The sequence below is a fragment of the Comamonas sp. JUb58 genome (assembly GCF_004364775.1).
Lineage (GTDB): Bacteria > Pseudomonadota > Gammaproteobacteria > Burkholderiales > Burkholderiaceae_C > Comamonas.
Map to the genome: position 1 here is coordinate 1 of NZ_SOAL01000003.1, position 111,447 is coordinate 111,447.

The 111,447-nt window shown below is 63.4% G+C and carries 111 protein-coding genes and 1 tRNA gene (1 of these 112 only partly in view); 65 read left to right on the forward strand and 47 right to left on the reverse strand.

Annotated elements, in window-relative coordinates; translation table 11 throughout:
- Positions 1–536 (reverse strand): helix-turn-helix domain-containing protein (locus tag EDF71_RS03535; RefSeq protein ID WP_133855266.1); only part of this gene is annotated, 536 nt, incomplete at its 3' end.
- Between the two features lie 583 nt (positions 537–1,119).
- Here EDF71_RS03535 and EDF71_RS03540 point away from each other — a divergent pair.
- The 3 genes from EDF71_RS03540 (at position 1,120) to EDF71_RS03550 (ending at position 4,092) form a co-directional block, all read left to right on the forward strand.
- Positions 1,120–2,031: a hypothetical protein gene (locus EDF71_RS03540; protein WP_243854178.1), complete on the forward strand. Its 912-nt coding sequence runs from the start codon at positions 1,120–1,122 to the stop codon at positions 2,029–2,031.
- Positions 2,032–2,178: 147 nt separating this feature from the next.
- The gene (nadC, locus tag EDF71_RS03545) at positions 2,179–3,048 is read left to right on the forward strand and encodes a carboxylating nicotinate-nucleotide diphosphorylase (protein WP_133855267.1); all 870 of its coding nucleotides are present in this window, start codon (positions 2,179–2,181) and stop codon (positions 3,046–3,048) included.
- Positions 3,049–3,159: 111 nt separating this feature from the next.
- Positions 3,160–4,092 (forward strand): tripartite tricarboxylate transporter substrate binding protein, encoded by a 933-nt coding sequence (locus tag EDF71_RS03550; protein ID WP_243854179.1) that lies wholly within the window; start codon positions 3,160–3,162, stop codon positions 4,090–4,092.
- Positions 4,093–4,113: 21 nt separating this feature from the next.
- On the opposite strand, the gene EDF71_RS03555 is transcribed toward EDF71_RS03550, so the two are convergent.
- Complete coding sequence (locus EDF71_RS03555; RefSeq protein ID WP_208300991.1) at positions 4,114–4,647, reverse strand: YqaA family protein; 534 nt, start codon at positions 4,645–4,647, stop codon at positions 4,114–4,116.
- Between the two features lie 307 nt (positions 4,648–4,954).
- Here EDF71_RS03555 and dusB point away from each other — a divergent pair, with 307 nt between their 5' ends.
- From dusB to EDF71_RS03580, 5 genes are all read left to right on the forward strand, one after another.
- Positions 4,955–6,028, forward strand: coding sequence for a tRNA dihydrouridine synthase DusB (gene dusB / locus EDF71_RS03560; protein ID WP_133855269.1), 1,074 nt, complete (start codon positions 4,955–4,957; stop codon positions 6,026–6,028).
- Positions 6,025–6,258, forward strand: coding sequence for a Fis family transcriptional regulator (locus tag EDF71_RS03565; protein WP_021027292.1), 234 nt, complete (start codon positions 6,025–6,027; stop codon positions 6,256–6,258). Before dusB ends, EDF71_RS03565 begins: the two co-directional genes overlap by 4 nt.
- Before the next feature lie 78 nt (positions 6,259–6,336).
- Entirely contained in the window at positions 6,337–7,935 is a 1,599-nt protein-coding gene (gene purH, locus EDF71_RS03570) for a bifunctional phosphoribosylaminoimidazolecarboxamide formyltransferase/IMP cyclohydrolase (RefSeq protein WP_133855270.1), read from the forward strand.
- A 105-nt stretch (positions 7,936–8,040) separates the two neighbouring features.
- The gene (locus EDF71_RS03575) at positions 8,041–8,529 is read left to right on the forward strand and encodes a c-type cytochrome (RefSeq protein WP_133855271.1); all 489 of its coding nucleotides are present in this window, start codon (positions 8,041–8,043) and stop codon (positions 8,527–8,529) included.
- 147 nt (positions 8,530–8,676) lie between these two features.
- Positions 8,677–9,387 (forward strand): Bax inhibitor-1 family protein, encoded by a 711-nt coding sequence (locus tag EDF71_RS03580; protein WP_133855272.1) that lies wholly within the window; start codon positions 8,677–8,679, stop codon positions 9,385–9,387.
- Between the two features lie 86 nt (positions 9,388–9,473).
- Here EDF71_RS03580 and hemL read toward each other — a convergent pair whose 3' ends face one another.
- Positions 9,474–10,772: a glutamate-1-semialdehyde 2,1-aminomutase gene (gene hemL, locus EDF71_RS03585; protein ID WP_133855273.1), complete on the reverse strand. Its 1,299-nt coding sequence runs from the start codon at positions 10,770–10,772 to the stop codon at positions 9,474–9,476.
- A gap of 382 nt (positions 10,773–11,154) precedes the next feature.
- Entirely contained in the window at positions 11,155–12,036 is an 882-nt protein-coding gene (locus EDF71_RS03590; protein WP_243854159.1) for a bifunctional hydroxymethylpyrimidine kinase/phosphomethylpyrimidine kinase, read from the reverse strand.
- Positions 12,037–12,380: 344 nt separating this feature from the next.
- Between EDF71_RS03590 and EDF71_RS03595 the strand changes: the two genes are divergently transcribed.
- From EDF71_RS03595 to EDF71_RS03630, 8 genes are all read left to right on the forward strand, one after another.
- Positions 12,381–12,767 (forward strand): response regulator, encoded by a 387-nt coding sequence (locus EDF71_RS03595; RefSeq protein WP_021027286.1) that lies wholly within the window; start codon positions 12,381–12,383, stop codon positions 12,765–12,767.
- 9 nt (positions 12,768–12,776) lie between these two features.
- Positions 12,777–13,142, forward strand: coding sequence for a response regulator (locus EDF71_RS03600; RefSeq protein ID WP_133855275.1), 366 nt, complete (start codon positions 12,777–12,779; stop codon positions 13,140–13,142).
- A 3-nt stretch (positions 13,143–13,145) separates the two neighbouring features.
- Entirely contained in the window at positions 13,146–13,673 is a 528-nt protein-coding gene (locus EDF71_RS03605) for a chemotaxis protein CheW (protein ID WP_133855276.1), read from the forward strand.
- 38 nt (positions 13,674–13,711) lie between these two features.
- Complete coding sequence (locus EDF71_RS03610) at positions 13,712–15,979, forward strand: methyl-accepting chemotaxis protein (RefSeq protein ID WP_243854160.1); 2,268 nt, start codon at positions 13,712–13,714, stop codon at positions 15,977–15,979.
- Positions 15,980–16,111: 132 nt separating this feature from the next.
- Positions 16,112–22,426: an Hpt domain-containing protein gene (locus tag EDF71_RS03615; RefSeq protein ID WP_243854161.1), complete on the forward strand. Its 6,315-nt coding sequence runs from the start codon at positions 16,112–16,114 to the stop codon at positions 22,424–22,426.
- A gap of 123 nt (positions 22,427–22,549) precedes the next feature.
- Positions 22,550–23,158: a YqgE/AlgH family protein gene (locus EDF71_RS03620; RefSeq protein WP_133855278.1), complete on the forward strand. Its 609-nt coding sequence runs from the start codon at positions 22,550–22,552 to the stop codon at positions 23,156–23,158.
- A complete protein-coding gene (gene ruvX, locus EDF71_RS03625) occupies positions 23,155–23,604 on the forward strand; it encodes a Holliday junction resolvase RuvX (RefSeq protein ID WP_133855279.1) in 450 nt (149 codons plus the stop codon). The genes EDF71_RS03620 and ruvX overlap by 4 nt, the downstream gene beginning before the upstream one ends.
- A gap of 32 nt (positions 23,605–23,636) precedes the next feature.
- The gene (locus tag EDF71_RS03630) at positions 23,637–24,392 is read left to right on the forward strand and encodes a lysophospholipid acyltransferase family protein (protein WP_133855280.1); all 756 of its coding nucleotides are present in this window, start codon (positions 23,637–23,639) and stop codon (positions 24,390–24,392) included.
- 28 nt (positions 24,393–24,420) lie between these two features.
- On the opposite strand, the gene EDF71_RS03635 is transcribed toward EDF71_RS03630, so the two are convergent.
- Positions 24,421–25,464: an ABC transporter ATP-binding protein gene (locus EDF71_RS03635; RefSeq protein WP_133855281.1), complete on the reverse strand. Its 1,044-nt coding sequence runs from the start codon at positions 25,462–25,464 to the stop codon at positions 24,421–24,423.
- Positions 25,465–25,552: 88 nt separating this feature from the next.
- Between EDF71_RS03635 and EDF71_RS03640 the strand changes: the two genes are divergently transcribed.
- The 8 genes from EDF71_RS03640 to EDF71_RS03675 all read left to right on the forward strand — a co-directional run bounded on the left by EDF71_RS03640 (position 25,553) and on the right by EDF71_RS03675 (position 32,718).
- Positions 25,553–27,187: an iron ABC transporter permease gene (locus EDF71_RS03640; RefSeq protein ID WP_133855282.1), complete on the forward strand. Its 1,635-nt coding sequence runs from the start codon at positions 25,553–25,555 to the stop codon at positions 27,185–27,187.
- 357 nt (positions 27,188–27,544) lie between these two features.
- A complete protein-coding gene (locus EDF71_RS03645; RefSeq protein WP_243854162.1) occupies positions 27,545–28,930 on the forward strand; it encodes an ATP-binding cassette domain-containing protein in 1,386 nt (461 codons plus the stop codon).
- A 51-nt stretch (positions 28,931–28,981) separates the two neighbouring features.
- A complete protein-coding gene (locus EDF71_RS03650; RefSeq protein WP_133855284.1) occupies positions 28,982–29,386 on the forward strand; it encodes a hypothetical protein in 405 nt (134 codons plus the stop codon).
- A 13-nt stretch (positions 29,387–29,399) separates the two neighbouring features.
- The gene (gene arsC / locus EDF71_RS03655; protein ID WP_133855285.1) at positions 29,400–29,756 is read left to right on the forward strand and encodes an arsenate reductase (glutaredoxin); all 357 of its coding nucleotides are present in this window, start codon (positions 29,400–29,402) and stop codon (positions 29,754–29,756) included.
- Between the two features lie 59 nt (positions 29,757–29,815).
- A complete protein-coding gene (locus EDF71_RS03660) occupies positions 29,816–31,219 on the forward strand; it encodes a phospholipase D-like domain-containing protein (RefSeq protein WP_133855286.1) in 1,404 nt (467 codons plus the stop codon).
- A 124-nt stretch (positions 31,220–31,343) separates the two neighbouring features.
- Positions 31,344–31,715 (forward strand): hypothetical protein, encoded by a 372-nt coding sequence (locus EDF71_RS03665; RefSeq protein ID WP_243854163.1) that lies wholly within the window; start codon positions 31,344–31,346, stop codon positions 31,713–31,715.
- A complete protein-coding gene (locus EDF71_RS03670) occupies positions 31,715–31,924 on the forward strand; it encodes a helix-turn-helix transcriptional regulator (protein ID WP_133855288.1) in 210 nt (69 codons plus the stop codon). Before EDF71_RS03665 ends, EDF71_RS03670 begins: the two co-directional genes overlap by 1 nt.
- A 257-nt stretch (positions 31,925–32,181) precedes the next feature.
- Positions 32,182–32,718 (forward strand): DNA starvation/stationary phase protection protein, encoded by a 537-nt coding sequence (locus EDF71_RS03675; RefSeq protein WP_133855289.1) that lies wholly within the window; start codon positions 32,182–32,184, stop codon positions 32,716–32,718.
- 139 nt (positions 32,719–32,857) lie between these two features.
- Here the strand turns inward: EDF71_RS03675 and EDF71_RS24915 are convergent, their stop codons facing one another.
- Together EDF71_RS24915 and EDF71_RS03685 are read right to left on the reverse strand one after the other, a co-directional pair.
- Positions 32,858–33,004, reverse strand: coding sequence for an IPTL-CTERM sorting domain-containing protein (locus EDF71_RS24915; protein ID WP_166656444.1), 147 nt, complete (start codon positions 33,002–33,004; stop codon positions 32,858–32,860).
- Positions 33,005–33,128: 124 nt separating this feature from the next.
- Complete coding sequence (locus tag EDF71_RS03685; protein WP_133855291.1) at positions 33,129–33,485, reverse strand: hypothetical protein; 357 nt, start codon at positions 33,483–33,485, stop codon at positions 33,129–33,131.
- 214 nt (positions 33,486–33,699) lie between these two features.
- On the opposite strand from EDF71_RS03685, the gene EDF71_RS03690 reads away from it, so the two are divergent.
- Complete coding sequence (locus EDF71_RS03690) at positions 33,700–34,047, forward strand: PRC-barrel domain-containing protein (RefSeq protein WP_133855292.1); 348 nt, start codon at positions 33,700–33,702, stop codon at positions 34,045–34,047.
- A 118-nt stretch (positions 34,048–34,165) separates the two neighbouring features.
- On the opposite strand, the gene EDF71_RS03695 is transcribed toward EDF71_RS03690, so the two are convergent.
- Positions 34,166–35,260 (reverse strand): IPTL-CTERM sorting domain-containing protein, encoded by a 1,095-nt coding sequence (locus tag EDF71_RS03695; RefSeq protein ID WP_133855293.1) that lies wholly within the window; start codon positions 35,258–35,260, stop codon positions 34,166–34,168.
- Positions 35,261–36,022: 762 nt separating this feature from the next.
- Here EDF71_RS03695 and EDF71_RS03700 point away from each other — a divergent pair.
- Positions 36,023–36,382: a hypothetical protein gene (locus EDF71_RS03700; protein WP_133855294.1), complete on the forward strand. Its 360-nt coding sequence runs from the start codon at positions 36,023–36,025 to the stop codon at positions 36,380–36,382.
- A 158-nt stretch (positions 36,383–36,540) separates the two neighbouring features.
- Here EDF71_RS03700 and EDF71_RS03705 read toward each other — a convergent pair whose 3' ends face one another.
- From EDF71_RS03705 to EDF71_RS03715, 3 genes are all read right to left on the reverse strand, one after another.
- Positions 36,541–37,905: a chloride channel protein gene (locus tag EDF71_RS03705; RefSeq protein ID WP_133855295.1), complete on the reverse strand. Its 1,365-nt coding sequence runs from the start codon at positions 37,903–37,905 to the stop codon at positions 36,541–36,543.
- Between the two features lie 189 nt (positions 37,906–38,094).
- Positions 38,095–38,454 carry a c-type cytochrome gene (locus tag EDF71_RS03710; RefSeq protein WP_133855296.1) on the reverse strand — a complete coding sequence of 120 codons (360 nt, stop codon included), beginning with the start codon at positions 38,452–38,454 and terminating at the stop codon, positions 38,095–38,097.
- A gap of 59 nt (positions 38,455–38,513) precedes the next feature.
- Positions 38,514–39,317 carry a helix-turn-helix transcriptional regulator gene (locus EDF71_RS03715; RefSeq protein WP_133855297.1) on the reverse strand — a complete coding sequence of 268 codons (804 nt, stop codon included), beginning with the start codon at positions 39,315–39,317 and terminating at the stop codon, positions 38,514–38,516.
- A 105-nt stretch (positions 39,318–39,422) separates the two neighbouring features.
- Between EDF71_RS03715 and EDF71_RS03720 the strand changes: the two genes are divergently transcribed.
- The 3 genes from EDF71_RS03720 to EDF71_RS03730 all read left to right on the forward strand — a co-directional run bounded on the left by EDF71_RS03720 (position 39,423) and on the right by EDF71_RS03730 (position 41,189).
- Positions 39,423–40,229, forward strand: coding sequence for a sulfite exporter TauE/SafE family protein (locus EDF71_RS03720; RefSeq protein ID WP_208300992.1), 807 nt, complete (start codon positions 39,423–39,425; stop codon positions 40,227–40,229).
- A gap of 222 nt (positions 40,230–40,451) precedes the next feature.
- Positions 40,452–40,637: a hypothetical protein gene (locus EDF71_RS03725; RefSeq protein ID WP_133855299.1), complete on the forward strand. Its 186-nt coding sequence runs from the start codon at positions 40,452–40,454 to the stop codon at positions 40,635–40,637.
- A 114-nt stretch (positions 40,638–40,751) separates the two neighbouring features.
- Positions 40,752–41,189 (forward strand): VOC family protein, encoded by a 438-nt coding sequence (locus EDF71_RS03730; RefSeq protein WP_133855300.1) that lies wholly within the window; start codon positions 40,752–40,754, stop codon positions 41,187–41,189.
- Positions 41,190–41,445: 256 nt separating this feature from the next.
- On the opposite strand, the gene EDF71_RS03735 is transcribed toward EDF71_RS03730, so the two are convergent.
- Positions 41,446–41,778 carry a hypothetical protein gene (locus EDF71_RS03735; RefSeq protein ID WP_133855301.1) on the reverse strand — a complete coding sequence of 111 codons (333 nt, stop codon included), beginning with the start codon at positions 41,776–41,778 and terminating at the stop codon, positions 41,446–41,448.
- A 189-nt stretch (positions 41,779–41,967) separates the two neighbouring features.
- Here EDF71_RS03735 and EDF71_RS03740 point away from each other — a divergent pair, with 189 nt between their 5' ends.
- On the forward strand, positions 41,968–42,474 hold the full coding sequence (locus EDF71_RS03740) for a PEP-CTERM sorting domain-containing protein (protein WP_133855302.1): 507 nt from the start codon (positions 41,968–41,970) through the stop codon (positions 42,472–42,474).
- Between the two features lie 121 nt (positions 42,475–42,595).
- Here EDF71_RS03740 and EDF71_RS03745 read toward each other — a convergent pair.
- A tRNA-Arg gene (locus EDF71_RS03745) sits at positions 42,596–42,670 on the reverse strand.
- Between the two features lie 170 nt (positions 42,671–42,840).
- Here EDF71_RS03745 and EDF71_RS03750 point away from each other — a divergent pair.
- Positions 42,841–43,575 carry an MOSC domain-containing protein gene (locus EDF71_RS03750; protein ID WP_133855303.1) on the forward strand — a complete coding sequence of 245 codons (735 nt, stop codon included), beginning with the start codon at positions 42,841–42,843 and terminating at the stop codon, positions 43,573–43,575.
- 117 nt (positions 43,576–43,692) lie between these two features.
- Here the strand turns inward: EDF71_RS03750 and EDF71_RS03755 are convergent, their stop codons facing one another.
- From EDF71_RS03755 to EDF71_RS03765, 3 genes are read right to left on the reverse strand one after another with little or no spacing between them, the layout of a single operon-like run.
- Complete coding sequence (locus EDF71_RS03755; protein WP_133855304.1) at positions 43,693–48,099, reverse strand: translocation/assembly module TamB domain-containing protein; 4,407 nt, start codon at positions 48,097–48,099, stop codon at positions 43,693–43,695.
- 3 nt (positions 48,100–48,102) lie between these two features.
- Entirely contained in the window at positions 48,103–49,989 is a 1,887-nt protein-coding gene (locus tag EDF71_RS03760) for an autotransporter assembly complex family protein (protein WP_133855305.1), read from the reverse strand.
- A gap of 2 nt (positions 49,990–49,991) precedes the next feature.
- On the reverse strand, positions 49,992–51,179 hold the full coding sequence (locus EDF71_RS03765; protein ID WP_133855306.1) for a VWA domain-containing protein: 1,188 nt from the start codon (positions 51,177–51,179) through the stop codon (positions 49,992–49,994).
- 72 nt (positions 51,180–51,251) lie between these two features.
- Between EDF71_RS03765 and EDF71_RS24920 the strand changes: the two genes are divergently transcribed.
- Entirely contained in the window at positions 51,252–51,818 is a 567-nt protein-coding gene (locus EDF71_RS24920; protein WP_166656445.1) for a hypothetical protein, read from the forward strand.
- A gap of 19 nt (positions 51,819–51,837) precedes the next feature.
- On the opposite strand, the gene EDF71_RS03780 is transcribed toward EDF71_RS24920, so the two are convergent.
- The 3 genes from EDF71_RS03780 to EDF71_RS03790 are packed head-to-tail and all read right to left on the reverse strand — an operon-like array spanning position 51,838 to position 53,538.
- Positions 51,838–52,431 carry a GNAT family protein gene (locus tag EDF71_RS03780; protein WP_133855309.1) on the reverse strand — a complete coding sequence of 198 codons (594 nt, stop codon included), beginning with the start codon at positions 52,429–52,431 and terminating at the stop codon, positions 51,838–51,840.
- A gap of 14 nt (positions 52,432–52,445) precedes the next feature.
- On the reverse strand, positions 52,446–52,676 hold the full coding sequence (locus EDF71_RS03785; RefSeq protein ID WP_133855310.1) for a hypothetical protein: 231 nt from the start codon (positions 52,674–52,676) through the stop codon (positions 52,446–52,448).
- 7 nt (positions 52,677–52,683) lie between these two features.
- Positions 52,684–53,538, reverse strand: a complete 855-nt coding sequence (locus EDF71_RS03790; protein ID WP_133855311.1) for a MoxR family ATPase — start codon at positions 53,536–53,538, stop codon at positions 52,684–52,686.
- A gap of 103 nt (positions 53,539–53,641) precedes the next feature.
- Between EDF71_RS03790 and EDF71_RS03795 the strand changes: the two genes are divergently transcribed.
- Positions 53,642–54,322, forward strand: coding sequence for a c-type cytochrome (locus EDF71_RS03795; RefSeq protein WP_133855312.1), 681 nt, complete (start codon positions 53,642–53,644; stop codon positions 54,320–54,322).
- A gap of 21 nt (positions 54,323–54,343) precedes the next feature.
- Here EDF71_RS03795 and EDF71_RS03800 read toward each other — a convergent pair whose 3' ends face one another.
- Both EDF71_RS03800 and kefC read right to left on the reverse strand, forming a co-directional pair.
- On the reverse strand, positions 54,344–54,778 hold the full coding sequence (locus EDF71_RS03800; RefSeq protein WP_021025342.1) for a DUF1841 family protein: 435 nt from the start codon (positions 54,776–54,778) through the stop codon (positions 54,344–54,346).
- Positions 54,779–54,856: 78 nt separating this feature from the next.
- Positions 54,857–56,731 carry a glutathione-regulated potassium-efflux system protein KefC gene (gene kefC / locus EDF71_RS03805; RefSeq protein ID WP_133855313.1) on the reverse strand — a complete coding sequence of 625 codons (1,875 nt, stop codon included), beginning with the start codon at positions 56,729–56,731 and terminating at the stop codon, positions 54,857–54,859.
- A 246-nt stretch (positions 56,732–56,977) separates the two neighbouring features.
- Here kefC and EDF71_RS03810 point away from each other — a divergent pair, with 246 nt between their 5' ends.
- Positions 56,978–57,616 carry a LysE family transporter gene (locus EDF71_RS03810; protein ID WP_133855314.1) on the forward strand — a complete coding sequence of 213 codons (639 nt, stop codon included), beginning with the start codon at positions 56,978–56,980 and terminating at the stop codon, positions 57,614–57,616.
- A 310-nt stretch (positions 57,617–57,926) separates the two neighbouring features.
- Here EDF71_RS03810 and trmL read toward each other — a convergent pair whose 3' ends face one another.
- Both trmL and EDF71_RS03820 read right to left on the reverse strand, forming a co-directional pair.
- Positions 57,927–58,412, reverse strand: coding sequence for a tRNA (uridine(34)/cytosine(34)/5-carboxymethylaminomethyluridine(34)-2'-O)-methyltransferase TrmL (trmL, locus tag EDF71_RS03815; RefSeq protein ID WP_133855315.1), 486 nt, complete (start codon positions 58,410–58,412; stop codon positions 57,927–57,929).
- Positions 58,413–58,476: 64 nt separating this feature from the next.
- A complete protein-coding gene (locus tag EDF71_RS03820) occupies positions 58,477–59,244 on the reverse strand; it encodes a ComF family protein (RefSeq protein ID WP_133855316.1) in 768 nt (255 codons plus the stop codon).
- Between the two features lie 49 nt (positions 59,245–59,293).
- Between EDF71_RS03820 and EDF71_RS03825 the strand changes: the two genes are divergently transcribed.
- From EDF71_RS03825 to EDF71_RS03850, 7 genes are all read left to right on the forward strand, one after another.
- Positions 59,294–60,202 (forward strand): biotin synthase, encoded by a 909-nt coding sequence (locus EDF71_RS03825; protein ID WP_133855317.1) that lies wholly within the window; start codon positions 59,294–59,296, stop codon positions 60,200–60,202.
- Positions 60,203–60,497: 295 nt separating this feature from the next.
- Positions 60,498–62,120 carry a cytochrome c oxidase subunit II gene (coxB, locus tag EDF71_RS03830; RefSeq protein WP_133855318.1) on the forward strand — a complete coding sequence of 541 codons (1,623 nt, stop codon included), beginning with the start codon at positions 60,498–60,500 and terminating at the stop codon, positions 62,118–62,120.
- A 39-nt stretch (positions 62,121–62,159) separates the two neighbouring features.
- Positions 62,160–63,806 carry a cytochrome c oxidase subunit I gene (gene ctaD / locus EDF71_RS03835; protein ID WP_133855319.1) on the forward strand — a complete coding sequence of 549 codons (1,647 nt, stop codon included), beginning with the start codon at positions 62,160–62,162 and terminating at the stop codon, positions 63,804–63,806.
- The gene (locus EDF71_RS25355) at positions 63,803–63,910 is read left to right on the forward strand and encodes a cytochrome oxidase small assembly protein (protein ID WP_230775372.1); all 108 of its coding nucleotides are present in this window, start codon (positions 63,803–63,805) and stop codon (positions 63,908–63,910) included. Before ctaD ends, EDF71_RS25355 begins: the two co-directional genes overlap by 4 nt.
- Before the next feature lie 18 nt (positions 63,911–63,928).
- Complete coding sequence (locus tag EDF71_RS03840; protein ID WP_133855320.1) at positions 63,929–64,555, forward strand: cytochrome c oxidase assembly protein; 627 nt, start codon at positions 63,929–63,931, stop codon at positions 64,553–64,555.
- Positions 64,555–64,767: a DUF2970 domain-containing protein gene (locus EDF71_RS03845; RefSeq protein WP_021026277.1), complete on the forward strand. Its 213-nt coding sequence runs from the start codon at positions 64,555–64,557 to the stop codon at positions 64,765–64,767. Before EDF71_RS03840 ends, EDF71_RS03845 begins: the two co-directional genes overlap by 1 nt.
- Before the next feature lie 56 nt (positions 64,768–64,823).
- Positions 64,824–65,705, forward strand: coding sequence for a cytochrome c oxidase subunit 3 (locus EDF71_RS03850; RefSeq protein ID WP_133855321.1), 882 nt, complete (start codon positions 64,824–64,826; stop codon positions 65,703–65,705).
- A gap of 25 nt (positions 65,706–65,730) precedes the next feature.
- Here EDF71_RS03850 and EDF71_RS03855 read toward each other — a convergent pair whose 3' ends face one another.
- Positions 65,731–65,949 (reverse strand): DUF2909 domain-containing protein, encoded by a 219-nt coding sequence (locus EDF71_RS03855; protein ID WP_133855322.1) that lies wholly within the window; start codon positions 65,947–65,949, stop codon positions 65,731–65,733.
- 203 nt (positions 65,950–66,152) lie between these two features.
- Here EDF71_RS03855 and EDF71_RS03860 point away from each other — a divergent pair, with 203 nt between their 5' ends.
- From EDF71_RS03860 to EDF71_RS03880, 5 genes are read left to right on the forward strand one after another with little or no spacing between them, the layout of a single operon-like run.
- Complete coding sequence (locus EDF71_RS03860) at positions 66,153–66,977, forward strand: SURF1 family protein (RefSeq protein ID WP_243854164.1); 825 nt, start codon at positions 66,153–66,155, stop codon at positions 66,975–66,977.
- Complete coding sequence (locus EDF71_RS03865; RefSeq protein WP_133855323.1) at positions 66,910–67,650, forward strand: hypothetical protein; 741 nt, start codon at positions 66,910–66,912, stop codon at positions 67,648–67,650. The genes EDF71_RS03860 and EDF71_RS03865 overlap by 68 nt, the downstream gene beginning before the upstream one ends.
- A gap of 12 nt (positions 67,651–67,662) precedes the next feature.
- The gene (locus EDF71_RS03870) at positions 67,663–68,793 is read left to right on the forward strand and encodes a COX15/CtaA family protein (protein ID WP_133855324.1); all 1,131 of its coding nucleotides are present in this window, start codon (positions 67,663–67,665) and stop codon (positions 68,791–68,793) included.
- 33 nt (positions 68,794–68,826) lie between these two features.
- Positions 68,827–69,726, forward strand: a complete 900-nt coding sequence (gene cyoE, locus EDF71_RS03875; protein ID WP_133855325.1) for a heme o synthase — start codon at positions 68,827–68,829, stop codon at positions 69,724–69,726.
- A gap of 7 nt (positions 69,727–69,733) precedes the next feature.
- The gene (locus EDF71_RS03880) at positions 69,734–70,342 is read left to right on the forward strand and encodes an SCO family protein (protein ID WP_133855326.1); all 609 of its coding nucleotides are present in this window, start codon (positions 69,734–69,736) and stop codon (positions 70,340–70,342) included.
- Between the two features lie 33 nt (positions 70,343–70,375).
- On the opposite strand, the gene EDF71_RS03885 is transcribed toward EDF71_RS03880, so the two are convergent.
- Entirely contained in the window at positions 70,376–71,206 is an 831-nt protein-coding gene (locus EDF71_RS03885) for an urease accessory protein UreD (protein WP_133855327.1), read from the reverse strand.
- A gap of 259 nt (positions 71,207–71,465) precedes the next feature.
- Here EDF71_RS03885 and EDF71_RS03890 point away from each other — a divergent pair, with 259 nt between their 5' ends.
- From EDF71_RS03890 to ureG, 8 genes are read left to right on the forward strand one after another with little or no spacing between them, the layout of a single operon-like run.
- Complete coding sequence (locus EDF71_RS03890) at positions 71,466–71,768, forward strand: urease subunit gamma (protein ID WP_133855328.1); 303 nt, start codon at positions 71,466–71,468, stop codon at positions 71,766–71,768.
- A gap of 31 nt (positions 71,769–71,799) precedes the next feature.
- On the forward strand, positions 71,800–72,408 hold the full coding sequence (locus EDF71_RS03895; RefSeq protein ID WP_133855329.1) for a HupE/UreJ family protein: 609 nt from the start codon (positions 71,800–71,802) through the stop codon (positions 72,406–72,408).
- A 14-nt stretch (positions 72,409–72,422) separates the two neighbouring features.
- Positions 72,423–72,731, forward strand: coding sequence for an urease subunit beta (locus EDF71_RS03900; protein WP_133855330.1), 309 nt, complete (start codon positions 72,423–72,425; stop codon positions 72,729–72,731).
- Between the two features lie 34 nt (positions 72,732–72,765).
- Positions 72,766–74,484, forward strand: a complete 1,719-nt coding sequence (gene ureC, locus EDF71_RS03905; protein WP_133855331.1) for an urease subunit alpha — start codon at positions 72,766–72,768, stop codon at positions 74,482–74,484.
- A gap of 14 nt (positions 74,485–74,498) precedes the next feature.
- Positions 74,499–74,981 (forward strand): GNAT family N-acetyltransferase, encoded by a 483-nt coding sequence (locus EDF71_RS03910; RefSeq protein ID WP_133855332.1) that lies wholly within the window; start codon positions 74,499–74,501, stop codon positions 74,979–74,981.
- Positions 74,978–75,553, forward strand: a complete 576-nt coding sequence (gene ureE / locus EDF71_RS03915; RefSeq protein ID WP_243854165.1) for an urease accessory protein UreE — start codon at positions 74,978–74,980, stop codon at positions 75,551–75,553. Before EDF71_RS03910 ends, ureE begins: the two co-directional genes overlap by 4 nt.
- Positions 75,550–76,257 carry an urease accessory UreF family protein gene (locus tag EDF71_RS03920; protein WP_133855333.1) on the forward strand — a complete coding sequence of 236 codons (708 nt, stop codon included), beginning with the start codon at positions 75,550–75,552 and terminating at the stop codon, positions 76,255–76,257. The genes ureE and EDF71_RS03920 overlap by 4 nt, the downstream gene beginning before the upstream one ends.
- Positions 76,254–76,913: an urease accessory protein UreG gene (gene ureG / locus EDF71_RS03925; protein WP_133855334.1), complete on the forward strand. Its 660-nt coding sequence runs from the start codon at positions 76,254–76,256 to the stop codon at positions 76,911–76,913. The genes EDF71_RS03920 and ureG overlap by 4 nt, the downstream gene beginning before the upstream one ends.
- Before the next feature lie 24 nt (positions 76,914–76,937).
- Here the strand turns inward: ureG and EDF71_RS03930 are convergent, their stop codons facing one another.
- The 7 genes from EDF71_RS03930 to rpoH form a co-directional block, all read right to left on the reverse strand.
- Positions 76,938–77,441 carry a gamma-glutamylcyclotransferase family protein gene (locus EDF71_RS03930; RefSeq protein ID WP_133855335.1) on the reverse strand — a complete coding sequence of 168 codons (504 nt, stop codon included), beginning with the start codon at positions 77,439–77,441 and terminating at the stop codon, positions 76,938–76,940.
- Positions 77,442–77,464: 23 nt separating this feature from the next.
- On the reverse strand, positions 77,465–78,388 hold the full coding sequence (locus tag EDF71_RS03935; RefSeq protein WP_133855336.1) for a hypothetical protein: 924 nt from the start codon (positions 78,386–78,388) through the stop codon (positions 77,465–77,467).
- Complete coding sequence (locus EDF71_RS03940) at positions 78,385–80,328, reverse strand: iron-containing redox enzyme family protein (RefSeq protein ID WP_133855337.1); 1,944 nt, start codon at positions 80,326–80,328, stop codon at positions 78,385–78,387. Before EDF71_RS03940 ends, EDF71_RS03935 begins: the two co-directional genes overlap by 4 nt.
- 6 nt (positions 80,329–80,334) lie before the next feature.
- Positions 80,335–81,291 carry a fatty acid desaturase gene (locus tag EDF71_RS03945; protein WP_243854166.1) on the reverse strand — a complete coding sequence of 319 codons (957 nt, stop codon included), beginning with the start codon at positions 81,289–81,291 and terminating at the stop codon, positions 80,335–80,337.
- Between the two features lie 10 nt (positions 81,292–81,301).
- A complete protein-coding gene (locus EDF71_RS03950) occupies positions 81,302–82,057 on the reverse strand; it encodes a sterol desaturase family protein (RefSeq protein ID WP_133855338.1) in 756 nt (251 codons plus the stop codon).
- Positions 82,054–83,025, reverse strand: a complete 972-nt coding sequence (locus EDF71_RS03955; RefSeq protein WP_133855339.1) for a tripartite tricarboxylate transporter substrate binding protein — start codon at positions 83,023–83,025, stop codon at positions 82,054–82,056. Before EDF71_RS03955 ends, EDF71_RS03950 begins: the two co-directional genes overlap by 4 nt.
- A gap of 173 nt (positions 83,026–83,198) precedes the next feature.
- A complete protein-coding gene (rpoH, locus tag EDF71_RS03960; protein ID WP_021026256.1) occupies positions 83,199–84,146 on the reverse strand; it encodes an RNA polymerase sigma factor RpoH in 948 nt (315 codons plus the stop codon).
- Positions 84,147–84,512: 366 nt separating this feature from the next.
- Here rpoH and cutA point away from each other — a divergent pair, with 366 nt between their 5' ends.
- Positions 84,513–84,875, forward strand: coding sequence for a divalent-cation tolerance protein CutA (gene cutA / locus EDF71_RS03965; RefSeq protein ID WP_243854167.1), 363 nt, complete (start codon positions 84,513–84,515; stop codon positions 84,873–84,875).
- A 6-nt stretch (positions 84,876–84,881) separates the two neighbouring features.
- Here cutA and EDF71_RS03970 read toward each other — a convergent pair whose 3' ends face one another.
- From EDF71_RS03970 to ftsY, 3 genes are all read right to left on the reverse strand, one after another.
- Entirely contained in the window at positions 84,882–85,661 is a 780-nt protein-coding gene (locus tag EDF71_RS03970; protein ID WP_133855340.1) for a DeoR/GlpR family DNA-binding transcription regulator, read from the reverse strand.
- A gap of 153 nt (positions 85,662–85,814) precedes the next feature.
- Entirely contained in the window at positions 85,815–88,985 is a 3,171-nt protein-coding gene (locus tag EDF71_RS03975; protein WP_133855341.1) for a metallophosphoesterase, read from the reverse strand.
- 153 nt (positions 88,986–89,138) lie between these two features.
- Positions 89,139–90,353 (reverse strand): signal recognition particle-docking protein FtsY, encoded by a 1,215-nt coding sequence (gene ftsY, locus EDF71_RS03980; protein WP_133855342.1) that lies wholly within the window; start codon positions 90,351–90,353, stop codon positions 89,139–89,141.
- A gap of 28 nt (positions 90,354–90,381) precedes the next feature.
- On the opposite strand from ftsY, the gene EDF71_RS03985 reads away from it, so the two are divergent.
- The 4 genes from EDF71_RS03985 (at position 90,382) to coaD (ending at position 94,589) form a co-directional block, all read left to right on the forward strand.
- The gene (locus EDF71_RS03985) at positions 90,382–91,827 is read left to right on the forward strand and encodes a pitrilysin family protein (RefSeq protein WP_133855343.1); all 1,446 of its coding nucleotides are present in this window, start codon (positions 90,382–90,384) and stop codon (positions 91,825–91,827) included.
- 102 nt (positions 91,828–91,929) lie between these two features.
- A complete protein-coding gene (locus tag EDF71_RS03990) occupies positions 91,930–93,273 on the forward strand; it encodes a pitrilysin family protein (RefSeq protein ID WP_133855344.1) in 1,344 nt (447 codons plus the stop codon).
- Positions 93,273–93,986 carry a 16S rRNA (guanine(966)-N(2))-methyltransferase RsmD gene (gene rsmD / locus EDF71_RS03995; RefSeq protein WP_133855345.1) on the forward strand — a complete coding sequence of 238 codons (714 nt, stop codon included), beginning with the start codon at positions 93,273–93,275 and terminating at the stop codon, positions 93,984–93,986. Before EDF71_RS03990 ends, rsmD begins: the two co-directional genes overlap by 1 nt.
- Before the next feature lie 105 nt (positions 93,987–94,091).
- Positions 94,092–94,589: a pantetheine-phosphate adenylyltransferase gene (gene coaD / locus EDF71_RS04000; protein ID WP_133855346.1), complete on the forward strand. Its 498-nt coding sequence runs from the start codon at positions 94,092–94,094 to the stop codon at positions 94,587–94,589.
- Positions 94,590–94,612: 23 nt separating this feature from the next.
- Here the strand turns inward: coaD and EDF71_RS04005 are convergent, their stop codons facing one another.
- The 5 genes from EDF71_RS04005 to EDF71_RS04025 form a co-directional block, all read right to left on the reverse strand.
- The gene (locus tag EDF71_RS04005) at positions 94,613–95,737 is read right to left on the reverse strand and encodes a putative zinc-binding peptidase (protein ID WP_133855347.1); all 1,125 of its coding nucleotides are present in this window, start codon (positions 95,735–95,737) and stop codon (positions 94,613–94,615) included.
- Positions 95,738–95,864: 127 nt separating this feature from the next.
- Positions 95,865–96,185: a BON domain-containing protein gene (locus tag EDF71_RS04010; protein WP_116924709.1), complete on the reverse strand. Its 321-nt coding sequence runs from the start codon at positions 96,183–96,185 to the stop codon at positions 95,865–95,867.
- 93 nt (positions 96,186–96,278) lie between these two features.
- The gene (locus tag EDF71_RS04015) at positions 96,279–96,665 is read right to left on the reverse strand and encodes a hypothetical protein (RefSeq protein ID WP_133855348.1); all 387 of its coding nucleotides are present in this window, start codon (positions 96,663–96,665) and stop codon (positions 96,279–96,281) included.
- Between the two features lie 111 nt (positions 96,666–96,776).
- Positions 96,777–96,938, reverse strand: coding sequence for a DUF1328 domain-containing protein (locus EDF71_RS04020; protein WP_021026244.1), 162 nt, complete (start codon positions 96,936–96,938; stop codon positions 96,777–96,779).
- Between the two features lie 263 nt (positions 96,939–97,201).
- Positions 97,202–98,539, reverse strand: a complete 1,338-nt coding sequence (locus tag EDF71_RS04025; protein ID WP_133855349.1) for a CHASE3 domain-containing protein — start codon at positions 98,537–98,539, stop codon at positions 97,202–97,204.
- A 109-nt stretch (positions 98,540–98,648) separates the two neighbouring features.
- Between EDF71_RS04025 and EDF71_RS04030 the strand changes: the two genes are divergently transcribed.
- The gene (locus EDF71_RS04030) at positions 98,649–99,281 is read left to right on the forward strand and encodes a response regulator transcription factor (RefSeq protein ID WP_021026242.1); all 633 of its coding nucleotides are present in this window, start codon (positions 98,649–98,651) and stop codon (positions 99,279–99,281) included.
- A 77-nt stretch (positions 99,282–99,358) separates the two neighbouring features.
- Here the strand turns inward: EDF71_RS04030 and EDF71_RS04035 are convergent, their stop codons facing one another.
- The 4 genes from EDF71_RS04035 to gpmA form a co-directional block, all read right to left on the reverse strand.
- Positions 99,359–99,745: a response regulator gene (locus EDF71_RS04035; protein ID WP_133855499.1), complete on the reverse strand. Its 387-nt coding sequence runs from the start codon at positions 99,743–99,745 to the stop codon at positions 99,359–99,361.
- Positions 99,746–99,908: 163 nt separating this feature from the next.
- The gene (gene moeB, locus EDF71_RS04040; RefSeq protein WP_133855350.1) at positions 99,909–100,664 is read right to left on the reverse strand and encodes a molybdopterin-synthase adenylyltransferase MoeB; all 756 of its coding nucleotides are present in this window, start codon (positions 100,662–100,664) and stop codon (positions 99,909–99,911) included.
- Between the two features lie 90 nt (positions 100,665–100,754).
- Positions 100,755–102,269: a S41 family peptidase gene (locus tag EDF71_RS04045; protein ID WP_133855351.1), complete on the reverse strand. Its 1,515-nt coding sequence runs from the start codon at positions 102,267–102,269 to the stop codon at positions 100,755–100,757.
- 332 nt (positions 102,270–102,601) lie between these two features.
- The gene (gpmA, locus tag EDF71_RS04050) at positions 102,602–103,342 is read right to left on the reverse strand and encodes a 2,3-diphosphoglycerate-dependent phosphoglycerate mutase (RefSeq protein ID WP_133855352.1); all 741 of its coding nucleotides are present in this window, start codon (positions 103,340–103,342) and stop codon (positions 102,602–102,604) included.
- Positions 103,343–103,586: 244 nt separating this feature from the next.
- On the opposite strand from gpmA, the gene EDF71_RS04055 reads away from it, so the two are divergent.
- From EDF71_RS04055 to EDF71_RS04070, 4 genes are all read left to right on the forward strand, one after another.
- Positions 103,587–103,994: a rhodanese-like domain-containing protein gene (locus EDF71_RS04055; RefSeq protein ID WP_133855353.1), complete on the forward strand. Its 408-nt coding sequence runs from the start codon at positions 103,587–103,589 to the stop codon at positions 103,992–103,994.
- An 88-nt stretch (positions 103,995–104,082) separates the two neighbouring features.
- On the forward strand, positions 104,083–104,340 hold the full coding sequence (gene grxC, locus EDF71_RS04060; RefSeq protein ID WP_133855354.1) for a glutaredoxin 3: 258 nt from the start codon (positions 104,083–104,085) through the stop codon (positions 104,338–104,340).
- Positions 104,341–104,494: 154 nt separating this feature from the next.
- The gene (gene secB, locus EDF71_RS04065) at positions 104,495–104,956 is read left to right on the forward strand and encodes a protein-export chaperone SecB (protein WP_116924716.1); all 462 of its coding nucleotides are present in this window, start codon (positions 104,495–104,497) and stop codon (positions 104,954–104,956) included.
- Positions 104,957–105,078: 122 nt separating this feature from the next.
- Positions 105,079–106,080, forward strand: a complete 1,002-nt coding sequence (locus EDF71_RS04070) for an NAD(P)H-dependent glycerol-3-phosphate dehydrogenase (RefSeq protein WP_133855500.1) — start codon at positions 105,079–105,081, stop codon at positions 106,078–106,080.
- On the opposite strand, the gene EDF71_RS04075 is transcribed toward EDF71_RS04070, so the two are convergent.
- The 3 genes from EDF71_RS04075 to EDF71_RS04085 all read right to left on the reverse strand — a co-directional run bounded on the left by EDF71_RS04075 (position 106,081) and on the right by EDF71_RS04085 (position 110,093).
- Positions 106,081–107,118 (reverse strand): NAD(P)-dependent oxidoreductase, encoded by a 1,038-nt coding sequence (locus EDF71_RS04075; protein WP_347876658.1) that lies wholly within the window; start codon positions 107,116–107,118, stop codon positions 106,081–106,083.
- Between the two features lie 57 nt (positions 107,119–107,175).
- Positions 107,176–108,339 (reverse strand): DUF11 domain-containing protein, encoded by a 1,164-nt coding sequence (locus tag EDF71_RS04080; protein ID WP_133855356.1) that lies wholly within the window; start codon positions 108,337–108,339, stop codon positions 107,176–107,178.
- A 467-nt stretch (positions 108,340–108,806) separates the two neighbouring features.
- On the reverse strand, positions 108,807–110,093 hold the full coding sequence (locus EDF71_RS04085) for a hydroxymethylglutaryl-CoA reductase, degradative (RefSeq protein ID WP_133855357.1): 1,287 nt from the start codon (positions 110,091–110,093) through the stop codon (positions 108,807–108,809).
- Between the two features lie 144 nt (positions 110,094–110,237).
- Here EDF71_RS04085 and EDF71_RS04090 point away from each other — a divergent pair, with 144 nt between their 5' ends.
- A protein-coding gene (locus EDF71_RS04090) for a PLP-dependent aminotransferase family protein (protein ID WP_133855358.1) crosses the window boundary here: on the forward strand, positions 110,238–111,447 show its 5' portion. The gene runs 200 nt beyond the window's last position; 1,210 of the gene's 1,410 nt are visible here — the first part of the coding sequence; the start codon lies at positions 110,238–110,240; the stop codon falls past the right edge of the window.

The following is a 111,447-nucleotide window of genomic DNA, read 5'->3' on the forward strand; positions in this document are numbered from 1 at the left end:
ACGAATAGCGTGCGGTAGATGGCTTCATGAGACACCTGCAACTCCTTTTGCCCCGGATAGGTTCGCTTGAGCCATCCCGCTATTTGTTCGGGTGACCACAGACCTTGCAATTTAACTGCCACGATCTGAGCCAGTGCAGGGTTACGTGCCAATTTGCATGCCTTGGGGCGAAGAGCACGCTCCCAGGCTACAGCATCGGCCTTAGCCGCTCGATAGCAAGTCCTGCCGTCATTGCGTAGCAGCTCGCGACTGATGGTGGAGGCAGCTCGCCGCAAGCGCCTGGCGATGCAGCGAATCGATTCGCCAGCAGCCAATGCTCGGGAGATCTCTTCTCTCTCAGACATCGTTAACGCTAAACGAGATCGATGCCTGGACGGCGGGCGAATGCCGCCCGTTGCACTTAGGATGGTGTGGATCGATGTGTGCGGCCGGTCAAAGAGCTTGCCGATCTCGTGCAAGGTATCGCCTGCTTTCCAGCGATCCCACATCAGCGCTTTCTGAGCTTCGGTGTAGTAAATCCGCGGTCTTTGCTTCATACAAACACTCCTTCAGCCTTAGGCAGATATTGTGTTGCATTGACCAGTTGAATTCACAGCCGTATGCAGTCATGCTGAGACTGCCCTACGATGTCTTGGAGACAGAACTTTGATAGGATGAAGCTCTACTCCCGCCCCAAGAATTGGCTTTATAGGACCATCATATGATTTTGGGGGCATAGTAGGGGGCACTGCAGTAGAAGATCAGTAACCTACATCAGTTAAATCAACATCCTACGATGCCATTTCTTGTTTAACGTCTGACCGTTTCGGCGACGACACTGCCTGCGCGCATTCGCTGCGTGCTGGCGAACCCCAGGAGCCCGCTGCTTTGTCAGCGGGTTTTTTCATGGGCATTGCGCTCATGCGCATGTGGCAGCGGGATGGCAGAGCAGCGTGGCAAGCCGTTATAAGATAGCCGCTGCTTGCCAGACAGCGGCCCCGTTGGCGGTCGCTGTAAGCGCAGTCCTGTCCATTGATCCTTGAAAGCCCCCATTTGGTGACCCCACCTGCCGCCATCACAAAAACCACAGCTGCGGATGCGCCCTTTGCGCCGAGCGCCGCTGAGCGCGAGCAGCATTCGGTGCAGGCCGATCTGGTGGCGGTGCTGGTGGCGGTGACGGCTGGGCAGCCGCGCATCCTGACCACGCAAGCGGGCGAGACCCTGCCAGCGGGGCCTTTTACTGCTAACCACCGCTCGCTGCAGGCTAGCTTGCGGGCTTGGGTGGGGACGCAGACCCACCACCCGCTGGGCTTTGTCGAGCAGCTCTACACCTTTGCCGATGGCGACCGCTCGCAGGAGCTGGGCATGCGCGCCATCTCCATCAGCTACCTGGCCTTGACGCGCGAGCTGGACGATGCTGGCCAGGCCCAGCCGGGCTGGCAGGACTGGTACCGCTATTTCCCCTGGGAGGACTGGCGCAGTGGCGCGCCAGCGATCCTGGAACAGCGCATTGCGCCTGCCTTGCAGGCCTGGGCTGCGCAGGCCACGGGCAAGGCGGCGGCCGGCGCGCGCTGGGAACGGGCCTGTGTGACTTTCGGCCTGGAGGGCAGCGATTGGAACGAAGAGCTGGTGCTGCAGCGCTATGAGCTGCTGTTTGAAGCGGGCCTGGTCGCAGAAGCCTGGCGCGATGGCATGCGCGCACCCCAAGGCCAGACCTTGCTGGGTACGGCGATGCGCAATGACCACCGCCGCATTCTGGCCACCGGCATGGCGCGGCTGCGGGCCAAGATCAAGTACCGCCCTGTTGTGTTTGAGCTGATGGCCGACAGTTTCTCGCTGCTGCAACTGCAGCAGACCGTGGAAGCGCTGGCCGGGCGCAGCCTGCACAAGCAGAACTTTCGCCGCCTGATCGAGCAACAGGCGCTGGTGGAAGAGACCGGCGAGATCAGCAGCCAGGGCGCAGGCCGCCCCGCCAAGTTGTTTCGCTTTCGCCGCAATGTGCTGGTGGAACGCGCCATTGCGGGCAACAAGCTGCCCTTGGCGCGCGGCTGATCGTCCTGATCCGTTTTTGAAGTGGCAACGGAGGCGACATGCCTTCAGCGCCAGGCCTTGACAATATTTATACTCATATTTAGCATAAATACGTGTGCGACTGCTACAAGGCTGGCGCGCCTCTTTTTTACCCTTTAAATACTCAAAATGAGCATTACTCAAACTGCTGCGCTGCCGGTTCCTCCTCTGCCCGATGTGATGCTGGAGCCGCTGGTGCGCATGGCCCTGCTGGAAGACCTGGGCCGCGCCGGTGACCTGACGACCGACACCATCGTGCCGGCTGACGCCAGGGACAGCCTGCGCCTGGTGGCGCGGCAAGCGGGCGTGCTGGCGGGGCTGGATCTGGCGCGGCTGGCCTTTCATCTGCTGGACAGCGGCCTGGTGTTTGAGCCGCTCTGCGGCGATGGCACGGTGCTGGCGCCGGGCATGGAGATCGCCCGCATCCACGGCAAGAGCCGGGCGATCTTGACGGCGGAGCGCACGGCGCTGAACTACCTCTGCCACCTGAGCGGCGTGGCCAGCGCCACCTACTCGATCGCCCAGGCCATCCAGCCCTATGGCACGCGGGTGACCTGCACACGCAAGACCATGCCGGGCCTGCGCGCGCTGCAAAAGTATGCCGTGCGTGTGGGCGGCGGCAGCAACCACCGCTTTGGGTTGGACGATGCCGTGCTGATCAAGGACAACCATATTGCACTGGCCGGCGATGTGGCCACCGCCGTGGGCCGTGCCCGGGCTGGCGTGGGCCATATGGTCAAGATCGAGCTCGAGGTGGACACGCTCGCGCAGCTTGATGCGGCATTGCAGCTGGGGGTGGATGTGGTGCTGCTGGACAACATGGACCTGGAGACCCTGCGCACGGCAGTGGCCATGTGCCGGGGCAAGGCGGTGACCGAGGCATCGGGCCGCATCACGCCCGAGACCGCGCCGCAAGTGGCCGCCACCGGGGTGGACCAGATTGCAGTGGGCTGGCTCACGCACAGCGCCAAGGTGCTGGACATTGGCCTGGATGCCTGAGCCGGCCCCTTACCCACTGAGCAATCTGCATAACTTGGAAGGAGGCCTGTGATGCCCCATGTTCTCCCACGTTTTTCCTGGTGGTGGTTGGCGGCCGCCACGGCGGCCTGCATGGCTGCCGGCCTGTGGCTGGGTAGCAGCAGCATGGCGGCAGCCCGCTTTGACAAGCCCATCACCATCGTGGTGACCTTTCCGCCCGGCGGTGGTACCGATTTGCTGGCGCGCAAACTGGGCGCCGCCTTGCAGCAGCGCACGGGCCAGACCGTGGTGGTGGAAAACCGCCCCGGTGCCAGCGGCAATATTGGCGCGCGCCATGTGGCAGAGGCCGCCGGCGACGGCAGCAGCTGGTTGATGGTGAACAGCTCCTTCGCGATCAACCCCGCCGTCTATCGCCAGCTGGATTTTGATCCACGCCAGGACTTTAAGGCCGTGTTCAATGTGGGCACCATCGCCTCGGTGCTGGTGGTGCCGCAGGCCAGCGAGTTGCATAGCCTGGCCGATGTGCGCGCCTCTGCGCAGCGGCTGCAGCAACCCTTTGCCTCTTGCGGCAATGGCACGCCCCAGCATATGGCCGGCGAGATGCTGGCCCAGGCCGCGCAGCTGCATTTGCAGCATGTGCCCTACAAGGGCTGCGGGCCAGCCATCACCGCCGTGGCCGCCGGCCAGGTTGCCATGGGCATGGTCACCGCCAGTAGCGCGGCGCCGCTGATCGAGGCCGGCCGCGTGCGCGCCATTGCCATCACCGCGCCCCAGCGCCTGGCGCAGTGGCCGCAGGTTGCCACCGTGGCCGAGCAGGGTGCAGCCGGTTTCAGCGTGGAGCAGTGGCATGGGCTGCTGGCACCTGCCGCCACCAGCGATGCGGTGGTGCAGCGCATGCATGGCGTGTTCGCGCAGATCCTGGCCGAGCCCGCGATGCAGCAGTGGTTGCACGACCAGGGCTACACGCCGGTGCAGCAAAGTGCGGCCGAGTTTGGGCGGGTGATCAACAGCGACATCGACCGCTATGCCGCCGTGGCGCAGCAGCTGGGCTTGCGGGTGGATTAGGCCGTGTTGAGAACCGCGTCTTTAAGACGGCCAGAAATGCAAAATCGTGGCCGTCATCACCAGGTAGCGCAAAAACTTGCCCACGGCCATATAAAACACGCAAGGCCAGAACGGCAGGCGCAGCCAGCCTGCCACGGCGCAGAGCGGATCGCCAACGATGGGCAGCCAGCTGAGCAGGCAGGCCTTGGCGCCAAACTTGCGCAGCCAGATGCGGGCCATGCGCTGGTGGCGGCTTTGCTTGTTGGGTGGTGCAGGGGGCTGGCTGGGGTCGGCGGGGTCCAGGCCCACATGGCGCAGGCTGCGAGCCTTGTACCAGGCGGTGCGGGCCAGCGCGCCGGTCCACCAGCTGATGGCGCCGCCCAGGGTATTGCCGGCGGTAGCCACCAAGATGGCCTGCCAGAACAGATCGGGGTTGAGGTGTAGCAAGCCGGCCACAGCGGGCTCGGAGCCCAGCGGCAGCAAGGTGGCCGAGATCAGGGCCACGATAAAGACCGTACTGAGCCCGAACTGCGGCAGGGCCAGCCATGTCAGCAACTGTTGAATCCAAGCTTCCATGGCTGCCAGTGTAGCGGCTGGGGCCTGCCCGCCAGCGGCGCTGCGGGCCGCTGCCGTGTCAGCCAAGAGGCCGAAAAATGCCATGCTGACAGGCCCTTGCGGTGGCCTGGCCTGAGCGCCCACTGCGGCCGCCCAGCGCGTTGTTGGGGCCTGACCAGCGGGCGCACCATCGCCCATTTTTTGGGCATTCCCAGATGTCAAGCGGGTAGATTGGATGTTTGCTACTTTTTTAAGCAGTACAATCTGCCCCTTCCCCTCACCACAACAACCAGCACTTCGGTGGCGAAGTGCTCGCTTTTTGCATTCCATGTCCGTCCACATCGGTCCCTATACTCTGGCCAACAACGTGTTTGTGGCGCCCATGGCGGGCGTGACGGACAGGCCTTTTCGCCAGCTGTGCAAGGCGCTGGGGGCGGGGTATGCGGTCAGCGAGATGGTGACCAGCCGCAAGGACCTGTGGGACAGCCTCAAGACCAGCCGCCGCGCCAACCATGCGGGCGAGCCCGGCCCGATCTCCGTGCAGATCGCCGGCACCGAAGCGCCGATGATGGCTGAGGCAGCGGTCTACAACATTGAGCGCGGCGCGCAGATCATCGACATCAACATGGGTTGCCCGGCCAAGAAGGTCTGCAACAAATGGGCCGGCTCGGCGCTGATGCAGAACGAGCCGCTGGCCGTCGAGATTGCCGCTGCCGTGGTGGAGGCAGCCGCCCCCCATGGCGTGCCGGTGACCCTCAAGATGCGCACCGGCTGGAGCGATGACCACAAGAATGCCGTGCAGCTGGCGCGCCAGTTCGAGCAGGCGGGCATCCAGATGCTCACCGTGCATGGCCGCACGCGCGAGCAGGGCTACCGGGGCCTGGCCGAGTACGACACGATCCGTGCCGTCAAGCAGGCGGTGTCGGTGCCGGTGGTCGCCAATGGCGACATCACCAGCCCGGCCAAGGCACGCGATGTGCTGGCCTTTACCGGTGCGGACGCGGTGATGGTGGGACGGGCGGCCCAGGGCCGCCCCTGGATTTTTCGCGAGATCGTGCATTTTCTGCAGACCGGCGAGCTGCTGGCGCCACCCTTGGTGGCCGAGTTGCGCCGCCATTTGCTGGAGCACCTGCAAGACCACTATGCGCTGTACGGCGAGAGCACGGGTGTGCGCTCGGCGCGCAAGCACATTGCCTGGTATGTGCGCGATCTGCCGGGGGGCGATGCGTTCAGGCGCGAGATGAATGTGATTGAAAACAGTGCGGCGCAATGGCAGGCCGTAGCCGATTACCTGTTGGCCCTCGGGCAACAGATGGACCGGCTGCCTGGCATGGCACCAGCACCAGAGGCCAGCGGGAGTGCGATGGCCCAAGCAACAACAATGAGTGATGACTTTGTATGAGTAAGACGACGATTGAGCAGTCCGTGCGGGACAGCCTGCAGACCTATTTTCAGGATCTGGAAGGCGAGGTGCCGGACCGCGTGTACGAGATGGTGGTGCGCATGGTGGAGCGCCCCATGCTGGAGGTGGTGATGAACCACGCCGACAACAACCAGTCACGGGCCGCCGAGTGGCTGGGCCTGAACCGCAACACACTGCGCAAGAAGCTGGTCGAGCACAAGATGCTCTGACCCGCGCCCTGATTTCAGTGCTGCTTGCGCCCGCTGCGCATGCGGCACAAGCCTGTTTCCATTCTTGAAGTGATTGACATGAAAGCCCTGATTTCCGTTTCCGACAAAACCGGTATTGTCGAGTTCGCCCAAGCCCTGCATGCGCTGGGCGTGCAGTTGCTGTCCACCGGCGGCACCGCCAAGCTGCTGGCCGATAAGGGCCTGCCCGTGACCGAGGTGGCCGAGGTCACCCGCTTCCCCGAGATGCTCGACGGCCGCGTCAAAACCCTGCACCCCATGGTGCATGGCGGCCTGCTGGCCCGTCGCGATCTGCCCGAGCACATGGCTGCACTGAAGGAACACGGCATTGAGACCATCGACCTGCTGGTGGTGAACCTCTACCCCTTTGAAGCGACCGTGGCCAAGGCCGGTTGCACCCTGGCCGATGCCATCGAGAACATCGACATTGGCGGCCCGGCGATGGTGCGCTCCGCTGCCAAGAACTGGAAGGATGTGGGCGTGATCACCGCCGCCGACCAGTACGACGCCGTGCTCGCCGAGCTGAAGGCCGGCGGCAAGCTGTCCCACAAGCTGCGCTTTGCCCTGTCGGTGGCCGCATTCAACCGCATCAGCCAGTACGACGGCGCGATCAGCAACTACCTGTCTTCGGTCACGTTCGAAGACGAAAAACTGTCCGAAGAATACGTGCCCGAGCGCGCTGCCTTCCCCGGCCAGAGCAACAGCCAGTTCATCAAGATCCAGGACCTGCGCTATGGCGAAAACAGCCACCAGCAAGCCGCCTGGTACCGCGATCTGTACCCCGCACCCGGCTCTCTGGCCACGGGCGTGCAGCTGCAAGGTAAGGAATTGAGCTACAACAATATCGCCGATGCCGATGCCGCCTGGGAATGCGTCAAGAGCTTCGAGGTGCCGGCCTGCGTGATCGTCAAGCATGCCAACCCTTGCGGCGTGGCCGTGGGTGCCGATGCGTTTGAAGCCTACTCCAAGGCCTTCCAGACCGATCCGACCAGCGCTTTTGGCGGCATCATCGCCTTCAACCGCGCGGTGGACAAGGCAGCGGCCGAGGCTGTGTCCAAGCAGTTCGTCGAAGTGCTGATGGCCCCTGAGTTCAGCGCTGAAGCGCTGGAGATCTTCAAGTCCAAGGTCAATGTGCGCCTGATGAAGATTGCACTGCCCGCTGGCGGCAACAGCGACTGGGAGCAGGGCCGCAACGCCATTGAATCCAAGCGCGTGGGCTCGGGCATCCTGCTGCAATCGGCCGACAACCATGAGCTGCAGCTGGCAGATCTGAAGATCGTGACCGTCAAGCAGCCCACCCAGGAAGAACTGCAAGACCTGCTGTTTGCCTGGAAGGTGGCCAAGTTCGTCAAGTCCAATGCCATCGTGTTCTGCAAGAACGGCATGACCATGGGCGTGGGCGCTGGCCAGATGTCGCGTCTGGATTCGGCCCGTATCGCGTCGATCAAGGCAGAGGCGGCCAAGCTGTCGCTGCAGAACACCGTTGTGGCGTCGGATGCCTTCTTCCCCTTCCGTGACGGCCTGGATGTGGTGGTCGATGCCGGTGCCACCTGCGTGGCCCAGCCCGGTGGCTCGATGCGCGACCAGGAAGTGATCGATGCCGCCAACGAGCGCGGCGTGGCCATGGTGTTCACCGGCGTGCGCCACTTCCGCCATTGATGGCAGAGGCGGCGCCTGCCAGGGCGCTGCCGCTTTTCACCCAGGGCCGCGAACCTGCGCGTTCGCCGGCCCGTTTTCAGCGTTGGCCCCCGGGCCGATTCCAGCATGAGCGATTCGCAGCACCCAGACCCGCAACCCAGCACCGATCCCGACAATGACACCCCGCGCCGCTCGCGCTGGCTCGGTGTGTTGATCGTGGCCTTTGCCCTGGTGGTGGGCCTGGGCATGTTCAATATCGGGCGGCTCATCATCCGGCCCAAGCCCGAGGTGACGGCGGCCGACCGCCTGATCGAAGCCAGCCCGCAGCTGCAAAAGGGCCGTGACCTGGTCACCCGCAGCAGCGACTGCATGCGCTGCCACACCATGGAGCTCGACGTAGTCGGCCCAGGCTTTCGCAACATCGCCAAGCGCTATGCCGGCCGTGACGATGCCGTGCCCTATCTGGCCGGCAAGATCCGCGAAGGCAGCGTGGGCGAATGGGGCCGCATCGTGATGCCGCGCCACCCACAGATCACGCAGGAGCAGGCCGAGCTGATGGCCGGCTGGCTGATGGCGCTCAGCCCCGCCAAGACCCCGGCCGCCAGCCCGCCCTGATGGCCTGCTGTACCGATGCTCTGGAGCCCGCATCTACTGCGGGCTTTTTTGTGTCCGGCGGCAATGCCCGTAGACAGGGTCTGGAAAGGCCATGCTTTGTAAAGCAAATCTGCGATACTGCTCCGACATAGACCTGAAGGAGGATGCATGAACTTTCCCGAATACGCCGGCCACGGCGGTGGCCTGACCGAGGCCAACAGCCGTGGTCAATTCATCAAGGCGGCCTACAGCCATCTGGCCGTAGCCATCTTGGCTTTTGCCGTGCTGTCGTTTGGCCTCTATGCCAGCGGCGCATCGTTTGCGATGCTCAAGATGCTGGGCGTCAGCAAGTGGGGCTGGCTCGCGGTGATGGGCGCCTTCATGGTGGTGGGCTGGCTCGCTACCAACGCGGCTGACAATTCGGAAAGCACCGGCGTGCAGTACCTGGCGCTGGGCGGTTTTGTGTTCGCCGAATCACTGATCTTCGCCCCGATGCTGGCCATGGCCAGCATCATTGCCCCAGGCTCCATCCAGGCGGCATCGGTTGCCACCCTGGCATTGGTGGCCGGCCTGACGTTCACGGCCTTCACCAGCAAGAAGGACTTCTCCTTCCTGGGCGGCTTCTTGAAGATCGGTGGCCTCGTGGCCATCGGTATCATCCTGGCCGGCGTCGTGTTCGGCTTCAAGCTGGGCATCTGGTTCTCCGGCGCGATGGTGCTGTTTGCCGGCGCTTGCGTGTTGTATGACACCTCGCAGATCATGCGCCACTACCCCGCAGACCGCCCCGCTGGCGCGGCCCTGCACCTGTTCGCATCGGTGGCGCTGCTGTTCTGGTATGTGCTGCGTCTGATCATGCAACTGGGTGGCAGCGACGACTGATCGCCTGCGACAGACCACAAAAAAACCTCGGCATGCCGAGGTTTTTTTATGCCCGCCAGAAGGGCAGGCAGAGGCGGGAGAGTGGCTTACAAGGTCTTGAAGACTTCGCGGGCCGCTTCGATGGTGGACTGGATGTCGGCATCGCTGTGCGCGCTGCTGACAAAGCCGGCCTCGTACAGTGCAGGCGCAAAGTAGTGGCCGCGCGCGAGCATGCCGTGGAAGAACTTGTTGAACAGCGGCTTGTCGCTCTGCATCACCGCCTCGTAGTGGCTGGGCAGCTCGGGCAGCAGGAAGAAGCCGAACAGGCCGCCCTGGTGGTCCACGCTGAATGGCACGCCAGCGGCATCGGCCTCGGCCTTGAGGCCGGCCATCAGCTGGCCGGTCTTGGCATGCAGCGCATCATGGAAGCCGGGCTGGCTGATCAGGGCCAGGGTCTGCAGACCGCAGGCCGTCGCAATCGGGTTGCCCGACAGGGTGCCGGCCTGGTAGACCGGGCCCAGTGGCGAAAGCTTTTCCATGATCTCGCGGCGCGCGCCAAAGGCGGCCATCGGCATGCCGCCGCCGATCACCTTGCCCAGCACGGTGATGTCGGGCTTGAAGCCGGGGATCTGCTGCGCATACAGGCTTTGCGCGCTGCCCAGGGCGACGCGGAAACCGGTCATCACCTCGTCGTAGATCAGCAGGGCGCCATGTTCCTTGGTCAGTTCGCTGATGCGGCGGGTAAAGGCGGTGCTGGCGCGCACAAAGTTCATGTTGCCGGCAATCGGCTCCATGATCACGCAGGCGATCTGGCCGTCGTACTTGGAAAAGGCCTCTTCAAGCTGGCCGATGTCGTTGTATTCCAGAACGATGGTGTCCTGCACCACATGGTCGGGCACACCGGCCGAGGACGAGGCGCCAAAGGTCGCCAGGCCCGAGCCGGCCTTGACCAGCAGTGCATCGGCATGGCCGTGGTAGCAGCCGTTGAACTTGATGATCTTGTTGCGGCCGGTAAAACCGCGCGCCAGGCGAATGGCGCTCATGCCCGCTTCGGTGCCGGAGCTGACCAGGCGCACCATGTCCATCGAGGGCATGAGCTTCAGGATGGCTTCGGACAGCGCGATCTCGCGCTCGGTCGGGGCACCGAAGGAGAAACCTTCGAGCAGCGCAGCCTGCACGGCGCTCAGCACCTGTGGGTGACCATGGCCTAGAATCATCGGGCCCCAGGAGCCGATGTAGTCCACATACTGTTTGTCATTGGCATCAAACAGGTGCGCGCCCTGGGCGCGGGCGATGAAGGCCGGCGTGCCGCCTACCGCATTGAAGGCCCGCACGGGCGAGTTCACGCCACCGGGGATCACCTGGCGGGCGCGTTCAAACAACTGGGCGTTTTTATCAATCGTCATAAGGGCTCACATCTACACTGGCCTTGGATTGTCGGCCAAGCGGCGGCTTGGGGCTGTCAATCCGGTATTCACTGCACTGGAATGTGCAGGCTTTGAAGCGGTTCTAAGCGGATCTTAGAACCTGTTCAAAGTCTCTACGCAGCCGCGTTGGAGTGCAATCGGGATGAGTTCGAAGGGCTGGTCCGCAGCTTGCACCGGGGTGCAAGCAAGGGCCAGCGCGCAGAAATCGCCCGATTTCACTCCAACCCGTAGGGACAGTGGCTTTGCGAGCGGTCTGCGTCGTTGCAGCGCTTGCCAATAGCTGGCTATTGGCTGCGCACTGCGCCTCGCATCCCATCTCGCAAAGACACTGTCGCGGCGCGAGGAGACTTTGAACAGGTTCTTAGAGCGGGCGGGTGTGGAGCGCGTCGCTCTCATCCTCATCGTCGCTGCCGTCTTCATCGGCGTCTTCGTCATCGGCATGCACCCAGAAAAGCCGGTCGGGGATGGTCTTGCCCATGCCGGGGCGCAGGCCGCCTTCCAGGCATTTGTCCAGGTAGGTCATCGCTTCGGCGGTCGCGTCGCTCAGGGGCACCTCGGTGGCCAGCAAGGCGGTGAGCGCAGCGCTCAAGGTGTCGCCCGCGCCGATGTACTCGGTCTCGAACAGCTCGAACTCGCCGCTGCCATAGATGGTGTCGGCCGAGGCCAGCACGTTTTCCACATGCTGGTCGTGGGTGGGGATGCCGGTCACCAGCACAAAGGGCACGCCATGATCGGCCGCAGCCTTGGCCAGGTCGCGCGGGCTGGGGCGGTGTTCGGAGGTGCGGTCAGGCAGCAGCCAGCGCCACAGCAGGCCATAGGCGCCGACCAGCACGGTCACCTGGGGCAGCAGCAGCTCCTGGTAGGCATCCAGGTAGTCGTCGATCAGTTCGCTGTCCCACCAGGCCATGCCGGCCACATAGGCCACCACCGGTACTTCCGGGTAGTCGTTGGTTACTTCTGCACACACTCGTACATTTTCGATCGAGCCGAGAAAGCCCAATTTGATCGCGCGGATAGGAATATCCTGCAATACGGTCTGCGCCTGTTGTTGAACTGCATCATCTGACAGCGCATAAAAGTCGATGGTGTCGAGCGTGTCGCGGATCAGGGCGCCGGTGACCACGGTGCAAGGGTGGCCGCCCATGGAGGCCACCGCCAGCGCATCGGCATTGGTGCCGCCTGCGCCACTGGGGTCATTGGCGTTGATGCACAGGATACTGGCGGTATCGATGGTGGCGGCCAACGTGCTCTCACTCGGGCTGGATTCTGGCTGGTTTGTCAAGGAGGATGTCATAGGTCAACGAGATAGGGCACATTGATGCGGGAATCACCGTTAAATCTGTGTTGAAAAGCTACAATCGTTGCATTCTATGTAAAGCCTCTGTAAGCTTTTCAAAATTAGGAGCAGGGACGACGGATGCAGTGTACGCGCTGTGGTGCAAAATGCACCTCCAGCACATGCGGATTCGTCGAAAGAAAAATTGCCATAAGGCGCATGTGTTCAATGCAAACGGGTGGGAGGGGCTATGTCAGCCTTGGCTGCCGCGTGCATTCACATTTCATGACATGCAATGAGGAGGGTGGCCGGTGACAGTTTCCGCAGACAACTTCAAGGTATTGGTGGTTGACGATAGCAATACCATTCGCAGAAGTGCTGAGATTTTTCTGAAGCAGGGCGGCTACGAAGTGCTGCTTGCCGAAGACGGCTTCGACGCCCTCTCCAAAATCAACGATTTCAAGCCGGACATGGTGTTTTGCGACATCCTGATGCCAAAACTGGACGGCTACCAAACCTGCGCCATCGTCAAGCGCAATGATGCTTTTGCATCCACACCCGTGGTCATGTTGTCGTCCAAGGACGGCGTTTTTGACAAGGCCCGGGGACGAATGGTGGGGTGTGAAGACTACCTCACCAAGCCATTTACCAAAGATCAATTACTGGAAACCGTCGGACGTTTTGTCGCCGAGCGTTAAGGAGGGGTCGTGCCCATTCAAAAAGTTCTCATCGTTGATGACTCAAAAACTGAATTGATGTTTTTGAGTGATCTGCTTGTTCGCCAAGGTATGGTGGTGCGCACTGCGCAAAATGCGGATGAAGCGCTGTCGCGTCTGTCCGAAGACCGCCCTGACCTGATTCTGATGGACGTGGTGATGCCCGGACAAAACGGCTTTCAGCTGACCCGTCTGATCACCCGCAGCCCGGAATATGCGGATATCCCGATCATCATGTGCACCAGCAAGAACCAGGAAACCGACCGGGTCTGGGGCATGCGCCAAGGTGCCAAGGGTTATGTGACCAAACCGGTGGATCCGGCCGAACTCAAGGCCAAGATCGAGGCACTGGGATAAGGCATGGCACAGCGCGAAGACTTGCGAGAGCTGCAAACCCGTCTGGCCGACCGTCTGAGCCAGGCACGCAACCAGACAGCGGTTGGTGCCTCGTGGTTGGCGGTCAAGATCAGTGGCAAGAACTTTCTGCTGCCTTTGAGCCAGTCCGGCGAAGTGCTGGGCTGGAGCGGGGTGGAGCCTGTACCCTACACCAAACCCTGGATGCTTGGCGTGACCAGCATCCGGGGTATTTTGTTGACGGTGGTGGACTTGGCCCGCATGTTGGGCCTGCCCGTCTCGCGCAGTGAGCAGGTGTTTGCCGGGGCCTCGGTCGTCGCGCTCAATCCCATGATGGGCGTCAATGCCGCAGTGTTTGTCGAGCAGCTCGAAGGCTTGCGCGGCAGCAATGATTTCTCGCAATCCAAGGACAAGCCGGCCGATGCGCCGGAATTTTTTGGTGCGCTCTACACATCCGCCAGTGGCGAGCAGTGGCAGGAACTCAACCTGCAACTGCTGGCCAATGCGCCCGATTTTCTCGATATCACGGTTTAGTGCGGGGCTTCCGCGGCTTCATCCCTTTCGGTATTTGTATGTTCAACAAACTATTCAAACGCAAAGAAGACGTGGCAGACCCAGGTGTCAGCATCTTCCCAGATGGTGACCAGGTGATGCTCTCCGAAGGCTCGACCGGCGACGGCGTGTCTTCCTCCAAGAGCGCGGCAAGCGCCTCCGGCGTGGCTGCGTCGGACGATTACATGGCCCAGTTGGTCGAAGGCGATACCGCCAGCGAAGACCTGGTGACCCTGCCCGTACTGGGCGCCGCCACTGCTGCCAAGCACCAGAAGACATTGCTGTCCATCGTGGTCGTGGGTCTGGTGGTGTTCTTTGGCCTGGCGGTGTGGGCGATTCTGCAGTCGCGCACCACGGGCGGCCAGCTGGCCGCGACTGGTCAGGCACTGACCCAGTCCCAACGTCTGGCCAAATCGGTGGGCCAGGCCGTCAACGGTAATGAACAGGCCTTTGCTGAAGTGGCAGAAGCCTCGTCGATCCTGAAGAAGAACATCGACGGTCTGAACGCGGGCTCGGACGACCCCGCCATCAGGTCGCTGGGCAGCTCCTACGCCGAAGTGCTGGCACCGCTGGTGGAAGCCTCGGACCGCACTGCAAGCAAGAGCGATGCCGTGGTGAAGCAAAAAGCCTCGCTGGTCGCGATGAACAAGGACTTGCAGGCTATTCACCGCAACACCCAGACCCTGCTCGAGCTGAGCGAGGCGGTGGTGAGCCTGAAGCTGCAACAAGCCGCACCGACTGCCGAAATTGCCGCCGCCAGCCAGCTGGCCATGCTGACCCAGCGTATCGGTAAGTCTGCCAACGACTTCCAAAGCGCCTCGGGTGCGAACGCCGAAGCGGTGTTCCTGCTGGGCAAGGACTTGAACACCTTCAAGGAAATCGTCGCCGGTCTGCTCAACGGCAGCGCCGAGCTGCGCCTGAGCCCCGCCCGTGACGGCGCCGTGCGTGACAAGCTGCTGGAGCTGTCCGCCCAGTACGACATCACCTTGAAGGACGGCTCCTCGGTGCTGAGCAACCTGAAGGGCATCTCGGAAGCCCGTGAGGCTGAAGTCTCGATCCAGTCCGCCAGCGATCCGCTGCGCAAAGGCCTGGAAGTGCTGCAGGCTGACCTGAACAGCTGGTCGGACCGCGTCTGGCTGTACCTGGTGGGCATTGTGCTGGCCGCCTTGCTGGTGGGCCTGGGTGTCTGGGGTCTGGTGCGTCTGCAGCTGGCAGACAGCTTGAACCGCCGCCGCTCTGCTGAATCGCTGCAACAAGAGGCAAGCCGCCAGGAGCAGGAGGCCAAGCGCCTCAACGATGCCAACCAGGCCGCTATTTTGCGTTTGATGAACGAACTGCAGTCCGTCGCTGAAGGTGACCTGACGCAGGAAGCGACCGTGACCGAAGACATCACCGGCGCCATTGCCGACTCGGTGAACTACACGGTGGAAGAGCTGCGCATGCTGGTGGGCAGCGTGCAGAACACGGCGACCCGCGTGGCGCAGACCACGTCGACGGTGGACTCCACCTCGACCGAACTGCTGGCCGCCTCGACCGAGCAACTGCGCGAGATTCGCGAAACCGGCAAGTCCATTCTGGACATGGCGACCCGTATTAACCTCGTGTCCTCGCAGGCGCAGGAATCGGCTTCGGTGGCGCGTAAATCGCTGATGGCTGCCGAGACCGGTCTGCACGCGGTGGAAAACGCGATCGGTGGTATGAACTCCATCCGTGACCAGATCCAGGACACCTCCAAGCGTATCAAGCGCCTGGGTGAGTCCTCGCAGGAGATTGGTGAAATTACCGACCTGATCTCGGACATTACCGAACAGACCAACGTGCTGGCATTGAACGCGGCCATTCAGGCTGCATCGGCTGGTGAAGCCGGTCGCGGCTTCTCGGTGGTGGCGGAAGAAGTGCAGCGCCTGGCGGAACGTTCCGCCGACGCAACACGCCAGATCTCGGTGCTGGTGAAAGCGATTCAGACCGACACCCAGGATGCGGTGGCCGCTATGGAACGTTCGACCCAGGGTGTGGTGGAAGGGGCCCGTCTGTCAGACAGCGCCGGTACTGCACTGAACGAAATTGACCGCGTTTCGCGTGAGCTGGCGGATCTGATTCAACAGATTTCCCGTTCTGCTTCCGACGAAGCGGTTCAGGCCAACGATGTGGCGGAGAATATCCAGCATATTTTTGCGGTGACGGAGCAGACCAGTGATGGTACCCGTACCACGGCGCAGCAGGTGCGTGAGCTGTCGCAAATGGCCGAGGAGCTGCGCCAGTCGGTGTCTCGGTTCAAGATTGCCTGACCCATGCCTGCTGTTTAATTTTGACCCGCAATCGGGGACTGTTGCATGTCTATAGCTATCGAAAATAAAGCGGAAAACGCGCAGCCAACAGAAGAGAGGGATCTCGGGCCATTGGCGTGGATCAATGACGAGGTGCGCCGGTCACTGGAATCCACGGTCAAGGCATTGCTTCGGTACAGCCGGGATGTGGAAGCGGCCAAGGCATCGGATCTGGAGGCGATCGATACCACCGGTATCCGGGTGGCCAAGCAGTACCTGCACCAGGTCAAGGGTGCCTTGCAGATGGTGGGTGTGGATCAGGCCGCTGAGCTGGTTGGTTTGATGGAAGAGGCTGCGCAGCGCTTTGCGGCCAAGCCCCATCTGTGCACTGAGAAATCGGTCGCACTGATGGAGAAGACCTCGTTTGCGCTGCTGGAGTACCTGAGCCATGTGCTCAAGGGCCGCAACGTCTCCTTTGTGGCGCTGTTTCCACAGTACAAGGAAATGCAGGCTTTCACCGGGGTGGAGCGCGTCCACCCTGCCGACCTGTGGCATGGCGACCAGGCGCAGCAGGAGCCGCTGACCCCGGCCGTCGCTGCACTGCCGCTGGACCGCAGCGCCCGTGAGCGCCTGGACTCGGACATGCTGCAGATCATCAAATCTGCCGACAGCCGTGCCGCGCAGGATTTGACCGCAGTCTGCCTGGGCCTCGCCCAGGGCCAGACGCAAAAACCTCTGAAACTGTTCTGGAAGGTGGCCGCAGGCTTCTTTGACGCGCTGGCGTACAAGTTGCTCGACCCCGACCTCTATGTGAAGCGCTCGGCGTCGCGGGTCATCATGCAGTTCGCAGCGCATGCCAAGGGTGGCAGCGATGTGGACCAGGGCCTGCAGCATGAGCTGAATTTCTTCTGTGCCGTTGCCCAGGGCCCGGATGAGGCCAAGGCGGCGGTGCTGCAAGCGGTGCGCGTCAGCCTGCAGACGGAGGCGCTGCAAGGCGTCAACTACGGCCAGGAACGCTTTGGCCAGTATGACCCGGCCGTGCTCGCACAAGCGCGCAAGCGCCTGGAGTCAGCTGCCGAGCTGTGGTCCTCGCTGGCCGATGGCGACCGCTACAAGATCAAGCCGGTGGCCGACCAGTTCCACCTGATCCGCGAATCCCTGCACAAGCTGCACATTGGTGCCGATGAGCTGGGCGCGGCGCTGGGCCGTGTGACCGAGCGCCTGGTGACCACCGGCAACCCGCCCTCGACCCCGATGGCCATGGAAGTGGCCACCGCCGTGCTGTACCTGCAGGCCAATCTGGAATCGCTGGACGTCAAGCCCGCGCTGATGCGCGAGCGTGCCGACCGCCTGGCGCAGCGCCTGGACCATGTGCTGGCCGACCAGCCGCCCGAGCCGCTGGAGACCTGGGTGGAAGAGCTGTACCGCCGCGTCAGCGACCACCAGACCATGGGCAGTGTGGTGGATGAACTCCACTCCACGCTGGCCGAGGCAGAAAAGCACCTGGACCAGTATTTCCGCAACCCGGAAGATGTGTCGATGCTGGGCTCGGTCACCGGTTCGCTGTCGCAGATGCGCGGCGTGCTGTCGGTGCTGGGCCTGGACCAGGCTGTGGCTGCCACGCAGCACCTGCGCACCGTGGTGGACCAACTGGCTGCCGGCCAGGTGAGCGACGAAGACAAGCCTGTCGTTTTTGAAAAGCTGGGCAACAGCCTGGGCGCCCTGGGCTTCCTGCTCGACATGCTGGGCTACCAGCGCACCCTGGCGCGCAAGCTCTTTGTGTTTGATGCGACCAGCGGCGAGCTGCGCATTGTGATGGGCACGCAAAAGGCGGGCGATGTGGCACCTGCGCCGGTCGCAGCAGCGCCGGTGGCGGCGCCTGCCGAGCCCGAAGAGCCGGAAGACGATTCCGTCTACTTTGCGCCGACCATCCCGGCACCGCTGTTCGATGCCAGCCCTGCCCCGGCGCCCAAGGCGCCTGCGGTGCTCGCACCCGATCTGCAGTTCTTTGCGCCCGCTCCAGCGCCGGTTCAGGCTTCTGCCCCAGCGCCCGCAGCCGTGGCGGCAGCCCCGGCACAGCCCGAGGCCTCCGAGGAATCGCTGGACCAGGAACTGCTGGAAATCTTTTTGGAAGAAGCCCAGTCGGTCGTGCAGACCGGCGGCCAGGCGCTGCAATCGCTGCGCCGCAATGCGGACGACGCCGAGGCGCTGACGACCTTGCGCCGCGCCTTCCACACGCTCAAGGGCAGCTCCCGCATGGTTGGGCTGGTGCAATACGGCGACGCGGCCTGGTCGATGGAGCAGGTGCTCAACAGCTGGTTGGCCGAACACAAGCCGGCCAATGCACCGCTGCTGGCACTGAGCGCGGAAGCGCTGACCGGCTTTGGCCGCTGGGCTGAGGACATTGGCGCGCAGCGCCAGTCCACCTGGAACCCGGAGATCTTCCGTATCTCGGCCGATGCCATGCGCATCGATGGTGTGCATTTGCCGCTGGTGGTGCCTGCCGAGCCCGGCCAAGCGCCCGTGGCCGAGGAATGGCCACAGGACACGCAGCAGATGGCGCTGGACGCCGAAGCCCCCGACGCGGTGGAAGCCGCCGAGGCGCTGGCGGAGCTGGAACTGCCGGTGGAAGAAGAAGCCCCCGCGCCCGTGGCCCCCGCCGAGGAAGCGCCCGCGCTGGTCTGGCCGCTCGACGGTATCGATCTGGAGCTGGACCCGCCTGCTGCGCTGGAGCCCGAGCCTGCGCTCACCACGCCTTCGGGCCTGGTGCCGCTGTCCATGGCGCCCGAAAGCGCCGAGGAAGTGGACTTCTCCGAGTTTGCTCAGGCCATGGCCAGTGCCGAGGCCAAGAGCGCCGAAGCACAGACCCCCGAGGCCCTGCAGCCGCATGACAGCGCACTGGAATTTGTGTCGATGGATGCCGGCCTGGAGTTTGTCGGCGAGGAAGAGGCTGCCAAGCTGGAGCCCGTTCCAACCCGCTTGCCGCTGGAGCTGCCATCGCTGGACCTGACGGACGCGCCTGCCGCAGCCGTGCCACCCGCCACCACCGCTTTCGACACGATCGAGTTTGCAGACACCATGCTGCCCGAGCTCGAAGCGCTGCCGCAAGAGCCGGTGGCCGAGCCCCAAAGCTTGCTGCTGGTGCCCGATGACCTGGTGCTGCCCGAGGCGACGACCGAGGCCGTCGAGATCCTGGAGATTGCAGACCTTGCAGTGCCTGAAATTCCACAGGACCAAGTCTCGGCAGAAAGCCTGAACGAGCTGCTGGCCCCTGCCGTAGAGCAGGCGCCTGAGCCTGCCGTGGAAGCTGCTGCCGCCGTGGAACTGGAAGCGCCGGCCGAGGTAGCTGCCGCGCAAGAAGTGCCGGTACCGCCAGAAGCCCCGGTGGAAGAACTGGCCGAGGATATCGCAGCCGTGGCCCCGGCACCCGCTGTGGCCGAAGCAGAGGCAGCGGCAGAAGAGCCTGCCGATGTAGCCAATGTGCTGGGCGTGAGCACGGCGCTGTTCAATGTCTACCTGACCGAAGCTGAGAACTGGTCGCACAACCTGGAGAAGGTGTTGTATGCCTGGGCCCAGGCGCCCAACCGCAACTTCCCCGAAGATGCGATTGCCTACGCCCATTCGCTGGCCGGCAGCTCGTCCACCGTGGGTTTCAACTCGCTGTCCGAGCTGGCGCGCTCGCTGGAGCATGCGCTCTCGCACATCCACAACTTCTCCAACCCGGAAGTCGCCTGGCTCAATACCTGCCAGGCCGCGGGCTCGGAGATCCGCAAGCTGCTGCACCAACTGGCGGCCGGCTTTGTCAAGCCTGCCAGCGAGATCGTCGTGCAGGACCTGGTCGACATTGCCAACCAGGAAATCAACTCGCAGCTGCACCCGCCCTATGGCTATGCCGAGTTCGATGCCGAGCCTTCGGGCCTGGCCGCGCTGCATGAAGAAGAGCATCCGCAGGCATCTGCCGCCATCGAGCCCGTTCGCACCTTTGCGCCTGCGGCCGTGGTGTCGGCGGCAGCCCTGCCTGATGTGCTGGAGCTGCGCAACGACGATGCGATCGAAGTGGTCGACGTCATTGACCCCGACCTGTTCCTGATCTTCGAAGAAGAAGCGCAGGAGCTGCTGCCCAAGCTGGGTGGGGCTTTGCGCGAGTGGTCGGCCGACCCGCAGTACCTGCCGCCGCGCGGCGAAGTGCTGCGCCATCTGCACACCCTCAAGGGCAGTGCACGGCTGGCGGGCGCAATGCGCCTGGGCGAAATGTCGCACCGCATGGAATCCGAGGTCGAGGACATCGGCACGGAAAACCTGACCGGCCAGGACATCGACATCCTGCTGGCGCGCTACGACGGCCTGCAGCACGAGTTTGTCGGTCTGCAAGAGCGCGGCAACCAGGTGCTGGCACAAGGTGCCTTGCCCCAGCAAGTGCCTGCCGCCACCGAAATGGGCGAAGTGGTGGCCGAAGTGGCCGCCAGCACGCCAGCCGCGCAGGAAAGCGCCGGTGCCGACCAGGCTGCGCAAGCGGCTGATGCGGCCGACGCAGGCGCCGGCGTACAGCACAAGCCGCTGATGCTGCGCATGGCGCCGGTGCGTGCCGCTGCCGGCCAGTCGGTGCGTGTGCGCTCGCAGCTGCTCGACCGCCTGGTCAACGAGGCGGGCGAGGTGCTGATTGCCCGCTCGCGTCTGGACATGCGCCTGAGCAACATCCGCTCGTCCATCAAGGACATGTCGAGCAACCTGGAGCGCTTGCGCACCTTGCTGCGCGATGTGGAAATGCAGGCCGAGTCGCAGATGCAGTCGCGCATGGCGCTGGCCAAGGATTCGGAATCGGGATTTGATCCGCTGGAGTTCGACCGCTTCACCCGCGTGCAGGAACTCACCCGCATGATGGCCGAATCGGTCAACGACGTGGGTACGGTGCAGCGCAATCTGCAGCGTACCGCCGAAGGTGCGGAAGATGACTTGATTGCCCAGGGCCGCCAGGCCCGTGAGTTGCAGCGCGACCTGCTGCGCACGCGCATGGTGGAGTTCGACTCCATCTCCGAGCGTCTCTATGCCATCGTGCGCCAGATCTCCAAGGAGCTGGGCAAGCAGGTCAAGCTGGACATCACCGGCGCCTCGATCGAGATCGACCGTGGCGTGCTGGACCGGGTGACCCCGGCGTTCGAACACTTGCTGCGCAACAGTGTGGCCCACGGTATCGAAACGCCCGACGAGCGCAAGGCCCAGGGCAAGCAGCCGGTAGGCATCATCGCCATCGATGTGCGCCAGGAAGGCAACGATATCGCCGTGTCCATCCACGACGATGGCGCGGGCCTGCAACTCGACGCGATTCGCCGCAAGGCGATGCAGTCGGGCCTGATCACGGCCGACGAGTCGCTGGATGTGGACAAGGCTGCACAGCTGATTTTTGCGCCCGGCTTCTCCACCGCTTCCGAAGTGTCTGAGCTGTCGGGCCGGGGTATCGGCATGGACGTGGTGCGGACCGAGATCCAGTCGCTGGGTGGCCACATCGTGACCACGTCGGAGACCGGCAAGGGCACGCGCTTCCAGATGGTGATGCCGCTGACCACCGCCGTCACCCAGGTGGTGATGATGCGTGCTGGTGATATCAAGTTTGGCGTGCCGGCCAACCTGGTGGAGTATGTGCGACGCGTGCCCAAGGCACTGATCGAGCAGGCCCACACCAACAACATCTACACCGACAACGAGCAAGAGCTGCCGTTCTACTTTGCCGGCGCGCTGCTGCAGGGCAACCTGCGCAGCAATGAGGAGCCGGAGAAGACCAGTGCGGTCGTGATTCTGCGCTCTGCCACCAAGCGCGTGGCGGTCCACGTCGATGAAGTGCTGGGCAACCAGGAAGTGGTGGTCAAGAACCTGGGCCCGCAGCTGGCGCGTTTGCCAGGCCTGGCAGGCATGTCGGTACTGGCATCCGGTGCGATTGTGCTGATCTACAACCCAGTGGCTTTGTACACCGTGTATGGCGATCAGATCGCCGAGCGCATTGCCCAGGCGGCCGTGCGCCCCGAGGTGGCCAAGGCGCCGGTGCGCGAACTGGCCGAGCAAGTGGTGCAGACGCCATTGGTGTTGGTGGTCGACGACTCCATCACCGTGCGCCGCGTGACCCAGCGTTTGCTGCAGCGCGAAGGCTACCGTGTGGCACTGGCCGCCGATGGCCTGCAGGCGCTGGACCGTTTGCGCGAAGAGCGCCCGGTCATGGTGCTCTCGGACATCGAGATGCCACGCATGGACGGCTTCGAGCTGGTGCGCGAGATCCGTGCCGATGCGGCGATGAAGGACCTGCCGGTGGTGATGATCACCTCGCGCATTGCCGACAAGCACCGCGAGCACGCGGCCAGCCTGGGTGTGGACCACTACCTGGGCAAGCCCTATGCCGACGAAGTGCTGCTCTCGCTGGTACGCCAGTGCGTGCTGGACGACGAGATCAAGGCGGCCGACGCCGGCCCGCTGCACTGATCGGGTGGATGACTCCCGCCAAAAGGGCTGCCTGCGGGCAGCCCTTTTTTTATGCACACCGCCAGGGCCTTACAGAGGGCCGTGCAGACAAAAGGGCGGCGGGCTGCCCGTACAATGGTTCCCATGAGCGCTGAGACTGACACTTCCGGGACCATGAACCTCACCCACCACTTTCTGATTGCGATGCCTGGCATGCAAGACGAAATGTTTGGCCGCAGCGTGGTCTATGTGTGTGAGCACAGCGAAAAAGGCGCGCTGGGCATCATCATCAACAAGCCCTCGGACATCACGATGGGCAAGCTGTTTGACAAGGTCGATCTGCCGCTGCGCCGCGAAGACCTGGAGCTCGAACCCGTGTTCCAGGGCGGCCCAGTGCACACCGAGCGCGGCTTTGTGTTGCACGACCGGATCGTGATTGAGTCGGGGGCTGCTGATGAATCGGCGTACTCAGCCACCTTAACCATTCCCGGCGGGCTGGAGATGACCACCTCGCGCGATGTGCTCGAAGCGCTGTCCACCGGCGCCGGCCCGCACCGGGTGCTGGTGTCGCTGGGCTATTCGACCTGGGGCGAAGGCCAACTGGAATCCGAGATCACCGAAAACGCCTGGCTGACGGTGCATGCCGATGCCGGCGTGATTTTTGACACGCCCGTGGCCGACCGCTACAACACCGCGCTGGCCCTGCTGGGCGTACAACCCTGGGCGCTGTCGGCCGCCGCAGGCCGCGCATGACGGACGCGGCCACCAAGCCCTTGCTGGCAGAAGCGGCGCGCATGCAAAGCTTTATCGCCTTTGACTTTGGCATGAAGCGCACCGGTGCTGCCTTTGGCACCCGCATGCTGGGCACGGCCCGGCCGCTGCCGACGATCAACGCCGAAGGCAAGGCCCGCTTTACCCCGATGGAGAGCCTGATCGGCCAGTGGCAGCCTGATGCTCTGGTGGTTGGCATTCCCTACCACCCCGATGGTGCCGCCCACGAGAACACCACACTGGCGCTGCGTTTTGCGCGCCAGCTGCGCGGCCGCTTTGGCCTGCTGGTGTTTGAGGTGGACGAGCGCTACAGCACCACCGAAGCGCTGGCTAACGGCGCGCGCGATGCCGATGCGGCCTCGGCCTGCATCATTCTTGAACAGTTCATGCGCAGTCTGGATGTGCCCGACCTGGGCGCCACGACCTGAAAGCAGCCAAGACAGCTTCCGACACCCCACCCATGCAAGCACTGACCCGTTCTTTTATTGGCCTGGTACGCCTTGCGCGGCTGGGCCTGCATATCGTTGTCGGTGTCATCACCATCTGGCGCACCTTTGGCCGTTTGAGCCATGCGGAGCGCAACCGGGCGGTGGAGCGCTGGGCCGGCCAGCTGCTGCAAGTCAGCGGCATCGAGCTGCGCGTGCTGGGCACCGTGCCCCAGCAGGGCCCCTTGCTGATCGTTGCCAACCACCTCTCTTGGCTCGATATCCCGGCCATTCACGCGGCCAAGCACTGCCGCTTTGTCTCCAAGTCCGACGTCAAGGCCTGGCCGGTGATTGGCGGCCTGGCCAGCGCAGCAGGCACCTTGTTTATCGAGCGCAACTCGCGCCGCGATGCGATGCGCACCGTCAGCCGCATGGAAGAGGCGATGCGCAACGGCGATATGGTGGCTGTGTTTCCCGAAGGCACCACCGGTGATGGCCAGCAGCTGCTGCCCTTCCATGCCAACCTGCTGCAATCAGCGATTGCGGCCGAAGCGCCGGTGCTGCCCTTGGGCCTGTGCTTTTACGACAAGCAAAGCGGCCGCATGAGCAGTGCCCCCAGCTATGTGGGCGATGAGAGCCTGCTAGGCTCCATCTGGCGCACTGTGACGGCCCCGCCCTTGGTGGCCCAGCTGAACTATGGCGAGCCGCAGAGCAGCGCAGGCCGCAACCGGCGCGACTGGTCGGCAGAGTTGCAGGCAGCGGTGGGCCAGTTGCGCCAAGTGCAGCGCTGATCAGGATTCAGCGCCTCGGGCTTGGGCCTCAGTGCTCGGGCGCGAAGCAGACCAGGTGCTCGGGCTTGGCACGCAGGCCAATGCTGTCGCCCAGCGCATGCTGCAGCTGGCTGGAGACCTGGGCATAGACCAGCTGCTGGCTGGGCAGCTGCATCGTGTACAGGTACTGTGATCCCCGGAAGGACTTGCGCAGCAAGGTCGCGCGGTAGGGCGAGTCCGCATCAAACACCACCTCGCTGGCGCGCAGCAGCACATCGCAGGCCTCTGGGACCTCAGGTGTCGCAATGGCACCGAGGGGCGTATCAAGCTGCCAGCCTTGCGCAGACGAGATCGGGCTGGCCGGCAGCAGGCTGCCATGGCCGATAAAGTTGGCCACAAAGCGGCTCGCCGGCTTTTGGAACAGGGTGGTGGCATCAGCCCATTGGTGCAGATGGCCGCTTTCCATCACGCCGATCTGGTCGCCAATGGCAAAGGCTTCCAGCTGGTCATGGGTGACGAAGAGGGCGGTTGCCTGCGCAGCTTTGAGGATGTCGCGCAGTTCATGGGCCAGGCGCTCGCGCAGGTCCACATCCAGGTTGGAGAAGGGCTCGTCAAGCAGCATCAGCTGCGGCTCGGGTGCCAGCGCCCGGGCCAGCGCCACGCGCTGCTGCTGGCCGCCAGAGAGCTCATGCGGGTAGCGTGACGCGCTGTTCTCCAGCCCCACCAGGCGCAGTACCTCTTGCACGCGCGCTTGCTGCTCGGCCTTGGGCCGTTGGTGGATACCAAAGGCCACGTTCTTGCCGACCGTCAGATGCGGGAAGAGGGCGTAGTCTTGGAACACCATGCCGATGCGGCGCTTTTCTGGTGGCAGATTGGCGCTGCTGCTGCTGACCATCTGGCCTTGCAGGCGGATCTCGCCGCTGCTGATGGGTTCGAGCCCGGCGACCGCACGCAGCAAGGTCGTCTTGCCGCAGCCCGAGGGGCCAATCAGCACGCCTATATCGCCCGCCTGCAGCTGCAAAGACACCTGCGCCACGGCAGGCTGGGGGCGCCCGGCGTAGCGCACATTCAGTTGGGAGACCTCTAGAAACATGGCTGCATTGTAGAGGGCTCTCCCGTGGAAAGGGCTTAGCAAACGGGCAGGTAGAATCGCCAGCTTTTGGCCTGTCAGTGATTCGCATTTGCAAAATCTCGCCCGCTTCCGTCGTCAGCTGCTGTTGGTAGCCATTGCTTTGGTGTTGGTGTTGCCGGTGCTCACGGTTTTCAGCGCCTGGCTGCCCGGGGCGGGCAATGACGCCGATGCCTTTGCCGTGGTGCGCGAGATGTTTGCCACGGTGCTGCCCGGCTATATCCAAACCACGGTGGCGCTGGGCGTGATGGTGGCGCTGGGCTCGGCGGTGCTGGGCAGCTTGTGCGCGGCGGTGGTGACCTTGTTCGACTTTCGCGGCCGCAAGACCTTGGAGTGGTTGCTGCTGCTGCCGCTGGCCATGCCGGCCTATGTGACGGCCTATGCCTATACCGATTTTCTGCAGTTCAGCGGGCCGCTGCAGGTATGGATGCGCGCCAGCTTTGGGCTGCAAGGGCGCTTGCTGCCCGAGGTGCGTTCGCTCGGCGGCGCCGTGCTGGTGTTTGTGGTGTCGCTCTACCCGTATGTTTACCTGCTGGCCCGGACCGCTTTGAGCGAGCGCGCCGCGCACCTGATGGAAGCCGCGCGTCTGCTGGGTGCGTCGATGCCGCGCCGCATCTGGACGGTGGCCTTGCCGATGGCCCGGCCGGCGGTGGTGGCTGGTGTGGCGCTGGTGATGATGGAGACCCTGGCCGATTTCGGCGTGGTGAGCTACTTTGGCATCCAGACCTTCACCACCGGCATCTACAAGGCCTGGCTGTCCATGGAAAACCGCAGTGCTGCGGCCCAGCTGGCGACGATGCTGCTGGTCTTGGTGCTGATTGTGCTGCAGCTGGAGCTGCGCGCGCAGCGGCGCATGCGCTTTGTCACCAGCGGGGTGGGGCGCGCCTCATCGGCCGAGGCCCAGCCTTACCGCCTGCAAGGCGCGCGCTGCCTGGCGGCCTGGCTGGTCTGTGCCCTGCCGGTGCTGCTGGGTTTTGTGCTGCCGGTCATGTTCATGCTGCGGCCCCTGGCGGCCGATTGGTCGGTGATTCCGCTGGACCGCTTTGTGCAGTGGGCTGGCAACAGCATCCGCTTTGGTGCCATCACCGCCGTGCTGGCCGTGGCCATTGCGATGCTGGCCGCCTATGCGGCACGCCGCAGCCAGGACTGGGTCACGCGCAGCACCGTGGGTCTTATCAGCCTGGGCTATGCGGTGCCCGGCGCGGTGATTGTGGTGGGCTTGTTGCTGCCGGTGGGCTGGGTGCAGCAGGCGTTTCCGCAATGGGGCTTTCCGGCGCTGATCACCGCCACCTCGACCGGCATCATCTGGGCCTACCTCGTGCGCTTTACCGCCATTGCGTTGCAGTCCCTGCAAAGCGGCTACACCCGCATTCCCAAGAGCCTGGATGAATCGGCGCGCATGCTGGGCGTTGGCAGCGCCGGCCTGCTGGCCCGCGTGCATGGCCCGCTGCTGCGCCGCTCAGCCTTGACCGCCGCCTTGCTGGTCTTTGTCGATGTGATGAAGGAGCTGCCCGCCACGATGGTGCTGCGTCCTTTCAACAGCGACACCCTGGCCGTCGTGGCCTACCAGCTGGCGCGCGATGAGCGCCTGGGTGAGGCGGCCTTGCCGTCCCTCGCGCTGGTGCTGGTGGGACTGGTGCCGGTCATCTTGCTGATCCGCACCATGCGCAGCTCGGCAGCGCGCTGATACCTCTCTTGTTCTTTGACTTGCTGGTGGGTCGAGTCAGCAGGCTGGCCTAGCTGCGCGCATCATGGGCGCATTCGGCGTGCTGCATTTCGGCAGCGCCACTCTCACAATAATTTGGATTTCTGTGGTGTTATCGCCCGATCAATAGGTGACCTATATCGCGTTTGATCTGGATCAAACAAACGCTTCGGGTTTCCCCCTAAACTGGATTTTTGAAACATTAATTGACTATTGGTGTTTCGTTTTTTGAATCACCAAGATGGTCTACATCTGCGTGATCGGATGGCTGGCGCGCCGAGGTCGTGCCCGGCTTGGCTTTCTGTCCACCTCCCAATGCCGCCAAGCGGCTCCCATCGCGTGCAAACACCAACACCCGTTCTGGAAACAGACAACTGGGGCGTGGCCTATGGCGACAAGGTCATTCTCTCCAGCCTGCAATTGCAGATTGCCCCTTGCGCCATCACGGCCTTGATGGGGCCGGTGGGCGGCGGCAAGTCCACGGTGTTGCGCAGCCTGGCGGGCCTCAATGACGAGAACCCGCGCTTTGTGCAATGGGGGCAGCTGCGCTATGCCGGCCAGCCGCTGGCGAGCGATCACCGACCGCACTTGGTGCGCCAGCATGTGCGTCTGATGCAGTCGAGTGTGCAGGATTCAATCAGCGAGTTGCTGCCACAAGCCCACTTGCTCTCCGGCCTGGACCGCCGGGCCTGGTGCGAGGCCTATCTGGACCGCATGGGTTTTGCCGATATCAAGCCGATGTTGGCGCAGACGACAGTGGAGCTGTCGGCCATGCACCAGCGAGCGGTTGCTATTCTGCGCGAGGCCGCTGCCCAGCCCCTTTTGTTGATGTGCGATGAGCCCAGCGCTGATTTGCAGGACTACGACAGCTACCTGCTGCTGGAGCTGCTCAAGCGCATTGCCCAGGAGCGCGCCGTGCTGCTGGTGACCCACAACCAGCGCCATGCCCAGCGGGTGGCCGACCATGTGCTGCTGCTGGCCGGTGGCGCGGTGCAGGAGACCAGCCGCGCCGAGCACTTTTTCTCCGCACCCTATTCACCGGCAGGCCAGCAGTTTGTGCGCAGCGGCAGCTGTGCGGTGGTGGTGCCGCAGCAGTCGGTGCAAGAGGCCATGGAGGCCGAATCTGTGCCCGCAGCAGCCCAGGCGCCCGCCCCCACCGCTGCGCAGGCCGCACGCCAAAGCCAGCGCGCGGTATTGCCCGATCTGGCCCTGGCCAACCCGGTGCTGGCGGCCGAACACTTTGTGCCCAGCGCACGCGGTCCGCGCGGCTTTGCCTGGCTGGTGCCCGGCAAGCTGGCAGGCACGCCGTTGCCGGGTGTGGTCAACGACGCCGATGTGGACTTGCAGGCTTTGAAGCGCTGCGGTGTCACCGTGCTGGTGTCCTTGACCGAGAAAGATATTGACCAGGCAGCGCTGGCGCGCAATGGCCTGCGCAATGTGCATCTGCCGGTGCATGACCGTGAGCCGCCTTCGGTGTCTCAGCTGCAGATGCTGATGCTCAAGATGAAGCGCCTGCTGCTGGCGGGCGAGGTGCTGGCGGTGCACTGCCTGGCAGGCCTGGGCCGCACGGGCACCGTGCTGGCAGCCTGGCTGGTTTTTGAAGGCGTCACCGCTGAAGAAGCGCTGCGCCGTGTGCGCGAGATCGAGCCGCAGTACGTGCAGTCCGAGCAGCAAGAACGCTCGCTGTTGGCGTATGAAGAAATGCTGCTCGAAAAAATGGGCTGATCGCACCCGAGGTGCCAGCCCTTTATCAACCCACTTTGAAGGAATACATCAATGTCCATGGATACCGTTTTGCAGAAAGTCGCTACCTTTGTGCCCGAATGTCTGGCCGCCGGCTATGTCGACGTGGCCACGGGCATGCTGCTGGCGATTCGCACGGTGGATTCGCACCCGCGCGAGGTCATCGACCTGGTGGCTGCTGCAACGGCTGACCTTTTCAACGGCCCCAATGTCTCGATGATCGAGCGCATGTTCAAGAAGTCGCGTGGCCTGCAGGACGATGGCCACCACTACTTTCAAGAGATCATCGTCAACAGCGACAACCTGATCCACATCTTCATGCGCGGCAAGGCCAACCCCGAGTATGTGGCCGTGCTGGTCTGCCGCCGCACCGCCAACCTGGGCATGGCGCTGACCAAGGCGCGCATCATCATGCCGGAGCTGGAAGCCTCTCTGTAATAAGATGGCGGGCATGGCCCAAGACACCATCACCATCTACCACAACCCGCGCTGCAGCAACTCGCGCGGCGCGCTGGCGCTGATTGAGGCGCAGGGCATCCAGCCCCAGGTAATCGACTACCTGCACGCACAGCTGAGCCCTGCGCATTTGACGGCGCTGATCGCCCAACTGGGCGTGCCAGTGCGTGAGGTGATGCGCAGCAAAGAGGCCATTTACCACGAGCTGGACCTGGGCCGAGAAGGCCTGAGCGATGCCGAGCTGATCGCGCAGATCGCCGCCCACCCCGTGCTGCTGAACCGGCCGATTGTGGTGAGCGCCAAAGGGGCCCGTTTGTGCCGCCCGCCTGAGCGGGTGCTCGACCTGCTCTGATGGGCCCGGCCGCCTGCCAGCCAAGCCGCAGTCCCGTATCGGCAGACGGGGCCTAGCAGATGCTGCGCGTGACGGTACTCTCCGGCCTGGGCCACACCATTGCGGTGATGGTAGCGCTCCTGGTCTACACCCTGGTCACACGCGCTGGCCACCAGCGCCGCCATCCGGCATCGGCCATTGGCTGGGTGTTGGGCATGGTCACCTTTCCCTATCTCTTTTTGCCGCTGTTCCTGGTATTTGGCCCGCGCAAGGCGGTGCGGCCACCGGCCCATGCCGTCATCCCTAACAGCGGGCAGCGCCGCAGCAGCGTGCCCAAGCAGGTGCCGGCCTGGGCCGGCCAACTGCTCGCCAGCATGGAGCTGGATGCCGCCCAGCCCAATGCCGAGGTGCTGTTCCACCAGGATGGCTTGCAGGCCTTGCAGCAGTTGCTGCGGCTGATTGAGCAAGCCCAGCGCAGCCTGGATGTGGGCACCTATGTGTTTGCCGATGATGTAGTGGGGCGCCAGATTGGCACGGCGCTGCAGCAGGCGGCGGCGCGCGGGGTGAAGGTGCGCTTGCTGCTCGATGGTGTGGGCTGCTGGCGCCTGCTGCCCACGCGCTTGCGCCAGCTGCGGCGCTCGGGCGTCCTGGTGCGCCGCTTCATGGTGCCGATGCTGCAGCCGATTCGTGGCGGCAGCAATCTGCGCAACCACCGCAAGCTGGCGGTGGCCGATGGCGTGCATGTCTGGAGCGGCGGGCGCAATCTGGCCGATGAGTACTTTCTGCCCAGCAGCGCCGGGCACCCGGCCTGGGTGGATTTGAGCTTTAACGTGCAAGGCGCCTTGGCCGGTGTGGTGGCCGCGCAGTTTGAGGCCGACTGGCGTGCAGCGCGGGGGCGGCGACGCACCATGTGGCTGTCGCCCGCGATGGCGCTGGGAGGCGGCGACCAGGCCTGGGCCCAGTGGCTGCCCAGCGGCCCCGACCATGCCGATGACACCTTGCATGCGCTGCTGCTGGCCAGCGCCTTCCATGCGCAGACCTCAATCACCTTGGTGAGCCCGTATTTCGTGCCTGACGATGCATTGTTGGAGGCATGGTGCCTGGCTTGCCGCAGGGGCGTGCGCGTGCGCGTGGTGGTGCCACAGCAGTCCAACCACCGCCTGGCCGACTGGGCCCGCGAACGTGCCCTGCGTGCCTTGGTGCTGGCGGGGGCCGAGGTGTTTTGCTCGCCGCACATGGTGCATGCCAAGGTGGTGGTGGTGGACGACAGCATGGGCCTGTGCGGATCGGCCAACCTCGACGGGCGCAGCCTGTTCCTGAACTACGAGGCGATGACCGCCTTCTATAGCGCGCAGGACATTGCCTGGCTGCAGCACTGGTGCGAGCAGCAGATGGCAGAGAGTGCAACCTATGCCTACCGCCCGCCGGGCTGGTGGCGCGATGTGGGTGAGGGGCTGGTGCGCGCGGTGGCCTTCCAGCTCTAAGGCGGTTCAATCGGTGTGGAATTGACAAGTAAACCTGACATTTGATAAAGTCAGGTTTACTTTACATCGTCATCCCCATTGCACCATGCACCACCGCTTACCATCGCACCCACCATCGTCTTCCATGCGTGCCTACCTCATCCGTACCGCACTATGGATGGGTGTCTACTGCGCCATCCACCTGCTGGTCATCCTGGGCTGGTTCGATGCCATCATTGGCACCCCGACGGCCTGGCTGCTGGCTTTGGCGGTAGCGGTGCCCATTGCGGCGCAGCTGCGCGCGTCCTTGCTGTGGATCAAGGCTGCAGACGAGTACCAGCGTGCGCAGGCCATTCGCAGCGTCGTCATTGCCTGCGGCTTGCTGCTGATGCTCTGCAGCATCTGGGGTTTTGGCGAGAGCTACGCCGCCGCGCCCCATGTGCCCGCCTGGTTGGTGGTGCCGCTGTTCTGGCTGATGTGGGCCCTGGTGGGCTGCGCCATGCGGCTGCGTGGCTGATGGACAACCATCTGCGCAGCCTGCGCGCCCAGGTCCAATGGACGCAGGCGGATCTGGCGCAACGCCTGGGGGTATCGCGCCAGGCCGTCAATGCGCTGGAGACGGGCAAGCATGATCCGTCGCTGGATCTGGCCTACCGCATCAGTGTGGTGTTTGGCTTGCCCGTGGAGGCGATCTTTGCCAACCCTTATCGCAGTGACGACAGCTGAGCTTTGCTGGCAGCGGCGCGTGGCGGTTACTGATGTGCATCAACGGTCTGCGCTTTGACTGCACATCATCAACATTGGCTGACAGGGATTTGTTTGCAATATTTCTGCTTTGGTATGAAGCTAGACAGCCTCTGAATCGCAGAGTCTGTTAGAGCGGATGGACCGCTGCCATCTGGCTGCCATCTCGGCGCCGGATACTTGCCGGTTAAGCCGCTTTCGCTTCGTTTGTCTTCAACGCATTGTTTGAAAGGTACACCATGGCCAAATCTGACCGCAGCAGTAAAACGGATATCAAGGCACGCCGCAAGGCGCCGCTGGTAACGCCCAGTGATCTGAATGCCGACGCGACCAAGGACATCAGTGCCGCACTGAACGGCATCCTGGCCGATGTGTTTGCGCTCTACCTGAAGACCAAGAACTTCCACTGGCACATGAGCGGCCCGCATTTCCGTGACTACCACTTGCTGCTCGATGAACAGGCCGACCAGCTGTACGCGATGACCGACGCCATTGCCGAGCGCATCCGCAAGGTGGGCGGCACGACCTTGCGCTCGATTGGCCATATCGCGCGCCTGCAGCGCATCAGCGACAACGATGCCGACTATGTCGATCCGCTGGACATGCTGGCCGAGTTGCGTGAGGACAACCAGCAGCTCGCGGCTCGCCTGCGCGAGGCGCACAACGTGACCGATGAGCACCGCGACATTGCCTCGTCCTCCCTGCTGGAAAACTGGATCGACGAGACCGAACGCCGTACCTGGTTCCTGTTTGAATCCAGCCGCAACGCAGGCTGAGTACCGCGTTGCTTTGGTCTGGCGCGGGGCAGCTCGCTGAAGCTGCTTGCCGGATCAAAAAAGCCCAGCTGCTGCACGGCATGCTGGGCTTTTTGGATGGCCGGGATGGTGCCTGAGGGTGCCGCCCCGGCCTTTGTACTTAGCGTTGGCGGCGCTTGTGCAGCCAGGCCAGCGGGGCCAGCAGCAGGGACAGCAGTGCCAGGCTCCAGGGGGCCAGGGTGGGCACGGCGGTTGCGGTGCTAGGGGCTACAAATGCACGGCCAACTACTTGGCCTGATGCAATCATACGGCGCACTGGGTTGGCTACTAAGCAGCGAGCATCTTGGCAAAATGCGGAGAAGGCTTTGCTACGCAGAGCAACCGGAACCTCCGTGGGCACATCACTTGGATTGATCGCAATGAGGCCTCCCTTATCGGTCATCGCGCTTTGCAGGTCTAACAGAATGATCTGTTTGCCCGTCAAATCGCTGGTATCGGCTGGCACAAAAAATCATGACGTCTGCAGAAGCTTCAACAAAAGCGTCGCAGTTGGACCCATTGCAGGTGTTGCTGAAGCTGGCAGCAGGAATACCTTCCGTACCTGTTGCGGTCACGTTGATATGGCTGAACGTATTGTTTGAGTCATCAAACACATAGGAGCCGGTGGCGGTACCGCCATCGACAAACTTCACATCGGTCAGCGTCCATTGAACCAAGGCCGCATTGGCGGCCGAGGCTAAACCCATGGATGCCAAAGCCAACGCCGCTGCGCACAGCACTTTCTTCATTACCTGTCCTGAAATGTAGTTAATGAAAATAAATGTATCAGAAACTTGGCTTTCGCTCCAGCCTGTCGGCGGGGTTGATGGGACAGGTTCAGACGCTACCAGCCCAGCATGTCAGACGGTATGCCGACTTGCGTTATAGCGTGATAGCCATGCTCTCGGCATACCCAGATATTGATACAGTTTGGAATCACTTCTACACATTGATGGTGCGTACATGGACAACCAAGAGAAAGTAACGATTCACACCCCATTTTCCATTTCGCCACGAGGGGCGGAGGTGCTGGCCACAGGCTGGAGCGTGAAGAAGGAGTTCATGGGTGAACCGGTGCACGACACCAATGGCCAGGAAATTGGCATCGTCGATGATGTGATCGTCGGCAAGGAAGACAACCTGATCTTCGCCATCGTCGGTATCGGCGGCTTCATGGGTCTAGGAACTTACGACGTGGCCATCGAGTTCTCGCGTTTCAAGCTGGGCAAGTATGGCTTGCTGCTGCCCGGAGCCAGCAAGGAGACCCTGCAGGGATTGCCGCAGTTTGTGTATCCGAAGGCAACGGCCTGAAACCGCTTGCTTGTGTGCGCCGTTTTCAGCGTTTGCTGGCGACGACGCCACGCATCAGCGCGCGACAGCAAACCACAGCCATGAAAAAACCGCCCGAAGGCGGTTGCTATGGCTGGCATCAACCTTGGCGTTGGCGCCGTATCCCCAGCAGTGCCAGCAGCGATGCCAAGCCGATCAGCGCCCAGCTTCCCAAACCGGGTACTGGCGTGGGCGCTTGTTGCACCACACGGGTGGTCACAGGCCCCACAGGGCTGGTGCACACCTCCAGCCCCGGTGTTGCACCGGTCTGCGCAGCAGGTGTGACGCAGAAGAAAACGTTTTGGTTCAGGTCTCCGGGCTGCAGGGTATAGGTGGGCGTCTGGCCTGCGCCACCGGTCGTTCCACTGGCCACAACCGTGCCCTCGCTGGCGCTGCCAATGCTCGGATTGGGGCTGGTGACGAACTGGTAGGTGGTGCCGACAGGGTTTTCGATATCGCCGTTGTTGTCGGCGTAGGTGTAGCTGCCGGTCACCGTGGAGCCGACTTGTGGCGTGCCGGTGATGCTGGGCTCGGCAACGGGTACGGTGTTGGGCGGGGCGCGCTCGATCAGGGCCGCCATGTTCTGGTAGTCCGGATCCAGGTTGCGGAAGAGGTCGATGGTGTAGGTGGTGGAACGGTACGAGCTGCGCAGGCCAGGCAGGCTCGCCTTCATCGCGTTGTACAAGCTGGTGTAGGCACTGACAAAGGCTGCCTGGTCCGTTCCTCCGTATTCGGTGACGTCTTCCGCGCTTGGCCGGGATGCGCCTGCAGCGACATCGATGCTGGCCGCTGTACCGTTGTAGTCGTTACCAATCTCCCACAGCGCGTATTGCAGGGCACGGCGCTGCTCAATGCTGCCGTTCTTGTAGTAGCTCACGTAGTACTGGTCCAGCACCCAGTTGATCGCCGCTTCGCCGGCAGCGCCCGCTGAACCCTTGATCGCACTGGCGCCCGCAGCCGTGTCAAATTGGGAAGTGATGTCAAACGGAGGACGGGCTCCGTGGTCGATGCAAAACATCAGAACTGGCAGGTCACTGTAAGCCGCTCCGCCGGCGTCATAGGTCAGGTCGGTGGAGCGGAAGGAATAGACGCCATCACCGGAATAGTTGGTGGTGCCGGTGATCAAGGCAGCGTTGGACAAGCCGGGCAGCGCCATCGCAAGCGCTGCGGCAAGGGTCAGCATTTGTTTTCGCATGATTGAATTCCATTCCCTGTATGCGGCGAAGATTCACCTGGATTGAGAAAATGCCCAACATTGATTATTTTCCGTGCTGGGTATTCGAACTGTCTATATATTGAGGCTGCGATAATCTTTGGGAGTTAATGCCTTATGGACTGCCAGCTGATCTGGGTTTAAATATAAAAATATCTCCCTTTGACTGCTGGCGAACTATCAGACGATTGACTCTGAAGACCTGCGATGACGCAACAAAAAATTACAGTTGAAAATGTACAATGCGATGCCCAGCATGTATCTTTGGTTTTTTGCAAAAGTATTTGATATTATTATTTTTGCAAAGGTAAATGCAAAAATAGAGAAGAAAATTCAGATTGTTCACAATCCGTTTATGTCGCTGCAGGGTACTCGAATAAACCAAAACAATTAATAATGGTTCTTCAATAATTGCTGCTGTCTCTAACGAGCCTCTGGAATGGTCAAATGCACTTTGAGACGATCCAGCCCAAGCCATCGGGCGCGTGTTTTGCAGAGCCTCGCTCGGCCGCATGCGCCCGATCTGCGGGCCCGTCATTGGTGTGATCCAACACCGCCTCCCAGGCATGGCGAGAGCGCGCTGGTGTAGGCTCGGTAGCTGGATCGCCAGCGCAGAGATGGTGCTGCACTTGGCAACGGTTTGAGGCAGTTCGCTCAAGCGCGCCCTAGCACCGGCACCCAGGGTTGCGCGGTTCTCGTCGCCGCGCCCTGCATGGCAGCAATGACAAAGGATGAGAAGCAAGAATGGCCAAGAAGACCGCTGAGCAAAAAGCCGCTGAGGCAAAGCGCTATATCGCTGCCTCTGCTGCCGCAAATACCGCCGAGTTGGAGCCTTTTTTGAAGGACCCCAACCAGGCCATCCGGGCTGCTGCAGCGATGAACCCGGATGCCGATGCAGCCATCCTGGATCGCTTTGCGGACGACCGCTTCTGGGGCGTGCGCATGGAGGTGGTGCGCCATGCCAATGTCAGCCCGTCCACGCTGTTGCGGCTGTTGGAGGGCGATGTGCGCAAGCGCGGTGTGGTGCACCATGCTGCGCGTGCCAAGCTGGAGGCGCGCGGCGTGGTGTTTGCGGCGGATGGCATGCCTTCCAATCCGGTGTAATGGAGGATTGCTGAAGTGGCTAGGGCCAAGAAATCGGGTGCGTCTATGCAGGCGCTCTGGTTAGCTTGCAGATGGACCTAGACATGTTTGGCAGCGCCCTGCCACCTTCATCGCTTTGGTGTCGAAAGCGCATCACCAGGGTGTGGTTCAAGGGGTGATCAGGAGCCCGCGGCGGGCTTTTGCGCTGCCTCTTCCGCCTTTGGAGCCGGCATGCTTTGCACCTGGCTAAGCATGTAGTTGGCCAGGGTTTCGTACAGCGGCCTGGCAATCATGCGCGAGACCAGGCTAGCCAGCATCGCGGCCGCCATCAGGCTCAGCACCATGGAGTGCCCGTCCACCATCTCCATCACGATGATGAAGGCCGTGAGCGGGGCCTGCGTGACAGCGGCCAGGAAGGCCGCCATGCCCATCGCAATCAAGGCAGGCGCGATATCGCTGCCCATCATCAGCGACACATTGTGGCCAACGCCTGCGCCGATGGACAGCGACGGCGCAAAGATTCCGCCAGGCACACCCACCCAGGCAGACAGCCAGGTGGCGATGAATTTGAGCGTCACATACAGCGCGGGCAACTCGGCCTCGCCCGCCAGCATGTGCTTGACTTCTTCCGAGCCCGCACCAAAGGTGGCACCACTCGTGGCCAGGCCGATGACGGCAATCACCAAGCCACCGGCAGCCGCAAAGCGGATGGGGTGTTTGGCGCGAAGGCGGTTGAGGCGCTCGGGCGCGCCGGTGAGGGATGCTGCCATGAGCTTGGCGAACAGGCCGCCCAACACGCCGCAGCTCAAGGCCACGCAGATGCCGGGCAGCAGTGCATGCCAGCTGAGACTGGGTACCTGGATGCGCCCGAAGTAGTTCAGGTTGCCAAAGGCAGATACCCCCATCAGACCGGCCAGCACAATCGCGGCAATGATCAGGCCGCTAGCGCGCGACTCCAGCTTGCGTGACAGTTCCTCAATGGCAAACACAATCCCCGCCAGCGGCGCATTGAAGGCCGCCGCAATGCCTGCTGCGCCGCCTGCCACCAAGAGCGCATGGCTGGTGATGCCCGAGCGCGGACCAAACCAGCGCTTGGCATGGTGCATGACGCCAGCAGCAACCTGCACCGAGGGCCCCTCGCGGCCAATGGACAGCCCGGCGAGAAAGCCGAAGCCGGCCAGGGTAATCTTGGAGGCGGACAACCACAGCGATACGAAGCGGCTGCGCTGCTGGTCGTTGAGTGCCGTCTCCTGCGCGGCCATGACCTGGGGAATGCCGGAGCCCGCAGCGCCCGGTGCCCAACGGCGTGTCGCCCAGACAATGGCTGCCGTCAGACAGGGCGTCCACAGCAGCACCGCCCAGCCACCTTGCCAGTGGTAGATGTGCATGAACCAGTCAAAGGCCTTCTCGGCCACCATCGTGAAGCCCACCACACACAGCCCTGCGGCTGCTGCGTAGGCCAGCACAATGCAACGCTCCACCCAGCGCCAACCGTCCCCGAACTCTTGCCTGAGGTTCTGTACAAAATCGGGTTCTTGCTGCATTGCGCCCTTAAGGAGTGAGGGGCCAGTCTAGTCAATTAGCGGTTTCAACGCCTGGCTCAGGGTCGAACCCGTGACCATCGCGCTCAGGTTTTTTGGGGGAGATGAGTCGGATGTTGCACCTGGGGCCGGGGCATAAAGCCGGACGCCAGCGCATAGCGGGCGCAGCGCTTGTTAGCGGCTTTTCGCGATCTAGGCAGTCATGTACTTGTTCAAATCACGCAAATCCTTTATCTGCCATGCAAAGGCGGGCAGCTTGACGCCGTTCTCGCGCAAGGTTTTGGGAATCAAGTCGCCGTTGGGCCGCAGCACCACCGATGAGACGATGACACCTGGGTAATCGTGCAGGCGCTTCTTGAACGCTGCCGTGGTGAGGTCGGGTGTGGGCGGGTTGCTTTTATGGGCCAGCGGGCCCGTGCCCCTGATATCAGCGCCATGGCACATGGCGCAGCGCTGCACAAAGATGTTTTTGCCATTGCTGTTTTCTGCCTGTGACGAAGTAGCGTGTGCCAGCAGCAGAAGACCGAGCGAGACGACGACGGATTTCTTCATCGGTTGTTATGGAATTGTTCGTTCGCGGTATTTTGTCGCAGTGCGCAGGCTCTCCGCTGTCACTTGCAGATACTGGCTGGATTTTCTTTGTGCGATGACGCTGCCGGTAGAAAGCCACTGGGCACCTGGCCCAAGCGCTTGCGAAACATCGTCGAAAAGGCGCTGGGGCTGTCATAGCCCAGGTCCAGCGCCACCTGCGTGACCGACTGCCCGCCGGCCAACCTGGGCAGCGCCGCGAGCAAGCAGGCCTGCTGGCGCCAGGCACCAAAGCTCATGCCGGTTTGCTGCCTGAAAAACCGGTTGAAGCTGCGCAGGCTTTTGTGCAGTTGCTCGGCCCACTCTTCCGGGGCGTCCTGAATTTGAGGTGCCTTCAAGAAGGCCTTGCACAGCCCAGCCAGCACCGTATCTTGTGGGAGGGGTGCGAACAAGGGCATGGTTTGGGCCAGGCGCACTTCATGCAGCAGCAGCTGTGCCAGCGCGCCGTCGCGGCCTTGTTCGTCGTAGAGCGCGGGCAGCGCAATCGATGCCAGCAGTAACTGGTGCAGCAGCGGGCTGACCACCAGCGCCTCGCAGTGCTCGCCCTCGCGCGGCGCGGCAGCGGGTTCGATATACAGGCTGCGCGTGCTGACGCCTTGCATGAGCACCTTGTGCTGTTTGCCTGCCGGAATCCAGACCCCGCTGAACGGCGGAATCACCCAGGCGCCGTCATCCGTCTCCACCTCCATCAAACCACTCATGCCGTACAGCACCTGCGCACGGCGGTGGGTGTGGGAGTCCAGCAAGGTGCCAGGGCTGTAGTCGGTGCTGATGGCCAGCAGAGGGCGGTGCACGGCGTCCACCGTATCGAGGGCAATATTGTGCATGCCTGCATCTTGGCCTAAATGCGAGGATGTTTGGCTATTTGTTGAATGTCAGCCGCCGCATTTTTTTCTATCGTGGCGCTTTGCCATTTTGGATATCTGCTTCTTATGTATTTGCTGCTGCTGTGTTTTGGTGTTCTTGCCGGTGTGACCACCGTGCTGTTTGGTTTTGGGGGCGGCTTTGTGGTCGTGCCGCTGCTGTACTCGGTGCTGGTCGAGGTCTATGGTGCCGGCAGTGAGATGGGGCGCGCCGCGATGCATATCGCAGTCGCTACTTCCACCTGCGTCATGATTTTTGGCGCGGGCATGGCCAGCTGGCGGCACCACAAGGCCGGAACCTTGCCCTGGCGCCAGGTGCGGCCACTGCTGGGCTATGTCGCGTTGGGGGCGATACCCGGTGCCATCGCGGCGCTGCTGCTGAGCGGCAGCTGGATCCGCTGGGCCTTTATCGTCTACCTGGGATTGACGATTCTGGACAGCCTGTTGCGCTCGGGCTTCACCCGCAGCCATCGCAGCGAGATGCACCCCATGGCCAAACCCGCTGCCGCTGCGGCCGGTCTGTCGATCGGTGCGATTGCCGCCTTTCTGGGCGTGGGCGGCAGTGTGATGACGGTGCCGCTGATGCGCCGGCGCGGCGCCAGCATGACGGCGGCCACGGCAGCAGCCAACCCGCTGTCGCTGCCCATGGCCGTCGTAGGCACCACCACCCATGCAGTGATGGCTTGGAACACCGCCTCTTTGGGCGCCTGGCATATTGGCTTTATCGATCTGCGGGCCTGCGCGGTGTTGGTGCTGGGCTCCTGGATCGGAATCCGCACAACATCGCGATGGATTGGTAAGATCCCGGACGGCATCCATGCCAAGGTCTATATCGCGTTGCTGTGTGCCGTGTTGTTGGCGATGCTGCTTGGCTAACGGGGTGGGGGGCCGTTCGCGTCCATGCGAGTGCCCGCGCACGTGGGTGTTTCAATCCTCAGGAGGTCGCAAGTGCTTAAAGAACTTTCAGCGGTGTTGGTGGCTACGCTTGTCTTGGCAGGATGTGGATCCGCTCCATCGCAAAGCCGGACCGAGATGGACCAGGGGCGTTGCGCAGGCTACGGTTACCAGCCCGGAACCGATGCTTTCGCCAAGTGCATGATGACCATCGATGTCGCGCGCGAAAAGCGCGATGCCCGGGACCATCCGAGCGATGCGCGCATGAAGGCACTGAGCATCGAGCGCAATGGCGACACGCGCTTTCCCGTTTGCTCTGCGGCCGATATGGACAACAACCTGGACACCGTCAACAACGCCTGGTATGGGCCGAACTGCCGGCAGCGCTAGGACTTCGATGACCGCCAAGTCTGTGGGCTGGGTGGCCGGTTTGAACCATACTGAGATTTCGCCTGTGCATGGCGCTGCTGTGCACGGCGAGCCTCGGCCTGAACAGGATTCCTGATGGAGTTTTCTGCACTGGTGCCCGAGTTGGTGGTGACGGACATCAAGGCCAGTCTTCAGTTTTGGTGCGGTGTGATTGGGTTTTCTGTGTGGTACGACCGCCCGGAAGAGCAGTTTGCTTACCTCACGCTGGGCAAGGCGCAAATCATGCTGGAGCAGCATGGCCCCGGCGATCGCAGCTTTGTGAATGGAGAGCTGGTCCCGCCTTTTGGTCGCGGCATCAATTTCCAGTTGGAGGTACCGTCGGTGGACGAAATCGCGGACCGCTGTGCCCGGCAGGGCATTGCGCTTTTCTGGCCGATGGAGGAGCGCTGGTACCGGCAGGGGGGTCATGAGGTGGGGCAGCGACAAATGATCGTGGCGGATCCTGATGGCTATCTGGTTCGCTGCATGCAGTCGCTGGGTACGCGTTCCACGGGCCAGCCGCTGCATTCATAGCCTTGCTGCGGAGATGCGGGCTCTTGGCCCCCAAGGGGGCTCAGCTGAACTGGTCGCTGTAGTAGCGCGTAGCGCAGCAATGGCAAGCAAACAGAGACACTTCTCGGAGTGATTCGGGCGCCCCTTGGGTGGCAAAATTTCTCGGCGTTCTTCCCAGGCCCTTTTCCCAATATTGCTGCGAGTGCTGCGTGGCCAGCAGCTGCTGAAAATCGACGGGTGAGCCTGTGAATTCACACCAGCTGTCACAGCAAAACGGTCAGTCAAAGCAGCCTTGCAGAAAAAGCGGAATGCCGGGCAGCTGGTTGAACGCTTGCCAAGCGCGGGCGGGGTCTGTGGCCAGGCGTTGAACGGTCTGCTCCACATCGTGTCGGTTCGATCGAACCACATTGCCGCCCTGGATGCAGTCGGCGCACAAATAGAAAACTTCGGGTTCCGCTTGCGCCAGTTCCACGTTTGCCGCGAGCTGCGGATCCACCACGGTTCCGCGATAGCCATAGACCGGCAGCTCGGGCCGCTCACAGTGCTGGCAGAGCTCATTCGCTACGCTGCACAGGGCAGTGTCTACAACATATTTGAATACGGTTCCCATGGCATGCCTTCCTCATTCGGCCCGTAGTATCTGCGATCTATGACGCGCGCCTCGGTGGGCTCAGTGCTAAGCCCAAAAATCCGAAAGGTGTTGCGTGCGTGCCGAATTATCGGAGCAAGTACAAACTTCATTGATTGTTAAAAATTGTCGCCATAGAATCGCGTGCAGCCGTTATCGAGAAAAACTTGTATGCGCCAACCTCTGCTTGCCCTGGCCTCCTTTGCAGTGCTCGCTGCTTCTGCCTCCGCACAAACCTATGTGGGAAGCTACAGAGTCCAGGACGGGGCGGCTTGGGATACCAATCCCCAGGTCTATTCAGCACAGGAGGCCGCGGCCTTACTCTTCGGCGGCGCTCCAACCGACTACGCGATCTCCATCAATCCCAGCATCAGCAATCCCTCAACGATCACGCACACCGGCTACTACTCGCCCTGGGGACTGGAATGTGGCGTCTTTCCTGAAGGCGGCAAAGTGGACCAAGGTGCATCTGGCTATGACGACCCAGGCGGCATCAATACAGCCCGTTCAGCGTATGTGGATGACAACTGCTTCGAGGACCAGACCAACTATGTTTGGCGTGTCCAGGCGACGCCGCTGAAGGCCACCCCTGTGCCAGGGCTGGGTTTATTGGGGCTGCTGTCGTTGAGCGCCGTACTGGGGGGTGTTGGTTTTGGCCTTAAGCACCGGTCAGGGTGATGACAGCCTAGCGCCGGAGGCGGGTTGCAAAGCAAACGGCGCATGCAAGACCCGCTATGACTCAGTCTTGTCCCACTTGTATCTTGGCGCAGCATAGATGCATGATTTCATTGCAAAACCATGGTCCCCCCGACAGGAATCGAACCTGTATCTAGCGCTTAGGAGGCACTCGTTCTATCCATTGAACTACGGAGAGGGACAGCAGCCTATTGTAGAGGACTTGCCGAGCCTCGCAGCCAATCTGGCAGGGGTCTGCATCCGATGTGCTGGTCAGGAGGCGGGATGCCCCTCTGCGCAGCTGGCTGACTGGAATGTAAGAAGTTGCGACACCAGGCAAACTCCTGCTGAGGCGCAAAATTTCTCAGCATGTCTCCTGCCCATCCCACCTCACTCCCCACGTTCGCAGCACTGAACGACCGCTGGCAACCCATCGGTTCCCTGCAGGCCCTTTACGTCAGAGCCGGCAAGGAGCCCGCGCCTCGATCGGTGGCAGAGGTGGAGGCCATCAGCGGCTGTGGCTTGGCAGGGGATTGCCATGCTGCTCCCCTATCTCCTCGTCAATTGCTGATCGCCGGCACCGATGCCTATCAACGCTGGGGATTGGCGGAAGGAGCACTCCGAGAGAATCTGCGGGTGGATTTCTCGACCAGCGGGCTTAGCTCCGGTGATCTGCTGCGGATTGGCAGCGATGTAGTGCTTTGGATCACCTTTCTCTGTGAACCCTGCCGGTTGCTGGAGCGCAGGTCCCCGGGGATTGTTGCCAAGATCGGCCGAGACCGAGGCATGCTCGCCCGCGTGCTGCGAGGCGGCACCGTGCGCAGCGGTGATGAAGTGGCGATATGCCCTGCGATGGCGCCGGCGTTCAGCGACCAGTGGCAGACACGGGTCCAACAGGTGGCCTGCGCGGTGCCGGAGGGTGCCTGGATCAGCTTCCGGCAGTTGGCGGAAATGGCTGGGGTGCAAACGGCGTATTGCAGAGCATTCCCCAAGGTGCTGGCGCAGTTGCCAGCAAGTGTGGCCGCAAGGGTGCGGAGCCAGCGCAGTGCGGCGAGTGAGGCGCCGTGGTCTGGTGATGGCTTCTTTGGTGTAGGCATGGATTGATGCCTACTTGCCTGAGAAGCGGCGACTTCATCGTTGGCAACCCCACTGACAAACAAGCCCCACCGTTGTGTAACGGCGGGGCTTGTCTTTGTGCACTGCAAGCAGTCTGGGGCTCAATCAGTCATACCGCAAGGTGTAGATCAGATCCAGCGCGCTGGTAGTACCGGCCGAGCCGCGCAGCTGCAGGTTGCGGGTGAAGTCGTAGAAGATGTAGAGGGCACCCAAGGTGCCGGCCAGACCGGCCTCATAGGTGACATACAGGTCTTGCGACAGGCGCTTGCCGACGGACAGGCTGGCGGAATCGCGGTCGGTGCCGCCAAAGCCGATCTCGTCCAGGCCCAGGCTCTTGGCGATATTGCCGGTGATGCTCTCACCCGAGCCACCGCTGAGCAGGGCCAGCGCCGCTTGCTGCATCAGTGCGCTGCTGGCGCCGCCACTGGCAGGGTCGCGGCCCATCACTACCCAGGAGATCTTCTCCGCATCGGGCATCTCGGGATTCGAGTACAAGCTCACGCGTGGCGCTTGTGCCGAGCCGCTGACCTGCACACCGGCCTTCACCGAGATATTGGGGCGCAGCGCCAGAATATCGAGCGAAGGGTTGTTGTAGGGGCCGTTGAAGCGGATCAGGCCGGTCTCCACATTCAGCACCTGGCCCCAGGCGCGGTAGCGGCCTTCTTCGGTGCTGATGACGCCGGTGATGCGCGGCATGCCGATGCCGGCGCCGCCACTGCTTTGCACATTGAGCGTGCCAGTCAAACGGGTGGTGATGCCATAGCCTTGCAGCGCAAAGTCGTGGCCCATGTCGAGCTTGACGTTCAGGATCAGCGGCTTGGCCGTTGTCACCTGGCCCGCAGGGGCATCGAGCTTGGCCTGGGCAGCCTTGGCTGCCTCTTCCTTGGCCTTCTCGGCAGCAGCGGCGCGGCTGGCCTTGGTGCTGACCACCACATCGCTGCCCAGCTTAGGCGAGGACTCATCGGCCAGCATGATGCTGGCGCGGTCCACGGTCAGGTCGCCGGTGATGCTCATCTGGCCTTGCTGCAGCTGGCTGCGCACCTGGCCGGAGATGCTCACCTGGCGGTCGGCACGCACCAGCACCTGCAGCGCCTTGGCCTGGGTGCGGATGTCCATGCGGATATCCGGTGCGGCGCCGTTTTGCGGCATGGTCCAGCTGATGGTGCCAGTGGCATCCAGGGTACCGCCACTGCTGGGCGCGGCCGTCAGGTTGCCGCTGTAGCCAGCAATGCGGGCGCGGCTGCCTTCGCCGCCATCAAAGTGCAGGCTTTGCAGCTCCAGCGTATTGCCGTTGAGCTGCGAGCGCAGGCTGCCGTTGCGCAGGTCCACGCCATCCAGCTGCGACTGGATATGCATCTTGTCTGCGGTGATGGAGCCGCTCCAGCGCGGGTCTTGCAGATTGCCTGCCAGCTGCACATTGGCCGCCAAGCTGCCGGCCACGCGCCAGCCCGGTGGCGCAAAGCTGGCCCAGATGCCCAGGTCGGGCATTTGTGCCTGCACGCTGCCGCTGAGTGGCGCATCGGGGGCCACGGTCGCGCCCAGGTAGTTCTTGCCTTCGTACTGCAGCGCGGTTTGCACATCAGCGGTAAGTTGGCCGGCGTTGACCGAATCCCACTGCAGGCGGCTGCGCACCTGGCGGTCTTGCACGGTCAGCTCGACCTTGGCGGTGCGGATGCGTGCGATAACGGTCTGGCCTTCGGCCGAGAAGGCCTTGGAAACCGAGCCTTCCTTGCCGCTGGAGTGGAAGGTCACGTTCTTCGGCGCGCTGCCCTGGGTGTGCAGCTGCAGATCGCCACTGGCGCGCTCGATCTCTACCTTGGCGTTGAGGCCGTTTTGCGTGTTGACATCCCAGCGACCCTGGACCACGAGGTCCGAATCGAGCGGGCTGTGCTTTTGTGCCTGGCTGGGGTCGGGCTTTTGGAAGGCGCGTATCCAGCGCACAGGCAGGCCTTGTAGGCTGCCGGTGCTTTGCAGCTGCACGGCCTTGTCCGCCCCCTGGCTGAACTGCAAGGGGTTCCATTGCAGGGTGACGGTGCCGGGCTGCGGGCCAGTCAGCTGCAACTGGCTGGCACCGGTGCTGGCGCGCAGCGGCTGGTTGCCGGCGGGCAGCTGCAGTTTGAAGTCCAGCGGCTGCTGCAGTTGCAGCTGCCAGGGCTCCTTATTGGGCGGCAGCGTGGCGCGGGCCTGCAGCTTGCTCAGCGCGCCACTCCACTGCTTGGCCGCAGTGCTGTTGGCGGCCAGGCTGATTTGGGCGGCCATTTGCTGCTCGCCATGCTGGGCTTGGGTGCGCAGATCCAGCTGCACTTTCTTGAGGTTGCCGACCAGGGCCAGCTCGGTATCGCGCAGCTGCCACAGGTCAGCGGCTTCGGCGCTGGGGCGTACGCTGAACTGTGGGGTGCTGATGTTGGCATCGAGTGCAAAGGGCTGGCCACCGGAGGGAAGGCCATCCGGCAACCGGGCCAGCAGGCCGGCCTGCTGCAGCTGGCGCAGCGCATCGCCATAGCCACCGCTAAAGCGCAGCTTGGCATCCAGGCTGCCCTGGGCCAGCATGCCTTCGGGCAGCGCCTGGGCCATGCCCGGCACCTTGCGCAGCCACTGCAGCAGTTGCTCGGCACTGCTCAGGCGCAGGGCGATATTGCCCTGGCCTTGCTGGGGTGCGGCCTGGGCCTTGGCATCCAGATTGGCACCGGGCGCTTGCACGGACAGCTCGCCCGCGCCACTGCGCTGCTTGATATTGGCGGTCAGCTGCTTGGCGTTGATATGCGCACCCAGCGCATCAATTTGCGCACTTTGCAGCTGCAGCTCTGGCGCCTTCCACTGGCCCTTGGCGACCACGCGGTCGATCGGCAGGGTGGTGCTGGCTGCCGTAGCCTTGGCGGGCGTGCGGCGGTCGGAGGTGATGTTGGCATCAAAAACAATGGCCTCGTTCTGCGACTGGGCCGACAAGCTGCCGGACAGCGGTGCACTGTCGATGCGGGTATCGACCAGCGCCGGATTGATGGCGCGCAGTGCTGCCTGGATGCCGGCATGGTGGTCGGCCAGGCGGTAGTGGCCCTGGGCCGTCAGGCTGCCGCTGCCCAGTTGCACCTGGCTGCCGTCGAGCACATCCACACGCTGGCCGTCAAACAGCGCATGGGTCTGCACGGCGCTTACCGGCAGGAGCTGGTGGTTGATGGGGCCGGGCAGGGCGTTGCTGATATCGACCTGGATATCCAGCGGTACCGGCAGCAGCGCTGGAGGCGTGGCGGGGGCGGCGTCCTGGGCATCGGCGGTGGTGGCTGCATCGGCCTTGTTGGCCGTGGGGTCCACCGGCACATCCACCAGCGCTGGCGCGGGATGGGCGGTATGGGTGCTGCTGACCAGCTCGGGCGCAGCCTCGCTCACCGCCAATTGGCCATTGAGCAAGGTGGTCGGCAGGCTGGGCAAAAAGGCGCCCAGGTTGACGCTTTGCAACTGGGCCTGTGCGGGGCCGAGCGGCCAAGGGCGCCAGGGGTAGACGGTGGCATCCACATTGGCCTGCATGGGCGCGGCGCCGGCCAGCGCTTGGGCGGAGCGGGCCGCCTGGGCCTTGGCGGCTTTCTCTTGGGCCGAAGGCGCCTTGGCCGCAGTCTTTTTGTTGCCGGTGGATGGTGCGGGCGTGGTGTCCGCCGGCTTGGCGGCCGCTGCAGGCAGCTGGGGGTTGACCTGGGCCTGCACGCGCAAGGCGGCGTCCAGGCCCGACAGGGTGCCTGTGACCTGCACTCCGGCATCGGCCAGGATGGCGGGCAGGGTGTCGGTGGCGGGCTGGTCGAGCTGGGCTTTCAGATCGGCGTTGATCTGCATGGGGGCCAGCGCATCCACATCGGCCTTCAGCTGCAGGTTGCTGTTGAAGGCTTGGACCTTGTCGATCTGCAGCTGGTGCTTGTCAGCGGCATAGAGGTAGTGGCCCTGAAACTGCGTGACGGTGATGGGTTGCGGCGCGGCCCAGATGATTTCGTCCACGGTAAAAGGCACCTCCAGCACGCGCAGGGGCAGCGGTAACTGCTCCAAAGGCTTGCTAGGTTCCTTGGGCTTGTCGATGCCCGATGGCGTGATGGTGAGCTTGGCGATATGGATGGGCGCCAGGCGCAACTCGCGGTCCAGAATCTTGTCCAGGCTCCAGCCGATGGTGGCCTGGTCGACTTGGACGCTGATCGACGGATTGCTCCACTGCAGCTGGCCAATGCTGCCGCCGCCGCGCAGGCTGCCCTGCACATCTTGGGCTTGCAGTTGCATGTCGGCCGGCAAAAAGCGCTGGGCCAGGGTGATCGTGCGGGCGAGCGAATCGTTCTGCCCGGTCCACCACCAGGCGCCGCCCAGCAGGGCGGCCAGCAGCACGACAAGGACGATCAGCAGCCACAGCAGATAGCGCGCGGCACGGCGCAGACCGCTGCGCTTTTTGGGAGAGGATGGGCCAGAGGAGGGGCCGCTGGGCGGCGCCGCCGTTGGCGCTGCGGCGCTGGCCGGGGGTGCAATAGCGTGTGTATCTGCCATGTTTTAGAAGCTGTATCCCAGACGCAAGTGCAAGCGGAAACGTTCGTCTTTCAAGCCATAGGCCACATCGGCCTGCAGCGCGCCCACGGGGCTGCGCCAGCGCAGGCCCGTGCCAATGCCCCAGTAGGGCGTCATATCACCAACCTTGTCTGCGACCGAGCCCACATCGGCAAACACGGCCGATTCCCAGGCGCTGATCTCGCCATTGCGCACCAGGGGGCGCTGGTACTCGACACTGCCCACATACATGTAGCGGCCGCCGTAGACCTGGTCGTCGGCCACGCGGGTGCCGATCTTCTTGTAGCCATAGCCGCGCACCGTGGTGTCGCCGCCGGTGATGAACAACTGGGTGGCCGGGATCACGGCTGAATCCTTGGCCATGATGGCGCCGCCCTCGGCTCGCAGTGCGATGCGGGCGCTGCGCGAACTGCCATTGGGCGCCGTGACCTTGCCGGCCGGCACAAAGCCTTGCCAGCGCAACAGGCTGCGCACAAAGGGCTCACGGTCCGGTGTGATGGTGTAGCCCGCGCCCAGCTCAGCGGCAATGCCGTAGCCTCGCGTGGGATCGGTGTTGTTGTTGAAGTAGCGGCCCGTCCAGCCGTAGTTGACGCTCAAGGCGCTACTCGAGGGAATCTTTTCCTGGCCTTGCACCGATGAGAAGTCGTACTGCAGAAAAGCGCTGCGATCGATATGGTCCGTGCTCTTTTTGTGGCCGCCGCGCAGCTGCATGGAGTTGACAGTGAAGTCGCCATTCAGTTCGCGCTTGACCTCACCGGCGCCAAAGTAGGCCCAGCCACTTTCCTTGGGCAGGTCGGTCCATTCGGTGGACAGCAGCTTCTTGTCGCGCTCGAACGAGAACTTGCTCACCGCCCGCCAGCCCAGCCAGGGCATCTTGTTGTGGGTGTGGTCCAGGCTCAGGCGCGGCCCGGTGTCGGTGGACATACCGATACCAAACACCACCTTTTGCAGCTTGGCCTCGCGCACCTGGGCGATCACCGGTGCTTCCTTGGGGTTGGCAGTGTCGGTGTCCAGGGTCAGGAAGACCGAGTCGTAGTAGCCGCTGCCGGCCAGTCGGGTCTGGGCGTCCAGCATGTCGGCTTCGCTGTAGTTCTGGCCGCTGGGCAGGCGCGCAATGCGGGCAATGCCCTCGGCGTCGTAGCGCTCGGTGCCTTCGATGCGCAAGGGACCAAACTTGTAGAGCGGGCCGCTGTCATAGCCCACCGAGAGCTTGGCCTGGTTGGTGTCGCCATCGATATTGGCCTGGCTGTTGCTGATCTTGGCGGTGGGGTAGCGGTTGCGCTGCAGGCTGCGCAGCCCTTCGGACTTGGCGCTGCTCCATTCCTTTTGGGTAAAGCCTTCGCCGGGCTGCAGATCCCAGTTGCGCTGGAAGCGGGCGCGGCGCGCGGCAAAGTTCTTTTCCTGCGTCACTTCGCCGCTGTAGTCCAGCTCCACCTCGGCCACCTTGGTCTGGGGGCCGGGTTCGACCTCAATCACAAACTGCGGCCGTGCCTGGCTGTTTTCTGTGGAGATGCCGCTGTCGGCCGGGGCGGTGCCGGTGTCATAGGCATCGATCTTGATCTCGGGGCTGAAGTAGCCCAAGGTGCCCATCAGCTCGCGCACGTCTTCATCGGCACTGCCCAGCAGGCGCGTCATCTCGCTCATCTGCAGACCGGGGAAGTTGCGGTAGCGCTTGAGCTCTACGTACTGCTCCAGATACTCGCGCACCTTCTTGGGCGCCTTCACGGTGATATCAAATGCGGGCTCGCCAGTGGCATGCGCGGCGCTACCGTCCGCGTCTTCGGTCTTGGGGGTGCTGCTGCAGCCTGCCAGCAGGGCAGCAGTAAGAATAAAAAACGCCGGCAGGACCGGCGTCGTCAGACGGTGTCGCATGGTCACTTTGACAGCAAGCGCATCGTGTCCTCCAGCCCTTTGAGTGACAGGGGAAACATGCGGTCGCCTACGAGTTGTTGTATCAGGCTGATGCTCTGGCGGTATTGCCACACGCCTTGCGGCTCCGGATTGATCCAGGCGTGCTTGGGAAATGCGTGGGTCAATCGTTTAAGCCATTCGGCCCCAGGTTCCTCATTGTTGTACTCAACGGAGCCTCCGGCTTGTAGGACTTCGTATGGACTCATCGTGGCATCGCCCACAAAAATGAGTTTGTAATCTTTGTTGTATTTTCGAATGATGTCCCAGGTAGGGAATTTCTCAGCGTAACGCCGTTTATTGTTCTTCCACATGTAGTCGTAGACGCAATTGTGAAAATAATAAAACTCGAGGTGCTTGAATTCGCTTTTGACGGCGCTGAATAACTCCTCGACGCGCTGAATATGGTCATCCATGGTGCCGCCCACATCCATCAGCAGCAGTACCTTCACATGGTTATGGCGCTCGGGCACCATCTTGATATCGAGGTAGCCGGCATTCGCAGCGGTGGCGCGGATGGTGTCGGGCAGGTCCAGTTCAAGATCATTGCCTTCGCGGGCAAAGCGGCGCAGGCGGCGCAGTGCCACCTTGATATTGCGGGTGCCCAGCTCCTGGGTGTCGTCGTAATCGCGGTAGGCGCGCTGCTCCCAGACCTTGACGGCGCTTCGGCTCTTGCCCGGGCCGCCAATGCGCACGCCGGCCGGGTTGTAGCCGCCATGGCCAAAGGGGCTGGTGCCGTTGGTGCCAATCCATTTGCTGCCGCCTTCGTGCCGGCCCTTTTGCTCTTCCAGGCGTTTTTTGAGCGTCTCCATCAGCTCATCCCAGCCCATGGCCTCGATGGCGGCCTTTTCTTCGGCGCTTAGCTCTTTTTCCAGCACCTGCTTGAGCCAGTCCTCGGGCAGCTCCTTCTTCCAGTCGGTGAGCATCTCCATGCCCTTGAAGTAGGCGCCAAAGGCCTGGTCGAACTTGTCGAACAGCTTCTCGTCCTTGACGAGGCACAGGCGTGCCAGAAAATAAAAATCGTCCAGGCTCCAGGCGTCCTCGGAGCGGGGGCCGGCCAGGCCCTTGTCCAGGGCTTCGAGCAGGGTCAGCAGCTCCTTGACCGACACCGGCAACTTGGCCGCGCGCAAGGTGTAGAAAAAGTCTATCAACATGGTTTGTAAACAATCTGAAACAGTTTGGCGCTAGCCTCTCCAGTCTAAAGGGTACTCAAAAGGCAAGCTGTCATGGTGATGATCAAAACGGACAAGGCACGCCAGGCGTTGCGTGACCGCGGCAGCCTGTCTGTACAGGAGCGCCAGATTCTGATCTTGTGCGATGGCAACCGCTCGCGTCAAGAGATTGCGCGTTGGGTCGGGGACAGCGCCGGCAGCGTGCTAGATGCCTTGATCAGTGGCGGCTATCTGGCCGTGCAGCAGCCTTCGGCGCCACCGCCTCCCCCACCACCGCCCCCGCCGCCTCCGGTGGCCGCCCCGGCGCCCGTGCAGGTGGCGCCCGCCGCGCCCGTGTATGTGGAGCAGACCCGCGCCAGCCAGGGCAGCAAACGCTCGCTGGCGGGCTGCAAGATGTATGCCGTGGGCATTTTGCAGATGCAGCGCAGCGCAGATGCGATGGCGCTGGCCGTGCGTGTGCAGCAGGCGGGCGACGAGACCGAGCTGCTCCTGGGCCTGGTCGACATGGTGACCTTCCTGGAGCAGATGACCAATACCGGCTATGCCGACAACGTCAAAACCCATTTGCGCCAGATTCTGCCGGAGCAGTATCTGGGTGTGCTGAACCTGCAGACGGCTTAAATCAGCCGTTTCTTTAATCTCAGCGCGGCTGGTCCAGCAGGTACAGCAACTGGGCCTTGGCCTCCGGCCATTCACCAGCCAGCATGCTGTAGAGCACGCTGTCGCGCACGGTGCCATCGCGGCGCGGCGCATGGTGGCGGATGACGCCGTCCTTCTTGGCGCCCAGGCGCTCAATCGCGCGCTGGCTGGCAAAGTTGTAGTTGTCGGTGCGCCAGCCCACAACGGCCGCGCCCAGGGTCTCGAAAGCGTGGGTCAGCAGCAGCAGCTTGCAGGTGGTGTTGACATGGCTGCGCTGCACGCTGCGGGCGTACCAGGTGTAGCCAATCTCCACGCGCTTCAAGGCGGGCACGATGTCGTGGTAACTGCTGGTGCCCAGCAACTGGCCGCTGGCCTCGTCCACCACCGCAAAGGGCATGCGGTTGCCAGCATCGCGCATGGCCAGGGCCTGCTCGATATAGGCGCGGGTGTTCTCAGGCTCGGGCACCGAGGTGACGCGGATGTTCCACAGCTCGCCGTCTTGCGCGGCGGCGCGCAGGCCTGCCTCATGCGCCAGGGTCAGCGGGGTCAGCAGCACGCCACGGGCGCGCAGTTCAGTCGGTTCTACAAAGGCCATATGCCTCTTTCTATTCAGCGTTCAGTATTGTTGCTGCGGCGGTTGCGCCAGCGCCGGGCCTGTTGCAGCCCCAGGCCGCCGCCCAGCCCCACCAGGGCAATAGCGGCGATGCTGCCGGCGTCATAGCCTTCGGAAAACAGCTGCCAGCCCAGCAGGCTGCCAATGCCCCAGCCCAGCAGCGCGCCCACCAGAAAACCGGCCGCGTCGCTCAGCCCTTCGACCAGCAGTTGCTGCGGGGTGGCCATGGCTGCTTTAGCGGTTGCGCTGGTTCATGAAGACCAGCTTTTCGAACAGGCTCACATCCTGCTCGTTCTTCAGCAGCGCACCCACCAGTGGCGGGATGGCGATCTTCTGGTCGGCGGTTTGCAGCACTTCCGGCGGAATGTCTTCGGCCACCAGCAGTTTGAGCCAGTCGATCAGCTCGCTGGTCGAGGGCTTTTTCTTCAGGCCCGGCAGGTTGCGGATGTCGAAGAACACCTTCATCGCCGCCGACAGCAGCTCTTGCTTGAGTTGGGGGAAGTGCACCGCCACGATCTGCTGCATGGTCTCGGCATCGGGGAAGCGGATGTAGTGGAAAAAGCAGCGGCGCAGGAAGGCATCGGGCAGCTCTTTTTCGTTGTTCGAGGTGATGACCACCAGCGGGCGGTGCTTGGCGCGGATCATCTGGCGCGTTTCGTAGCAGTAGAACTCCATGCGATCGATTTCGCGCAAGAGGTCATTGGGGAATTCGATATCTGCCTTGTCGATCTCGTCGATCAGCAGGGCCACCGGCTGGTCGGCCGTGAAGGCCTGCCACAGCACGCCCTTGATGATGTAGTTGTTGATGTCCTTGACGCGGCCCGCGCTCTCGGGGTCGGCGAGCTGGCTGTCACGCAAACGACTGACCGCATCGTATTCATACAAACCCTGCTGTGCCTTGGTGGTGGACTTGATATGCCACTGCAGCAGCGGCATGCCTAACGCCTGTGCAACCTCCTCCGCCAGCATGGTTTTCCCTGTCCCTGGTTCCCCCTTGACGAGAAGCGGTCTTTGAAGGGTAATTGCCGCATTGACCGCCAGCATGAGGTCATTGGTCGCGACGTAGTTCTGTGTGCCTTGGAATTTCATGGAAGTGGATGCAGAATCGTGATGACGGGGCCAGTACAGCGTTGACTATAAACCCAGATCTCCGCAGCAAAGCGGCGGCCTGAACCACACGATTGTGCGCACAATGAATAAAAGATGGACCACGATATTTGCCTTGCTTGTCGCGTCAGCGACCAGCGCAGTCTGCGCGCAGGAGATCAAGGGCAATGCCAAGGCGGCTGAGGGAAAGGTGGCGATGTGCATCGGCTGCCACGGCATTGTGGGCTACAAGGCCAGCTTCCCCGAGGTCTACCAGGTGCCCAAGATTTCGGGCCAGAGCGAGAAGTACATCGACGCCGCGCTGCATGCCTACAAGAAGGGCGACCGCAAGCACCCGACCATGCGCGCCATCGCCGATTCACTGAGCGACCAGGACATTGCCGATCTGGCCGCGTACTACGCGCAACACACGGTGGGTGAAACCAAGCTGGCAGACAAACCATCCAAGGTGCCCAGTGCCGAGGTGGCAGAACTGCTGAAAAAGGGCACCTGCGTCAGCTGCCATGGCGACAACTTCTCCAAGCCGCTTGATCCTTCATACGCCAAGCTGGGTGGCCAGCATCCTGACTACCTCTACGCGGCACTCAAGTCCTACACCGTCGAGAAAAACACCCGCATCGGCCGCAACCACCCGATCATGGTGGGCATGGCCAAGCAACTGACCCATGCCGAGATGAAGGCGCTGGCCAACTACATCGGCAGTCTGGACGGCCCGCTGCAAATCGTGCCCGAGTCGCGTTTTCGCAGCAAGCAAGCGGCTAACTAAGGCACTGCAGTCGTCAGCCGCTCAGTCCTTGGTGGCCTGGCGCTGTACGGCGGCCACATAGGCATTGCCATCGGGCGGGCGGCCTGAGCGCTGGCTCTCCCACAGCATCGTTCCCAGGCATTCCATGGCCACATGGTGGGCGTCGTGCAAGGAGCCCAGGCGCTTGGCCAGCAGCTCCACCGCCTGGCGAATGCCACGCGGCTGGTCAATGCTGCACTGCTCGCTGATCGACAGGTGCATCGACAGGTGCAGGAAGGGGTTGGTCTTTTCCGGCGTCAGGTCGTAGTTGCGGGCAATGGCCGCGTCGACGTCGCTCAGGTCTTCGCGGTATTCCGGGTGCTCATCGATCCACAGGCTGGCCAGGGTCTCGATGGCCTCCATCGGCTGGCCCGCCTGGTGCTTGGCATAGGCGGCGCAGAAAAAACGCCGGACATCGGCTTGGGAGGGGTTGAACATAGGGCGCACAGCGTAGCACGCGTCTGGCAGCTACGCTGGGTTGTGGTTAAGCCGGTGGATGGGTGTTTGAACCGCTGCTTAGATTTGGCTGTGCGGGTCTTCGGGCGGCGGCGGGTAGGGGCTGCTGGGCGCGTCCTTGGCTTCCTGCACCTGCTCCTGGCGCTCCTGGCGCTCGCGGGCCATTTGCTCCACCAGTTGCTCGCGGCCTTGCTTGGCTACGGCCAGCATGGTTTCGCGATCGTGGTGGTGTTCGTACATCTTGTCCGAGAGCTCAATGTTGTGCGCGCGGAACACCGTCACCACATACTGCGCATCTTCTTCGCTGTAGCCCATCAACTCCAGTGCCTTCTCGGCCGTTTGCAGGCTGGAGTCAAACACCTCGCGGTCGACATGGTGCACGCCCATGTCGCGCAGCGCATACCAGTGCGCCACATCCTTGGCCCGGGCGACGATCTTGAGGTGCGGAAAATGCTGCTGCACCAGGCGCACGATCTGGTTGGTCTGCAGCTCATCATCCACCGCAATCACCATCACCTCGGCTTTTTCGGCGCCGGCAATGCGCAGCAGGTCCTGGCGTGTGGCATCGCCATAGAACACCCGGTAGCCAAAGTTCTGCGCCACTTCCAGCATCTCCACGCTGTGGTCCAGGATGACGGCCTTGATGCCCTGGCTCAGCAGCACGCGGGTGACGATCTGGCCATAGCGGCCGAAGCCGGCGATCAGCACGGTGGCTTCCTGCTGCTCGCTGAGCTCGGGCGGCACATCATCGCCCTTGGCCAGGTTGGCAAAGCGGGGCATCAGCCAGCGGTCCATCGCGGCCACGATCAGCGGCGTGGCCACCATCGAGATGGCGACCGAGCCGATCAGCAGGGATGACTGCTGGGGCGTCAGAATGCGCTGCGCCTGGGCGGCGCTGAACACCACAAAGGCGAACTCGCCGCCCTGGGCCAACAGCAGAGTGAAGAGGGGGCGCTCCTGCACCGGCATGCGCAGCAGCTTGGCCAGCCCATAGATGACCAGGGACTTGATCAGCAGGAACATCAGCACCAGCACCAGCATGGTGAGCGGCGCCTGCAGGATCACGGAGAAGTCGATGCTCATGCCCACCGCGATAAAGAACAGGCCGAGCAGCAGCCCTTTGAAGGGCTCGATATCGGTTTCCAGCTCGGCGCGGAATTCGCTGTCAGCCAGCAGCACACCGGCGAGAAAGGCGCCCAGCGCCATCGACAGGCCAATCTGCAGCATCAGGAACGCAATGCCCACCACCAGCAGCAAGGCGGTGGCGGTCGATATTTCGCGCGATTCGCTTTGCGCAATCCAGCGCAGCACCGGGCGCAGCAGGTAGCGGCCCACCAGGATGACGGCCACGATGATGGCCAGGGTCTTGCCGATCTCCATCAGCACATTGCCATCATTCTGGGCGGCCTGGTGGCCCACGGCCAGCAGCGGGATCAGCGCGAGGATGGGGATGGCGGCCACGTCCTGGAACAGCAGGATCGCAAAGCTGGTCTTGCCGCTGGTGGTGGACATCAGGTTGCGCTCGGCAATGCTTTGCAGCGCGATGGCGGTGGACGACAGCGCCAGGCCCAGCGCGGCAATCAGCGCCAGGTGCCAGTCATAGCCAAAGGCCAAGCCGGCGGCAAACAGCCCGGCGGTGCACAGCAGCACCTGGGCGGTGCCCACGCCAAAGATGGGCCGGCGCATGCTCCACAAGCGGCTGGGCTGCAGCTCCAACCCGATGAGGAACAGCATCAGCACCACGCCGAATTCGGAAAAATGCAAGATGTCCTGGACGTTGCTGACCAGTTGCAGGCCGCTGGGGCCGATGATCATGCCTGCCACCAGGTAGCCAATGATGGTGCCCAGCCCCAGTGCGCGGGAGATGGGCACGGCAATCACGGCGGCCGCCAGGTAGAGAAAGGTATAGGTAAGCCAGACGGGAGCGTGTTCCATGCTTGCGTTTTGTTATCGGTGTTTTGTAGTTGCGGTGCACAGATTACTTTTATTTGCCGGGTCACGGTAATTTATTGCAATGTTTTGCGGTTGGCGCTTGTGGGTATTGCCGCGCTAGCTATCAAAAAAATATATTTGCGGCAATGGCCGCAGCCCCACGCGCCCCGCCGGGCAGCGCGATAATCCTGGCTTTGCCCCGACGGGGCTGAGTTGGTGGCGGACTGCTCCGCTGCCCCAGGATGAACCATGGATTTGCATACTTGGATGGCGTATCTCGTTGCGGCTTGCATCATTGCCGTGTCTCCCGGATCGGGCGCCGTGTTGTCAATGAGCCACGGGCTCTCCTACGGCGTGCGCAAGACCAGCGCCACCATCCTGGGCCTGCAGCTAGGCCTGCTCTTGATCCTGCTGATTGCCGGCGCCGGTGTGGGCTCGCTGCTCATCGCCTCGGAGACTGCCTTTAACGTCGTCAAGATCGTCGGTGCCTGCTACCTGATCTACATCGGCTTTGCGCAGTGGCGCGCCAAGGGCGGCATCATGGACACCCAGGCCGAGCAGCCTGCCAGCGGCAGCTGGCAAAAGCGCGCGCTGAGCGGCTTTTTGACCAATGCCACCAACCCCAAGGGCATCATCTTCATGGTGGCGGTGCTGCCCCAGTTCATGACGCCAGACCGCCCACTGTGGCTGCAGCTGCTGATTCTGGCGGCCACCACCTTGGCGGTCGACACCGTGGTGATGCATGGCTACGCCGGTAGCGCCAGCGTGCTGCGCCGCCTGCTGCGCGACAGCCGCGCCATGCGTATCCAGAACAAGGTGTTTGGCGGCCTGCTGATGCTGGTGGGCATGGGCCTGTTCTTCGTCAAGCGCTCGCAAAGCGCGGCTTGAGCCTAAGAACCTGTTTAAAGTCTCCTCGCGCCGCGACAGTGTCTTTGCGAGATGGGATGCGAGGCACAACGCGCAGCCAATCGCCAGCTATTGGCAAGCGCTGCAACGAAGCAGACCGCTCGCAAAGCCACTGTCCCTATGGGTTGGAGTGAAATCGGGCGATTTCTTCGCGCTGGCCCTTGCTTGCACCCCGGAGCAAGCTGCGGACCATCGCTTCGAACTCATCCCGATTGCACTCCAACGCGGCTGCGTAGAGACTTTGAACAGGTTCTCAGACATGCCCCGCTGAGGTGGCGGGGCAGGTAAGTAGTTACTGCGCTGGTCTGCCGTCCGGCATCGCAAAGCCATTCTGGCGCCAGGCCTCGAACACCGTCACCGCCACGGCATTGGACAGGTTGAGGCTGCGCTGGCCGGCTACCATCGGCAGGCGCACCCGCTGGCTCGTGGGAAAGCTTTCGCGCACGGCAACCGGCAAGCCCCGGGTCTCACAACCGAACACCAGCCAGTCGCCGGGCTGAAAGCGCAGATCAAAGGCGGGGCTGCTGCCATGGGTGGTCATCGCAAACATGCGGTCAGCGGCGGGCTGCATGCGCTCCAGGAAGGCTTCCCAGTTGGCATGGCGCTGGGTGGCGGCGTACTCATGGTAATCCAGGCCGGCGCGGCGCATCAAGCGGTCTTCCATCGAAAAGCCCAGCGGCTCGATCAGGTGCAAGCGGCTGCCGGTATTGGCGCACAGGCGGATCACATTACCGGTGTTGGGAGGGATTTCGGGTTCGACCAGGACGACGTTGAACATGGCAAATGCGCAAAAACAAGGGCGCCAGTGTAGCGGCCCGGCCAAATAGGGGTGGGCCGCTGCGCTATTGGCCCGGCGCGGGCGTTCTGGCAAACACCAGGGCCTGCACGGCCGGTGCGCCGCGCGCCTGCAGCAGCTGCGCCACCGCGCCCAGGGTGGCGCCGGTGGTCATCACATCATCAACCAGCAGGGGGCAGGCCCCCAGATCCTGCGCCTGCAGCCCCGGCCGCAGCGCAAAGGCATGGCGCAGGTTGCGCAGCCGGGCCGCGCGGTCCAGGCCGGCCTGGGCGGGCGTGTCCACCAGCCGCAGCAGGTAGTGGGGCTGCACCGCTGCCAGCCGCAATCCAGAGGGGGCTTGATGGCACAAGGCCTTGGCCAGCAGCAGCGCCTGGTTGTAGCCGCGCTCGCGCATGCGGCCGGCAGACAGCGGCACCGGCAGGATCACGCTGGCCTGCTGCAGGCTGGCCATTACCCCGGGGGTGCGCAGCAGCAGCTGGGCCATGCGGTTTGCCCATGCCAGCTGCTGGTGAAATTTGAGGCGCAGCACCATGCCATCCCAAGGCGGGCTATAGTCCACAGCGGCATGGCAGCGCTGCAACAGCGGTGTATCGTGCAGGCAGCCGGCGCAGACCTCGGTGCTGGTTGGCAAGGGCAGCGCGCAGCGGCTGCAGCGGCGCAGGTCCGGCTGCCAGCATACCTGGGCGCAGGACGAACAGATCCAGTCACTGGGCCAGCTGCGGCATACCAGGCATTGGCTGGGCAAGTGGCCCAGCACCTGGGCCGCACGCTGCCACAGGCTGGGCCGCTGCTTCTCGGGTGTCGCTGCTGTCATTGCTTTTATTCCAATCAATAATCTGCGCGCCAAAGCGCAGGTGTCCCCCATGGCTGAATTTACCGCACCTCCATCGATCGACCCCAACGCCGCCCATGCCTGGCAGCGGCGCGCACCTGCGCACAGCCCCTGGCTGCACGAAGAGGTGGGCCGTCGCATGCAGGACCGCCTGCAATGGATCGTGCAAAAGCCCGATGCCTGGTGCAGCTGGGAGCCGGTCTATGGCGGCCTGGAGGCGCACCAGCAGGTGGCAGAGCGCTACCCGGCGGCCGATATCCATATCGTGGAAAGCCGCCCGGCCCATGCCGCGCTGCTGCGCAGCCAGTTGGACAAGCCCTGGTGGGCGCTGAGCCGCTGGCGCCAGGCCAAGCTGCACTGGGCCCTGCCTGCGCCCGGAAGTGTGCAGATGCTCTGGGCCAATATGGCGCTGCACCAGCATCCCAACCCCCAGCAGTTGTTGCAGACCTGGCACCAGAGCCTGGCGGTGAATGGTTTTGTGATGTTTTCCTGCTTCGGACCCGACACGCTCAAAGAGCTGCGCGCGGCCTATGCCAGCCAGGGCTGGCCCGCTGCCAGCCATGAGTTCACCGACATGCACGACTGGGGCGATATGCTGGTGCAGGCCGGCTTTGCCGAGCCGGTAATGGACATGGAGCGCATCACCTTGTCTTACTCTGGCGCCGCGCAATTGCGCGCCGAGCTGCGCGAGCTGGGCCGCAACCTGCACCCCGCCCGCTTTGGCGGCCTGCGCGGCCGCCAGTGGCGCGAGCAGCTCGATGCCCTGCTGACCGCCAAGCTGGCCGATGCCCAGGAGCAGGGGCGTCTGGTGCTCTCGTTCGAGATCATCTACGGCCATGCTTTCAAGCCCACGCCACGCATGAAGGTGCAGGGCGAGAGCAGTATCAGCGTGCAGGACATGCAGCAGATGCTGCGCCAGGGGCGCCCCGGCGGCGCCTGATGGCTGGGGCCACCCTTTACGCCTTATTTGTAGGCGATTAGGTGGCTCAGCAAACGACCTAACATATTCAGCGACTGTCCAGTGTTGGACAGCCGCTGTTGTCAATCTCCTATGATCCCGGGATTGCATGGGTTGCAATCTTGCGCGGTTGCGGCCATGCTCGGCGTAATGACCAAGTGGCATGGGTGCAAGCGGAGATGCACCCGGCGGTGTCTGCACCACGCGGTGGGATGGTTTCCCCAGCTATCCCCGCCTGCCCCTATAACGATGAGAAGATGAGAAGTAAGTGACAACTATGAAAAGTGATTCTCATAAGCTGGCTTCTTGGCTGCTGTTGGTGGCATCCGGCCTCACCTCCGCCGCACATGCGGTGCAAAGTCTTCCCGGCGGTCCGGCCGTAGGGCAGATGAATCTGGCTCCCCCCGTTACCCGTATTGCCCAGGAGCAGCACACCCTGCACTGGATGATGCTCTGGATCTGCACCATCATCTTTGTCGGTGTGTTTGCGGTGATGTTCTATTCCATCTGGAAGCACCGCAAATCCAAGGGGGCCGTGCCTGCCACCTTCCATGAATCGGTCACGGTCGAGGTCACCTGGACCGTACTGCCCTTCATCATCGTGATCCTGATGGCCTTGCCGGCGACCAAGGTGCTGGTCGCGCAAAAGGACACCACCAATGCCGACCTGACCGTGAAAGTGACCGGGTACCAGTGGAAATGGGGCTATGACTACCTGACCGGCGAAGGCGAGGGTCTGAACTTTATCTCCACCCTGGACAGCGGCCAACGCGCGATGTCCAACAGCGGCGATGTCTCCAAGGCGCCCAATGACTACCTGCTGCGCGTCGACAAGCCTCTGGTCGTGCCAGTCGACAAGAAGGTGCGCATCATCACCACCGCTGCCGATGTGATCCACTCCTTCATGGTGCCGGCCTTTGGTATCAAGCAGGATGCGATTCCCGGCTTTGTGCGCGACACCTGGTTCCGTGCCGAGAAAACCGGCGACTACTATGGCCAGTGCGCCGAGCTCTGCGGCAAGGAACATGCCTACATGCCCATCCATGTGAAGGTGCTGTCGGCCGCTGATTACAGCGCATGGGTGGCCGAGCAAAAGAAGTTGCTCGCCGCCCAGGCCGATGACCCGAACAAGGTCTGGGAACTGGCCGATCTGGTCGCCCGGGGCGAAAAGGTCTATGCCGCCAACTGCGCTGCCTGCCACCAGGCCAATGGCAAGGGCGCCGGCCCCATCAAGGCGCTGGATGGCAGCCCTGTGGTGCTGGGCCCCACGGCGGACATGATGCACACGGTGCTGGAAGGCCGTGCCAATGGCGCCATGCCGTCCTGGAAGCAACTGAGCGATACCGACCTGGCAGCGGTTGTCACCTTCACCAAGAACCACTGGGGCAACAAGACCGGCACCATGGTGCAGCCCGCCCAGTTTGTGGCGGCGCGTACCGGCACCTTCCCTGAAGGCGGAGGCACGGCAGGTGCCGCGTCGGCAGCAGCACCCGCAGCGCCACCTGCTGCCCCTGAGGCCGGCGCTGCTGCAGCCACCCCTGCAAGCCCTGCCGCCGCCGCACCTGCTGCAGCAGCAAGCGCAGAAGCACCCATCGGCCAGGTGCTGTTTGCCAGCGGCAAGAGTGACCTGGACAGCCAGGCCCAGGAGGCCGTGAAGAAGGCGGCCACGGCGCTGGCCGGCCAGAGCGGCAAGGTGGCGCTGTCCGGTTTTGTCGATGGCACCGGCAATGCCGACCAGAATGCCGAGCTGGCCAAGAAGCGCGCCCAGGCGGTGGCCGAGCTGCTGGTGGCCCAAGGCGTGGCCGAGGCGCGCATTGAGATGCGCAAGCCGCAGACCATTACCGCAGGTGAGGGCGCTGACAGCCAGGCGCGCCGTGTCGATATTGTTGCTGCCCCCTAAGGCGTGCAAGCCCCAGAAGAGCCATCGGAGTCAAGATTTATGAGCGCTGTTCTCCCCACAGACCCCAGCCATAGCGACCACGGCCACGCCGACCATGCCCATGACGACCACCACCATGGTGCGCCCACGGGTTGGCGGCGCTGGGTGTTTGCCACCAACCACAAGGACATCGGCACGCTCTACCTGCTGTTCTCGTTCACCATGCTGATGGTGGGCGGGGTGCTCGCCTTGCTGATCCGTGCCGAGCTGTTCCAGCCCGGGCTGCAGCTGGTCAACCCCGAGCTGTTCAACCAACTGACAACGATGCACGGGCTGATCATGGTGTTCGGCGCCATCATGCCGGCCTTTGTCGGCTTTGCGAACTGGATGCTGCCGCTGCAGATTGGCGCCAGCGACATGGCCTTTGCCCGCATGAACAATTTCAGCTTCTGGCTGATGATCCCCGCCGGCCTGATGCTGGTGGGATCGTTCTTCATGCCCGGCGGTGCGCCCGCTGCCGGCTGGACCTTGTATGCGCCACTGACCCTGCAAATGGGTCCGTCGATGGACACCAGCATTTTTGCGATGCATGTGATGGGCGCCTCGTCCATCATGGGCTCGATCAACATCATCGTCACCATCCTGAACATGCGAGCACCGGGCATGACCCTGATGAAGATGCCGATGTTCGCCTGGACCTGGCTGATCACTGCCTACCTGCTGATCGCCGTGATGCCGGTGCTGGCTGGCGCGATCACGATGACCCTGACCGACCGCCACTTTGGCACCAGCTTCTTCAACCCCGCTGGCGGTGGCGATCCGGTGATGTACCAGCATATCTTCTGGTTCTTCGGCCACCCCGAGGTCTACATCATGATCTTGCCGGCCTTTGGCATCATCAGCCAGATCGTGCCGGCCTTCAGCCGCAAGAAGCTGTTTGGCTATGCCTCGATGGTCTATGCGGTGGCGGCGATTGCGATCCTGTCCTTCATCGTCTGGGCGCACCATATGTTCACCACCGGCATGCCGGTGACCGGCCAGCTGTTCTTCATGTACGCGACCATGCTGATCTCGGTGCCGACGGCGGTGAAGATCTTCAACTGGGTGGCGACGATGTGGCGCGGCTCGATGACCTTCGAGACGCCGATGCTGTTCTCGGTGGGCTTTATCTTTGTGTTCACGATGGGTGGCTTCACCGGCCTGATCCTGTCGATGGCGCCCATCGATATCCAGCTGCAGGACACCTATTACGTGGTGGCGCACTTCCACTATGTGCTGGTGGCGGGCTCGCTGTTCTCGATGTTTGCCGGCTACTACTACTGGGCGCCCAAGTGGACGGGCGTGATGTACTCCGAGGCACGTGGCCGCATCCATTTCTGGGGCTCGCTGATCTTCTTCAACATCACCTTCTTCCCGATGCATTTCCTGGGTCTGGCCGGCATGCCACGCCGCTATGCCGACTACCCGATGCAGTTCGCCGACTTCAACATGATCGCCTCGATCGGTGCCTTCGGCTTTGGTCTGATGCAGGTCTACTTCTTCGCCTTTGTGGTCTGGCCTGGCATGCGCCACCGTGGCGAGAAGGCCCCGCAAAAGCCCTGGGAAGGTGCCGAAGGTCTGGAGTGGGAAGTGCCATCGCCCGCGCCTTTCCACACCTTCGAGACCCCGCCCAAGCTGGACGCTACCGCAACTAAGGTGATTGGATGATCACACCCGCGCAGCGCAAGGCCAACCGGCGACTGGCATGGATTCTGGCATCAATCGCCGTGGCGTTCTTTATCGGATTTCTCGTAAAAATGACGGTGCTCTAGCAGCACAGGGAGCAGCAGGTGAGCAGACACGCAGACAACGCGAAGATGGTGGGCAAGCTGGCCGTGGTCGCCTTTGGCATGTTTGCCTTTGGCTACGCGCTGATCCCGCTGTACAAGCGCATCTGCGAGGTCACGGGCATCAACATCCTGGCGCTGACCGAGCGTGATGTGCCGGGCAACGGCACCGCAGGCAAGAACGTCAAGCTCAACAGCCAGGTCGACGAGAGCCGCACCATCACCGTGGAGTTCGATGCGAATGCGCGCGGGCCCTGGAGCTTCAAGCCGGCGGTGCGCACGATGCAGGTACACCCGGGCGCGCTGAGCACGGTGATGTACGAGTTCCGCAACGAGCAGGACCACCGCATGTCGGCCCAGGCGATTCCCAGCTATGCGCCCAAGCAGGCCGCGCCGTATTTCAACAAGCTCGAATGCTTCTGCTTCAACCAGTACACCCTGGAGCCCGGTGAGCGCAAGGAATGGCCAGTGGCCTTTGTGATCGACCCCAAGCTGTCCAAGGATGTGACCACGATCACCCTGTCCTACACCTTCTTTGAGGTCGGTGGCCGCATCCCGGCGGCACCGGCGTCCACGGCGGTGCTGGTGCCGGCAGTGCAGGGTGGCGGGGCGCAGGCAGGGGCATCCTGATGGCCAGCGCGCCCGGCCCGCAACCGCCGCGCAAAGGCAATCTCTGGCGCACGGTCAAGGCTGTAGCCTGGTCCTTTTTGGGGGTGCGCAAGGGCTCGGAATGGCAAGAGGATGGCGTGCAGATCACGCCGTTGCAGGTGATCGCCGTGGGTTTGGTGGCGATCTTCCTGTTTGTGCTGGGGTTGATGGCCCTGGTGCAGTGGCTGGTTTGATGCCAGTATTGGTATAGCGGAAGAATGAATCAATAAACGAAATATCAGGAGCAGCGATGAGTGCGACTTCCCATGGCACCACACCGTACTACTATGTTCCGGCCGAGTCCCGCCACCCGGTGATGGCGGCCATTGGCCTGGGCTTTGTGATTGCCGGCGCCGGCAACTGGGTCAACGGCCATACCTGGGGCATGTACCTGCTCTTTGTCGGCATTGCCTGGTGGCTGTTTGTGCTGTACCAGTGGTTTGGTGATGCGATCCGCGAAAGCGAGCAGGGCCTGTACAGCCACCGCATCGACCTGTCCTACCGCTGGAGCATGAGCTGGTTCATCTTCTCGGAGGTGATGTTCTTCGGCGCCTTCTTCACGGCGCTGTGGTGGGCACGGTCTCATTCGCTGCCTGCGCTGGGCAGTCTCGATAACGCCATTCTCTGGCCCGACTTCAAGGCCGTGTGGCCCAGCGTGGAAATGGGCGCCACCGCCTCGCCCGCCGGCATCGTCGAGCCGTTCCAGACGGTGGGCCCTTTCTGGCTGCCCACCATCAACACCGCGCTGCTGCTGACCTCGGGCGTCACCTTGACCATCGCCCACCATGCCTTGCAGGCCGACCAGCGCAGCAAGTGCATCCGCTTCATGTGGATGACCGTGGTGCTGGGCATCATCTTCCTTTGCGTGCAGGGCTATGAGTACTTCCACCTCTACACCGAGCTGAACCTCAAGCTCAACTCCGGCACCTACGGCTCCACCTTCTACATGCTGACGGGCTTCCACGGCCTGCATGTGTTCATCGGCATGCTGATGCTGCTGGTTATCACCCTGCGGCTGCAGAAGGGCCATTTCACGGCCAACAAGCATTTTGGCTTTGAGGGCGCCGCCTGGTACTGGCACTTTGTCGACGTGGTCTGGCTGGGTCTCTACATCCTCGTGTACTGGATGTAGTGAAAGGTTGGCCGCTGCCGGGGCCTCAAGCCCCCAGCGGTATGCCATGGGGCTGCAGGTAGCCCAGCTTCCAGGCCAGCAGAATGCCGGCAAACACCAGCACCGACAGCGCAATGCGCAAGGTCAGCGCCCAGGCCATGCGCTTGCTGCCGGCGTCGGACTGGTTGCCGCGCAGCATAAAAAGCCCGGCCGCTGCCAGGCAGGCCAGGATCACCACAAAGGCGAGTGCGATGAGCAGATGCATAAGGCGGTCCTCAGGGTTGTCTCGGTGTTCTTGGATTGCGCTGCGTGGCGGCCGGATTGGCGCTCTGGCAGCTGGCGCAGCCAACCCATTGTGCGGCAGCGCCAGTCTGGGCGCCATCGGCCCGCACCCCAATAGCCTGTCCCCACAGCATCGCCGCCAGCGCGGTGCTGGCTGCCGCGCTCCGCACCGGGTATAACCAGCCTATGCCCGCGCCTTCTGCTTCCTCCCCCATCCCCAAGACCCCTACGGAGCGCCGCACGCAGCTGCGTTTTGTGCTGATCAGCGTCGCCGCCGCGGCCTCGATGCTGCTGACCGCCTCGCTCGGTTTCTGGCAGCTGCGCCGTGCGGACCAGAAGCTGGCCTACCAGGCCCAGCTCGATGCGCGCGCGGCCCTGCCGGCGCTGGACGGGGCCAGCCTGTTGCAGCCCATGGATGAGGCAGCGCGTGCCAGCCTGCAGCACCGCCAGGTGGTGCTGCGGGGTGAATGGCTGCCGCAGTACACGGTCTACCTCGATAACCGCCAGATGCAGGCGCGCCCCGGCTTTTATGTGCTGACACCGCTGCGCCTGGCCGGACCGGTAGCGCCAGGTCAGCCGCAGACGGTGTTGGTGCAGCGCGGATGGGTGCCGCGCAATTTTGAAGACCGGCTGGCGCTGCCCGAGCTGCAGACACCTGCCGGCACGGTGCAGTTGGAGGGGCGGGTGGCGGGCCAACCGGCGCGGCTTTTTGAGCTGCAGACGTCCGCCGGGAACTCAGGGGTTTCCCGAATCCGGCAGAATCTCGACACCGATGGTTACGCGCAGGAAACCGGCCAGCCCTTGGCAGCACTCACCGTGGTGCAGACCGGGCCGGCCAGTGAAGGCCTGCTGCGCGACTGGCCCGTAGTAGGCAGCGGCGTGGAAAAGCATTATGGTTATGCATTTCAATGGTTTGGTCTGTGTAGCCTGATTGCGATCCTCTATGTCTGGTTCCAAATTGTCCGACGTGTCCTTCGACGCCGCAGCCACCCAGGCCCCGCCGCCCGCTGATGAAGCGCTGCTGGGCCTGACCGTGCATGGCCTGCCGCCTGCCGAGCATGCGGAAGCCGCACTGGAGGAGGCCGAGCGCTCGCGCAGTGGCCGCCTCAAGATGCTCCTGGTACTGCTGGTCTGTGCGGCGCCGGTGATCGCCTCCTACTTCACCTACTACGTGATCCGTCCCGAAGGGCGGCGCAATTTTGGCGAGCTGGTGAGCCAGCAGCCGACGATTCCGGCCGCGCAGGTCAAGACCTTGGACGGCCAGCCGTTTGAGCTGCAAAGCCTCAAGGGCCAGTGGCTGCTGCTGAGTGCCTCGGGCGCAGCCTGCGACGAGGTCTGCCAGAACAACCTCTACCTGCAGCGCCAGCTGCGCGAGAGCCTGGGCCGCGAGAAAGACCGGCTGGACTGGGTCTGGCTGGTGACCGATGACGGCGAGCCGCCGCAGGCCCTGCGCGCCGCGCTGGACCAGGCCACCGTGCTGCGCGTGCCCCAGGCCTTGGTGGCCCAGTGGCTGCAGCCGGCGGCCGGCCAGCAGCTGGGCGAACATTTGTATGTGGTGGACCCGCTGGGCCACTGGATGATGCGTTTCCCCGCGCAGCTCAGCCGCTCCGATGCGGCCAAGGCGCGCAAGGATCTGGAGCGTTTGTTGCGTGCGTCGTCGAGTTGGGACCAGGAAGGGCGGTAGTGGATAGTTAGCATGACTTCGCAGGATTTATATGATTTCGCGCCGCTGGCGCGTGTGTTGCTCACCGGGGCCATCATTGCGCTGGGCCCCATCGTCTGGATTTGGTGGCGCCACCGTGGTGCCACGCCGCTCAAGCGCCTGCAGGTGCTGGCCGTTCTGACCCTGTTTCTGTCCTTTGACCTGGTGATGTTTGGCGCCTTTACGCGCCTGACCGATTCCGGCCTGGGCTGCCCGGACTGGCCCGGTTGCTACGGCAATGCCAGCCCGATTGGCGCGCATGCCGAGATCTCCGCCGCGCAAGAGGCCATGCCGACCGGCCCGGTGACCCATGGCAAGGCCTGGGTGGAGATGATCCACCGCTACCTGGCCACCGCCGTGGGCGGCCTGATCATTGTGCTGACGGCCAGTGCCTGGCTGCAGCGCAAGCGCGGGGGCCCGCAGCCGATCAGCCCCTGGTGGCCGACCGCCACCCTGGTCTGGGTGCTGATCCAGGGGGCCTTTGGCGCGCTCACGGTGACGATGAAACTGTTCCCGGCGATCGTGACCCTGCACCTGCTGGGCGGCACCGTGCTCTTGATGCTATTAACCGTGCAGGCAACGCGCCACACGCAATTTGCCGATAATCTAGGGTTAGTCCCAGTGCCGCGCCTGTTGCGGGGCCTGGTGGCGGTCACGGCGCTGCTGGTGTTTGCGCAGGTGACCCTGGGTGGCTGGGTCAGTACCAACTATGCGGTGCTGGCCTGCACCAGCTTTCCCATGTGCAATGGCGCCTGGTGGCCGGCGATGAACTTTGACGGGTTCCAGATCTGGCGCCCGCTGGGCTTCCTCGCCGATGGTGCGCACATCAGCTATGAAGCGCTGGTGGCCATCCACTACATGCACCGGCTGTTTGCCTATCTGGTGATTGCCGCCCTGCTGTGGCTCGGCTGGATACTGCGCACGGTGCCGCTGCTGCGGCAGCAGCGCCGCTGGCTGGTGGGCCTGACGCTGCTGCAATTTGCCACGGGACTGTCGAATGTGGTGCTGGATTGGCCGATGCTGGCGGCCGTTCTGCACACCGGGGGCGCCGCCGCCATCATGGTGGTGCTGACCTGGATCTGGTGTACTGCGGGCTCCGAACCTGCCCGCCGTGCTTCTAGCTGATTACGCTGTATGGAACAAAGACTGAGTGCCCCGATGACCGAACTTGCCGCAACGCCAATGCCGAACCGCTTTGCGCAGTTTTATGCATTGACCAAACCCAAGGTGGTGCAGCTGATTGTGTTTTGCGCACTGATCGGCATGGTGCTGGCCGTGCCCGGTGTGCCGAGCGGCGCCGAGCTGCTGCGCATGGCCGTCGCCTGCGCGGGCATCTGGCTGGTGGCGGGGGCCGCAGCGGCCTTCAACTGCCTGGTGGAGCAGAGCATTGATGCACGCATGAAGCGCACCGCCTGGCGCCCCACGGCCCGCGGCGAGCTGTCCAACATGCAGACCCTGATGTTCTCTGCAGCGCTGTGCATTGCCGGCTCGGCCATCCTGATCCTCTGGATCAACGCCATCACGATGTGGCTGACCTTTGCCACCTTTGTTGGCTATGCCGTCATCTACACGGTGATCCTCAAGCCGCTGACACCGCAGAACATCGTGATCGGCGGCGCATCGGGCGCCATGCCCCCGGTGCTGGGCTGGGCCGCGATGACCGGCGATGTCTCGCCCCAGGCGCTGCTGCTGTTCCTGATCATCTTCCTGTGGACGCCCCCGCACTTCTGGGCGCTGGCGCTGTACCGGGTGGAGGACTACCGCAAGTCCGGCCTGCCAATGCTGCCGGTCACCCATGGGAACTATTACACCCGCGTGCAGGTCTTGCTCTACACCGTGGTCTTGTTCGCCGCCGGCCTGCTGCCCTTCATCATCCAGATGAGCTCCTGGATCTACCTGGTGGCTGCCGTGGTGCTGGGTGCCGGGTTCTTTGGCTACGCCTTTGCGCTGTGGCGCAATTACTCCGATGCGCTGGCGCGCAAGACTTTCCGTTTTTCACTGGTCTATCTCAGCCTGCTGTTTGTGGCGCTGCTGGTGGACCACTATGTGACCTGGTAAATCTGCAATGAACAAGCGCAATGCCCTTCGCTGGCTGGCGGGCTCGGCCGTACTGGCCTCGACCGCCGGTTTACTGACCGCCTGCAAATCCAAGGCCGATTTCAACGCCATCGACCTGACGGGCAGCAAAGAATACGGCCAGGATTTCTCCATGCCCGACCAGCATGGCCAGCGCCGCAGCATGGCGGACTTCAAGGGCAAGGTTGTGCTGGTGTTCTTTGGCTTTACCCAGTGCCCCGATGTCTGCCCGACCACCTTGGGTGACCTGGCTGCCGTCAAGCAAAAGCTCGGCGCCAAGGGCGACAAGCTGCAAGTGATCTTTGCATCGGTCGATCCATCGCGCGACACGCCTGAGATCCTGGGGGCCTACCTGGCCAACTTTGACCCCAGCTTTCTGGCACTGCGTGGCAGCGACGAGGAAACGGCCAAGATGGCCAAGGACTTCAAGGTCTACTACAAGCGGGTCGAGGGCCAGACCCCGGGCAGCTACACGATGGACCACACCGCTGGCGACTACATCTTCGACCCCGAAGGCCGCCTGCGCCTGTACAGCCGCTATGGCACGCCAGTCGATACCCTGGCCAAGGATATCGAGCAGCTGATCGACGGCGCTTAAGCGCGCGGGGCAAGCAGCCCCTTTGAACAGGTCTTACATCGACCAGATACGCGGCCGCTGCGCCGGCAAGCCCCAGAGGCTGCTGCGCCAGTGGCCCCAGACCGTCTTCCACAACTGCATCGCCGGCTCCACCACGGGCGCCAGGCCGCGCAGGACCAGCATGTGCTCGTTCGGCGCAGTCACGCCCGCCATCACCTCTGCAGGGGCGGCTTCCAACAACTGTTGGGTGCTCTCCAGCAGCGCTTCGCGCTGGGCGCGGGTGATGGGCGAGCCGCTGGCGTAGACCAGGCTGCCCATGCAGCGCTGTCCTGCCAGACCGAGTTGGCCGTTGAGCAGCAGCCCATCATCGGCCCGGATACGGCCACGTTCCAGAAAATGCCCCGGCCAGGCGATGTGCTGGGAGAACACACCTTGCACAAAAGGCTGGCCCGCCAGCGGCAGGCCCAGCGCGGTGATGTCCCAGGTCAGCAGCTCGGCGCCGGGTGCCAGCTCCATCTGCAACTCGTTCGCCGCATCGCAGGCGTTGTAGGCAATGGCCTCCAGCGGCAGCCATTCCAGCCGGGCGCCGGCTTGCAGCTGCAGGCGGGTGCGCTGCAAGGCCGGCTGGCCATTGCTTTTGTAAAAGCGCGTGGCCCCCGGCGTGGTGACCAGCGCATGCGCGCCTGCTTCGACCTCCACCGAGATATCCAGTACATCACCGCCCACCAGGCCACCGGGCGGATGCACCAGCACGTTATGGCAAATGCCCGGGCCTTCGGGGTAGAGGCTTTTGAGAATGCGCAGCGGGCCATCGTGGCTGAAATGCACCGAGGTCTTGCCGGCTTGCTGGCGGTACTGCAGCGCCAATTGGGCATGCCAGCTCATGGTTGTGGCTGCTGCTGAATGCCCGCGGGGCAGCAAAGCCCAGGGGCCGGGATCGGAGGTGAGCAGGGTGCGCAAGACATGCCTGGGCTTTGCAAGCCACGTGCCAGGAACTGCACCGCTCTGGGGTGCTGGCTGTGCTGAATTGGTGCATGTGCGGCAGGCCTGCATGCTTGTGGTGCAAGAGGTAGAGGATGCAGCACGGAAAGCGTGCATGGCCTGCCGTTGCAGCCCTTGGCATGTGCCTTGCTTTGCAGTCTGTATGGAACTGACACCTCGCGAAAAAGACAAGCTGCTGATCTTTACCGCCGCCTTGCTGGCCGAGCGGCGCATGGCCCGGGGGCTCAAGCTGAACTACCCCGAGGCGGTGGCGCTGATCAGCGCCTTTGTGATGGAAGGCGCGCGTGATGGCCAAACCGTTGCCCAACTGATGAGCGCTGGCCGCACGGTGCTGACCCGCGCCGATGTGATGGAGGGCATCCCCGAGATGATTGCCGATATCCAGATCGAGGCCACCTTCCCCGATGGCACCAAGCTCGTCACCGTGCACGAGCCCATTGTCTGAAACCCCTCTTTCCCCTGCGCAAGCTAGCACCATGAACTTCAAGAAACTCTCTGCCACCGTGGCGCTTGCCACTGCCGCCTTGCCCCTGTCTGCGCTGGCCCATGTGGGCAGCGATGGCGGTGGCCACCATGGCTTTTTGAGCAGCTTTGGCCATGCCTTTGCCCACCCCTTTACCGGTGCCGACCATATGGCGGCCATGCTGGCCGTGGGTGCCTGGAGTGCGCTGACGGTGACGCCCGCCTGGCGCGCACCAGCCGCCTTTGTGGCGCTGCTGGTAGCCGGCGCACTGGCTGGTTTTGCGGGCCTGTGGGTGCCCGGCGTGGAGCCGATGATTGCCGCATCGGTGCTGGTGCTGGGCCTGCTGGTGGCCGTGCAAAAGCAGATGCCCTGGGTACTGGCCGCAGCGCTGGCCGGGGTGTTTGCGTTCTTCCATGGCGCGGCCCACGGCTTTGAGCTGGCAGCCGATTCTGCGCTGGCATCGGCCGGCGCACTGGCGGGCATGGCGCTAGGCTCGGCCCTGCTGCATATCGGCGGCATGGTGCTGGGCAAGGCCCTGATGCAGCGCCACCGCTGGCTGGCCAAGCTGGCGGGCGGCGCCACCGCCGTCTTGGGCGCGGCCATGCTGACGCGTTTGGCCTGACGAGGAGCCGCAACATGATCCCAGGTGAACTGCTGCTGGACGCTGGCGAACATAGGCTGAACCCCGGGCGCCGCACCACCAGCCTGGTGGTGCACAACGCCAGCGACCGGCCCATCCAGGTCGGCTCGCACTACCACTTTGCCGAGACCAATGCCGGCCTGGTGTTTGACCGCCAGGCGGCCCATGGCATGCGCCTGCATATTGCCAGCGGCATGGCGGTGCGCTTTGAGCCCGGCCAGCAACGCACTGTGGAGCTGGTGGACATTGGTGGCGACCGGCAGATCTACGGCTTTCGCGGCTTGGTGCAAGGGGCGCTGGAATGACGCTGTGGTCTGGTTCTAAGACAGGAAGGTTCTGATGGCAACGATGGACAGACGCGCATACGCGGAAACCTATGGACCCACGGTGGGCGACCGCCTGCGCCTGGCCGATACCGCGCTGGTGGTGGAGGTAGAGCAGGACTTCACCTTGCGGGCCGGCGGCTATGGCGAAGAGGTGAAGTTTGGCGGCGGCAAGACCATCCGTGACGGCATGGCGCAAAGCCAGCGCAGCAGTGCGCAAGGCGCGATGGACACGGTGCTGACCAATGCGCTGATCATCGACCACTGGGGCATCGTCAAGGCGGACATTGGACTCAAGGGCGGCCGCATTGCAGCGATTGGCAAGGCGGGCAACCCGGACACGCAACCGGGGGTGGACATCATCATCGGACCGGGCACCGAGATCATCAGCTGCGAAGGCAATATCGTCACCGCTGGCGGCATCGACACCCACATCCACTTCATCGCGCCCCAGCAGATCGAGGAGGCACTGACCAGCGGGGTGACCACGATGATTGGCGGTGGCACCGGCCCGGCCACCGGCACCTTTGCCACGACCTGCACGCCCGGCGCCTGGAACATGGAGCGCATGCTGCAGGCGGCCGATGCCTTTCCGATGAACCTGGGTTTTCTGGGCAAGGGCAATGCCAGCCTGCCGCTGGCGCTGCATGAGCAGATCAGCGCTGGCGCGATTGGCCTCAAGCTGCATGAGGACTGGGGCAGCACGCCGGCCGCCATCGACAACTGCCTGGATGTGGCCGAGCTGACCGACACCCAGGTGGCGATCCATACCGATACGCTCAACGAGAGCGGCTTTGTCGAAGACACGGTGGCCGCGTTCAAAGGCCGCACCATCCACACCTTCCACACCGAAGGCGCGGGCGGCGGCCATGCGCCGGACATTTTGAAGGTGGTGGGCGAGAGCAACGTACTGCCCAGCTCCACCAACCCAACGCGGCCCTACACCATCAACACCCTGGACGAGCATGTGGACATGTTGATGGTCTGCCACCATCTGGATGCGGGCATTGCCGAGGACCTGGCCTTTGCCGAGAGCCGCATCCGCAAGGAAACCATTGCGGCCGAAGACATCCTGCACGACATCGGCGCGATCAGCATGTTCAGTTCCGACAGCCAAGCCATGGGCCGGGTGGGCGAGGTGATTCTGCGCACCTGGCAGACGGCGCACAAGATGAAGCAGCAGCGTGGCGCCCTACCGGGCGACAGCGAGCGGCATGACAACTTTCGCATCAAGCGCTACATCGCCAAGTACACCATCAACCCGGCCATTGCCCATGGCATCAGCCATGAGGTGGGCAGCCTGGCGGTGGGCAAATGGGCCGACATCGTCATCTGGAAGCCGGCCTTCTTTGGCGTCAAGCCCAGCTGCATTCTCAAGGGCGGCTTTATCGCGATGGCGGCCATGGGCGACCCCAATGCTTCCATCCCGACGCCGCAGCCGGTGCACTACCGCCCTATGTTTGGCGCCTTTGGCGGGGCGATTGCCAAGACCTCGCTGACCTTTGTCTCGCAAGCCGGCCTGGCCGCCGGCATTGGCCAGCGCTTTGGGCTGGCCAAGACCTTGTCGGCCGTCAAGGGCATACGTGGCCTGCAAAAGCAGCAGATGGTGCACAACGACCTGGCGCCGCACATGGAGGTGGATGCCCAGACCTATGCGGTGCGCGCCGATGGCCAGCTGCTGACCTGCGAGCCGGCCAGCAGCCTGCCGATGGCCCAGCGTTATTTTCTGTTTTGAACCGGTAAGGACCCATGGCAAGCCCATTGATTTTCAAGCGCGACCCGGTAACCGATGCGCGCGTGCTGGCCTTTTTGGAAGAGCACCTGAGCGATATGCGCCGCATCTCGCCGCCCGAGAGCGTGCATGCGCTGGACCCGGAGCAGCTGCGTGCGCCCGGCATGTACCTCTGGACCGCCTGGAGCGCCGAGCAAGAGCCCCAGGCCCTGGTCGCCACCTGCGCGCTCAAGACCCTGGATGAGGACCATCTGGAACTCAAGTCGATGCGGGTGGACGCAGAGCAGCGCGGCTCGGGCGCAGCCCAACAGGTGCTGGACCATGTGCTGGCCCAAGCCCGCGCGCTGGGTGCCAAGCGCATCAGCCTGGAGACGGGTACCGAGGCCTTTTTTGCGCCGGCGCGCCGCTTCTACGCGCGCAATCGCTTTGTCGACTGCGAGCCATTTGGCAGCTACCAGCTTGACCCGAACAGCTGCTTTATGCGCCTGGAGCTGCCATGACGGCGCAAGCAATGCTGCAGGTCTCCAAATGTCTGCCCGGTGGCCAAGGCCTGGCACCGGCCCTGCGCAAGCGCGCGAGCTTTGTCGAGCTGGACTGGGATGTGCGCCAGAAATCGCGCTTCTCGGCCACCGACAGCAGCGGCCGTGCGCTGGCGATTTTTCTGCCACGCGGCCAGGCCGTGCGCGGCGGCGATGTGCTGGTCGCCGAAGATGGTTCCGTGGTTCTCGTGCAGGCCGCGCCGCAGAAGGTGCTGTATATCAGCGCCTGCGCGCAGCATGGCTCGGCCTTTGACCTGATGCGTGCCGCCTACCACCTCGGCAACCGCCATGTGCCGATCGAGCTGCAGCCGGACCACCTCAAGATCGAACCCGACCATGTGCTGGCCGACATGCTGCGCAGCATGCACATGACCGTCGTAGAGGCGGAGCTGCCCTTTGAGCCGGAAGGCGGCGCCTATGGCGGGCATGTCACCAACGATGGCCACAGCCACCATGGGCATGGCCATGCGCACAGCCATGACCACGGGCATGACCACGCCCATCCGCATCCGCATCCGCACCACCACGGATGAGCATGCAGCCCCTCAGCCTGTCACCCGCCAGCTTTTTGCAGCTGATGTGGCTGGCCTCGCCGGCTTTGCCCATTGGGGGCTTCTCCTATTCCGAAGGCCTGGAGGCGGGCGTGAATGCCGCGCTGGTGGGCAACGAGGCGCAGGCCGCAGACTGGATTACCGAGCAGCTGCAGCTGAGCCAGGCCCGAGGCGATATGGCGGTGCTGGCCCAGGCCATGCAGGCCTGGCAGTGCGATGAGCGCGCCCGCGTCGTCGCCCTCAATGCCTGGGTGCTGCAGACGCGCGAGAGCAGCGAGCTGCGCCTGCAGACCGAACAGATGGGCCGCTCGCTGGTGGCCTGGTTGCAGAACCGCCATGCCGATGATGCCCAGGCCTTGGCCCTGGTGAACTGGCTGGCGGCCGAGGATGCGAGCTACCCGCTGGCCTTTGCCTTGGCCGCGCACCTGGCAGGCGCGGGCGCGCGCGATGCACTGCTGGCCTATGCCTTTGGCTGGGCCGAGAACATGGTGCAGGCGGCGATCAAATCCGTCCCGCTGGGGCAGAGTGCCGGCCAGCGCATTCTGGCGCGGCTGGCGCAGGCGATACCGGGCGCGGCCGACCATGCGCTGGCGCTGGGTGATGACCAGCGCCAGGCTTTTTCCCCGATGCTGGCGATTCTCTCGGCCCGGCATGAACACCAATACTCACGGCTTTTCCGATCATGAGCACTGCACTGCACCACATTCCCCACCGCAGCAAAAAACTGCCACCGTTGCGCGTCGGTATCGGCGGGCCCGTGGGCTCGGGCAAGACCACCATCCTGGAGATGCTGTGCAAGGCCATGCGCGACAAATGGGACCTGATCGCCATCACCAATGACATCTACACCAAGGAGGACCAGCGCCTGCTGACCGTCAGCGGCGCGCTGCCGGCCGAGCGCATCATGGGCGTGGAGACGGGCGGCTGTCCGCACACTGCGATCCGCGAAGATGCCTCGATCAACCTCGAAGCCATCGACCGCATGCTGGGCCAGTTTCCTGACGCCGATATCGTCTTTATCGAATCGGGCGGTGACAACCTAGCTGCGACCTTCAGCCCCGAGCTGTCGGACCTGACCATCTATGTGATCGATGTGGCGGCCGGCGAGAAGATCCCGCGCAAGGGCGGCCCGGGCATCACCAAGAGCGATCTGTTTGTGATCAACAAGACCGATCTCGCGCCCTATGTGGGTGCCAACCTGGATGTCATGCGCAGCGACACCGAGCGCATGCGCAGCGGTCCCAAGGGCACCAAGCCCTTTGTGATGACCAACCTGAAGACGCTGGACGGTCTGGACGAGGTGGTGGCTTTTATTGAAAAGCAGGGGCTGCTGCTGGGCTGAGCCCGTGGCTTGAGCGTTTGCGGCTCAGCCCTGGGGCGTGTTCAAACTGAAAGCCGTATCGGGGTGTTCGCGGCCCTGCTGCGCAATCCACGCCAGCCAGTCCTCTGCGCTGATCTGCGTGCGGCCTTGCAAGGCCGGGGGCAGGGCCTCGTAAACCAGCACCTCCAGCCCTTGCCGGCCGCCGCTGACCAGCTCCACATCCAGGGTCAGCACGCGCTTGGTGTATTCGCCAATGTCCACCGGCCAGATGCCTTCAATGCGGTCCATCGCCTGCTCCAGCGCATCGCTCAGGGGGTAGACCTCGGCGAGCACCAGGCCGCTGCCCTGCAGTTGCAGGCCGGGGTACCAGCCCAGGTCATAGAGGGTGCCGGTGAGCATGGTGCGGCCCCGGCAAACGAGCTGATCGGCCAGGCGGGTGATGTCGTTGACGCCGCCGGCGCGCAAGGTGCCGTAGACGGCCACATGGCCTGCGCCGCAAGGGCGCCAGGGCGGGTTGCTGGCGGGGTGTTCTGGGGGCAGGGTTGGCATCGAAGGCTTGGTGGGGCAAAGAATCAGCTGGCCTGCGCAGGCCGGCCTGCTGCCTGCCGGGTCTTGGCGATTTCGCGGCTGGGCAGCGGGGTCTCACCACTGGCCATGCGCATCAGCAGGCAGTGCAGCATCTCGGTGGACAGGCCATGCAGCACCAGGCGGTGGCCGGCGCGCAGGGTGGACAGCGGCACAAGCGGGTGCTTGTTGTTCAGCATCACCAAATGCTCGGGCGAGGACAGGATCTTGGCCGCATAGATGGCGACGGTCTCATCGAGCTGCAGCGAATTGCTGGCGCGCCAGAAGTCGTTGTCGGTCAGCAGCAGCTGGTAAACCGGCGTGTAGACCTCGATGGCGCTTTGCAGATCCAGAATGTTCAGCCGCCCCTGCGGCATCGCAGCCAGCTCCAGCGGTGGATCGCAGAGCATGCCAAAGTTGGGCTCGGCCACCGGGCCCATGTGCTGGCCATGGGTGCGCAAGCTGGTGTTGAGCCGGATGACAAAGTTGAACAGGTTCAGGTCGTGCTTCAGGAACAGCTCGTCCTTGATGTCATCGATCTCCATCGGTGCCAGCGGCTGCGTGGGCACGGGCGTGGGGGCATTGGCGCCGATAAAGCTCAGGATCTGCGAGCCCAGGTGGAAGTGGCGCATGATCAGCCAGTTGGCCTCGGGCGAGACAAAGCGGTTCATGCTGAAGGCCAGCGTGCGGTGCAGCAGCTTGGAATGCGCCCAGCGCTTGGGCAGCAGCACCTTCAGGATCTGGATCAGGATGATGCTCAGCCGCGCAAGCGGCCGGATGAAGGGCAGCAGAAACTGGCGCGAACGGCTGCTGGAATCCTTGAGCCAGGCTGCCTTGACATGGTCGGGCAGCGGTGTGCTGTCGTCCAGGTAGAGCGCCAGCCAGGGGTTGGGGTCGCGCTCGTCGTGGGGGATGTCGCGGAAGTCGGTCATCGTGCGGGCTCCGTGGCCGTGGCATCCAGAATGTGCCGGAACTGCATCAGGTAGAGCGCGGCGGTATGGCGTGCGGTGGCGGCAATCGCCGCAGCGGCGGTGCCGCTGTCGTCCAGCGCCATCACCATCTGCACGGCCATCAGCCAGCGCTCCAGATGGTCTTCGTCATTGGCGCCGTGGTATTCCAAGAAGCGGAAGCAGTCCGGGCCCAGCGCCAGGTGCTGGCGCAGCAGCGGCAGCAGGCTGGGAACGATGCGCTGGCCCGTGCCTTCGATGATGTAGATGGCACCCAGGAGGCCAATCGGGTTGGGGGTGGCCGCCAGGCTGTGCAGATAGCTATTGAGCGCCTCGCCACCGGGGTTGCGGCGCAGCTGCTGGATATCGGTTTGCGTGCCACCGGCGTTGAGGTAGTCCTGGTGCAGGATCTTGAAGTCGTTCTGCTCCTCGCTGGCATGCACGCCCATCAGTGCGGCCAGCTCGGCATAGGCCCCTGTGAGCGAGGCCGCGCCTTCGCGCATCCACAGGCTGCCTTCGCGCACCTGGGGCACCCACTGGCTCATCCAGCGCACATAGTCGGCCTGCTGGATCTGGCCGCTGTGGATGCGGTGTACCAGCGGCGTGCGCCAGACCTGGGAGCGGTAGTCATGCCAGATGCTGGCCAGCTCGGTCAGCAAGGGCGCCAAGCCGGCTGGGGCGGCGGCCGGGTCATGGGGCGGGGCGATCAGCGCGCCTTCTGCAGCGGCGGGGGCCGGGGTGGCCCGCTGGGCTGGGGTGCTGGCGCGGGCTGCTGCCGGATTGGCGGGCGTGTGGTTCTCTACCTCCAGCAGCATGTAGCCGGCAGTAAAGCGGCCGGACTCGGGCACAAAGCACAGCATGGTATCGCCGGGTTTCAGGCGCTCGTGCTGGGTCTGCAGGTATTCGGCGATCATCACAAAAATGGAGGCCGCGCCGGTGTTGCCGCGCCAGGCCAAGTTGCTCCACCAGCGCTCGCGCGGGATCGACAGCTGGGCCTTGTTCAGCAGCTCATCGACGACGGGGATGAATTTCTCCGACGAGTAGTGGCAGAGAAAATGGTCGATGCCGCGCTCGGGCAGCCAGCCCTGGTGGGCGATGCGGGCGTACTCGTGGATGCAGACATCAAAGAGGTGGGGCAGCAGGCGGATGTCCTGGCGCAGGGACAGTGCGCCCGCGGCCTCGGCCTCGGCCCAGGAGGGGAAATCCAGGTGGCTGCGCTGGCGGTCATGCGTCAGGCCCAGCTGCATGCACACGGGGTAGTCGCCGGCAAAGCTGCGCTGGTGGGTCCAGCGCAGTTTCAGGCGCAGGTCGGGGCGCTGGGGCAGGGCAGCACCCTGGCCCAGCAGCACGGCGCCGGCGCCATCGCTCAGCATCCAGCGCAAAAAGTGCGCATCAAAATCGGTGTTGTAGTCCTGGCCCGCGTAGCGCGAGCGCTTGAAGAGGCGGGATGGCATCTCGCTGGCCACCGCCAGCGCATGGCCATGGGTGCCATGCTCCACCGCCAGCGCTGCGCTTTGCAGCGCGCCCACGCTGGCCGCGCAGACGCCATGCACGCTGAGCAGCTCCATCGGTGGTGCGGCCATCTCGCCCTGGATCATGCTGGCAAAGCCGGGCATCAGCGCGTCGCCGCCCGATGAACCGCTGGCCAGAAAGCCGATGTCGGCCAGCGGGCGTGCGGCCTGCGCCAGTGCCGCTTCGATGGCGCCCTTGGCCATTTGCGCATTGCTGTAGCTGGTGCTGCCATCGGGCGCAATCGCATAGTGGCGCTGCTGGATGCCGTTTTCCGCCAGGATGCGGCGCTTGATGCGCTCGGACAGGCGGTTGAGCGGAGCCACATAGGCATCCATGCCGTCATTGGCAACGGGGGCACCGGGCATGAAGTGTCCGGCGGATTCGATATAGACCTGCGAGTATGCGACTGGCATAGATGACTACTTTTTCTCCATAGGCGGCATCAGCGACCGGCTGCGGGCCGATCGGCGCACCAACCCTCCTACAAAGACCCGCGCCATATACGGCAACAGGCCTGCCTCGTTGAGCACCGGGTGGACCCGGTGTCGGTATTCATCGGCATGCAAGCGGGTCAACGCGGACCAGTGTGCATGCGGACATTCATGGTGGGCGGTGTGCAGGCCAATATTAAAGAGCAGGGGGTTGACCATGCCTTCAAAATTGCGTGCGTAGTTCAGCATGCCACCATCGGTATCGTTTTCAGGCTTTGGGGGCTTGCGGCCGTCGGCATGGGCGTGCTGCAGGTAGTTGGTGGCCAGCAGCCAGTGCAGGCCATGGAGCTGGGGCAGGATGACGAAAATCAGCGCCTTTTTCCAGTCCAGCGCCAGCAGCCCCGCCCAGCTGCCCAGCCACAGCGCGTACTGGCCCATGCAGTAGCGAAAGGCGCCAGGCTGGCGCAGGCGCAGGCCCGCCAACCAACGGATGAACAGCGGGTACAGCACCCAGGCGGCCTGTAGCGGGTGCAGCAGATAGCCCCAGAGGTGGTTGGTGTCGCCACCAAAACGGTAGGTGCGGGCGATGTCCTGCTCGCTGTGCTTGTAGCGGTGGTGGTTGCCCACATGGGCGGGCCAGAACACAAAGGTGGGGTGGCCCTGCAGCAGGGTCAGCGCATAGTCGGTGGCGCGGTTGGGCCAGCGGCTGTGCGGCCCGGTCCAGATGCGCAGATGCGTGTGGTTGTGGTGGATGACACCGATGCCCAGGGTCAGAAACAGCTCGATCAGGTAAAGCCACCAGACCAGGCCATGCTGCCATTGCCAGGCAGCGATCAGCGGCAGAGCCAGCATGTAGAGCAGCGATTGCCAGTCACGCCAATGGCGCAGCCGGGGCAGCTTGCGGGGGGCGGTGGCGGGCAGGGGCGGGCTGTCGTCGCGGGTCATGCCAACCGGGTCAAGCAGCGGGGCGCCCGGGGGCTGGGCGTGGCGGCAGCGGGTCTGCTTCGCTGCGCATCAGGCGGTCCATGAAGGCCAGTGCAAAGCCATAGTTGCCGGCCGGCCGGGCATGGTGCAGGTGGTGGCGGCGGCTGGCGGCCAGCGGGTGGCGGGGCCCTAGGCGCGGGAAGAAGTCGTAGTTGGCATGGCCGACCGCGTTGAGGAAGATGCTGAACACCGGCACCGAGGCCAGCGACCAGAAGGCAAAGTCATGCAGCACCATCGGCAGCAGGATCACATTGCCCAGCATCATCGCCTCGATGGGGTGGAAGCTGTAGGTCGACCAGGGCGTGACCACGACCGAGCGGTGGTGGTCGCCATGGAAGCGCTTGAACCAGCGCGTATGCAGCAGGCGGTGGTTGATCCAGAAGTGCACATCGTTCCAGATCAGCAGCACCCAGATCTCGATGGCGATCTGCCAGCCGCTGGGGGCGATGGCGAAATGCGCCCAGCCCAGCTGCACAAAGCCCCAGGGCACCACCATGCCGAGGCCAAACACCAGGATGGAGTGAAAGGACTGGCGCCACTCGCGCCGCAGCTGGTCAGGCTTGAGCGGCCGGGTATCGAGCACCCGGCCGATGCCGCGCTTTTGCAGAAAGCGGGTGAGCGCCGTCATGCCCAGCCCTCCGATCAGGTACAGCGCGCTGAAGAACACGAGGCCCCAGGCCATCACCTGCCAGGCGCTGAGATCGGAGAAGACTTGGGCGGCCGTCATTGCGCGCGGATGTTCTGCTCTTTGATGATGGCGCCCAGCGCCTTCACATCGGCATCGATGCGGTTTTTCAGGCCTTCGGGCGAGCTGCCCACGGCCTGCCAGCCCTGCAGGGCCAGCTTCTGGCGCATCTCTGGGCTGCGTACGATCTCGCCCACGGCGGCGGCGAGCTTGTCGACATGGGACTTGGGCATGGCCTTGGGCGCGGCCACGGCGTTCCAGATTTCCATGTCGTAGTTGGCAATGCCCAGCTCCTTGAGGCTGGGCAGGCCGGGGGCCAGCGGGCTGCGGGCGGCCGAGCTCACGCCGATGCCGCGCAGCTTGCCGGCCTGGATCTGGTTCATCGCCAGCGCCGGTGGCAGCATGGAGAGCTGCAGATCGCCGCCCTGGATGCCATTGAACACCTGCGGGTAGCCAGGGTAAGGGATGTGCTCGGGCTTGATCTTGGCGCGGCTCTTGAGCAGCTCCATGCCTAGGTGGCCGATGGTGCCCACGCCCGGCGAGCCATAGCTCCAGCTGCTGCCCGCCTGGGTGGCGGCCTCGAAGAAGCCCTTGCCCTCAGGCGCTTTGGCTGGCGCCACCAGCACCAGCGGGGCCACGCCAATCAGGCCGACGGGCTGCAGGTCGGTCAGCGGGTCGTAGCGGATCGAGGGGTTGAGCAGCTTGGCAATCGTCATATTGCCGTTGATCATCACGCTGAAGGTGTAGCCGTCGGTGGCGCGCGCCACGTATTCAGCGGCGATGTTGCCACCGGCGCCGACCTTGTTCTCGACGATGATCGGTTGGCCCAGCGCTTTTTCCAGGGGCTCGGCCAGTGCGCGGGCAGTCAGGTCAGGCGAGGAGCCGGCCGGAAAGCCCACGATCAGGTGCAGGGGTTTGTTGGGCCAGTTGTCCGCAGCCAGGGCGCCGGTGCTGGCGAGGGTGGCCAAAGTGGCTGCCACTAGGCAGCGGCGGGACAGGGAAAAATGCATAAAAGCTCCAGATTCGCATGGCTGCCCGCATGGGTGGAGGTTTATCCGTCTGTACGTCCGCCGGGCTCATACGGGCCATAAAAAAAGCGCACAGGCCAGAAGGCATGTGCGCTTTGATTATCGCCAATTGCGATATGGATGGGTACTGCGATAGCAGATCGTTGCAATACGGCTTAAGCGTATTCGGCCAGGGCCTTGCGCATTTTCTTCATCGCTGCCGATTCGATCTGGCGAATCCGCTCGGCGCTGACGCCATAGACCGCAGCCAGGTCGTGCAGGGTCATGCCGCCCGAGCCGTCGTCGTTCACCTTGAGCCAGCGCTCTTCCACAATGTGGCGGCTGCGCTCGTCCAGGGTGGCCAGGGCTTCCTGAATACCATCGGTGGCCAGGTAGTCGCGCTGGCGCGATTCGATCATGGCCGTTGGCTCATGCGATGCATCGGCCAGATAAGCGATGGGGCCATAGGCTTGCTCGCCGTCATCGGAGGGGCTCGGATCGAGCAGCACATCGCCGCCCGACAAACGGGTTTCCATCTCGATCACGTCTTCGCGCTTGACATTCAGATGCGCGGCCATCGCGTCGATTTCGCTCTCGGAGAGCGTCTCGCGCTGCATCGCGCCGTCTTCCATGCCCGCTTCTGCCTTGAAGCCTTGCTTCATCGAGCGCAGGTTGAAGAACAGCTTGCGCTGGCTCTTGGTGGTAGCCACCTTGACCATGCGCCAGTTCTTCAGGATGTATTCGTGGATCTCGGCCTTGATCCAGTGCATGGCGTAGCTGACCAGGCGAACGCCCTGGTCCGGGTCAAAGCGCTTGACGGCCTTCATCAGACCGACGTTGCCTTCCTGGATCAGATCGCCGTGCGGCAGGCCGTAGCCCATGTACTGGCGGGCAATGGATACCACCAGGCGCAGGTGCGAGAGCACCAGGCGGCCAGCAGCCTCGACATCACCGTTTTCCTTGAGTTTTTTCGCATAGCCCAGCTCTTCCTCGGGGGTGAGCATGGGGATGCGATTGACCGCAGTGATGTACGCGTCCAGATTGCCCAGGGGTGGTACCAACGACCATGGGTTTGCAGGAGCCAATGCGGTAGAAATGGTGGCGGCTCCAGAATGAGTTGTCACGCTAGAAGTCCTTTCGTCTATGCGATACATAGTAACACCGGTAGGAGTCCCTTGATGCTGTGGGAGTTCCCATGCTGCGGTGCGGTAATCTCGGGTTTAAGTTTCAACTAAGAATGGCTGGGATCAGCGTTGATAAAGAATAGCTTGCTCCTGATTTTGATGCTATTCACCTTTCTTTATCGTGGCCATAGCGGCTGGCGGGGCGCTGTCTGACAGCCCTTTCCGCCTTCAGAGCAGTTGGAGTGCCCGGTCTGTGGATAAGTTCCGTATCCAGGCCTAGAAAATCTGGATATATTCTCAGTGGTTTGGGGCCTGTGAAGCGGCATCCAAACCGCAGCCTGTTTGATACAAATCATGGAGTTGATGATGCAATCCTTGGCCATGAACCCTGGCGCTGGCGGCCTCTGCCTGGTGGCATGGGCGAGCACGACGGTGGACAGCGAATCGGCAGCCCAAGCACTGGCCCAGGCAGGCGTACAGGCCCGCCTGGCGGCCTGCGCCCAGGTCGACAAGATCCATTCGCACTATTGGTGGGACGGTCAGTTGCAGCAGGCGGATGAATGGCGCATCACCTGGAAGACCACGCCCCAAAGCCTGCCCGCTTTGCAGCGTCTGCTGCTACCGCTGCACCCCTATACCTTGCCGCAATGGCTCTGGGGTGAGACGGCGGCCAGCCCGGCCTATGCCGCCTGGGTGGCGGGTGAGGTGGGCCCGGCACTGCAGGCCTGAATGCGATCAGACGGGAATGACCGCCACGCCCTGGGCGTTCAGCGCTTCCAAGGCCTCGGTGTTGGCCGCATGGGCATTGGTGATCAAGGTCTGCTGGCTGGGTGGGCAGGCCACGGCATAGCGGCTGCGCAGGCCGATCTTGCTGTAGTCGGCCAGAACGACCAGCGACGATGACTGCTGGGCCATGGCCGTGGCCAGGCTGGCCTCATGCTCGTTGCCAAAGGTCACGCCATCCTCGGCGCTGATGCCCACGGGCGAGAGCAGGGTGACATCGGCGCGGTAGCGGCGGATCTCGTTGAGGGTGACCTCGCCATAGGTGCAGGGGATTTCCGGGTTGGTATCGCCGCCCAGCAGCACCACGCGCATGCTGTTGGCGCTGCCGGCGGTGGCCTGGGTGCCAGCGAGCTTGAGGGCGACGGTGATGGAGTTGGTGACCACGACCAGGCGGCTGATCAGGCTCAGCTCTTCAGCCAGGATGGCGGTGGTGGTGCCGGCATCGATAAACACCATCTGACCCGGTTGCAGGCGTTTGACGGCTGCCTTGGCGATCGCACGTTTTTCTGCCACGCGCAGCGCCTGGCGTTGCACAAAAGGGGGCTCGTCCCGCGTGACGCGGGCGACGCCGCCATGCACGCGCCGCACCAGGCCCATGGATTCGAGTGCCAGCAAATCCTGGCGTACCGTTTCGCGGGAGACCTGCATGTCCTGGATCAGTCTTTCGGTGCTGAGCCGGTCGATGGAGGCGAGCAGCGATTGGATGCGGACAAAACGGTCTTCTTGCAGCATGTTTGCGTTTCCTTGAAAGCCAGGCCGGCAGCGCGGCCTGCGCTATTTTGCAGTAACAGCCTTGACGGCTGTGTGTAATCGACAAGGCCCCCTGCAAGACCCATGCCCAAGGGCAGAGGGTGCTGCAGAGGGCCCCGAGGCCGGTAGCCCGAATCAGCGGCGACGACGAGCGACCGCAGCCCCTGCCATCAGCAGCAGCGACAGCAGCAACAAGGCCAGTGGCTGGTTGGCTGGCACGGGGCGTGCTGCTGACGATGGAGGTACCACCACATCGGCAGGCACGGCGACCAGCACCGGGTCGACGATGGTCCCGTTGACGAGGCCATCTTCGTCCAGCGGACCACCGTCAGTGACGCTGTAGCGGACGACGCCGCCGGCGATGCTGGCGCCTGCGATCTCGCTGACCACCGTCTGGCCGTCGGCAGCGGTGTGCACCTTCATCACGCGGCTGTTGGCGGGCAGGTCGGCGGGCAGCTCCAGGCGGACCTGGGCGCTGAAGCCTGCATGGTCGCAGCCCGAGAGGGTGAACGACAGCAGGCCGGAGGCAGCTTGCAGGCCGGCGGGCAGCAGGCCGGCAGGCACGGCGCTGATGCTGGCGTTGGACTGGTCGCAGCGGGTGGCGGCCTGGATGTTCAGGCCCATCGCGGGCAGGTTGCCACCGGGGGTGGGCAGCTGGGTGTCGATCAGGTCTTGCACAGGTGGCTCGGGCTCAGGCGCAGGGTTGCCCAGCTCGAAGGAGCCGGTGGCACTCCAGTCGGACCAGTTCAGGTGCGTATCTCGCACACGCACACGCCAGTACCAGCGCTCATCCTGGCCCAGCTGCAGCACCTGGGCGGGTTGGCCCTGGAAGGGATCCAGGGCGGAGCCCTTGCTGCCATCAGCCTTCAGCAGCTGCGCATAGCACTGGCGGCCGCCCTGGCGCTCAGCGCCGCTGTCACCGTCCTCGTCCCATTTGTAGCCGCAGCTCCAGCGGTCGCGCAGGCTGTTGCCGCCGGCAATGATGGCGCTCGTCAGCTTGCCGCGTGCCGTGTTGGCCGCCACATTCGGGTAGATGCGCTTGGGGTTGGCCAGCAGCTGGCCCAGCGGCAGGGTGGCGATGTCGACATCCTTTTGCGTGTTGACGCGCACGCCATTCAGGTAGGTCCAGTTCTCGCTGCGGGTGTCGTTGCCCCAGACGTCGTAGACCGGTTGGCCGGCGGCAAACTGCGGGTCCTTGGAGACCTGCCATTGCGCTTCATAGAGCGCCGGGCCTGCGGCCGTGCGGTAGGCCAGCTGCAGACTGGCTGGATCGACCTTGCCGAGCTTGGCCTGGACCAGTTCCGGCTTGAGGGACCAGGCCTGGCTGGTGATGGCGATGCTGTCGTCCGGCGTGCTGCTGGTGGTGGAGCCGCCCAGGTCGTAGCGCTTCCAGGTCAGGGCAGGTGTGGCGCTGCCAAAGCTGGCTTCCAAGGTGCCATAGCCAAAGCTGAGCTTGGTGTTGGCGATGACGTCCAGATCGCTGTCGTCGTCTTGCTTGGCGCCTTCCAGTGCGCCGCTGCCCGAGGCCACATTCAGCCAGAGGTGGCGGCTGTTCATCGAATTGCCGCGCTCATAGAAGTGCACATGGCCGTTGAGGTTGGCGGTGATGGCGCCGGTCGTGCGGCCATAGTCTTCCAGCTGCGAGATGAAATCGCAGGTCGCCATGACCTCGCCCTGGCGCCATTTTTCGCTCAGGCAGGGGTGGTGGTTGAGCAGCACCATATAGGGCTTCTTGTCCACGCGGGTCTGGGCCATCAGGCCGCTGAACCAGTTCAGGTGCTCCTGCATGTAATCGGCGCGGAAGAGGCCCCGGCCGTTGTCATAGCCGGTCCAGCCACCGGTGTTGTGCATGGCCGAGGCGGGGTTGAAGTCGCTGCCGACAATGCGCATGCCCAGGTAGTCCAGCTGGTACCAGTGCAGCGGGTGCTTTTCCGAGCCATTGGCGGGCATGCGGTTGAAGTACTTGCGGTAGGTCTTGGCCCAGTTTTTCTCACTGCCGGCGCTGGCCTGCTCACCGCCAAAATATTCGTGGTTGCCGGGTGAGGGGATCAGCGGCACATAGGCCGAGATGGCGGCCAGCGGGCCGAAAAACTGGTCTTTCCAGTTGCTGCGCGTGCCGCCTGATCCAACCAGGTCACCCGGCACCATGAAGCCGGCCAGGTTTTGCGCGCACTGCGCGGCCAGGCCTGCGCAGTCGTTGTTGATGACGCCCTGGGTGATGTTCTTGAGGCGGTTGGCCAGGCCATCCTGGGTGTCCGAGACCACGGCGAACTTGGCGGCAGTGACGCCATCGCCCTCGCGTGGCCAGGTCTTGAACTGGAAGGGGCCCGCCAGCTTGGGCGCTGCGCTGGTGCCGGTGACCACGGCGTATTCATAGAGCGTGTTCGATTGCAGACCGGCGATGTCGGCAAAGAAGATGCTGCTGTCGGCAAAATCACCGACCGGGTTCTTGGCGGGCAGCAAGGTGTAGGGCCCGGTGCTGCCGGCCAGGCGCCACCAGATGGTGGGGGCGGACTCGCTGGTTTCCAGCATCACGGCCATGTGGTCGGGGCCGGGGTTTTGCAAGGTCGGGCCCACGGTCAGCGCGGGCGAGTGGGCGGTGTTGGGCAGCTTGGCGGGGTCAAAGGGCTTGGGTGGCTCGCTGCTGGTTTGCGTCAGCACCACATCATCGATGCCCCAGTACCAGTTGTTGTCAGTGTTCAGGTAGCTGAAGCGCAGGCTGACCTTCTTGGCGCCGGCGGGGACGCTGAAGGCCAGGTTCTCGTTCTGGTTCAGGCGCGAGGCGCTGGTCTCATGCAGCAGGGTCTGGACGCTGCTGTCATCAAACACGGCCTCGACCTTGATGCTCTCCTTCTTGGTGGAGCCCATCTGGAAGTGGCTGAGAAAGCCCAGCGTGTAGCTGCCGCCACCCAGCACCGCAATGCTGGGGCTTTCCATCACGGTGTTGAAGTACAGACCGCTGGTGGGCCGCAGGCCATCCGATTCGGCCACTGCGATCTTGCCGCTGGCCTTGGTGAGTTTGGCGCGATCGCCACCCGAGACCTGGGCCGTCCAATAAGTCGGCGTGACAAACTTCCAGCCCAGCCAGGGCAGTTTCGCAGCGCTGGAGCGGCCGCTGGTGGCCACGGTCTCGGCATTCTCCAGGCGCAGCGTCCAGCCGGCCGGACCGGTGGTACCCAGGCCGCTCGGTGCATCCGTGCCCGCCGCATCAAAGTTCTCGCTAAAGACCACCGTTTGGGCCAGGGCCAGTCCGCTGACTGCCCAGAGCCCGGCAGCACAGAGCTGCCGCAAGCTTGCTATTTTCATGAAATCTCCCGCCTTCAAGGCCAATGTTGTGAATGCATGTTTTCACCAGGAAGTGCAAAAAATAACAAGATTGCATGAAATTACCATGACGAAGGTAAAGAAAAAGCCCTGCTCCAGAGGGCAGGGCTTGTATGTGGGAAGGCCGTTTGCCGATCAGGCCAGCAGCGCCTGGGCAAATTCCTTGGCGCTGAAGGTCTCCAGGTCTTCGACCTTTTCTCCCACGCCGATGAAGTACACGGGGATGGGGCGCTCCTGCGCAATGGCAGCCAGCACGCCGCCCTTGGCGGTGCCGTCGAGCTTGGTGACGATGAGGCCCGTCAGCTGCAGGGCATCGTCAAAGGCCCGCACCTGGTTGAGGGCGTTCTGGCCGGTGTTGCCATCGATGACCAGCAGCACTTCGTGCGGGGCGCTGCCATCGGCCTTGGTGACGACGCGCTTGATCTTCTTGAGCTCTTCCATCAGGTGCAGCTGGGTAGGCAGGCGGCCGGCGGTGTCCACCAGCACGACATCCTTGCCCCGGGCCTTGCCGGCGGTCACGGCATCAAAGCTGACGGCCGCGGGGTCGCCACCTTCCTGGCTGATGATCTCGACCGTGTTGCGGGTGGCCCAGACGCCCAGCTGCTCGCGCGCGGCAGCGCGGAAGGTGTCGGCCGCCGCCAGCAGCACGCTCTGGCCGGCATCGGCCAGGTGCTTGGTCAGCTTGCCGATCGAGGTGGTCTTGCCAGCCCCATTGACACCGGCCACCATGATGACCGTGGGGCTGTGCTCGCCAATGACCAGCGGCTTTTCCAGCGGCGCCAGCAGGTCGGCCAGCGCGCTGGCCAGCAGTTCCTTGACGGCGGCGGGGTCGGTGGTCTTGCTGTCCTTGACGCGCTGCCTAAGGTCGTCCAGCAAATGCTGGGTGGCCTTGACGCCGGTATCGGCCATCAGTAGGGCCTCTTCCAGCTCTTCGTAGAGCTGTTCGTCGATCTTGGTGCCGGTGAAAACCGTGGCAATGCTGGAGCCGGTTTTGCGCAAACCGTTCTTCAGCCGGCCCATCCAGCTGTCGCGGCTGCTGGCGGGCTCGGGTGCTATAGTGATAGGAGCTACCGGCGCCTGTGGGGCTTGTGCAGATGGGGTTTTTGTTACCGTTTCTGCCGCCGTGGGTGCCGGGGCTGCGGCCTTGCCCCCCATGCCCAGGCCACGCAGCCAGCCCGTCTTGGCAGGCTCGGCAGCCACGGGGGCGATGGGGGCCACCGGCGCGCTCGGCACCTGGGGTGCGGGCGCCGGGGTGTCGGCTACCGGAGCGGGCGCTGGCGCTGGCTCGGCGGCGGAAGGGCTAGGGGCTGCGTCGGCAGCGGGAGATTTTTTCTTGAAAAAACTGAACATTGTGCGCTACGTAGAATCAGCCTATTTTATGAAACGTTCCACCATTTTGCTGGCCTTGATGGCCTCCCTGGGCGCTGGGGCTTCTTCAGCGCTGGCGGCATCGCCTGTGTCCAGCGCTGCCGTCGCCTCCAATTCTGCTGGTGCCCAGCAGTTCACCCTGTCCAACGGCATGGGCCTGATCGTACAGCCAGACAAGCGCGCGCCGACGGCCGTGCACATGGTCTGGGTGCGCGTCGGCTCGATGGACGAGGTCGATGGCCGCTCGGGCCTGGCCCATGCGCTGGAGCACATGATGTTCAAGGGCACGGCCACGGTGGCGCCCGGCGATTTTTCGCGCAAGGTGGCGGCACTGGGCGGGCAGGACAATGCCTTCACCAACCGCGATTACACCGGCTACTACCAGCAGATCCCGTCCGGCAAGCTCGAAGACGTGATGCGCCTGGAGTCGGACCGCTTTGCCAACAACCAGTGGCCTGACGGCGAGTTCAAGAAAGAGATCGAGGTCATCAAGGAAGAGCGCCGCATGCGCACCGATGACAACCCGCGTGCCAGCCTGATGGAGCAGCTCAATGCCGCGACCTGGCAGGCATCGCCCTACCACCGCCCGGTGATTGGCTGGATGGGCGACCTCGATTCCATGCACCCCGATGATGCCCGCGCCTTCCACAAGGCCTGGTATGTGCCAGAGAACGCCGTGGTCGTCGTCGCGGGCGATGTGGATGTGGACAAGGTGCGCGCGCTGGCCGAAAAATACTACGGCAGCATTCCCAGCCGCGCGCTGCCCGAGCGCAAGCCCCGGCCCGAGCCGCTGCAAAAGGGCGAGCGCCGGCTGGACTACAAGGCACCTGCCGAGCAAGCCTATGTGGTGATGAGCTTCAAGGTGCCCGACCTGCGCAACCTGGTCGAGCCCAAGGACAGCGACAAGGATGCGATGGCGCTGTTGATGCTGGGGTCTGTCCTCAGCGGCTATGACGGCGCACGCCTGGACCGCCAGCTGACCCAGGGCGCCAACCGCGTGGCCGATGCCACCTTCAGCGGTGCCAGCGTGGTCAACCGTGGGCCATCCACCTTCTTGCTCGGTGGCGTTCCATCGCATGGCAAGACCGCCAAGGACGTGGAGACGGCCTTGCGTGCCGAAGTGGCGCGCGTGGCCAAGGACGGCGTGGGTGAGGCCGAGCTGGAGCGGGTGCGTACCCAGTGGCAGGCCTCGACCGTCTATGAGCGCGACTCGGTCTTTGATCAGGCCAATGACCTGGGCTCCAACTGGGTGTTGGGCTTGCCGCTGGATGCCAATGACAAGCTGCTGGCGCTGATGAAATCGGTGACGGCCGCGCAGGTGCAGGCGGTGGCCGCGCGCTATTTTGGCGATGACCAGATGACGGTGGCGACCCTGGTGCCCCAGCCGCTGACCGATGCCGACCGTGCCGCGCAAAAGCGCAGCGGTGACGCGACCAAAGATGGATCGGTGCACTGACCAGAACCCCGTGGCGGATGCGCTGTGTGATGCGCCCGCCATCGATTGTTTTCTCCAGGGCCTGCTGCAGATGGCAGCGGGCCCTGGCTAGCAGAGATACCCATGCGAACCTCATTTTGCAAAACACTGGTCGGCGGCGCAGCAGCCTTGCTGGCCTCCCATTCGGCCTGGGCCTTGCTGCCCATCGAGCACTGGACGCAGGACAGCGGCGCCCAGGTCTGGCTGGTCAACAGCCCCACGATCCCGATGGTGGATGTGCAGCTGAATTTTGATGCCGGCACCCGGCGCGACCCGGCGAACCAAGTCGGCCTGGCCAGCGCGGCGGCCATGATGGCGTCCAAGGGCGTCAAGGCCCAGGGCAGTGCGCCGGCACTGGACGAAAACGCCGTCGGCGAAGCCTGGGCCGATCTGGGTGCCAGCTTTGGCGCCGGTGCCAGCAGCGATGCGCTGACCTTCTCCTTGCGGTCCTTGACCGATAGCAGCTTGCTGAACCGCGCAGCCGACCTGGCGGCGCGCCAGATGGCCCAGCCCAGCTACGACGACGCCGTCTGGCAACGCGAGCGCGAGCGCTGGAATGCTGCGATCAAGGAGGGCAATACCCGCCCTGCGGTCGTCGCCGGCCGCGCCTTCAACAAGGCCGTGTTTGGCAGCCATCCTTACGGCCAGCGGGCCACCGAAGAAACCCTGGCCCAGATCAGCCCGGCCGTGATGCAGCAGTACCTGGCGCGTTCGGTTGATGCCTGCCGCGCCAAGGTGACCCTGGTGGGGGCGCTGGACAAGGCCCAGGCCGATGCATTGGTCAAGCGCCTGCTGGCGCAGGTGCCGGCTACGCCCAAGGCGCAGTGCGCTGCGCCGGCCGAGGTGCCAGCAGTGCAGCCGCTGGCCAAGGCCGATGACATCCAGATCGCGTTTGACTCAGCCCAGGCCCAGGTGCTGCTGGGCCAGCCCGGCATCCGCCGCGCCGATCCGGATTTTCTGGCCGTGCTGGTGGGCAACCATATTCTGGGTGGCGGCGGATTTGCATCGCGCCTGATGGAAGAGGTGCGTGAGAAGCGCGGCCTGGTCTATGGCGTGTATTCCTCGTTCAACCCGGGGCTGGATGCCGGTGCCTTCCAGATCGGCTTGCAGACCCGGCCTGACCAGGCAGCGGAGGCGCTCAAGGTGACGCGCGAGGTGCTGCGCGATTTCATCGCCAAGGGCCCCACCGACCAGGAACTGCGCGATGCCAAGGACAACCTGATTGGCGGCTTTGCGCTGCGCGTGGACAGCAATGCCAAGCTCTTGGGCAATGTGACCAATATCGCCTGGAATGGCCTGCCGCTGGACTACCTGGACCACTGGACGGACCGGGTGGAAGCCCTCAGCGCGGACGATGTGCGCAAGGCCATGGCGCGCATGGTGCAGCCGGACAAGCAAGTGACCGTGGTCTTGGGAGCAAAACCATAATGGGACGCAGTGCCATCAAAAGCGAGGGCGCGCTGCGCGCCCTGGTGCAAAAAGCAGCCGCTGCTGCCGAGGCCGCGCCTGACGCGGTGCCCGCCCGCAAGCGCGGCACGACCGGAAACACCAGCAATGCCGCCCGCGTGGCCGCATCCGCTGCCGGCGAGATCCGCATCATCGGCGGCCAATGGCGCCGCACCAAGCTGGCGGTGCTGACCCGCCCCGATCTGCGGCCCACGCCGGACCGCGTGCGCGAGACCCTGTTCAACTGGCTCGGTCAGGACCTGGCGGGCTGGCGCTGCCTCGATGCCTTTGCCGGTACCGGCGCGCTGGGGCTGGAGGCCGCATCGCGCAACGCAACCCAGGTGCGCATGGTCGAGTCCGATGTGCAGCTGGCTGCGCAGATTAAGCAGCTGGCGCAGAAGCTGGGTGCCACCCAGGTCGAGGTGAGCCGGGGCGATGCGCTGGCAGCGCTGCAGGCCTACCCCGCGCACTGGGATCTGATCTTTCTGGACCCGCCGTTTTCTGGCCAGCTGTTTGTGCCGGCGCTCAAGGCCGCACATGCGGCGGTGACGGCGCAGGGCTTCATCTACCTCGAAGCCCCCGAAGCCTGGAGCGAAGAGGCCCTGGCCGAGCTGGGCTTGGTGCGCCACCGCTACCTGAAGGCAGGCGCTGTGCATGCGCACTTGCTGAAGAAGGCCGAGGCCGCAGAGCGCTGAAAGGGAATGCCTGTGGGCTAGCGGGGTGGTGACAGAAATCGTTTATGCTGCGCTGCAATGTGCCAGGTCGGCTGGCACCACCAAGATGCTTTGCAGGAGACATACATGACACTGGCCATCTACCCAGGCACCTTTGATCCCATGACCCTGGGCCACGAAGATGTGGTGCGCAGGGCCTACCAGCTGTTTGGCAATGTGATCGTGGCGGTGGCCGAAGGCCACCACAAGAAGACCATGTTTACGCTCAAGGAGCGCATGGACATGGCGCGCGAAGCGGTCAAGCACTACCCCAGCGTGCGGGTCGAAAGCTACTCGGGCCTGCTGCGTGATTTTGTCGTGGCCCAAGGCGGCAATGCCATCGTGCGTGGCCTGCGCGCGGTCACCGATTTCGATTACGAGTTCCAGCTCGCCGGCATGAACCGCTCGCTGATGCCCGATGTCGAGGCCGTGTTCCTGACCCCCAGCACCCGCTACCAGTTCATCAGCAGCACCTTTGTGCGCGAGATTGCCATGCTCAGCGGCGAGGTCGACAAGTTTGTGTCGCCCTATGTCGCCCAGGAGCTGCAGCGCAAGGTGACACAGCGCAAGGCGGAAGAGGCCTGAGCCTGCATATGCTGCGCTGCTGGCTAGGCCGCTGAAGGCTGGGTCAGCACATTGGCGGCGGGGCTGTCCACCGGGTGGGGGCGCCGCACGATGTCATGCACATAGCGCAGCTTTTGCAGCGCGCCGGCAGACAGTGCAAACGGGTAGGCATCATGCTGGCCCAGGCTGCGGTTGAGGCTGTTGAGCAGCAGGGTCACTGGCACCCATTGCGCCACCATGTCTTCAAAGCTCGGTGCGGGCTGGATGAAGGGGTCCGCCATGGTGACTGCCGGACTGCCTTCGCCCATCGACAAGCCGGTCTGGTAGCTCGCTGCCGTCTCCAGCACATCGACCATGTGCAGGTAGTGCGCCCAGGATTCGGCCCAGTCTTCCCAGGGATGTGCGCTGGCATAGGCGCTCACATGTTGTGCGCTCCATCGCTCGTAACCGGGCGGATTGGCATAGTAGTTTTGCAGCGCCTGCGGGTAGCTCTCGCGTTCGTCCCCAAAGAGCTGGCGAAAGCTGTCGAGCTCGCCACCATCGCGCACCAGCTTGTCCCAGAAGAAATGCCCCGACTCATGGCGCAGATGGCCCAGCAAGGTGCGGTAGGGCTCATGCAGCGCCACGCGACGGCGCACGCGCTCGTCATCATCGGCCTCGGCAATGTTGATCGTGATGAGGCCATTCGCATGGCCAGTGATCACCGGCTGGTCGGGCACATCGGCAAGGAACTGGTAGTGGGGCGTCCAGTTGGGCTGATCAGGATGCAAGCCCAGTCGCGCCAAGGTGTAGTAAAGCCGGCGCTTGGCGCTCTCGAGTTTTTGCCAGCGGAAGGTATTGCCGCTCACCGAGAGATCGGGCAGCACCAGGGTCTGCCGACAGGAGCTGCACAAGGTATAGGGCGTATCGGCGGGAATCGCAAAATTGCAGGCCTGGTACTGGTCGCGGTTGGCACACATGCGGTAGCGCTGGCCGCTGGACGAGCCCTTGGTGGTGATGCGTTGCCATAGCGGGCCAGGCACCGGCAGCGGGCTGTCCGTGTCTGATGCGGCCATCGCACCTACATCGTCGCAGTCGGGCAAATAGGCCAGCGCTGCACCGCAGTTGACGCAGTGCACGCTCTCGAAAAAAACCAGGTGACCGCATTGGTCGCAGTGGAACAGGCGCATCAAACTAGCTTAACGCATCGCTGCCCCGTTGACCATGGCCTGCAGGTCAGACCAGGCCTTGTGTGCAGGCGCAAAAAAACCAACTGGCTTGCACCAGCTGGTTCTTGGCAGACCGGAGTCGCGAAGCTTATTGCTTGACGATCAGGCTGTTGCGCACTTCGGTCACGCCCTTGACGCCACGAGCGATCTGGCCAGCGCGGTCCTTTTCCATTTGGGACTTGGCAAAACCGGACAGCTGAACAATGCCGCCGTCCATGGTCTTGACATTGATGGAGCTGGCCGAGGTTTCCTTGTCTTCAGCCAGCTTGGCCTTGACAGCGGTGGTCACAGCGGAGCCATCGATGTATTCACCCACGGTTTCTTGCTTGCGAGCCACGGAGCAGCCAGTGGCCATCACCAGGGTTGCACCAGCGAAAGCAGCGATAGCGATAGTACGGGAGAGTTTCATTTTTGTTTCCTCGCAAAGTGTTGTTAGGGTGCTTGAAAATCGATCGGCATCTGCACCGCACCTATCCGTTGTATGCCGATAGATACTTGAAAATCAGTCGCGACGGCGGGTCGCCATGATGACCAGGGTTGCCAAGGCGGCACCTGCAGCCATCGCAATCGCCATCGACTTGCCGGGTTGGTCGGAGACGTACTCGTTGGCACGCTCTTGAGCACGGTAGAACTGCTCACGGGCACGGTGCGACGAGTCAGCCGCCATGCCGATGCCACGCTCTGCCCAGTCTTGGGCACGGGAGGCGATGTGGTCGATGGACTGGCTCTTTTCATGACCGTATTCATCGACAGCACGCTCGGCCTTGTTGGCAGCGGATTTGACCGCACGACGGGTGCTGGCCACCGCCTTTTCAGCGCCATCGAGCACGTCGTTGGCGGTGTCTTCTACTTTGTCCACAGCGTCCTTGGCAATTTTTTCGGTATCCATGAAATAGCCTCTTTCTATGATGTTCAATGAAGATCTTGCAGTGTACGTTGACCTGCGCGTACCGGATAAATGTATCGTGTGGTGAGCACAGGTTCAAGGGTTGTCAAAGCGCTACTTTTTCAACAATCCCATCAGGAACGACGCCACGGCCAGCACGATGAAGATCACAAACAAAATCTTGGCAATGCCGACCGCGCTGGCCGCAATACCGCCAAAGCCGAAGACGGCGGCGATCAGTGCAATGACCAGGAAGACAACAGCGTAATGCAGCATATTTTTCTCCTCATGTTGTTTGCTGTGCAAGAAGGTGCGAGCAATGACTGCATTCTGGCCGCTGCCCGCATGCAGCCTTGCCAGTAGGTGCGAAGAACAGGTGTAGGACGGTTCCCGCGATGCGCGGATGCGCAGGGGCGGAGGTGCTGTTTGGCAGGCGCGCAGCAAGGGCGCCGCGCGCTTTTTTGCGTGCTGCCTGGGGAGCTGCTGTGCGGATGGGAAAGGGGCGGGCGGAGAGGCTGCAGGGCGCAGCCCGCGCCCCTTTAGTTCTGCGGCAAATTGGCCGAGATGGTGGTGCCTTGCTGCGGAGCAGAGGCGATGTGCAGACGCCCGCCGCTGGCCTCGATGCGGTGGCGCATGCCGGCCAGGCCGTGTGAGTTCGGATGGGTCTGGCTGGGGTCAAAGCCCACGCCGTCATCACGCACCTGCACGAACACATGCTTGGGGTGGCTCTGCAGGCTGATGAGCACATTGCGCGCCTGCGCGTACTTGCCGATATTGGTCAGTGATTCCTGGATCAGGCGGTAGATGCTCAGCTGCATGGCCTCGGGCACATTGATCTGCTCCAGGCTCAGTTCCACCGCCACATTGCTGCTTTCAGAAAACTCCTTAGCCAGGATCTCCAGCGAGGCCGTGAGTCCCAGGTTGGACAGCGAGGAAGGCCGCAGGTTTTCGATGATGCGGCGCTTCAAGGCAATGCCGCTGTTGAGCGTCTCGATCAGGTGCTTGATGCGCTCCTGCACATCGGGTGCGGCCATGTCGATCTTGGATTTGAGCCGCGCTACATCAAGCTTGGCCGTGGTCAGCAAGGCGCCCAGTTCGTCGTGCAGTTCGCGTGCCAGATGGGCGCGTTCGTCTTCGCGCACCTGCTGCAAGTGGGTGGCCAGCTCGCCCAGGGTGGCGGTGCGCTGGCGTACCTGCTTTTCGAGCTGGTCGCGCTCGTCTTCCAGCATGCGCTGCTCGCGCAGCATCAGGCCGGTGAGGCGGTTGGACTGGCGCAGGTAGAGGTAGAACGCGAGCAGGCCCACGATGCTGACGATGGCAATACCCAGGCGGGCGAGGGTGAGCGATTTGAGAATCTCGGCCTCGTTGTGCATGCGCCGCTCGTTGCTGTGGATCACCAGCTCATTGCTGAGCTTGCGCATGCTCTCCATCGTGGCCTTGGCTTCCGGGCTTTTGACCAAGAAGCGCCAGGCCTCATCGAGGCCTTGGCGGCGCAGCGCAATGCTGGTGTCCATCTGGCTCAGGCGCTTGGCCACTTCGCGGCCGAGCATCGACGAGGTCTGCAGGTCTTCAGGGAAGACGCTGTAGATGGCGCGCAGCTCATCGACCGCGTTGTTGACGTTGGTGCAGGCCTGCTGGTAGGCGGCCAGGTTGCTGTCCTCGCCGCTCAGCAGGTAGCCGCGCGCATGGGTTTCGGCATCCACGACCTGCTGCATCAGCTTGTCCAGGGTGGTGCGAGTCTGGTAGGTGACCGTGAGGTTCTGCAGCGAATCGTGCGAGCGGTAGTAACCAGCTTCGTTGATGCCGATCAGCACGGCAGCGGCCAAAAAGGCGGCTGGCAAACTGATGGCCCATTTGCGCAAGCGAGACCAACGCATGGAGCTTCCTTTTTTGATGGTTTTTGGTTTATGCGAGTGATAATAGAGCAAACTTCGGGCAGCGCCTGCATCTTGCAGGTGCTGCAGTTTGCGCTGCATGAGGGGATATATGATTAAAGTTGGTATCGTCGATGACCACGCGATTGTGCGCTCGGGCCTCAAGCAATTTTTGGCCGAGCATGTCGACCTGCGCGTGGTGGGGGAAGCGGCCAACGGCCGTGAAGCCATTGACCTGGTGCGCAAGGAAGAGATCGATGTGCTGATCATGGACCTGTCCATGCCCGGCCAGAGCGGTATCGACGCGCTGGCCATGCTGCGTGCCAAGGCGCCCGACATGGGCATTCTGATCCTGAGCGGCTACCCCGAAGCCCATTACGCGATCAACCTGATCCGCCAGGGTGCCAGCGGCTACCTGAACAAGGAATGCGACCCGTCCGAGATTGTCGAGGCGCTGCGCACCATTTCGCTGGGCAAGCGCTATCTGACGCCGGCGGTCGCCGATCTGCTGGCCCAGCAGCTGCACCGCAAGGAAGATGCGCCGCCGCACGAGCAGCTGTCGGAGCGTGAATTCCAGGTGTTTTTGAAGCTCGCCAAGGGCGAGACGGCGGGCAATATCGCTGACCAGCTGTCGCTCAGCGTCAAGACCGTGAGCACCTACCGCACGCGTTTGATGGAAAAGATGGGCCTGGCATCGAACAGCGACCTGACCTACTACGCGCTGAAAAATGGTTTGATTGACTGAGCGCGCGAACCTCTGCAAAACCAGCGGCCTACCCGGGCCGCTTTTTTGTGGTTGCCTGCGGGGCAACATGGTGGCGCTCACTGCAGCTGTGATGTGCGCTCCACGCAGTAGTCGATGAGCGCGTCAATGTCTTCGGACTTGTCGAACACCCGGTTGGCGCCAAGCTGGGCGCAGCGCTCGCGCATGCTGGGCGTGGCGTAGTTGCTAAGGATCACCAGGTGCTGGTGCGGCGCACGTTCCTGGAGCTTTTCCAGAACGCCCAGGCCGCTGCCTTCGAGCAGGAAGATATCGACCACCGCCAGATCCCAGTCGGTGGACGGGTTGCTGAGCCAGGTGGTGGCGTCGGTTTCGGTGCTGGCATGCCCCACGGTTTCCACCTGCGCCAAGTCCTCTAATGTGGCTATCAGGTTGTCGCGGATGGTTTTGTTGTCTTCTACCAGATATGTTTTCAAGCGGCGATGCATATACGGGTACACGGGTCTACACGGGTGTGTCTTACCGTAACAATGATAGCAACAAGGAATGCGCATGCCATCGGTCTGAAAGGATGACGTAAGTAGGACAAGGCCTCGTAGGTTTAATTTAGGTCAATAAATATATTCAAAAAACAAATAATCGAGCCAAATATCAGGTATGCAGTGGCCCGCAGACCGGGCAGGCGGGGTTGCGGCTGATGCGCATTGTGCTCCACTCCATGTCCTTGAGCTCCAGCATCATCAGCCGGCCATCCAGGCTGCGGCCAATGCCGGCGATGAGCTTGAGCGCCTCGGCCGCCTGCATGGTGCCGATGATGCCCACCAGTGGCGCAAACACGCCCATCGTGGAGCAGCTGGCTTCTTCGAACTGCTCGTCGGGCGAGAACAGGCAGGCATAGCAGGCGGCGCCTTTGTGGCGCCTGTCAAACACGCTGATCTGACCATCAAAGCGGATGGCCGCGCCGCTCACCAGGGGCTTGGCCAGCGCCACGCAGGCGGCATTGATGGCCTGGCGCGTGCGGTAGTTGTCGGTGCAGTCCAGCACCACCGTGGCATCGGCCACCAGCGCCTGCAGCCGCTGTTCATCGACCCGCTCCTGCACGGTGTCGATCTGGACATGAGGGTTGATTGCCTGCAGACTGGCCGCGCAGGAGCTGACCTTGGTCTGGCCCACGCGCTCGGTGGTATGGGCAATCTGGCGCTGCAGGTTGGTCAGGTCCACCGTGTCGTCATCGACCAGGGTGATGCGGCCCACACCGGCGGATGCCAGGTACATGGTCGCCGGGCTGCCCAGGCCGCCCGCGCCAATCACCACCGCATGGGCGGCGAGGATGGCCTCCTGGCCTTCGATGCCGATCTCGTCCAGAAAGATGTGGCGCGAGTAGCGCAACAGTTGCTCGTCGTTCATGGGGTCTATTGTCGGAAAAAACAAAGGCCGCAGCAGAAACTCTGCTTGCGGCCTTGTGACGCAGCCTCAAAGAGGCTGGGCAATGGGGCTTTACTTCTTGGGCTCGGTCGCGGGCGGCAGCTTGGTGTCGTCCGTGTTCGACTCTGCGGGCTTGTCGCTGGCGCTGGTCTTTTCCTCGTCCTTTTTCTCGGCGGGGCGCTCGGTCTTGGTCTGGCTGACCTGCACGGGCTCCCCCTTGAGCTGGTGCAGCGCTTGTTGCAGCTGGAAGTCCTTGTCCGAGCCAAACTCGGGCGGACGGCGCTCGGAGGCAGGCTTCTTGCTCTCTTCATCCAGGCGCTTCAATGCGGCTTCGCGGGCTTTCTCGCGGGCCTCGTCCTTGACTTCAGGGCCTTGGCCGCTGGACAAGTGCTTTTCCAGATCCGCTTCACGGGTGCGCAGTGCGGCGAACAGATCGCCTTCTGCCGACTCGTCGACCATGATGTCGGGCACGATGCCCTTGGCCTGGATCGACTTGCCGCTTGGCGTGTAGTAGCGCGCCGTGGTCAGCTTGATGCCGGTGTCCGGACCCAGGGGGCGCACGGTTTGCACCGAGCCCTTGCCAAAGGTCTGGGCGCCCATGATGGTGGCTCGCTTGTGGTCCTGCAGTGCGCCCGAGACGATCTCGGATGCGGATGCGGAGCCTTCGTTGACCAGCACGACCAGTGGAATGTTCTTGATGGCGGCAGGCAGCGACTTGATCGGATCGCTGCCACGGCGGGCATAGAACTCGGGCGAGGCGCGGAAGATGGCCTTGCTCTCGGCCAGCTGGCCGTCGGTGGTCACCACGGTCACATTCGGCTGCAGGAAGGCGGCCGAGATGGCCACGGCTGCATCAAGCAGGCCACCCGGGTCATTGCGCAGATCCAGCACCAGGCCCTTCATGTTCGGGTCCTGCTTGTACAGGTCGTCAACCTTGCGCACAAAGTCGTCCACCGTGCGTTCCTGGAACTGCGAGACGCGCACCCAACCGTAGCCCGGCTCGATCATCTTGGCCTTGACGGACTGGGTCTTGATCTCGGTACGGGTGATCGTGACGGGGAAGCTGCGGCTCTCGTCCTTGCGCAGAATCGTCAGCGTCACCTTGGTGTTGGGCTCGCCACGCATGCGCTTGACGGCATCGTTGAGCGACAGGCCCTTGACCGCCGTGTCGTCGATCTTGGTGATCAGGTCATTGGTCTTGAGGCCGGCCAGGTCAGCGGGCGAGCCTTCGATCGGGGAGACGATGCGGATCAGGCCATCTTCCTGGGTGATCTCGATGCCGACACCGACGAACTTGCCGCTGGTGCCTTCCTGAAACTCGCGGAAGGACTTCTTGTCGAAGTACTGCGAGTGGGGATCGAGCCCGGAGACCATGCCGGAGATGGCGTCGGTGATGAGCTTCTTGTCATCGGCCGGCTCGACATAGTCGGTCTTGATCAGGCCGAACACGGCCGACAGCTGTTGGATTTCTTCCAGCGGCATGGGGGACATGACGCCCCTTGCGACCGTCTGCAAAGACACAGTGGTGAGCGCGCCGGCGACCACGCCCAGTGAAACCCAACCGGCAATCTTCAATTTTTGGCCCATATGCTCACAACTTTCTATTGCGTGCCAATATACACCCAAGCGCCTGCGCTGGTGCGGCGCAGCAGCCGTTTTCGGGTGATAAGACAAGTATTTACTTTCGGTAGCCGCCCACTGGCGCCGGCATGCGGCGCTGGCTGACATCGCGCATTTCCGTCCGCCTGCCGAGCTGGGCAGGCGCCAGATCTAGCGGGAAGGCGCTGGCTTTTGGCCGGAGCGGCGAGGCGCCCCATCCTTGTCTGCAGCCCCTGAGCTGCCTCGCTCGGACTCCAGGCGCAGGCAGTAGTTCCCGTTTAGACCTACGAGGCCGCCCGTGGGTGGGGGCAGCCCATTGCTTAGGCCTTGCCTTGCGAGGCGACCGCGGCAGCAGCCTTGGCAGCGGCTTCGGCGTCACCCAGGTAGTAGTGGCGCAGCGGCTTCAGGTTGGCGTCCAGCTCATAGACCAGCGGAATGCCGTTGGGGATGTTCAGGTTCACGATGTCGCTGTCGGAGACGCCATCGAGGTACTTGATCAGCGCGCGGATCGAGTTGCCGTGGGCGGCAATCACCACACGCTCGCCGCGTTGGATGGCGGGTGCAATCGACTCGTTCCAGAACGGCACGACGCGCTCGACGGTGTCCTTGAGGCATTCGGTCAGTGGCACCTGGTCGGCCGCACCGGCGTAGCGGCGGTCGGTTTTTTCGCAGCGTGGGTCGTCGGATTCCAGTGCGGGAGGTGGGGTGTCATAGCTGCGGCGCCAGACCAGCACCTGCTCGTCGCCAAACTTCTTGGCGGTTTCTGCCTTGTTCAGGCCTTGCAGCGCGCCATAGTGGCGCTCGTTGAGCTGCCAGCACTTGTGCACCGGCAGCCAGGTGCGGTCCATCTCGTCCAAGGTATGCCACAGGGTGCGGGTGGCGCGCTTGAGCACGCTGGTGTAGGCCACATCGAAGTCATAGCCTTCTGCCTTGAGCAGCTGGCCGGCTTGCTTGGCTTGCGCCACGCCGGTGTCGGTCAGGTCCACATCGGTCCAGCCGGTGAAGCGGTTTTCCAGGTTCCAGGTCGATTCACCGTGGCGAATCAGGACAAGCTTGTACATGCAATCCTCGTGCGATAGTCAAAAATCGAAAAATGGGTGCGTGTCGCTGGCGGGGGGCGCTACAGGGCCTGGGCAGCCCGCTGCATTCACAATGGCGCCGATTGTAGAGGCAGGCACAAATCCCGGGTGCCTACACAGCTTGGCGGCGCTAGCGACGCGCGCTTCAAAGGCTTTTATCCTGCAGCGGCTCGGTGGCCCTTTTAGAATGCGAGGCTGTTTGAGCATTTTTTGACAAGGGACTTGTGTGAACTTTCTGATCGACAACTGGTATCTGATCGTGCTGGTACTGGGCTCGGGCGCGATGCTGATGATGCCCGCCATGAAGAACATGGGCGGCGGCACGCTCAGCCCCGCCAACGCCGTGGCACTGATCAACCGCGAAAAAGCCGTGGTGGTGGATGTGTCGGATGCGCAGGAATTCAGCGCCGGCCACATCAGCAACGCCAAGAATGTGCCCCTGGACCAGCTCGAAGCGCAGCTGCCCTCCGTCGTCAAGAACAAGGCCTTGCCGCTGATCCTCGTCTGCGCACAGGGCCAGCGCTCGCAGCGTGCCGTGGCCGTGGCCAAGAAGCTGGGCTACACCAATGTGCAGGCCCTGGCCGGTGGCATGAAGGGCTGGCGCGCTGCCAGCATGCCGCTCAAGAAGGCTTGATTTTTGGGGCGCATGGCCCCAACTACTTCCTTTAGACACCCAAACCGAGCTGGCGGCCTCTCGCAGGCCGCAGCCGCAGGACACTCTGATGCAAGCTGTAAAGATGTATACCACCGCCTACTGCCCTTATTGCACGCGTGCCAAGCAGGTGCTGCAAGCCAAGGGGGTGGCGCAGATTGAAGAAATCCGCATCGACACCGATCCCGAGCAGCGGGCGGTGATGATGGAGGCCACCGGCCGCCGCACCGTGCCGCAGATCTTCATTGGTGACACCCATGTCGGCGGCTGTGATGACCTGATTGCGCTGGACCAGCGCGGTGAACTGGTCCCCTTGCTCCAATCCTGAGCCCCGCACTTCTCCCTGAAGGCCAGCGGGCGCCCGGGCTTTTCCATGCTGTCACTCAGCCATTGCATAATGGCGGGCTGCATGCGAGGGGCGCACACACCGGGCGGCATCGCAGCTGCACTCCATTCCTTTTTCTAGCGAAAGACAGACAACCATGGCGGATCAAGAAAATCCCGTGTTCCAAATTCAACGCGTGTACCTGAAGGACGCATCGCTGGAGCAACCCAACTCGCCAGCCATTCTGCTGGAGCAGACCCAGCCAAGCGTGGACATCCAGCTGGGCGTGGAAGCCACCCCTGTGGCCGATGGCATTTTCGAAGTGGCCGTGACCGCCACCGTGCAGACCAAGATCGAAGACAAGACCGTGTTCCTGGTGGAAGCCAAGCAAGCCGGTATCTTCGAAATCCGTGGCATCCCTGACGACCAGATGGGCGCCGTGATCGGTGTGGCCTGCCCACAGATCGTCTACCCTTACCTGCGTGGCAACGTGGCAGACATCGTGACCCGCGCCGGCTTCCCGCCTGTGCACCTGGCGGAAATCAACTTCCAGGCCATGTACGAACAGCAACAAGCCCAGGCCAATGGCGCTGGTGCAGGTGCCGCTCTGGCCCAGTAATCGCCGCTGCTGACAACGCAAGGGCCTTGCAGTCTCGGTTGCAAGGCCTTTGTTGTATCTGCCGGGGCGCCGGCAGCAGGCAGCGCCAGCATGTGAGTTGAGGTAAGAGGGGGTTTGTGGCTATGAAGATCTTGGTGATTGGTGCGGGTGCCTGGGGAACGGCTTTGGCCATGCATGCGGCCGCACGCCACAGCGTGCAGTTGTGGGCGCGCGATGCGCAGCAGGCCAGCCAGCTGCAAACCAGCCGTGAGAACCAGCGCTATTTGCCAGGCATCCGCTTGCCCGATGCACTGGAAGTGTGCAGCGGCGATCTGCCAGCGCTGGTGGCCCAGGCCGAGCTGATTGTGCTGGGCACGCCGATGGCGGCACTGCGCAGTGGCCTGACGATGCTGCGCGACTGCCAGGTGCCGGTGGCCTGGCTCAGCAAGGGTTTTGAGGCCGTGCCCGCCGATGCGCCTGATGGCAGCCATGGGCTGCTGGGCAACGAGGTCTGCGCCCAGGTGGCGCCCGCGCTGCATGCCGGCGTGCTGAGCGGCCCGAGCTTTGCGCAGGAAGTGGCCCAGCACCAGCCCACGGCCTTGGTGGCGGCCAGCCGCCATGCCGATGTGCGCGATGCGCTGGTGGCGGCCTTCCATGGCGACAACCTGCGCGTCTATGCCAATGAGGACATCAGCGGGGTGGAGGTGGGTGGCGCCGTCAAGAACGTGCTGGCCATTGCCACCGGCCTCTGCGATGGCCTGAGCCTGGGCTTGAATGCCCGGGCCGCGCTGGTGACGCGTGGCCTGGCCGAGATGACGCGCCTGGGCGTGGCGCTGGGCGCGCAAACCGATACCTTCATGGGCCTGTCAGGCCTGGGTGATCTGGTGCTGACTGCCACCGGAGATCTGTCGCGCAACCGCAAGATCGGCTTGTTGCTGGCCCAGGGCCAGAGCCTGGAGCAGGCGGTGCAGTCGCTCGGCCATGTGGCCGAAGGGGTGTACAGCGCCCGCACGGTGCTGCAGCGCGCCCAGAAGCTGGGCGTGGAGATGCCGATCACGGCCGCTGTCGTGGCCTTGCTGGACGGCAGCCTGTCAGCCCCCGATGTGGTGCAGGCGCTGATGGGGCGCGAGCCCCGCGCTGAATAATCAGGACTTGGCCAGCAGACCGATCAGGGCCGGCAGCATGGCATCGCCGTGCTGGGCCTGGACCTGGTTCTGCAAGGTCGTCGAGGCCGCATCGGCAATCAGGCTCGCCGCCTCGGCATCGTGGGCCATCGTGGCGTAGTAGCTCAAATCCTTGGCCGCGTTGGAGATCGAGAACGCGATGCCCGAGGGGTCGTCCGCCAGGATGTAGGACTGCAGACGGTCCAGCGCCACACCTGCGCCGCCACCGGATGCCAGCACGCTGTGGAAGGCCTGCATGTCCATGCCCTGCTTGCGCGCGCAGGCGGTGGCCTCGGCCAGCAGGCTCATCTGGCCCACCGAGACAAAGTTGTGCAGCAGCTTCATGCGGTGGCCGTCGCCCAGCGCGCCCACATGGGTGACCTGGCTGGTGAAGGTGGCCAGCACCGGTTGCACCTGGGCCAGCACGGCCGCATCACCACCGACCAGCAGATTGAGCTGGCCGTCATGCGCCTGCTTGGAGGTCTTGGTCATCGGCGCATCGATGAATTTTCCGCCCGCTGCCTGCACGGCCTGGGCCATGCGCACGGTCGATGCGGGCACGGCGGTGGAGCAGTCGATCACCACGGTGCCGGGGCGCAGCGCCGACAGCAGGCCTTGCTCGCCGGTCAGCACGGCTTCGACCTGGGGCGAGCCGGTCACGCAGAGTATGACCACGTCACAGTGGCTGGCCAGCTCGGCCGGGCTTTGGCAGGTGCGCGTGCCCAGGCTCAGCAGCTCCGTCAGCGGCTGGTTGCCGGGGTGCTCCAGTACATAGAGTTGAAAGCCTTTGGCGGCGACGTTGCGGGCGATGCCGTGGCCCATTAGGCCGACGCCGATCAGGCCGACGACTGGCTGGGCGGTTTGCGATGGCATGGAAATCTCCTGGCGGTGAAGTAGCGGATTGTGGAATGGCCTGAGGGTACTCCATGCCTTTCGCACAGCCGCTGCAACCGGTGCGGCAGCAGTCAACTTGGTGACCGCAGGGAGATAAAGCCGCCACACCCCTCTGCGCGATGCCATGGAAAAAAACCCCGTTCGCGGAGATGGCGGAACGGGGCCTTCTCGTTGCAGGCGCTCTTATCGGCGGCGCTGGTACTGGGTGGTCGCTATGGATGCGAGTGCGACACTCAGCAGGGACAGGAGCACCAATGCCCAGGGGCCCAAACCAGGCACCGGAACGGGCTTCGGGTCTAGCTCTGGCGACACCACGACGTTGGCATCTGCGCTCGCCGTGCAGCCTGTGCTGGCATCACAGATGGCGCCGGGACCAGCATCGATACTTGCCTGGCTGAGCAGGCTGCCCGAAGCAGCCACGGTGCCCGAAAGAGCAAAGACCAGTGCTCCACCGGAAGGCAGGCCAAAGCTGAAGGGGGCATTGGCCAGGTCAGCTGGGCAGACAGCACCGTTGGTCGCCGTGCAGGACCAGGTGCCGTTGCTCAGCGCTGCTGGCATGTCATGGCTGAGGGTGACCAAACTGGCATCGGACGGGCCAGGATTGCGGATGGTTACGGTGTAGTGTGCCGTCTGTGCCGGTGCATAGGTGGGCTGGTCAATGGTCTGCTCGATCGTCAACGAGGTTTCGCATAGCACATCACCCGGCTGGATATACGCGAGCATGCCCGAGCCCCAGCCTACATCACTGACCGAGAAGGTCAGGGTGTTCAGGCCGCCATGCCAGGGGCCGTCCAGCTCGGCGGTTCCTTGATTGCCGGGTGCAAAACCAGCGGGCGGCAAAGCCTGGAACACCCCATTGATGGTGACGCCGAGCATGGAGTCGTCACTGTAGTAATCCATGCTCAGCTTCAATGCGCTGGGGGAGACATTGGCCGGCAGGTTGAACTGCATGCGGTAGTAGTTTGTGACTCTCGGCCGGAAGGGGTAAGGACCTGGAGCTGTGGTGGCATTGGGCAGTGGAGAGATCCAGTTGGTCTGGCCGCCAAGGGAGGCGCCGGATACCCACGCCGCAGGCAGGCTGGCAGAGAAGGGAACGCTGCTGGGCTTCCAGCTTGCATCTGCTGCAGGTCCTAGCGCGCCGGTGGGATCGGACTGGCTGGAAGACACCCACCATTGGGTGTCTGGGCTCCCGTTGGGAAGGGGCTGCCCGGCTTCATAGTCAAAGCCGGTGTTGAGGATGGCGTTGCTGGACTGACAACTGAACGTGGGAATGTAGGGGCTGGGTTGTGCGCTGGCCCATTGGCAAGCGGACAGGAAGGCGGCGGCAGCTATCCATCGTGTAAACATCTTTAATCTTTCTTTAGACGTAGAAAGATTGCAAGTCTATTGCTATCAAGAATTTATATTTAATTTGAATTATCAATAAAACTTAAAATTGCATTTTTATGTAAATTGTTGAATGGTATATGTAATATGCATTCTGCGGAGCTACTTTTGCGCGTTTAGAAATGCGGCGTGGGCTGCCTCACTCCTCAAAGAATGAAAATTTTTAGGTGGGCGCTCTCTCACACCGTTCGCGCAACGAACAAGCGCTAGCGCAGCATGCTTGAGGCCTGGCTTGAGGGTCTACGGCGCAATGGGTATGTGAATCAATGCACCTGTCGATGTAACCGTTCTGCCCTGCGTGATCGTGTGTATGAGGCGCAACAGTGCGATGAATAACCCAGCCAAGCGGCTGCTTGGCTGGAGGTCTGCGTCTCTGGACTGAAAGGCCGCAGGCACGGAGTCATGCTCGGGTTTTGCGGCTGCGGCCTTCAAGCTTGGCGCAACTCAGCCAGTATCTCCAGTGCGCGGTCGGTGCGCACATCGTGTTCGGCGGCCAAGCGCTTGGCGACTTGGTCGACCTCCTCACCCACGGCCCCTGCCACCAGCGCAATATTGCGGGCATGCAATGCCATGTGGCCGCGCTGGATGCCCTCGGTGGCCAGCGCGCGCAAGGCGCCCAGGTTTTGCGCCAGGCCCACGGCGGCGGCAATCTCGCCCAGCTCCTGGGCCGATTTCACGTCCATGATCTTCAGCGCCAGGCGTGCCAGCGGATGCGTCTTGGTGGCGCCGCCGACCAGGCCCACGGGCATGGGCAGCTCGATGGTGCCGACCAGCGCGCCGCTGCCGTCTTTCTCCCAGGTGGTGAGCGAGGTGTAACGCCCGTTGCGGCTCGCATAGGCATGGGCGCCGGCCTCCACCGCGCGCCAGTCGTTGCCGGTGGCGACGATGACCGGGTCGATGCCGTTCATGATGCCTTTGTTGTGGGTCGCGGCGCGGTAGGGGTCGATGGCGGCAAAGGTGTAGGCGTCGAGCACACCCTCGATGATTTCCTCGCCACTGCGCTCGGCGGTCTTCAGGGTCTGGGGCGTCAGGCGCACGCGGGCGCGGGCCAGGCGCAGATCGGCCAGGTTGGACAGAATGCGCAGCCGCACCGAGCCGCCGGTGATTTGCTCGACCAGCGGCGAGACCGATTCGGCCATGGTGTTGACGGTGTTGGCGCCCATCGCATCGCGCACATCAACGATCAGGTGCATGACCACCATGGGGCCCCGGGGCGAGTCGGGGAAGACATGGACCTCGATGTCCTTGCAGCCGCCACCCAGGCCGATCAGCACCTTGTCGCGGCTGTTGGCCAGCTCCAGGATCTGGGCACGCGCCTGGTACAGCGCCAGCCGCACGCCATAGGGGTCCTGGATGCCGACGATCTGCACCTGGGCGCGCATCAGCGGCTGGGTGCTGGAGGTCTGAAAACCCCCGTCCTCGCGTGCCAGCTTGGCCATGTACGAGGCTGCCGCGATGATCGAGGGCTCTTCAACCGCCAGCGGCACCAGCACATCGCGGCCATTGATCTGGAAGTTGCCGGCCACGCCCATCGGCAGCTCAAAGGTGCCGATCACGTTTTCGATCATGCCGTCAGCCACGCTGCTGGGCAGGGCCCCTGGCTGGGTCAGCAGCGCGTGGTCTTCGTCGCTCAGCTGGCAGGCCTTGGCGATGACATCCCAGCGCTGGGCGGGGCTGAGGGCGCGGAACTGCGGCAGGCGGGAATCGGTGGCCATGGTGTCTCCTGGTGATTTTTTGCTGGAATGCGTTGAGGTCCAGCCCGCAATCTACCTAAACTGTACCGCTGTAGACAGGTACAGTTTGCCGGGACAGTGCTGCTGCAATGCAGCATCGGCCTCGGCTTTTCCCTAGGAGCACCCATGCCCACCGCCACCGGCCGCAAGGCCTCGATTGCTGAAAACCTGGCCGCCATGCTGGGCCGGCAGATTGCCGACGGCGTGCTGCGCGCGGGCGACAAGCTGCCTTCCTTGCGCGCACTGGCGCAGCTGCATGGCTATGCCAAGAACACCGTGGTGGCGGCCTTTGAGCTGCTGGTATCGCGCGGTCTGGTGGAGGCGCGGCGGGGCTCGGGCTTTTATGTGCTGGCCCAGCGGCCGGTGGCGGGCCTGGCTGCGGGGGAGGGCACAGCACCGCTGCAGCGCGCGATGGATGTGGTCTGGCTGATGCGTGAGCAGCTCAAGACCCAGCCCGATGCGCTGGCGCTGGGAGATGGTTTTCCGCCGATCGACTGGCTGGCCGATATGCGCCTGGACCGCTACCACCAGAAAGTGGTGCGCACGGGGCTGGGCGCGCTGTTCCGCTACGGCAGCCGCATGGGCTATGCGCCCTTGCGCGACAGCCTGGTGCGCAAGCTCGGCATGTTCGGCCTGGGGGTGACACCCCAGCAGTTGCTGCTGACCCAGGGGGCCAATGACGCACTCGACCTGGTCATCCGCCACTGGGTGACGCCGGGCACGACCGTGCTGGTGGACGACCCCGGCTATTACCTGCTGTTTGGCAAGCTCCAGCTGGCCGGCGCGCGCGTGCTGGGCGTGCCGCGCCAGGCCGATGGCCCGGATGTGCAGGCGCTGGAGCGCTTGCTGCAGACCGAGCGCCCGCGCCTGTTCTTTACCCAATCCCTGGCGCACAACCCCACGGGCTCGGACCTGAGCGCCGCCAAGGCCTACCGCATCTTGCAGCTGGCGGGCCAGCAGCAGATGCTGATCGTTGAAAACGACCCGCTGGCCGATTTCAAACCGACCTCGGCCACGCGCCTGTCGGTGCTGGACCAGCTGGCGCGCACCATCTACATCGGGAGTTTTTCCAAGTCGTTCTCGGCGGCGCTGCGGGTGGGCTTTATCGCCTGCCATCCTGATCTGGCCAGCGACCTGGCCGATCTGCGCAGCCTTATCCATGTGAGCGGTTCGGAGTACTGCGAGCGCATGGTCGATGTGATGCTGCGCGAGGGCCAGTATGAGCGGCACCTGGTGCGGCTGCGCGGGCGCCTGGGCCAGGCCACGGCGCAGGCGCTGGACTGGATGGACCGCCAGGGCTGCGAGGTGTTTGCGCGCAGCGAGCAGTCGCTCTACC

Coding starts and splice junctions, on each gene's coding strand:
- EDF71_RS03750 (WP_133855303.1), top strand. CDS start 42,841: ATGTCTCCTGCCCATCCCACCTCACTCCCCACGTTCGCAGCACTGAAC.
- EDF71_RS03715 (WP_133855297.1), bottom strand. CDS start 39,317: ATGCACAATATTGCCCTCGATACGGTGGACGCCGTGCACCGCCCTCTG.
- EDF71_RS04070 (WP_133855500.1), top strand. CDS start 105,079: ATGAAGATCTTGGTGATTGGTGCGGGTGCCTGGGGAACGGCTTTGGCC.
- EDF71_RS03665 (WP_243854163.1), top strand. CDS start 31,344: ATGCGTGCCTACCTCATCCGTACCGCACTATGGATGGGTGTCTACTGC.
- EDF71_RS03795 (WP_133855312.1), top strand. CDS start 53,642: ATGAATAAAAGATGGACCACGATATTTGCCTTGCTTGTCGCGTCAGCG.
- rsmD (WP_133855345.1), top strand. CDS start 93,273: ATGGGACGCAGTGCCATCAAAAGCGAGGGCGCGCTGCGCGCCCTGGTG.
- EDF71_RS04020 (WP_021026244.1), bottom strand. CDS start 96,938: ATGCTGCATTACGCTGTTGTCTTCCTGGTCATTGCACTGATCGCCGCC.
- EDF71_RS03550 (WP_243854179.1), top strand. CDS start 3,160: ATGGCTGCCGGCCTGTGGCTGGGTAGCAGCAGCATGGCGGCAGCCCGC.
- EDF71_RS03955 (WP_133855339.1), bottom strand. CDS start 83,025: ATGCATTTTTCCCTGTCCCGCCGCTGCCTAGTGGCAGCCACTTTGGCC.
- gpmA (WP_133855352.1), bottom strand. CDS start 103,342: ATGTACAAGCTTGTCCTGATTCGCCACGGTGAATCGACCTGGAACCTG.
- EDF71_RS03685 (WP_133855291.1), bottom strand. CDS start 33,485: ATGAAGAAAGTGCTGTGCGCAGCGGCGTTGGCTTTGGCATCCATGGGT.
- EDF71_RS04015 (WP_133855348.1), bottom strand. CDS start 96,665: ATGGATACCGAAAAAATTGCCAAGGACGCTGTGGACAAAGTAGAAGAC.
- ctaD (WP_133855319.1), top strand. CDS start 62,160: ATGAGCGCTGTTCTCCCCACAGACCCCAGCCATAGCGACCACGGCCAC.
- EDF71_RS03940 (WP_133855337.1), bottom strand. CDS start 80,328: ATGCCAGTCGCATACTCGCAGGTCTATATCGAATCCGCCGGACACTTC.
- EDF71_RS03850 (WP_133855321.1), top strand. CDS start 64,824: ATGAGTGCGACTTCCCATGGCACCACACCGTACTACTATGTTCCGGCC.
- EDF71_RS03845 (WP_021026277.1), top strand. CDS start 64,555: ATGGCCAGCGCGCCCGGCCCGCAACCGCCGCGCAAAGGCAATCTCTGG.
- EDF71_RS03740 (WP_133855302.1), top strand. CDS start 41,968: ATGCGCCAACCTCTGCTTGCCCTGGCCTCCTTTGCAGTGCTCGCTGCT.
- EDF71_RS03675 (WP_133855289.1), top strand. CDS start 32,182: ATGGCCAAATCTGACCGCAGCAGTAAAACGGATATCAAGGCACGCCGC.
- EDF71_RS03555 (WP_208300991.1), bottom strand. CDS start 4,647: ATGGAAGCTTGGATTCAACAGTTGCTGACATGGCTGGCCCTGCCGCAG.
- cutA (WP_243854167.1), top strand. CDS start 84,513: ATGCAATCCTTGGCCATGAACCCTGGCGCTGGCGGCCTCTGCCTGGTG.
- EDF71_RS03635 (WP_133855281.1), bottom strand. CDS start 25,464: ATGTTTCTAGAGGTCTCCCAACTGAATGTGCGCTACGCCGGGCGCCCC.
- coaD (WP_133855346.1), top strand. CDS start 94,092: ATGACACTGGCCATCTACCCAGGCACCTTTGATCCCATGACCCTGGGC.
- trmL (WP_133855315.1), bottom strand. CDS start 58,412: ATGTTCAACGTCGTCCTGGTCGAACCCGAAATCCCTCCCAACACCGGT.
- EDF71_RS03630 (WP_133855280.1), top strand. CDS start 23,637: ATGCAAGCACTGACCCGTTCTTTTATTGGCCTGGTACGCCTTGCGCGG.
- EDF71_RS03945 (WP_243854166.1), bottom strand. CDS start 81,291: ATGACCCGCGACGACAGCCCGCCCCTGCCCGCCACCGCCCCCCGCAAG.
- EDF71_RS04045 (WP_133855351.1), bottom strand. CDS start 102,269: ATGGGCCAAAAATTGAAGATTGCCGGTTGGGTTTCACTGGGCGTGGTC.
- EDF71_RS03860 (WP_243854164.1), top strand. CDS start 66,153: ATGCCCGCGCCTTCTGCTTCCTCCCCCATCCCCAAGACCCCTACGGAG.
- EDF71_RS03785 (WP_133855310.1), bottom strand. CDS start 52,676: ATGGCCACCCCGCAGCAACTGCTGGTCGAAGGGCTGAGCGACGCGGCC.
- arsC (WP_133855285.1), top strand. CDS start 29,400: ATGGCCCAAGACACCATCACCATCTACCACAACCCGCGCTGCAGCAAC.
- EDF71_RS03620 (WP_133855278.1), top strand. CDS start 22,550: ATGAGCGCTGAGACTGACACTTCCGGGACCATGAACCTCACCCACCAC.
- EDF71_RS03575 (WP_133855271.1), top strand. CDS start 8,041: ATGAGCGATTCGCAGCACCCAGACCCGCAACCCAGCACCGATCCCGAC.
- EDF71_RS03580 (WP_133855272.1), top strand. CDS start 8,677: ATGAACTTTCCCGAATACGCCGGCCACGGCGGTGGCCTGACCGAGGCC.
- EDF71_RS24920 (WP_166656445.1), top strand. CDS start 51,252: ATGGTGATGATCAAAACGGACAAGGCACGCCAGGCGTTGCGTGACCGC.
- EDF71_RS03720 (WP_208300992.1), top strand. CDS start 39,423: ATGTATTTGCTGCTGCTGTGTTTTGGTGTTCTTGCCGGTGTGACCACC.
- EDF71_RS03605 (WP_133855276.1), top strand. CDS start 13,146: ATGGCACAGCGCGAAGACTTGCGAGAGCTGCAAACCCGTCTGGCCGAC.
- secB (WP_116924716.1), top strand. CDS start 104,495: ATGGCGGATCAAGAAAATCCCGTGTTCCAAATTCAACGCGTGTACCTG.
- EDF71_RS03800 (WP_021025342.1), bottom strand. CDS start 54,778: ATGTTCAACCCCTCCCAAGCCGATGTCCGGCGTTTTTTCTGCGCCGCC.
- EDF71_RS03890 (WP_133855328.1), top strand. CDS start 71,466: ATGGAACTGACACCTCGCGAAAAAGACAAGCTGCTGATCTTTACCGCC.
- ureE (WP_243854165.1), top strand. CDS start 74,978: ATGACGGCGCAAGCAATGCTGCAGGTCTCCAAATGTCTGCCCGGTGGC.
- purH (WP_133855270.1), top strand. CDS start 6,337: ATGAAAGCCCTGATTTCCGTTTCCGACAAAACCGGTATTGTCGAGTTC.
- EDF71_RS03660 (WP_133855286.1), top strand. CDS start 29,816: ATGCTGCGCGTGACGGTACTCTCCGGCCTGGGCCACACCATTGCGGTG.
- EDF71_RS03765 (WP_133855306.1), bottom strand. CDS start 51,179: ATGTTGATAGACTTTTTCTACACCTTGCGCGCGGCCAAGTTGCCGGTG.
- EDF71_RS03710 (WP_133855296.1), bottom strand. CDS start 38,454: ATGAAGAAATCCGTCGTCGTCTCGCTCGGTCTTCTGCTGCTGGCACAC.
- EDF71_RS03895 (WP_133855329.1), top strand. CDS start 71,800: ATGAACTTCAAGAAACTCTCTGCCACCGTGGCGCTTGCCACTGCCGCC.
- EDF71_RS03755 (WP_133855304.1), bottom strand. CDS start 48,099: ATGGCAGATACACACGCTATTGCACCCCCGGCCAGCGCCGCAGCGCCA.
- EDF71_RS03880 (WP_133855326.1), top strand. CDS start 69,734: ATGAACAAGCGCAATGCCCTTCGCTGGCTGGCGGGCTCGGCCGTACTG.
- EDF71_RS03705 (WP_133855295.1), bottom strand. CDS start 37,905: ATGCAGCAAGAACCCGATTTTGTACAGAACCTCAGGCAAGAGTTCGGG.
- EDF71_RS03695 (WP_133855293.1), bottom strand. CDS start 35,260: ATGCGAAAACAAATGCTGACCCTTGCCGCAGCGCTTGCGATGGCGCTG.
- EDF71_RS03950 (WP_133855338.1), bottom strand. CDS start 82,057: ATGACGGCCGCCCAAGTCTTCTCCGATCTCAGCGCCTGGCAGGTGATG.
- EDF71_RS03700 (WP_133855294.1), top strand. CDS start 36,023: ATGGCCAAGAAGACCGCTGAGCAAAAAGCCGCTGAGGCAAAGCGCTAT.
- EDF71_RS03650 (WP_133855284.1), top strand. CDS start 28,982: ATGTCCATGGATACCGTTTTGCAGAAAGTCGCTACCTTTGTGCCCGAA.
- EDF71_RS03865 (WP_133855323.1), top strand. CDS start 66,910: ATGTCTGGTTCCAAATTGTCCGACGTGTCCTTCGACGCCGCAGCCACC.
- EDF71_RS03725 (WP_133855299.1), top strand. CDS start 40,452: ATGACCATCGATGTCGCGCGCGAAAAGCGCGATGCCCGGGACCATCCG.
- EDF71_RS03825 (WP_133855317.1), top strand. CDS start 59,294: ATGGCTGAATTTACCGCACCTCCATCGATCGACCCCAACGCCGCCCAT.
- cyoE (WP_133855325.1), top strand. CDS start 68,827: ATGACCGAACTTGCCGCAACGCCAATGCCGAACCGCTTTGCGCAGTTT.
- EDF71_RS04080 (WP_133855356.1), bottom strand. CDS start 108,339: ATGTTTACACGATGGATAGCTGCCGCCGCCTTCCTGTCCGCTTGCCAA.
- EDF71_RS03985 (WP_133855343.1), top strand. CDS start 90,382: ATGAAACGTTCCACCATTTTGCTGGCCTTGATGGCCTCCCTGGGCGCT.
- ruvX (WP_133855279.1), top strand. CDS start 23,155: ATGACGGACGCGGCCACCAAGCCCTTGCTGGCAGAAGCGGCGCGCATG.
- ureC (WP_133855331.1), top strand. CDS start 72,766: ATGGCAACGATGGACAGACGCGCATACGCGGAAACCTATGGACCCACG.
- EDF71_RS03930 (WP_133855335.1), bottom strand. CDS start 77,441: ATGCCAACCCTGCCCCCAGAACACCCCGCCAGCAACCCGCCCTGGCGC.
- EDF71_RS03610 (WP_243854160.1), top strand. CDS start 13,712: ATGTTCAACAAACTATTCAAACGCAAAGAAGACGTGGCAGACCCAGGT.
- EDF71_RS03735 (WP_133855301.1), bottom strand. CDS start 41,778: ATGGGAACCGTATTCAAATATGTTGTAGACACTGCCCTGTGCAGCGTA.
- EDF71_RS03885 (WP_133855327.1), bottom strand. CDS start 71,206: ATGAGCTGGCATGCCCAATTGGCGCTGCAGTACCGCCAGCAAGCCGGC.
- hemL (WP_133855273.1), bottom strand. CDS start 10,772: ATGACGATTGATAAAAACGCCCAGTTGTTTGAACGCGCCCGCCAGGTG.
- EDF71_RS04035 (WP_133855499.1), bottom strand. CDS start 99,745: ATGCATCGCCGCTTGAAAACATATCTGGTAGAAGACAACAAAACCATC.
- EDF71_RS03690 (WP_133855292.1), top strand. CDS start 33,700: ATGGACAACCAAGAGAAAGTAACGATTCACACCCCATTTTCCATTTCG.
- EDF71_RS03870 (WP_133855324.1), top strand. CDS start 67,663: ATGACTTCGCAGGATTTATATGATTTCGCGCCGCTGGCGCGTGTGTTG.
- EDF71_RS03920 (WP_133855333.1), top strand. CDS start 75,550: ATGAGCATGCAGCCCCTCAGCCTGTCACCCGCCAGCTTTTTGCAGCTG.
- EDF71_RS04085 (WP_133855357.1), bottom strand. CDS start 110,093: ATGGCCACCGATTCCCGCCTGCCGCAGTTCCGCGCCCTCAGCCCCGCC.
- ureG (WP_133855334.1), top strand. CDS start 76,254: ATGAGCACTGCACTGCACCACATTCCCCACCGCAGCAAAAAACTGCCA.
- EDF71_RS03975 (WP_133855341.1), bottom strand. CDS start 88,985: ATGAAAATAGCAAGCTTGCGGCAGCTCTGTGCTGCCGGGCTCTGGGCA.
- EDF71_RS24915 (WP_166656444.1), bottom strand. CDS start 33,004: ATGATTGCATCAGGCCAAGTAGTTGGCCGTGCATTTGTAGCCCCTAGC.
- moeB (WP_133855350.1), bottom strand. CDS start 100,664: ATGAACGACGAGCAACTGTTGCGCTACTCGCGCCACATCTTTCTGGAC.
- EDF71_RS25355 (WP_230775372.1), top strand. CDS start 63,803: ATGATCACACCCGCGCAGCGCAAGGCCAACCGGCGACTGGCATGGATT.
- coxB (WP_133855318.1), top strand. CDS start 60,498: ATGAAAAGTGATTCTCATAAGCTGGCTTCTTGGCTGCTGTTGGTGGCA.
- EDF71_RS04030 (WP_021026242.1), top strand. CDS start 98,649: ATGATTAAAGTTGGTATCGTCGATGACCACGCGATTGTGCGCTCGGGC.
- dusB (WP_133855269.1), top strand. CDS start 4,955: ATGTCCGTCCACATCGGTCCCTATACTCTGGCCAACAACGTGTTTGTG.
- EDF71_RS04025 (WP_133855349.1), bottom strand. CDS start 98,539: ATGCGTTGGTCTCGCTTGCGCAAATGGGCCATCAGTTTGCCAGCCGCC.
- EDF71_RS03670 (WP_133855288.1), top strand. CDS start 31,715: ATGGACAACCATCTGCGCAGCCTGCGCGCCCAGGTCCAATGGACGCAG.
- EDF71_RS03820 (WP_133855316.1), bottom strand. CDS start 59,244: ATGACAGCAGCGACACCCGAGAAGCAGCGGCCCAGCCTGTGGCAGCGT.
- EDF71_RS03910 (WP_133855332.1), top strand. CDS start 74,499: ATGGCAAGCCCATTGATTTTCAAGCGCGACCCGGTAACCGATGCGCGC.
- EDF71_RS04075 (WP_347876658.1), bottom strand. CDS start 107,118: ATGGCATCGCGCAGAGGGGTGTGGCGGCTTTATCTCCCTGCGGTCACC.
- EDF71_RS03990 (WP_133855344.1), top strand. CDS start 91,930: ATGCGAACCTCATTTTGCAAAACACTGGTCGGCGGCGCAGCAGCCTTG.
- ftsY (WP_133855342.1), bottom strand. CDS start 90,353: ATGTTCAGTTTTTTCAAGAAAAAATCTCCCGCTGCCGACGCAGCCCCT.
- EDF71_RS03935 (WP_133855336.1), bottom strand. CDS start 78,388: ATGACCGACTTCCGCGACATCCCCCACGACGAGCGCGACCCCAACCCC.
- EDF71_RS03730 (WP_133855300.1), top strand. CDS start 40,752: ATGGAGTTTTCTGCACTGGTGCCCGAGTTGGTGGTGACGGACATCAAG.
- EDF71_RS03855 (WP_133855322.1), bottom strand. CDS start 65,949: ATGCATCTGCTCATCGCACTCGCCTTTGTGGTGATCCTGGCCTGCCTG.
- kefC (WP_133855313.1), bottom strand. CDS start 56,731: ATGGAACACGCTCCCGTCTGGCTTACCTATACCTTTCTCTACCTGGCG.
- EDF71_RS03810 (WP_133855314.1), top strand. CDS start 56,978: ATGGATTTGCATACTTGGATGGCGTATCTCGTTGCGGCTTGCATCATT.
- nadC (WP_133855267.1), top strand. CDS start 2,179: ATGAGCATTACTCAAACTGCTGCGCTGCCGGTTCCTCCTCTGCCCGAT.
- EDF71_RS03760 (WP_133855305.1), bottom strand. CDS start 49,989: ATGCGACACCGTCTGACGACGCCGGTCCTGCCGGCGTTTTTTATTCTT.
- EDF71_RS03970 (WP_133855340.1), bottom strand. CDS start 85,661: ATGCTGCAAGAAGACCGTTTTGTCCGCATCCAATCGCTGCTCGCCTCC.
- grxC (WP_133855354.1), top strand. CDS start 104,083: ATGCAAGCTGTAAAGATGTATACCACCGCCTACTGCCCTTATTGCACG.
- EDF71_RS03790 (WP_133855311.1), bottom strand. CDS start 53,538: ATGAAATTCCAAGGCACACAGAACTACGTCGCGACCAATGACCTCATG.
- EDF71_RS04010 (WP_116924709.1), bottom strand. CDS start 96,185: ATGAAACTCTCCCGTACTATCGCTATCGCTGCTTTCGCTGGTGCAACC.
- EDF71_RS03780 (WP_133855309.1), bottom strand. CDS start 52,431: ATGGCCTTTGTAGAACCGACTGAACTGCGCGCCCGTGGCGTGCTGCTG.
- EDF71_RS03900 (WP_133855330.1), top strand. CDS start 72,423: ATGATCCCAGGTGAACTGCTGCTGGACGCTGGCGAACATAGGCTGAAC.
- EDF71_RS03565 (WP_021027292.1), top strand. CDS start 6,025: ATGAGTAAGACGACGATTGAGCAGTCCGTGCGGGACAGCCTGCAGACC.
- EDF71_RS04005 (WP_133855347.1), bottom strand. CDS start 95,737: ATGCGCCTGTTCCACTGCGACCAATGCGGTCACCTGGTTTTTTTCGAG.